General features: G+C 66.8%; 105 protein-coding genes and 7 tRNA genes (2 of these 112 cut by a window edge). 69 read left to right on the forward strand and 43 right to left on the reverse strand.

The window, feature by feature from the left end; genetic code table 11:
- The 14 genes from ACT3SZ_RS05040 to ACT3SZ_RS05105 all read left to right on the forward strand — a co-directional run.
- Nucleotides 1-384, forward strand: partial view of a hypothetical protein gene (locus ACT3SZ_RS05040; protein WP_444617185.1) — the 3' end only. The gene continues 480 nt to the left of window position 1, outside the view; the window shows 384 of its 864 coding nt (coding positions 481-864); its start codon lies beyond the left edge, outside the window; it ends in the stop codon at nt 382-384.
- Nucleotides 385-765: 381 nt separating this feature from the next.
- Entirely contained in the window at nt 766-3045 is a 2280-nt protein-coding gene (locus ACT3SZ_RS05045; RefSeq protein WP_444617635.1) for a polyribonucleotide nucleotidyltransferase, read from the forward strand.
- A gap of 79 nt (nt 3046-3124) precedes the next feature.
- On the forward strand, nt 3125-3892 hold the full coding sequence (dapB, locus tag ACT3SZ_RS05050; protein WP_444617186.1) for a 4-hydroxy-tetrahydrodipicolinate reductase: 768 nt from the start codon (nt 3125-3127) through the stop codon (nt 3890-3892).
- 20 nt (nt 3893-3912) lie between these two features.
- The gene (gene thyX, locus ACT3SZ_RS05055; RefSeq protein WP_444617187.1) at nt 3913-4671 is read left to right on the forward strand and encodes an FAD-dependent thymidylate synthase; all 759 of its coding nucleotides are present in this window, start codon (nt 3913-3915) and stop codon (nt 4669-4671) included.
- A gap of 66 nt (nt 4672-4737) precedes the next feature.
- Nucleotides 4738-5640, forward strand: a complete 903-nt coding sequence (gene dapA / locus ACT3SZ_RS05060) for a 4-hydroxy-tetrahydrodipicolinate synthase (RefSeq protein WP_444617188.1) — start codon at nt 4738-4740, stop codon at nt 5638-5640.
- A gap of 7 nt (nt 5641-5647) precedes the next feature.
- A complete protein-coding gene (locus tag ACT3SZ_RS05065; RefSeq protein ID WP_444617189.1) occupies nt 5648-7891 on the forward strand; it encodes a ribonuclease J in 2244 nt (747 codons plus the stop codon).
- Between the two features lie 68 nt (nt 7892-7959).
- On the forward strand, nt 7960-8574 hold the full coding sequence (locus ACT3SZ_RS05070; RefSeq protein WP_444617190.1) for a TIGR03085 family metal-binding protein: 615 nt from the start codon (nt 7960-7962) through the stop codon (nt 8572-8574).
- Nucleotides 8575-8664: 90 nt separating this feature from the next.
- Entirely contained in the window at nt 8665-12126 is a 3462-nt protein-coding gene (locus ACT3SZ_RS05075) for a DNA translocase FtsK 4TM domain-containing protein (RefSeq protein WP_444617191.1), read from the forward strand.
- Nucleotides 12127-12338: 212 nt separating this feature from the next.
- On the forward strand, nt 12339-13415 hold the full coding sequence (locus ACT3SZ_RS05080; RefSeq protein WP_444617192.1) for a TerC family protein: 1077 nt from the start codon (nt 12339-12341) through the stop codon (nt 13413-13415).
- 112 nt (nt 13416-13527) lie between these two features.
- On the forward strand, nt 13528-14145 hold the full coding sequence (gene pgsA, locus ACT3SZ_RS05085; protein ID WP_444617636.1) for a CDP-diacylglycerol--glycerol-3-phosphate 3-phosphatidyltransferase: 618 nt from the start codon (nt 13528-13530) through the stop codon (nt 14143-14145).
- Nucleotides 14138-14713 (forward strand): CinA family protein, encoded by a 576-nt coding sequence (locus ACT3SZ_RS05090; RefSeq protein ID WP_444617193.1) that lies wholly within the window; start codon nt 14138-14140, stop codon nt 14711-14713. Before pgsA (ACT3SZ_RS05085) ends, ACT3SZ_RS05090 begins: the two co-directional genes overlap by 8 nt.
- A 105-nt stretch (nt 14714-14818) precedes the next feature.
- Nucleotides 14819-15196 carry a helix-turn-helix domain-containing protein gene (locus ACT3SZ_RS05095; protein ID WP_444617195.1) on the forward strand — a complete coding sequence of 126 codons (378 nt, stop codon included), beginning with the start codon at nt 14819-14821 and terminating at the stop codon, nt 15194-15196.
- Between the two features lie 81 nt (nt 15197-15277).
- On the forward strand, nt 15278-16123 hold the full coding sequence (locus tag ACT3SZ_RS05100) for a PspA/IM30 family protein (RefSeq protein WP_444617197.1): 846 nt from the start codon (nt 15278-15280) through the stop codon (nt 16121-16123).
- 10 nt (nt 16124-16133) lie between these two features.
- Nucleotides 16134-16868, forward strand: coding sequence for a DUF1707 SHOCT-like domain-containing protein (locus ACT3SZ_RS05105; protein ID WP_444617198.1), 735 nt, complete (start codon nt 16134-16136; stop codon nt 16866-16868).
- Between the two features lie 13 nt (nt 16869-16881).
- On the opposite strand, the gene ACT3SZ_RS05110 is transcribed toward ACT3SZ_RS05105, so the two are convergent.
- From ACT3SZ_RS05110 to ACT3SZ_RS05120, 3 genes are read right to left on the reverse strand one after another with little or no spacing between them, the layout of a single operon-like run.
- Nucleotides 16882-17511, reverse strand: a complete 630-nt coding sequence (locus ACT3SZ_RS05110; protein ID WP_444617199.1) for an energy-coupling factor transporter transmembrane component T family protein — start codon at nt 17509-17511, stop codon at nt 16882-16884.
- The gene (locus ACT3SZ_RS05115) at nt 17508-18200 is read right to left on the reverse strand and encodes an energy-coupling factor ABC transporter ATP-binding protein (RefSeq protein WP_444617201.1); all 693 of its coding nucleotides are present in this window, start codon (nt 18198-18200) and stop codon (nt 17508-17510) included. The genes ACT3SZ_RS05110 and ACT3SZ_RS05115 overlap by 4 nt, the downstream gene beginning before the upstream one ends.
- A complete protein-coding gene (locus tag ACT3SZ_RS05120; protein ID WP_444617638.1) occupies nt 18197-18748 on the reverse strand; it encodes a biotin transporter BioY in 552 nt (183 codons plus the stop codon). The genes ACT3SZ_RS05115 and ACT3SZ_RS05120 overlap by 4 nt, the downstream gene beginning before the upstream one ends.
- Before the next feature lie 181 nt (nt 18749-18929).
- Between ACT3SZ_RS05120 and ACT3SZ_RS05125 the strand changes: the two genes are divergently transcribed.
- From ACT3SZ_RS05125 to ACT3SZ_RS05135, 3 genes are all read left to right on the forward strand, one after another.
- Nucleotides 18930-19136: a DUF3046 domain-containing protein gene (locus ACT3SZ_RS05125; RefSeq protein WP_444617203.1), complete on the forward strand. Its 207-nt coding sequence runs from the start codon at nt 18930-18932 to the stop codon at nt 19134-19136.
- A gap of 265 nt (nt 19137-19401) precedes the next feature.
- The gene (recA, locus tag ACT3SZ_RS05130) at nt 19402-20562 is read left to right on the forward strand and encodes a recombinase RecA (RefSeq protein ID WP_444617204.1); all 1161 of its coding nucleotides are present in this window, start codon (nt 19402-19404) and stop codon (nt 20560-20562) included.
- A gap of 14 nt (nt 20563-20576) precedes the next feature.
- Nucleotides 20577-21224, forward strand: coding sequence for a regulatory protein RecX (locus ACT3SZ_RS05135; RefSeq protein WP_444617206.1), 648 nt, complete (start codon nt 20577-20579; stop codon nt 21222-21224).
- An 18-nt stretch (nt 21225-21242) separates the two neighbouring features.
- Here ACT3SZ_RS05135 and ACT3SZ_RS05140 read toward each other — a convergent pair whose 3' ends face one another.
- From ACT3SZ_RS05140 to gluA, 4 genes are read right to left on the reverse strand one after another with little or no spacing between them, the layout of a single operon-like run.
- Nucleotides 21243-22181 (reverse strand): amino acid ABC transporter permease, encoded by a 939-nt coding sequence (locus ACT3SZ_RS05140; RefSeq protein ID WP_444617208.1) that lies wholly within the window; start codon nt 22179-22181, stop codon nt 21243-21245.
- Complete coding sequence (locus ACT3SZ_RS05145) at nt 22181-22870, reverse strand: amino acid ABC transporter permease (RefSeq protein WP_444617210.1); 690 nt, start codon at nt 22868-22870, stop codon at nt 22181-22183. Before ACT3SZ_RS05145 ends, ACT3SZ_RS05140 begins: the two co-directional genes overlap by 1 nt.
- 31 nt (nt 22871-22901) lie before the next feature.
- On the reverse strand, nt 22902-23792 hold the full coding sequence (locus ACT3SZ_RS05150) for a glutamate ABC transporter substrate-binding protein (RefSeq protein ID WP_444617212.1): 891 nt from the start codon (nt 23790-23792) through the stop codon (nt 22902-22904).
- Between the two features lie 14 nt (nt 23793-23806).
- Nucleotides 23807-24535 carry a glutamate ABC transporter ATP-binding protein GluA gene (gene gluA / locus ACT3SZ_RS05155; RefSeq protein WP_444617640.1) on the reverse strand — a complete coding sequence of 243 codons (729 nt, stop codon included), beginning with the start codon at nt 24533-24535 and terminating at the stop codon, nt 23807-23809.
- A gap of 209 nt (nt 24536-24744) precedes the next feature.
- Here gluA and miaB point away from each other — a divergent pair, with 209 nt between their 5' ends.
- The gene (gene miaB, locus ACT3SZ_RS05160) at nt 24745-26292 is read left to right on the forward strand and encodes a tRNA (N6-isopentenyl adenosine(37)-C2)-methylthiotransferase MiaB (protein WP_444617642.1); all 1548 of its coding nucleotides are present in this window, start codon (nt 24745-24747) and stop codon (nt 26290-26292) included.
- Nucleotides 26285-27088, forward strand: coding sequence for an Rv2732c family membrane protein (locus ACT3SZ_RS05165; RefSeq protein WP_444617214.1), 804 nt, complete (start codon nt 26285-26287; stop codon nt 27086-27088). The genes miaB and ACT3SZ_RS05165 overlap by 8 nt, the downstream gene beginning before the upstream one ends.
- Nucleotides 27089-27163: 75 nt before the next feature.
- Here ACT3SZ_RS05165 and ACT3SZ_RS05170 read toward each other — a convergent pair whose 3' ends face one another.
- Nucleotides 27164-28477 (reverse strand): DUF349 domain-containing protein, encoded by a 1314-nt coding sequence (locus tag ACT3SZ_RS05170; protein WP_444617216.1) that lies wholly within the window; start codon nt 28475-28477, stop codon nt 27164-27166.
- 68 nt (nt 28478-28545) lie between these two features.
- Here ACT3SZ_RS05170 and miaA point away from each other — a divergent pair, with 68 nt between their 5' ends.
- Nucleotides 28546-29481, forward strand: coding sequence for a tRNA (adenosine(37)-N6)-dimethylallyltransferase MiaA (miaA, locus tag ACT3SZ_RS05175; RefSeq protein WP_444617218.1), 936 nt, complete (start codon nt 28546-28548; stop codon nt 29479-29481).
- 37 nt (nt 29482-29518) lie between these two features.
- Nucleotides 29519-30460, forward strand: a complete 942-nt coding sequence (dapF, locus tag ACT3SZ_RS05180; RefSeq protein WP_444617220.1) for a diaminopimelate epimerase — start codon at nt 29519-29521, stop codon at nt 30458-30460.
- Nucleotides 30461-30504: 44 nt separating this feature from the next.
- Here the strand turns inward: dapF and ACT3SZ_RS05185 are convergent, their stop codons facing one another.
- Nucleotides 30505-30990 (reverse strand): hypothetical protein, encoded by a 486-nt coding sequence (locus ACT3SZ_RS05185; RefSeq protein ID WP_444617222.1) that lies wholly within the window; start codon nt 30988-30990, stop codon nt 30505-30507.
- A 10-nt stretch (nt 30991-31000) separates the two neighbouring features.
- Entirely contained in the window at nt 31001-31777 is a 777-nt protein-coding gene (locus ACT3SZ_RS05190) for a hypothetical protein (protein WP_444617224.1), read from the reverse strand.
- Between the two features lie 48 nt (nt 31778-31825).
- Here ACT3SZ_RS05190 and hflX point away from each other — a divergent pair, with 48 nt between their 5' ends.
- A complete protein-coding gene (hflX, locus tag ACT3SZ_RS05195) occupies nt 31826-33289 on the forward strand; it encodes a GTPase HflX (protein WP_444617226.1) in 1464 nt (487 codons plus the stop codon).
- Nucleotides 33290-33308: 19 nt separating this feature from the next.
- Nucleotides 33309-34664 carry a uracil-xanthine permease family protein gene (locus ACT3SZ_RS05200; RefSeq protein WP_444617644.1) on the forward strand — a complete coding sequence of 452 codons (1356 nt, stop codon included), beginning with the start codon at nt 33309-33311 and terminating at the stop codon, nt 34662-34664.
- Nucleotides 34665-34772: 108 nt separating this feature from the next.
- On the opposite strand, the gene ACT3SZ_RS05205 is transcribed toward ACT3SZ_RS05200, so the two are convergent.
- Together ACT3SZ_RS05205 and ACT3SZ_RS05210 are read right to left on the reverse strand one after the other, a co-directional pair.
- Entirely contained in the window at nt 34773-35042 is a 270-nt protein-coding gene (locus ACT3SZ_RS05205) for an HPr family phosphocarrier protein (RefSeq protein WP_444617228.1), read from the reverse strand.
- 134 nt (nt 35043-35176) lie between these two features.
- A complete protein-coding gene (locus tag ACT3SZ_RS05210; RefSeq protein ID WP_441579561.1) occupies nt 35177-35965 on the reverse strand; it encodes a DeoR/GlpR family DNA-binding transcription regulator in 789 nt (262 codons plus the stop codon).
- A 227-nt stretch (nt 35966-36192) separates the two neighbouring features.
- On the opposite strand from ACT3SZ_RS05210, the gene ptsP reads away from it, so the two are divergent.
- A complete protein-coding gene (ptsP, locus tag ACT3SZ_RS05215; RefSeq protein ID WP_444617230.1) occupies nt 36193-37911 on the forward strand; it encodes a phosphoenolpyruvate--protein phosphotransferase in 1719 nt (572 codons plus the stop codon).
- A gap of 95 nt (nt 37912-38006) precedes the next feature.
- Here the strand turns inward: ptsP and lexA are convergent, their stop codons facing one another.
- A complete protein-coding gene (lexA, locus tag ACT3SZ_RS05220; protein ID WP_444617646.1) occupies nt 38007-38627 on the reverse strand; it encodes a transcriptional repressor LexA in 621 nt (206 codons plus the stop codon).
- 641 nt (nt 38628-39268) lie between these two features.
- Here lexA and ACT3SZ_RS05225 point away from each other — a divergent pair.
- Entirely contained in the window at nt 39269-39550 is a 282-nt protein-coding gene (locus tag ACT3SZ_RS05225) for a hypothetical protein (RefSeq protein ID WP_444617232.1), read from the forward strand.
- 92 nt (nt 39551-39642) lie between these two features.
- The gene (gene nrdR, locus ACT3SZ_RS05230; RefSeq protein WP_301442366.1) at nt 39643-40104 is read left to right on the forward strand and encodes a transcriptional regulator NrdR; all 462 of its coding nucleotides are present in this window, start codon (nt 39643-39645) and stop codon (nt 40102-40104) included.
- 13 nt (nt 40105-40117) lie between these two features.
- Here the strand turns inward: nrdR and hrpA are convergent, their stop codons facing one another.
- From hrpA to ACT3SZ_RS05245, 3 genes are all read right to left on the reverse strand, one after another.
- The gene (gene hrpA / locus ACT3SZ_RS05235; protein WP_444617234.1) at nt 40118-44215 is read right to left on the reverse strand and encodes an ATP-dependent RNA helicase HrpA; all 4098 of its coding nucleotides are present in this window, start codon (nt 44213-44215) and stop codon (nt 40118-40120) included.
- A 95-nt stretch (nt 44216-44310) separates the two neighbouring features.
- Entirely contained in the window at nt 44311-44835 is a 525-nt protein-coding gene (locus ACT3SZ_RS05240) for a carboxymuconolactone decarboxylase family protein (RefSeq protein ID WP_444617236.1), read from the reverse strand.
- Nucleotide 44836: 1 nt separating this feature from the next.
- Nucleotides 44837-45433 (reverse strand): peroxiredoxin, encoded by a 597-nt coding sequence (locus ACT3SZ_RS05245; RefSeq protein ID WP_444617238.1) that lies wholly within the window; start codon nt 45431-45433, stop codon nt 44837-44839.
- A gap of 182 nt (nt 45434-45615) precedes the next feature.
- Between ACT3SZ_RS05245 and ACT3SZ_RS05250 the strand changes: the two genes are divergently transcribed.
- On the forward strand, nt 45616-46590 hold the full coding sequence (locus tag ACT3SZ_RS05250; RefSeq protein WP_444617240.1) for a hydrogen peroxide-inducible genes activator: 975 nt from the start codon (nt 45616-45618) through the stop codon (nt 46588-46590).
- 8 nt (nt 46591-46598) lie between these two features.
- On the opposite strand, the gene ACT3SZ_RS05255 is transcribed toward ACT3SZ_RS05250, so the two are convergent.
- Both ACT3SZ_RS05255 and ACT3SZ_RS05260 read right to left on the reverse strand, forming a co-directional pair.
- On the reverse strand, nt 46599-49154 hold the full coding sequence (locus ACT3SZ_RS05255; RefSeq protein WP_444617242.1) for a DEAD/DEAH box helicase: 2556 nt from the start codon (nt 49152-49154) through the stop codon (nt 46599-46601).
- Between the two features lie 8 nt (nt 49155-49162).
- On the reverse strand, nt 49163-50221 hold the full coding sequence (locus ACT3SZ_RS05260; RefSeq protein ID WP_444617244.1) for a PAC2 family protein: 1059 nt from the start codon (nt 50219-50221) through the stop codon (nt 49163-49165).
- 162 nt (nt 50222-50383) lie between these two features.
- On the opposite strand from ACT3SZ_RS05260, the gene ACT3SZ_RS05265 reads away from it, so the two are divergent.
- Nucleotides 50384-51709, forward strand: a complete 1326-nt coding sequence (locus ACT3SZ_RS05265) for a DUF4192 family protein (protein ID WP_444617246.1) — start codon at nt 50384-50386, stop codon at nt 51707-51709.
- On the opposite strand, the gene galE is transcribed toward ACT3SZ_RS05265, so the two are convergent.
- From galE to ACT3SZ_RS05295, 6 genes are all read right to left on the reverse strand, one after another.
- A complete protein-coding gene (galE, locus tag ACT3SZ_RS05270) occupies nt 51666-52664 on the reverse strand; it encodes a UDP-glucose 4-epimerase GalE (RefSeq protein WP_444617248.1) in 999 nt (332 codons plus the stop codon). The two genes, ACT3SZ_RS05265 and galE, sit on opposite strands and share 44 nt — an antisense overlap.
- 6 nt (nt 52665-52670) lie before the next feature.
- A complete protein-coding gene (locus ACT3SZ_RS05275) occupies nt 52671-53360 on the reverse strand; it encodes an iron dependent repressor, metal binding and dimerization domain protein (protein ID WP_444617250.1) in 690 nt (229 codons plus the stop codon).
- Nucleotides 53361-53504: 144 nt separating this feature from the next.
- Nucleotides 53505-54632 (reverse strand): sigma-70 family RNA polymerase sigma factor, encoded by a 1128-nt coding sequence (locus ACT3SZ_RS05280; protein ID WP_444617252.1) that lies wholly within the window; start codon nt 54630-54632, stop codon nt 53505-53507.
- Between the two features lie 204 nt (nt 54633-54836).
- On the reverse strand, nt 54837-55331 hold the full coding sequence (gene dtd / locus ACT3SZ_RS05285; protein WP_444617254.1) for a D-aminoacyl-tRNA deacylase: 495 nt from the start codon (nt 55329-55331) through the stop codon (nt 54837-54839).
- Nucleotides 55328-56905, reverse strand: a complete 1578-nt coding sequence (locus ACT3SZ_RS05290; RefSeq protein ID WP_444617256.1) for a DUF7782 domain-containing protein — start codon at nt 56903-56905, stop codon at nt 55328-55330. The genes dtd and ACT3SZ_RS05290 overlap by 4 nt, the downstream gene beginning before the upstream one ends.
- Complete coding sequence (locus ACT3SZ_RS05295; protein ID WP_444617258.1) at nt 56895-57353, reverse strand: DUF3099 domain-containing protein; 459 nt, start codon at nt 57351-57353, stop codon at nt 56895-56897. Before ACT3SZ_RS05295 ends, ACT3SZ_RS05290 begins: the two co-directional genes overlap by 11 nt.
- A gap of 112 nt (nt 57354-57465) precedes the next feature.
- Here ACT3SZ_RS05295 and ACT3SZ_RS05300 point away from each other — a divergent pair, with 112 nt between their 5' ends.
- The 3 genes from ACT3SZ_RS05300 to ACT3SZ_RS05310 are packed head-to-tail and all read left to right on the forward strand — an operon-like array spanning nt 57466 to nt 59849.
- On the forward strand, nt 57466-57708 hold the full coding sequence (locus tag ACT3SZ_RS05300) for a DUF3039 domain-containing protein (protein ID WP_301443508.1): 243 nt from the start codon (nt 57466-57468) through the stop codon (nt 57706-57708).
- Nucleotides 57705-59441: a DEAD/DEAH box helicase gene (locus tag ACT3SZ_RS05305; protein WP_444617260.1), complete on the forward strand. Its 1737-nt coding sequence runs from the start codon at nt 57705-57707 to the stop codon at nt 59439-59441. Before ACT3SZ_RS05300 ends, ACT3SZ_RS05305 begins: the two co-directional genes overlap by 4 nt.
- Before the next feature lie 39 nt (nt 59442-59480).
- On the forward strand, nt 59481-59849 hold the full coding sequence (locus tag ACT3SZ_RS05310; RefSeq protein WP_444617261.1) for a hypothetical protein: 369 nt from the start codon (nt 59481-59483) through the stop codon (nt 59847-59849).
- A 78-nt stretch (nt 59850-59927) separates the two neighbouring features.
- On the opposite strand, the gene ACT3SZ_RS05315 is transcribed toward ACT3SZ_RS05310, so the two are convergent.
- Both ACT3SZ_RS05315 and ppgK read right to left on the reverse strand, forming a co-directional pair.
- Complete coding sequence (locus ACT3SZ_RS05315; RefSeq protein ID WP_444617263.1) at nt 59928-61589, reverse strand: RNA polymerase sigma factor; 1662 nt, start codon at nt 61587-61589, stop codon at nt 59928-59930.
- 102 nt (nt 61590-61691) lie between these two features.
- The gene (gene ppgK / locus ACT3SZ_RS05320) at nt 61692-62483 is read right to left on the reverse strand and encodes a polyphosphate--glucose phosphotransferase (RefSeq protein ID WP_444617264.1); all 792 of its coding nucleotides are present in this window, start codon (nt 62481-62483) and stop codon (nt 61692-61694) included.
- 55 nt (nt 62484-62538) lie between these two features.
- Here ppgK and ACT3SZ_RS05325 point away from each other — a divergent pair, with 55 nt between their 5' ends.
- Nucleotides 62539-63468, forward strand: a complete 930-nt coding sequence (locus ACT3SZ_RS05325; protein ID WP_444617266.1) for an inositol monophosphatase family protein — start codon at nt 62539-62541, stop codon at nt 63466-63468.
- Between the two features lie 364 nt (nt 63469-63832).
- Nucleotides 63833-64132 (forward strand): DUF4193 domain-containing protein, encoded by a 300-nt coding sequence (locus tag ACT3SZ_RS05330; RefSeq protein ID WP_301443956.1) that lies wholly within the window; start codon nt 63833-63835, stop codon nt 64130-64132.
- Between the two features lie 32 nt (nt 64133-64164).
- Here ACT3SZ_RS05330 and ACT3SZ_RS05335 read toward each other — a convergent pair whose 3' ends face one another.
- Entirely contained in the window at nt 64165-64728 is a 564-nt protein-coding gene (locus tag ACT3SZ_RS05335) for a DUF3093 domain-containing protein (RefSeq protein WP_444617267.1), read from the reverse strand.
- Between the two features lie 66 nt (nt 64729-64794).
- Between ACT3SZ_RS05335 and dut the strand changes: the two genes are divergently transcribed.
- The 5 genes from dut (at nt 64795) to dxs (ending at nt 70163) form a co-directional block, all read left to right on the forward strand.
- Nucleotides 64795-65253 (forward strand): dUTP diphosphatase, encoded by a 459-nt coding sequence (gene dut, locus ACT3SZ_RS05340; protein ID WP_444617269.1) that lies wholly within the window; start codon nt 64795-64797, stop codon nt 65251-65253.
- 61 nt (nt 65254-65314) lie between these two features.
- Nucleotides 65315-66169, forward strand: coding sequence for a DUF3710 domain-containing protein (locus tag ACT3SZ_RS05345; RefSeq protein ID WP_444617272.1), 855 nt, complete (start codon nt 65315-65317; stop codon nt 66167-66169).
- On the forward strand, nt 66166-66822 hold the full coding sequence (locus ACT3SZ_RS05350) for a DUF3159 domain-containing protein (RefSeq protein WP_444617274.1): 657 nt from the start codon (nt 66166-66168) through the stop codon (nt 66820-66822). The genes ACT3SZ_RS05345 and ACT3SZ_RS05350 overlap by 4 nt, the downstream gene beginning before the upstream one ends.
- Nucleotides 66819-68099: a class I SAM-dependent RNA methyltransferase gene (locus ACT3SZ_RS05355; protein ID WP_444617276.1), complete on the forward strand. Its 1281-nt coding sequence runs from the start codon at nt 66819-66821 to the stop codon at nt 68097-68099. Before ACT3SZ_RS05350 ends, ACT3SZ_RS05355 begins: the two co-directional genes overlap by 4 nt.
- A 123-nt stretch (nt 68100-68222) precedes the next feature.
- Nucleotides 68223-70163, forward strand: a complete 1941-nt coding sequence (dxs, locus tag ACT3SZ_RS05360; protein ID WP_444617278.1) for a 1-deoxy-D-xylulose-5-phosphate synthase — start codon at nt 68223-68225, stop codon at nt 70161-70163.
- 272 nt (nt 70164-70435) lie between these two features.
- On the opposite strand, the gene ACT3SZ_RS05365 is transcribed toward dxs, so the two are convergent.
- Together ACT3SZ_RS05365 and ACT3SZ_RS05370 are read right to left on the reverse strand one after the other, a co-directional pair.
- Entirely contained in the window at nt 70436-71827 is a 1392-nt protein-coding gene (locus ACT3SZ_RS05365) for a ribonuclease D (protein WP_444617280.1), read from the reverse strand.
- 10 nt (nt 71828-71837) lie between these two features.
- On the reverse strand, nt 71838-72476 hold the full coding sequence (locus tag ACT3SZ_RS05370; protein ID WP_444617648.1) for a DUF3000 domain-containing protein: 639 nt from the start codon (nt 72474-72476) through the stop codon (nt 71838-71840).
- A gap of 107 nt (nt 72477-72583) precedes the next feature.
- On the opposite strand from ACT3SZ_RS05370, the gene hemE reads away from it, so the two are divergent.
- The 3 genes from hemE to hemQ all read left to right on the forward strand — a co-directional run bounded on the left by hemE (nt 72584) and on the right by hemQ (nt 76029).
- Nucleotides 72584-73765, forward strand: a complete 1182-nt coding sequence (hemE, locus tag ACT3SZ_RS05375; protein ID WP_444617282.1) for a uroporphyrinogen decarboxylase — start codon at nt 72584-72586, stop codon at nt 73763-73765.
- Entirely contained in the window at nt 73762-75213 is a 1452-nt protein-coding gene (hemG, locus tag ACT3SZ_RS05380; protein WP_444617283.1) for a protoporphyrinogen oxidase, read from the forward strand. Before hemE ends, hemG begins: the two co-directional genes overlap by 4 nt.
- Nucleotides 75214-75309: 96 nt before the next feature.
- Nucleotides 75310-76029 carry a hydrogen peroxide-dependent heme synthase gene (gene hemQ, locus ACT3SZ_RS05385; RefSeq protein WP_444617650.1) on the forward strand — a complete coding sequence of 240 codons (720 nt, stop codon included), beginning with the start codon at nt 75310-75312 and terminating at the stop codon, nt 76027-76029.
- A gap of 81 nt (nt 76030-76110) precedes the next feature.
- On the opposite strand, the gene msrB is transcribed toward hemQ, so the two are convergent.
- The 9 genes from msrB to ACT3SZ_RS05430 all read right to left on the reverse strand — a co-directional run bounded on the left by msrB (nt 76111) and on the right by ACT3SZ_RS05430 (nt 79749).
- The gene (msrB, locus tag ACT3SZ_RS05390) at nt 76111-76542 is read right to left on the reverse strand and encodes a peptide-methionine (R)-S-oxide reductase MsrB (protein WP_444617284.1); all 432 of its coding nucleotides are present in this window, start codon (nt 76540-76542) and stop codon (nt 76111-76113) included.
- 5 nt (nt 76543-76547) lie between these two features.
- Nucleotides 76548-77945 carry a glycosyltransferase family 87 protein gene (locus tag ACT3SZ_RS05395; protein ID WP_444617285.1) on the reverse strand — a complete coding sequence of 466 codons (1398 nt, stop codon included), beginning with the start codon at nt 77943-77945 and terminating at the stop codon, nt 76548-76550.
- A gap of 767 nt (nt 77946-78712) precedes the next feature.
- A tRNA-Gly gene (locus ACT3SZ_RS05400) sits at nt 78713-78788 on the reverse strand.
- 47 nt (nt 78789-78835) lie between these two features.
- Nucleotides 78836-78907: transfer RNA gene (locus tag ACT3SZ_RS05405), tRNA-Val, on the reverse strand.
- A 46-nt stretch (nt 78908-78953) separates the two neighbouring features.
- Nucleotides 78954-79029, reverse strand: a tRNA-Gly gene (locus ACT3SZ_RS05410).
- 47 nt (nt 79030-79076) lie between these two features.
- Nucleotides 79077-79148 (reverse strand) — tRNA-Val (locus tag ACT3SZ_RS05415).
- 8 nt (nt 79149-79156) lie between these two features.
- A tRNA-Cys gene (locus ACT3SZ_RS05420) sits at nt 79157-79228 on the reverse strand.
- A gap of 69 nt (nt 79229-79297) precedes the next feature.
- A tRNA-Gly gene (locus ACT3SZ_RS05425) sits at nt 79298-79370 on the reverse strand.
- Nucleotides 79371-79557: 187 nt separating this feature from the next.
- Nucleotides 79558-79749, reverse strand: coding sequence for a hypothetical protein (locus ACT3SZ_RS05430; RefSeq protein ID WP_444617286.1), 192 nt, complete (start codon nt 79747-79749; stop codon nt 79558-79560).
- 3 nt (nt 79750-79752) lie between these two features.
- On the opposite strand from ACT3SZ_RS05430, the gene ACT3SZ_RS05435 reads away from it, so the two are divergent.
- From ACT3SZ_RS05435 to ACT3SZ_RS05490, 12 genes are all read left to right on the forward strand, one after another.
- Nucleotides 79753-79827 (forward strand) — tRNA-Val (locus tag ACT3SZ_RS05435).
- 170 nt (nt 79828-79997) lie between these two features.
- Nucleotides 79998-80612 (forward strand): copper resistance CopC family protein, encoded by a 615-nt coding sequence (locus ACT3SZ_RS05440; protein ID WP_444617287.1) that lies wholly within the window; start codon nt 79998-80000, stop codon nt 80610-80612.
- 134 nt (nt 80613-80746) lie between these two features.
- Complete coding sequence (thrS, locus tag ACT3SZ_RS05445) at nt 80747-82825, forward strand: threonine--tRNA ligase (protein ID WP_444617288.1); 2079 nt, start codon at nt 80747-80749, stop codon at nt 82823-82825.
- A complete protein-coding gene (locus tag ACT3SZ_RS05450) occupies nt 82809-83363 on the forward strand; it encodes an HIT family protein (protein ID WP_444617289.1) in 555 nt (184 codons plus the stop codon). Before thrS ends, ACT3SZ_RS05450 begins: the two co-directional genes overlap by 17 nt.
- Nucleotides 83364-83425: 62 nt before the next feature.
- Nucleotides 83426-84106, forward strand: a complete 681-nt coding sequence (gene pgsA, locus ACT3SZ_RS05455) for a phosphatidylinositol phosphate synthase (RefSeq protein ID WP_444617290.1) — start codon at nt 83426-83428, stop codon at nt 84104-84106.
- Nucleotides 84099-85043 (forward strand): phosphatidylinositol mannoside acyltransferase, encoded by a 945-nt coding sequence (locus ACT3SZ_RS05460; RefSeq protein ID WP_444617292.1) that lies wholly within the window; start codon nt 84099-84101, stop codon nt 85041-85043. The genes pgsA (ACT3SZ_RS05455) and ACT3SZ_RS05460 overlap by 8 nt, the downstream gene beginning before the upstream one ends.
- Nucleotides 85040-86206: a glycosyltransferase family 4 protein gene (locus ACT3SZ_RS05465; protein WP_444617293.1), complete on the forward strand. Its 1167-nt coding sequence runs from the start codon at nt 85040-85042 to the stop codon at nt 86204-86206. The genes ACT3SZ_RS05460 and ACT3SZ_RS05465 overlap by 4 nt, the downstream gene beginning before the upstream one ends.
- Nucleotides 86203-86679: a hypothetical protein gene (locus tag ACT3SZ_RS05470; RefSeq protein ID WP_444617295.1), complete on the forward strand. Its 477-nt coding sequence runs from the start codon at nt 86203-86205 to the stop codon at nt 86677-86679. The genes ACT3SZ_RS05465 and ACT3SZ_RS05470 overlap by 4 nt, the downstream gene beginning before the upstream one ends.
- 113 nt (nt 86680-86792) lie before the next feature.
- Nucleotides 86793-87701 (forward strand): pyridoxal 5'-phosphate synthase lyase subunit PdxS, encoded by a 909-nt coding sequence (gene pdxS / locus ACT3SZ_RS05475; protein WP_444617652.1) that lies wholly within the window; start codon nt 86793-86795, stop codon nt 87699-87701.
- Entirely contained in the window at nt 87702-88613 is a 912-nt protein-coding gene (locus ACT3SZ_RS05480; RefSeq protein WP_444617296.1) for an acyl-CoA thioesterase, read from the forward strand.
- On the forward strand, nt 88614-89261 hold the full coding sequence (pdxT, locus tag ACT3SZ_RS05485) for a pyridoxal 5'-phosphate synthase glutaminase subunit PdxT (protein WP_444617298.1): 648 nt from the start codon (nt 88614-88616) through the stop codon (nt 89259-89261).
- An 84-nt stretch (nt 89262-89345) separates the two neighbouring features.
- Nucleotides 89346-90098 carry a YebC/PmpR family DNA-binding transcriptional regulator gene (locus ACT3SZ_RS05490; protein WP_444617299.1) on the forward strand — a complete coding sequence of 251 codons (753 nt, stop codon included), beginning with the start codon at nt 89346-89348 and terminating at the stop codon, nt 90096-90098.
- Nucleotides 90099-90117: 19 nt separating this feature from the next.
- Here the strand turns inward: ACT3SZ_RS05490 and ACT3SZ_RS05495 are convergent, their stop codons facing one another.
- Nucleotides 90118-90564, reverse strand: a complete 447-nt coding sequence (locus ACT3SZ_RS05495; RefSeq protein WP_444617301.1) for a DUF3817 domain-containing protein — start codon at nt 90562-90564, stop codon at nt 90118-90120.
- Between the two features lie 193 nt (nt 90565-90757).
- Here ACT3SZ_RS05495 and ruvC point away from each other — a divergent pair, with 193 nt between their 5' ends.
- From ruvC to ACT3SZ_RS05540, 9 genes are all read left to right on the forward strand, one after another.
- Nucleotides 90758-91264 (forward strand): crossover junction endodeoxyribonuclease RuvC, encoded by a 507-nt coding sequence (gene ruvC, locus ACT3SZ_RS05500; RefSeq protein ID WP_444617654.1) that lies wholly within the window; start codon nt 90758-90760, stop codon nt 91262-91264.
- Nucleotides 91265-91900 (forward strand): Holliday junction branch migration protein RuvA, encoded by a 636-nt coding sequence (gene ruvA / locus ACT3SZ_RS05505; RefSeq protein WP_444617302.1) that lies wholly within the window; start codon nt 91265-91267, stop codon nt 91898-91900. It begins immediately after the preceding gene.
- 29 nt (nt 91901-91929) lie between these two features.
- A complete protein-coding gene (gene ruvB / locus ACT3SZ_RS05510) occupies nt 91930-93039 on the forward strand; it encodes a Holliday junction branch migration DNA helicase RuvB (protein ID WP_444617304.1) in 1110 nt (369 codons plus the stop codon).
- A 28-nt stretch (nt 93040-93067) separates the two neighbouring features.
- Entirely contained in the window at nt 93068-93553 is a 486-nt protein-coding gene (gene yajC / locus ACT3SZ_RS05515; protein ID WP_444617305.1) for a preprotein translocase subunit YajC, read from the forward strand.
- 159 nt (nt 93554-93712) lie between these two features.
- Entirely contained in the window at nt 93713-95614 is a 1902-nt protein-coding gene (secD, locus tag ACT3SZ_RS05520; RefSeq protein WP_444617306.1) for a protein translocase subunit SecD, read from the forward strand.
- Between the two features lie 2 nt (nt 95615-95616).
- On the forward strand, nt 95617-96861 hold the full coding sequence (gene secF, locus ACT3SZ_RS05525; RefSeq protein WP_444617307.1) for a protein translocase subunit SecF: 1245 nt from the start codon (nt 95617-95619) through the stop codon (nt 96859-96861).
- Nucleotides 96862-96882: 21 nt separating this feature from the next.
- Nucleotides 96883-98754: a hypothetical protein gene (locus tag ACT3SZ_RS05530; protein WP_444617308.1), complete on the forward strand. Its 1872-nt coding sequence runs from the start codon at nt 96883-96885 to the stop codon at nt 98752-98754.
- Nucleotides 98751-99293 (forward strand): adenine phosphoribosyltransferase, encoded by a 543-nt coding sequence (locus ACT3SZ_RS05535; protein ID WP_444617309.1) that lies wholly within the window; start codon nt 98751-98753, stop codon nt 99291-99293. Before ACT3SZ_RS05530 ends, ACT3SZ_RS05535 begins: the two co-directional genes overlap by 4 nt.
- A 43-nt stretch (nt 99294-99336) precedes the next feature.
- Nucleotides 99337-101607 carry a RelA/SpoT family protein gene (locus ACT3SZ_RS05540; protein WP_444617310.1) on the forward strand — a complete coding sequence of 757 codons (2271 nt, stop codon included), beginning with the start codon at nt 99337-99339 and terminating at the stop codon, nt 101605-101607.
- A gap of 64 nt (nt 101608-101671) precedes the next feature.
- Here the strand turns inward: ACT3SZ_RS05540 and ACT3SZ_RS05545 are convergent, their stop codons facing one another.
- Nucleotides 101672-102472: a peptidylprolyl isomerase gene (locus ACT3SZ_RS05545; RefSeq protein WP_444617312.1), complete on the reverse strand. Its 801-nt coding sequence runs from the start codon at nt 102470-102472 to the stop codon at nt 101672-101674.
- A gap of 144 nt (nt 102473-102616) precedes the next feature.
- Between ACT3SZ_RS05545 and ACT3SZ_RS05550 the strand changes: the two genes are divergently transcribed.
- From ACT3SZ_RS05550 to ACT3SZ_RS05570, 5 genes are all read left to right on the forward strand, one after another.
- Nucleotides 102617-103279 carry an MBL fold metallo-hydrolase gene (locus tag ACT3SZ_RS05550; RefSeq protein WP_444617314.1) on the forward strand — a complete coding sequence of 221 codons (663 nt, stop codon included), beginning with the start codon at nt 102617-102619 and terminating at the stop codon, nt 103277-103279.
- A gap of 31 nt (nt 103280-103310) precedes the next feature.
- Nucleotides 103311-104618, forward strand: a complete 1308-nt coding sequence (hisS, locus tag ACT3SZ_RS05555; RefSeq protein ID WP_444617316.1) for a histidine--tRNA ligase — start codon at nt 103311-103313, stop codon at nt 104616-104618.
- Between the two features lie 127 nt (nt 104619-104745).
- Nucleotides 104746-106896, forward strand: a complete 2151-nt coding sequence (gene betT / locus ACT3SZ_RS05560) for a choline BCCT transporter BetT (RefSeq protein ID WP_444617317.1) — start codon at nt 104746-104748, stop codon at nt 106894-106896.
- On the forward strand, nt 106889-108394 hold the full coding sequence (locus ACT3SZ_RS05565; RefSeq protein ID WP_444617319.1) for an aldehyde dehydrogenase family protein: 1506 nt from the start codon (nt 106889-106891) through the stop codon (nt 108392-108394). Before betT ends, ACT3SZ_RS05565 begins: the two co-directional genes overlap by 8 nt.
- A 64-nt stretch (nt 108395-108458) precedes the next feature.
- Nucleotides 108459-110036, forward strand: coding sequence for a GMC family oxidoreductase (locus ACT3SZ_RS05570; RefSeq protein ID WP_444617321.1), 1578 nt, complete (start codon nt 108459-108461; stop codon nt 110034-110036).
- A 27-nt stretch (nt 110037-110063) separates the two neighbouring features.
- On the opposite strand, the gene ypfJ is transcribed toward ACT3SZ_RS05570, so the two are convergent.
- Both ypfJ and ACT3SZ_RS05580 read right to left on the reverse strand, forming a co-directional pair.
- The gene (ypfJ, locus tag ACT3SZ_RS05575) at nt 110064-111014 is read right to left on the reverse strand and encodes a KPN_02809 family neutral zinc metallopeptidase (protein ID WP_444617323.1); all 951 of its coding nucleotides are present in this window, start codon (nt 111012-111014) and stop codon (nt 110064-110066) included.
- A 26-nt stretch (nt 111015-111040) separates the two neighbouring features.
- Nucleotides 111041-112972 carry a calcineurin-like phosphoesterase C-terminal domain-containing protein gene (locus tag ACT3SZ_RS05580; RefSeq protein WP_444617325.1) on the reverse strand — a complete coding sequence of 644 codons (1932 nt, stop codon included), beginning with the start codon at nt 112970-112972 and terminating at the stop codon, nt 111041-111043.
- A gap of 301 nt (nt 112973-113273) precedes the next feature.
- Here ACT3SZ_RS05580 and ACT3SZ_RS05585 point away from each other — a divergent pair, with 301 nt between their 5' ends.
- Nucleotides 113274-113405: a hypothetical protein gene (locus tag ACT3SZ_RS05585; protein ID WP_444617327.1), complete on the forward strand. Its 132-nt coding sequence runs from the start codon at nt 113274-113276 to the stop codon at nt 113403-113405.
- 35 nt (nt 113406-113440) lie between these two features.
- Here ACT3SZ_RS05585 and ACT3SZ_RS05590 read toward each other — a convergent pair whose 3' ends face one another.
- Nucleotides 113441-113764, reverse strand: a complete 324-nt coding sequence (locus ACT3SZ_RS05590; RefSeq protein WP_444617329.1) for a hypothetical protein — start codon at nt 113762-113764, stop codon at nt 113441-113443.
- 170 nt (nt 113765-113934) lie between these two features.
- Between ACT3SZ_RS05590 and aspS the strand changes: the two genes are divergently transcribed.
- Nucleotides 113935-114566, forward strand: partial view of an aspartate--tRNA ligase gene (gene aspS / locus ACT3SZ_RS05595; RefSeq protein ID WP_444617331.1) — the beginning only. 1153 nt of this gene lie beyond the right edge of the window; 632 of the gene's 1785 nt are visible here — the first part of the coding sequence; its start codon is at nt 113935-113937; the stop codon falls past the right edge of the window.

A 114566-nucleotide genomic window follows, 5' to 3' on the forward strand; every position in this document is an offset into this window, starting at 1 on the left:
GCTGCCGGTCTGCTCGATGGGGTCGTCACCGGCACCGCCAGCAACCTGGAGGCGCGGGCAGTCACCGCGATCCGGGAGGCCCGTGTGCTGATTGAGATCGACAGTTTCGCCTTCCACGGAGCCGGTGGGGCGAAGGCGAGTGAACGCACCTTCGTCGTGGACCGGGGGAAGGGGAACATGGCGACGAGGTGGGGGTGGGCGCTGTTGCGCTATACCGACCGCTGTATCGGCGGTGCGCTGGCGCATGTTGTGGACGAGGTCGTGGACACCGTGGGCTACCGGATGCTGCATACCCGTGACCGTCGTCTGCGCACGGAAGACGAGAGTCGGCATACCGATCAGGAGGTGTGGCAGTGGCATCCCTGGCTCACCGCGCCGTGGTGACTGGGTTGGTGAGCGGCCCGGCGAACGCGCCGGAGCAGCGAATCATGCCTGACGTGGTGTAAGGTGATCTGCGGCAATTGTCCAGGATTTCCGAATCACGAAAGACCGCTCCCACCGTCGGCACCGATGATCGACACCGGGAACATCAAAGACGTAGAAGGTAGACACAACAACGTGACTTCCCAGAACGAGAACGATCCCCAGGCCAAGAAGGCCCCGGCGAAGAAGGCACCGGCCAAGAAGACGGCCGCGAAGAAGGCACCGGCCAAGAAGGCCCCCGCCAAGAAGACCCCCGCGAAGTCCACCGCGGATACCACCTCCACCACGAAGGCGCCGGCGAAGAAGGCCCCCGCCAAGAAGGCTCCGGCCTCGAAGACGCCGGTGAAGCAGGCCACCAAGCCCGCCCCGACGCACACCGCGGAACTCATCGACCCGGACTCCGGCGTCTGGGAGTCCACCGCCACCATCGACAACGGTGACTTCGGTACCCGCACGGTCTCCTTCGAGACCGGGCTGCTGGCCCGTCAGGCCGACGGCGCCGTCACCGCCTACCTCGACGACGACACCATGATGCTGTCGACCACCACCGCCTCGAAGAAGCCGAAGGAAAACCTCGACTTCTTCCCGCTGACGGTGGACGTCGAGGAGCGCATGTACGCCGCCGGACGCATCCCCGGCAGTTTCTTCCGCCGCGAGGGACGCCCCGGCTCCGAGGCCGTGCTGGCCTGCCGCCTGATCGACCGCCCGCTGCGTCCGACCTTCGCCAAGGGCATCCGTAACGAGGTCCAGGTCGTGGTGACCGTCATGTCGCTGGACCCCGACGACATGTACGACGTCGTGGCCATCAACGCCGCTTCCGCCTCCACGCAGCTCTCCGGCCTGCCGGTCTCCGGCCCGGTCGGTGGCGTGCGCATGGCGCTCGTCGTCGACGAGGACCACGCCGAGGGCCAGTGGGTCGCCTTCCCGAACCGTCAGCAGCAGGAGAAGGCCGTCTTCGAGCTCGTCGTCGCCGGACGCGTCGTCGAGCCGGTCCGTACGGGCCGCAGCCGCCGCAAGCCCGCCCCGGGCGAGAACGTCGCCATCATGATGGTTGAGGCCGGCGCGACCGACAACGTTGTCGAGCGCGTCGCCGAGGGCGCCCCGGCACCGACCGAGGCCATCGTCGCCCAGGGTATCGATGCCGCGCGTCCGTTCATCGCGGAACTGTGCGGTGCACAGGCCGCACTGGCCGACGCCGTCGAGACCCAGGCCCGCAACTTCGAGCTCTTCCCGCCCTTCGGTGAGGACGTCTTCGCCGCCGTGGAGTCCGAGTCCGCAGCCAAGCTGGCCGGCATCATGGCCATCGCCGACAAGGCCGAGCGCGACGAGCAGCTCTCCGACGATATGGCAGAGGTCGTCGAGGCTCTCGAGCCGCAGTTCGAGGGCCGCGCTTCCGAGATCCGCAATGCCCACAACGAGGTCACCCGTCAGCTGGTGCGCAGCCGCATCCTCACCGACGGTTTCCGCATCGACGGCCGCGACGCGACCGCCATCCGCGACCTCGGCGTGATGATCGACCTCGTTCCGCGCGCACACGGCTCCGCCCTGTTCGAGCGCGGCGAGACCCAGATCCTGGGTGTCACCACCCTGGACATGCTGAAGATGGAGCAGACCATCGACAGCCTGGGCCCGGTGGACTCCAAGCGCTACATCCACCACTACAACTTCCCGCCGTACTCCACCGGTGAGACCGGACGCGTCGGTTCGCCGAAGCGCCGCGAGATCGGCCACGGCGCGCTCGCCGAGCGTGCCCTGCTGCCGGTGATCCCGTCCCGCGAGGAGTTCCCCTACGCCATCCGCCAGGTCTCCGAGGCACTGAGCTCCAACGGCTCCACCTCGATGGGCTCTGTCTGCGCCTCGACGCTGTCGCTGTACAACGCCGGCGTGCCGCTGAAGGCCCCGGTGGCGGGTATCGCCATGGGCCTGGTCACCGGTGAGGTCGACGGCAAGGACACCCACGTGACCTTGACCGACATCCTCGGAGCCGAGGATGCCTTCGGCGACATGGACTTCAAGGTCGCCGGTACCGCCGACTACGTCACCGCCCTGCAGCTCGACACCAAGGTCGACGGCATCCCCACCGACGTCCTCGTCGCCGCGCTGTCGCAGGCACGTGGTGCCCGCCTGGAGATCCTGTCCACCATGGGCGAGGCCATCGCCGGCCCGGAGGAGATGAGCGAGTTCGCCCCGCGCATCACCACCGTGAGCATCCCGCAGAACAAGATCGGTGAGCTGATCGGGCCGAAGGGCAAGACGATCAACCAGATCACCGAGGAGACCGGCGCCAACATCTCCATCGAGGACGACGGCACCGTGTTCATCTCCGCCGCCGACGGCAAGGCCGCCGAGGCAGCGCTGGACAAGGTCAACTCCATCGCCAACCCGCAGCTGCCGAAGGTCGGCGACCGCTACCTGGGCACCGTGGTGAAGACCACCGCCTTCGGCGCGTTCGTCTCTCTTTTGCCGGGCCGCGACGGTCTGGTCCACATCTCCAACCTCGGCGGCGACCGCCGGGTGGAGAAGGTCGAGGACGAGGTCTCCGTGGGCCAGTCCCTCGAGGTCGAGATTGCCGACATCGACAACCGGGGCAAGATCTCCCTGGTCCTCGTCGACGCCGAATAGGTACCCCGGCACACCCCGGCACACCACTGCCGGCACACCACTGCCAGCCACACACCGAATAACCCAGGAGGATATGCACATGACGAAGGTCGGAGTTCTCGGAGCGCACGGACGGGTCGGCACCGCCGTCGTCGCCGCCGTGGAGAAGACCGAGGGGCTGGAACTTTCCGCAGCCCTGGACCACGGTGACGATCTCGAGGCGCTGGTCACCAGCGGCACCGAAATCGTCGTCGACTTCACGGTCCCCGACGCCGTCATGGGCAACCTGGAGTTCTGTGTGGCCCACGGCATCCACGCCGTGGTCGGCACCACCGGCTGGACCCCGGAGCGCTATGACACGCTGCGCGGCTGGCTGGCGGACAACCCGTCCACCGGTGTGCTCGTGGCACCGAACTTCGCCATCTCGGCAGTGCTGACGATGAAGCTCGCGGAGATCGCCGCACCCTACTTCGACTCCGCCGAGGTCATCGAACTGCACCACCCGAATAAGAAGGACGCTCCGTCCGGCACGGCGGTGCACACCGCCGAGGGTATCGCCCGCGCCCGGCAGGCCGCCGGCCTCGGCGCACAGCCGGACGCTACGGACCAGGAGCTCGACGGCGCCCGCGGCGCCGACGTCGACGGTGTGCCGGTGCACGCGGTGCGTATGACCGGCATGGTCGCCCACGAGCAGGTCATCCTGGGTGCTGCAGGTCAGACCCTGACCATCAAGCAGGACTCCTACGACCGTGAGTCCTTCGTACCCGGCGTGCTGCTGGGGCTGGACAAGGTTCCGTCCACTCCGGGGTTGACGATCGGGCTGGAGAAGTTCCTCGGGCTCGACACCCTCGGCGTCCCGGCCGAGTAGCGACCGGGAGTCGAGCAGCGATGTCCACCAACGCGGAATTCTCCGCACGTCTGATCTCTCAGACCACGTTCACCCCGCCGCAGGACGTCCCCTGGGAGCCGTCGCCGACCGGTGGTGACGCGTCGAACCTCGTGGAGTTCGCCGGACGCGCCTGCTACGAGACGTGGGACCGTCCGAACCCGCATACTGCGGCCAACGACGCCTACGTCCGGCACATTCTCGACGTAGGCCACACGAGCCTGCTGGAGCACGCCTCAGCGGGTGTGTACCTGCGTGGGGTGTCGCGTTCGTGCGCGCATGAGGTCATGCGCCACCGGCACTTCTCGTTCAGCCAGCTCTCGCAGCGTTATGTGCCGCAGGAGCAGTCCGCGGTGGTGGTGCCCGACGTCATCGCCGAAGACCCTGAGGTCGCTGAACTACTGCTGCACGCTACCGACGTGGCGCGCGATGCCTACGACGAACTCCTCGAGGCTCTCGAGGAGCGCTCCGCCGGTGAGACCAACTCGGTGCTGCGGGCCAAGCAGGCGCGTCAGGCGGCGCGTGCAGTGCTCCCCAACGCCACGGAAACCCGCTTCGTAATGACGGGCAATATGCGCTCCTGGCGCCATTTCATCGGTATGCGTGCCGCCGAGCACGCCGACCCGGAGATTCGCCGGGTGGCGGTGGCTTGCCTGGGCCTGCTCAGGACGGTGAGCCCGGAGATCTTCGACGATTTCACGGTGACCGAGCTGCGCGATGGCACGACCATGGCGACCAGCCCTTATGTGGCGGATATCTGAGTGTCGCGGCGCGCCGATGGGGGTCTTGGTACACAACCAGGCCCCTGGACGGTAACCTATGCTGACATGAGCACAGGTATGACAGCGACAAGAGGAGCCGAGATCTTCGGCACGGTCTCTGTGGCGATGGTGACGCCCTTCACGAAGGACGGCAGCATCGACCTGGATGCCGGTGTATCCCTAGCGGGACACCTGGTGGACCAGGGTTGCGACGCTCTTGTTCTGAGCGGCACCACGGGTGAGTCACCCACGGTCCGTCCCTCGGAGAAGATCGACCTGCTCAAGGCAGTCCGTGCCGAACTCGGCGACCGCGTGAAGCTCGTCGCCGGCAGCGGAACCTACAGCACCGCGGAATCCGTGGAGCTGTCGAAGGCGTCTGCGGACGCTGGCGCGGACGGCCTGCTCGTGGTCACCCCGTACTACTCCCGACCGAGTCAGGAAGGGCTCTACCAGCACTTCAGCACAGTTGCTGATGCGGTGGACACCCCGATCTGCCTCTACGACATTCCGTCCCGCTCGGTGGTCCCGATCGAGGCCGACACCATTCGTCGCCTCGCCGATCACCCGAACATCCAGGCGGTGAAGGACGCCAAGGGCGACCTTCCCACGGCGATGCAGCTGCTGGAGGAGACGGATCTGGCGTGGTACTCAGGGGATGACCCGTTGAATGTGCCGTGGCTCGCCGTTGGGGCGACCGGCATGATTTCCGTTATCGGACATGTCGCGGCCCCGCAGCTGCGCGCACTCCGCGACGCCGTCGACGCCGGTGACATCACCGGCGCCCGGACGATCGCCAACCGCCTGACCTCACTGACCCGCGCCCAGGCCCGGCTCGGAGGGGTGTCTTTCGCCAAGGCGGCACTCAAACTTCAAGGAATCGAGGTGGGCGCACCGCGCCTCCCGATCATCGACCCCACGCCGGAAGAGTACGACCGGCTGGCAGAGGACCTGCGTGACGCAGGAATTTAAGGACAACATGACTGAGAATCGTTCCCGGGCACGCAAGGTGACCCGGAAGGCCGCTCCGCCGAGCGCTGACACCAGCGCAGCGGACGTGAGCACCACCTTCAACGACGGTGGGCAGGCCAAGGCCGCCGCCGCCGAGCAGGCCAGCGCGGCCGAGCAGGGCAACCAGGTTGACAACAGCAACCAGGGCTCCGAGCAGGCCGACGGCAACAGCAACCAGGGTGGCAACAACCGCACCCGCTCGCGTCGTTCCCGTGGCCGCGGCAACGGTGGTAACGGCGGCAACGGCGGTAACAACCAAGGCGGCTCCAACAACTCCGGCAACAACCAGGGTGGCGGCAACAACCGCAACCGTGGCAACCGTGGTGGTAACAACGGTGGCGGCAATAACGGCGGCAACAACAACGGTGGCGGCAACAACCGCAACCGGGGCAACCGGGGCGGCAACAACGGCGGCAACCAGGGTGGAAACCAGGGCGGCGGTCGCCGTGGCACCGTGCAGACGATGCAGGGTGCAGACCTCACGCAGCGTCTGCCCAAGCCGCCGGCAGCGCCGAAGGACGGCATGCGCATCATCGCGCTCGGCGGTATCTCCGAGATCGGCCGCAACATGACCGTCTTCGAGTACCACAACCGCATCATCATCATCGACTGCGGCGTGCTCTTCCCGTCCTCCGGTGAGCCGGGCGTGGACCTGATCCTGCCGGACTTCTCCTACCTGGACGACAAGTGGGACCGCGTCGAGGCCCTGGTGGTCACCCACGGTCACGAGGACCACATCGGTGCGATCCCGTGGCTGCTCAAGCAGAAGGCCGACCTGCCGATCCTCGGCTCGCGGTTCACCTGCGCCCTGATCGCGGCGAAGTGCCAGGAGCACCGTCTGCGTCCGAAGCTGATCGAGGTCGACGACACCTCCCACGAGAACCGTGGCCCCTTCGACATCCGCTTCTTCAACGTCGGCCACTCCATCCCGGAGTGCCTCGGTGTTGCCCTGAAGACCGGCGCCGGCATGATCGTGCACACCGGTGACGTGAAGCTGGACCAGACCCCGGCCGACGGCCGTCCCACCGACCTGCCGGCGCTGTCGCGCTTCGGCGACGAGGGCATCGACCTGTTCCTGTGCGACTCCACCAACGCGACCACCCCCGGTGTGTCGCCCTCGGAGGCGGCGATCGGCCCGAACCTGCGCCGCATCGTCACCGAGGCCAAGCAGCGCGTGATCATCGCGTCCTTCGCGTCCAACGTCGCCCGCGTGCAGATGGCGGTCGACGCCGCCGTCGCCGCCGGCCGCAAGGTCGCCTTCAACGGCCGTTCGATGATCCGCAACATGGAGATCGCCGAGCGTCTCGGCCTGCTGACCGCCCCGCGCGGCACCATCGTCCAGATGGACGAGGCCGCCCGCATGGCACCGCACAAGGTCGTGCTGATCACCACCGGTACCCAGGGTGAGCCGATGGCCGCGCTGTCGCGCATGGCGCGTCGCGAGCACCGGCAGATCACCGTGCGTCCGGGCGACCTGATCGTCCTGTCCTCGTCGCTGGTCCCCGGCAACGAGGAGGCCGTCTTCGGCGTCATCAACATGCTCTCGCAGATCGGCGCTGAGGTCATCACCGGCAAGGACGCCATGGTGCACACCTCCGGCCACGGTTACTCCGGCGAGCTGCTGTTCCTGTACAACGCCGCGCGCCCGCGCAACGCGATGCCGGTGCACGGCGAGTGGCGCCACCTGCGCGCCAACCGCGAGCTGGCCATCTCCACGGGTGTCGCCCGTGACCACACCGTGCTCGCGCAGAACGGCGTGGTCGTCGACCTGGTCAACGGACAGGCCTCCGTGGTCGGCCAGATCCAGGTCGGCAACCTCTACGTTGACGGCGTCACCATGGGTGACGTGGGAGCCGAGGAGCTCGAGGACCGCACCGCGATGTCCGAGGGCGGCCTGATCTCCGTGACCGTCGTCGTGGACAACCGCACCGGTCGTCCGCTGGAGGATCCGCAGGTCCAGGCCCGCGGCTTCTCCGATGCATCGAAGGACATGATGCGTCAGGTCGCCGAGCTCGTCGACAACGTGATGCTCGACCAGTCCGGCTCCGGCGAGACCGACCCGTACCGCATGGCGCAGACCCTGCGCCGCAAGGTCGCGAAGTTCGTCAAGGACAAGTGGAAGCGCGAGCCGTTCATCGTGCCCACCGTGGTGCCGATGACGAGCGAGATCGTCGAAGAGCTCGACCCGGAGGACCACGTCCCCTCCCTGTAGTTAGGTAGTGCCGGCACACTCGGCACTCCGCACACGGTCCGCCCGGACCCGGCGTAGCATCGTGAGACATGACAGTCTCCCACGATGAACGCCTGGCCCTGGCGGACCTTTTGCTGTCCCTGGGCCCCGATGAGCCCACGCTGTGCGAGGGGTGGGCTACCCGCGACCTCGCCGTACATCTGGTGCTGCGCGAGTACCGTCCGGACGCGATGGCCGGGATGTTCCTGCCACCGCTGGCAGGGCACCTGGACTCGATGACCCGGCGGTACGAGGAGAAGTCCTTCGAGGATCTCGTAGAGCTCTACCGCATGGGCCCGCCGGTGTGGAACCCGATGCGCCTGGGCGACAAGTTCATCAATTTGGGCGAGAACTTCGTCCACCACGAGGACGCGCGCCGTGGGGGAGGGGAGTGCACCCCGCGTGACCTGCCCATGGCCACGAGGGACACGCTGTGGCGTGCGGTGTCGCAGATGGCGCGCGGGCTGATCCGCAGTTCCGGGGTCTCGGTGACCTTGGTGCGTACCGACGGGGCAGGGGAGTCGGTGACCGTGGGCAATACGTCCCCTGGAGTGACCGTGACCGGTGAGGCAGGCGAACTTCTCCTGTGGATTTACGGGAGAATCAAGGCCTGTGACGTGACCGTGGAGGGCAATGAGGAGGACGTGCGCCGGGTCAGCCTGTGAGCAGGGTATCGGCAGGAGGTTGGCACATGTCACTGATGTGACGCGTGTTGCGACTGTTAAAGGTGGGGTCGCCGGGCTAAACTGGCGCGCATGTCAACGACCAGTCGCACGCGTACCTCTCCCGGGAACTCCTCCCGGCGCTCCACTGGGCGTTCCACTCGTCCGTCCGGCGGCTCACCGAAGCGCGCTACGACGCAGACCAGGCGGATGCCGTCCTACGATACGACCGACTTCGAGCGCACCGGTGGCGCTTTCAGCGCCGTCGGCTCCTCGATGGGGTCCATGTTCAGTGGCGCGTCCCGCGGGATCGGCGGGCTCGCGCGCAAGCTGTCGGTGAAGACACCGGATGTTCCGGACGACCAGCGCGGCGACGGCGGCTACGAGGCTGCCGAACTGCCCACGACCGTGATCGACAGGGCCAGTGCGGGCAAGAAAGCCGGCAAGTCGTCCGGCAAGAAGACCGAGAAGGTCGAGAAAGCCGAGAGTAAGACCACGAAGAAGCCGGGGAAGAAGACCGCATCGAAGGGAGTGGACAGGGACGTGGAGGACGACAGGACGGCGTCCGGCGCAGGTGCCGAGGGGCTCGACGGCGAAGACGGGGACCTGAACGGCGACGCCGCGCGTGAGCGCGTGGGCGGCGGGGCCGACGGCCCGGCCCTCGGCGCGCTCGCCCTCGCCCTGATCGTTGCCGGAACGTCCTGGTTCGGCGTCGGCGGCACCGTCGGTGGCGGCATTGATTTCGTGCTGACTTATCTCATTGGTGCTGCGGCACTGCTGGTTCCCGTCCTGCTGGTCTCGACGGCCTGGATCCTCATGGTCGGCGTCGAGACCACCCAGCGCTCCCGGCTGCGTCTCGGTGCCGGTATCGGCATCATTGTTCTGTCCGTCCTGGGCATCATCCACATTCTCGCCGGTCAGCCCGGCACCGTGGAGGGAAGGGCGTCTGCCGGCGGGATCGTGGGACAGTTCGTGGGTACGCCCATGGCCGTGGGCTTCAGTGAGTATGTTGCTGTTCCGTTGCTGCTGATGGTGATCGTCTACGGCGGGCTGCAGCTCACGGGCATGACTGTGCGTCAGCTCGTCTCTGCGCTTGCCGGGTGGCTCGGATACCGCGCCCGAAGTCGGGCCGGATTCCGGGATGACGGTGACTACGGAGACTATGACGACTACGGCGACGAGGGCTACGACGAGTATGCCTCCGTCGATCGAGAGCTCGACGACGCCGTGCGCCAGGACCGCGCGCCGCGCGCCACCTCGGCGTTGAGTAGGACGCGACGAGCCTCCGAATCCCCGGCGCCGCGCCGTCCGTCGCCGATGGACAACTACCCGGTCGACAACAACACCGACGACCAGGCGACCCTGGTGTTCCGTGGGAAGAATCCGCAGCAGCTCGCGGATCCGGGCGCCCCGGTCGAGGATGATGACCTGCAGGCCCCTACCGTCGACGAGGCGGTTCCCGCTCCCCGCGGTTCGCGTCCTGCCGCGACGGCCAGCACCAGCAGCAGCAGCACCAGCAGCATTGACGACGATCTCTTCTCGGACGACGCAGCACCCACTGCGCCTGCGGCACAGAAGAAGTCTGCGCCGAAGAGCCCGGTGACCCCGGTCGTTACCCCGGCCCCTGTGCCGACCCCGACCCCTGCGCCTTCGGTGGCACCCGCAGCAGCCGCCGCCCCGGCTGAGCGCTCTGCCGCCGATGATCGCGAGGAGACGCGTCGGCGTATTCTCGCGCGCTCCAGCGCCGACCCGGACGCCGCGAGCGCGGCGGCAGCGTCCGGTGCGTCCGGCACGTCCGGGGTCGAGGAGAACCCGACCGTGGCCGACGTGACCTCGGCCGAGTACCTCCTGCCGTCCACCGAACTGCTGGTCCCCGGCGAGGCCGCCAAGACCCACAGTGAGGCCAATGATCGCATGATCGAGGCGATCACCGAGGTCTTCGCCGAGTTCAAGATCGACGCCCAGGTCACCGGTTTCTCCCGCGGGCCCACCGTGACCCGCTACGAAATCGAGCTCGGGCCCGGCGTGAAGGTCTCCAAGATCACCAACCTGCAGTCCAACTTGGCCTACGCCGCCGCCACGGACAACGTGCGGCTGCTGACCCCGATCCCCGGCAAGTCCGCCGTGGGCATCGAGGTGCCCAACAGCGACCGCGAGATGGTGCGTCTCGGCGACGTGCTCAACGCCCCCAACGTCCACAACGACCCCGACCCGATGCTCATCGGTCTGGGTAAGGACATCGAGGGCACCTTCGTGGCGCACTCGATCCAGAAGATGCCGCACCTGCTCGTCGCCGGCTCTACCGGTTCCGGTAAGTCCGCCTTCGTCAACTCCCTGCTGGTGTCCGTGCTCACCCGCGCGACGCCGGAGGACGTGCGCCTGATCCTCATCGACCCGAAGATGGTGGAGCTGACCCCCTACGAGGGCATCCCGCACCTGGTGACCCCGATCATCACGCAGCCGAAGAAGGCCGCCGCCGCCCTGACCTGGCTGGTCGAGGAGATGGAGCAGCGCTACATGGACATGAAGTCCACGCGCGTGCGCCACATCAAGGACTTCAACCGCAAGGTGAAGTCCGGTGAGATCACCACGCCCGCCGGCTCCGAGCGCGAGTACCGCCCGTACCCGTACATCGTCTGCGTCGTCGACGAGCTCGCCGACCTGATGATGACCGCGCCCAAGGAGATCGAGGACGCGATCGTGCGCATCACCCAGAAGGCCCGCGCCGCCGGCATCCACCTGGTGCTCGCCACGCAGCGTCCTTCGGTGGACGTGGTCACCGGTCTGATCAAGACCAACGTGCCCTCCCGCCTGGCCTTCGCCACGTCGTCGCTCACCGACTCCCGCGTGATCCTGGACCAGGGTGGTGCGGAGAAGCTCATCGGCATGGGCGATGGGCTGTTCATCCCGCAGGGCGCGGGCAAGCCGCTGCGTATGCAGGGTGCCTTCGTCACCGACGAGGAGGTCCAGGCTGTGGTCGACGCGGCCAAGGACCAGGCCGAGCCCGACTACACCGACGGCGTCACCGAGGATAAGGCCGCCGAGGCGAAGAAGGACATCGACCCGGACATCGGCAACGACCTCGAGGACCTGCTGCAGGCCGTGGAGCTCGTGGTCACCAGCCAGTTCGGCTCGACCTCGATGCTGCAGCGCAAGTTGCGCATCGGCTTCGCCAAGGCCGGACGCCTGATGGACCTCATGGAGACCCACGGCGTCGTGGGCCCGTCCGAGGGATCGAAGGCCCGCGATGTGCTGGTCAAGCCCGAGGAGCTGGACACTATCGTCTGGATGCTCAAGGGCGCCGACCCGGCCGAGGCGCCGAAGGACGCCCAGGGCGAGGCCGATGCCTGGGACGACGGGTACGGCGAGGCCGACTACGACCAGGGCGGCTACGCGCAGGCCGACTACGCAGCCGAGCCGGCTCCGGCAGGTGATGCGCCCAGCGGGTACCCGAGTCAGGACAGCGACCCCACCGGGGAGATCCCCGTGGTTCAGGCGCAGGACGAGCCGCGCGTGGTGCGCGCCGACCCGTCCGGCACCACCGGCGTGTTCTAGTCTCGACCGGGCTGCGCCGTCGGGGAGGGGCCGCCCTGCCGGCGGTTCTGGTATAGTCCTGAAGCGTCAGGAGGGGAGTACCCCGCCCGCGGCACTGATCGTCAACACGGCGACCGTCATCGGTCCCCGGTCGTGCCGGCCACCAGGAGTTTGTTTTCCGGTGGTGGGGGAGACCTCCGGTCCACCTAGCCGACCGGAGGTTTCGACCCGCCATGGAAGTTAACGCCCTCACCTGGATCATCACCATCGTGGTGATCGCAGGATTCTTCGTCTTCGACTTCTACGCCCACGTGCGTACCCCCCACGCTCCCACCATCAAGGAATCCGCCTGGTGGAGCCTGTTCTACGTCGCTTTGGCCTGCTGTTTCGGCGTGTTCTTGTGGTTCACCTGGGGTGAGCCCGGCGACCCCCACGTCCACGGGGTGGAGTTCTTCACCGGCTACGTCACCGAAAAGGCGTTGAGCGTGGACAACCTCTTCATCTTCGCGCTGATCATGGGCACATTCAAGGTGCCGCGGGAGTACCAGCAGAAGGTGCTGCTGATCGGCATCGCCCTGGCCCTGGTGTTCCGCGGAATCTTCATTGCTTTCGGTGCCGCCGCCATCGACGCCTGGTCCGACGTCTTCTACATCTTCGGCATCTGGTTGCTGTGGACCGCATTCAGCGTGGTCCGCGACGAAGTCTCCGATAAGCCGGAGAAGGACCCCAGCGACATGAAGCTGATCAAGACGCTGAACAAGGCCGTTCCCGTGGCCGACGAGTACCACAGTGACAAGTTGTTCGTGCGTCGTCTGGGCAAGATCGCCGTCACCCCGCTGCTGGTCTGCCTGGTGGCAATCGGCATGACGGACCTGATGTTCGCCCTGGACTCCATCCCGGCGATCTACGGCATCACCCAGGAGCCCTACATCGTGTTCACCACCAACGCCTTCGCGTTGCTGGGTCTGCGCCAGATGTACTTCCTGCTGGACGGACTGCTGGACCGCCTGGTGTACCTGCCGTACGGCCTGGGTGTGATCCTGGCCTTCATCGGCGTCAAGCTGGTGCTGCACGCGCTGCACGAGAACGGCCTGCCGTTCATCAACGGTGGCGAGCCGGTGCTGGGCGCCCCCGAGGTGGAGACGGTGACCTCGCTGATCGTGATCATCGGCGTGCTGGCGGTCACGGTGATCGCCAGCTTGCTGAAGTCGCGGCACGACGCGGGCAAGGAAGAGGCGGCTGAGGACGACGGCGGGGAAGACGGGGCCGAGGACGACGCGGCCTCCGTAGAGTCTGCTGGCAACCACTGATGTCGGGCCCCGTCGGTGTTACCACCGATGGGGCCTACTGGGTAGGATGTGAAGGGTGCAAGAGACTCAGCACGAGATGCAGAACAGTGACGATCGCGGCTCCCACGGCACCATGACCGGTGCGCGTCGGTCGCAGTTCGGTCGCGCCGTCCACCGGTTCAACCTGCCCAATGTCCTGACCACCGTGCGGATCATCCTGATCCCGGTGTTCGTGTGGCTGCTCATCGCGGCCGGGCCATTGGAGGGCACGCGGGACCTTGACTACGCCCTGCGCTGGTGGGCCCTTGTGGCCTTCTGCGTGCTGATGGCCACCGACCAGCTCGACGGGTTCCTGGCGCGGCGCTATGAGGTGATCACCGACTACGGCAAACTCGCCGATCCCATCGCCGACAAGGCGTTGATGATCTCGGCGATGGTGTCGCTGAACATCCTCGGCGACCTGTGGTGGTGGGTCACGGTGGTGATCGTTGTCCGCGAACTCGGCATCACGGTGTGGCGCATGGTCCTGGCCCGTCGGGGCAAGGTTGTCCCGGCCTCTAAGGGCGGCAAGTTGAAGACGGTCCTGCAAACCCTCGCGGTCGCTATGGTGATCGCCCCGCTGCCGGAGTGGACGAACTGGTTGACCTACCCGCTGGTGGGCCTGGCCGTGCTGGTGACTGTCGTGACGGGCGTGCAGTACCTGCTGGATTCGCGTAACCGCGCCGGTGCCCCGGAGGCCTCGGATGCCTGAGGCTAGGGGGGCGGCGCTGCCGGGGATCCTGGCGCGTCGACTGGTGACAGCTGCGACGTCCGCCGGGTTCACGGTGGCCACCGCGGAGTCCCTGACGGCAGGGGCGATCGCTTCGACGGTGGCGGACATCCCCGGCGCCTCGGCGGTGCTGCGTGGAGGTCTCGTTGTCTACGCCACAGACCTTAAGGCCAGTCTGGCCGGCGTGGACGAAACGCTGTTGGACGCTAAGGGGCCGATCGATCCCGACGTCGCTCGGGAGCTCGCCCGTGGCGCGGCGACGCGCTGTGGTGCGGACATTGGCCTCGGCGTGACGGGCGTGGCCGGCCCGGACAGCCAGGACGGCCACCCGGTCGGTGAGGTTTACGTAGCCGTGTGGTCCGCCCCTCGTGCCGGGGAGGAGGCCATCGACCACGTGGTGTCACTGTCTGAGGCCGACTTCGGCTCCTCGGAACCCACGGGGCCCACGCGGCGCGACGTGCGCACCGCCGCCACGTCCCGCGCCCTGTCGCTCGCGATCGACGCCGTGGACGCCCTCGATGCCCTTGGCGTCGTCGCTGACGACGTCTGACATACCTGGTGTTGGGGATTGTCGTGGGGGATATCAAGACGACATAGTCTGGGTAGTCTAGACTTGGCGGGAACAAAATCGCACCCCCAACCGTTGGAGACGGTGATGGCAAAGCACACTTCGGTACTCGAGAAAGAACGGCCCGACGTCGACCTGGCGGGGGTGGACGCGGTCTCCACGACGCTCGCCGAACCGCTCCTGCGTGAAGCCCTCGGCGCGACATTGCGAGGCTTCCGTGAGGACTCCCACCGCACGTTGCGTGAGCTCGCTGTGGCCGCGAACGTGAGCCCGGGCTACCTCTCTGAGCTGGAGCGTGGCCGCAAGGAAGTCTCCTCGGAACTGCTGGCGAGTGTGTGCGTGGCCTTGGGAATCAGGGTGTCCCAGGTGATCATCGAGGCGGCGGCGATGATGGCGTTCGATGCGGCCGCAGCCGAACTCACCGCCGCCACCCCGGTCGAGCCCATGCCCGCATCCTCGCGCTGATATACTTTCGTGGTTCACATCTAGCTGTTACGCACCGACCCTGCGACTTCACCGCCCCGTCCGAAGGAGACGTTCAGACCCATGGCAAACCCGTTCTCTAAGGCCTGGAAGTACCTCATGGCGCTGTTCGACTCGAAGATCGAGGAGAACGCCGACCCGAAGGTGCAGATCGAGCAGGCCATCCGTGAGGCGCAGAACCAGCACCGCCAGTTGTCCCAGCAGGCGGCTGCCGTCATTGGCAACCAGCGTCAGCTCGAGATGAAGCTGAACCGTCAGCTCGCCGAGATCGAAAAGCTCCAGGCCAACACCAAGCAGGCGCTGACCTTGTCCGACAAGGCTCGCTCCGAGGGTGATAACCAGAAGGCCGTGGAGTACGAGAACGCCGCCGAGGCTTTCGCCGCACAGTTGGTGACCTCCGAGCAGTCCGTCGAGGACATGAAGCAGTTGCACGACCAGTCGCTGCAGCAGGCGGACCAGGCCAAGAAGGCCGTGGAGCGCAACTCGATGCAGCTGCAGCAGAAGGTGTCCGAGCGCACCAAGCTGCTCAGCCAGCTCGAGCAGGCGAAGATGCAGGAGAAGGTTGCCGACTCCCTGCAGTCCATGGACCGGGCGGCCAGCGCGGACTCGCCGAACCTGGACCAGGTCCGCGAAAAGATCGAACGCCGTTACTCCAACGCCCTCGGCCAGGCCGAGCTGGCGGAGAACTCCGTGCAGGGCCGGATGGCAGAGGTCGAGCAGGCCGGCGTGCACATGGCCGGTCACTCCCGCCTGGAGCAGCTGCGTGCCGAGATGGGTGGCGGCAACTCCGGTCAGAACGCCGTGTCCGGCTCCGGCTCGCAGCAGGCGATCAACCAGGGTCAGCCCCAGGCCCAGTCGGTGAATAACGACGCCGTCGCGCAGAAGATGCGCGAACTCCGGGGGGAGTAGGCTTCGTCACATGGTGACCCCGCCCGACGACAGCTCCCGTAGGGAGGCGCGCGGGGAGGCCCGTAGCGACGGGGGACATGCGCTGCGGGCCTCGACCGCGGACAGGGAGCGCGTCCTCGCCGAATTGTCCGAGGCAACCGCCCGCGGGCAGATCGACCTGGGGGAGTTCGACGAACGTTGCGCGGCCGCGTGGAGTGTTGGCTCGCGCGCGGATCTCGCCGCGCTGCTCGATGACCTCGTCGTCGATCCGATGGCCGTCGTCCTGGGCACGTCTCGTCGCAACGCGGGTGCCTCGCCCGTCCGTCCACCGGGGTCGGCACTCGCCACGTCCGGCGATGCCAGGGTCACCGGCGCACCGGGCTCGGCGTGGTCGGTCGCGGTGATGTCCGGGGTGGACAAGAAGGGGGAGTGGGCCTGCGCTCGGGCCCACCGGGTGGTTGCCGTGATGGGAGGCGCGCTGCTTGACCTGAGGAATGCTGTTTTCGAGGCCCCGGAGACCGTCATCACCGTCACCGCGGTGATGGGCGGCGTGCAGATCCTGGTCCCGGAAGACGTCCGGGTGGTCGAGCACGGATTCGGGTTGATGGGCGGCTTCGGCAGCGCCCGGGCCAAGTCAGTCCGACTACGCGAACGTGATCTGCCGCCCGATGCCCCCGTAGTGCGGGTGCGTGGCATCGCTGTGATGGGCGGCGTCGAGGTCAAAACGGTGCCGCGGCGGGCCACCGGGGAGATCTCGGCGCCATAAGTGGTGGGAGTTGTCACTCCGCCGCGCCGCGCGCACGCAGCGCGTCGGCGATGGAACGGGCACGCAGGATCGTCCTGACGACGACGGGGACGCCGAAGGCGGTCAGCGAGACCGAGACGGATCGTGATCCGCGGGCACGCCGGGCGTCCAACACGTCGTTGACGGCTTGGACTTGTAGGGGGATCAGGCGCAACGTGAGCGTCAGTGCAAGGCTGATCTGGTCCACGGGGATGCCGAAACGAGCGAAGGGGGCGAGCATCCTCTCGAAGGTGGCCATCATCTCCGAAACGCGCGTGGTGAGGGTGAGTACGATCGCTCCGGCGATTGCGGAGAACAGGACGGTGACCATGGTCGCCGCCTGTTGGCCGTCGGTGCGCCACCACAGCATCAGTCCGAGGAATATCAGCAGCGGCAGTGCGCCGCTGATCTGACGTACCAGCAGTCGTGGGGGGATGCGGGCGATCGCCGCCACGAGCGCCACCATGGCAATGCAGATGACTCCGCCGACCCAGGAGTTGACCAGCACGGCGGAGGCAATGAGGAAGACGCTGAGTACTATCAGCTTTGCTCCAGGTGCGGCGCGATGGACGAGGGATGTTCCGGGGGAGTAGACACCGAGTGGAACGCGCGACGGGCTGATCACCGGCAGCCCACCTCCTCCATGCGCCGGACGTAGTCGGCGATGACGTCCTGCGGGGCACCGTCGCCGACGATCCTGCCGTCGTCGACGCAGATCGTCCGGTCGGCGTCCGCGGCGAGATCCAGGTCGTGGGTGACGGTGATGACCTGCTGCTCCAGGGAGTCCAGCGTCCGGCGCAGCCGATTGCGGTTGACCAGGTCGAGCAGGCAGGACGGTTCATCGGCGACGACGACCTGTGGCGACAGTGCGGTGATCGAGGCGAGCGCGAGCATCTGCTTCTCGCCGCCGGACAGCAGGTGCGGCGACTGTTCGTCCTTGCCTTCCAGTCCGACCGCCCGCAGGGCGTGGGCGACGCGTTCGGCGATCTGCGGGCGGGACAACCCGGAGCCGCGCAGAGAGAAGGCCACGTCCTCCGCCACGCTGGGCATGATGATCTGATTGTCGGGGTCGGAGAAGAGGAAACCCACGGCACCACGCACTTTGCGCCCGCGGCGTCCGACGGGGACACCGTCGACCTCCACCGTTCCGGAGGTGGCGGGGGTCAGTCCGTTGATCATCCGAATCAGAGTGGACTTGCCAGAGCCATTGGCGCCGACGATGCTGATGCGCTGCTCGGTGAGATCGAGGGTCACCGGGTGGAGGATCGTGGAGCCGTCGATGATGACGCCGGCCTCGCGGTAGGTGACGGTCATGCAGTGACCCCGGCCTTGTTCCGGCGTGAGAACCGGGCCAGGTCTGGAATCGCGCGCAGCACGGCGGCGGCGATGAGTGCGGCGACCACCATCTTGATGATGTCACCGGGGATGAACGGGGCGTTGGAGACCAGCGCACCGGTGAAGTCCATGCCCGTGCGAAGTACCAGGCCGACGCTGCCGCAGAGGTACTGAACGCAGACGCCGACGAGTCCGGCGAAAATAAAGACACCCACGCGTGCAACGTGGCGACGCGGAGCGAGCTGGGCGATGGCCCCGATGACGATGGCGGAGACGACGTAGCCAACGATATAGCCCACCGTGGGGCCGGCGACGGCGGCGAGTGCGGGCTTCCAGCCGGCCATATTGGGCACGCCGAGGAACCCGACCGAGATGAAGAGCAGCACGGCGAGGCCACCGCGCTTCCACCCGAGGATCATCGCCGTCAGGGCGACGCCCATGTTCTGCAGTACGATCGGGACGCCGAGAGAGCCGACCGGAATCGTCACCGCGCCGAGCACGATGATCAGGGCGGCGAAGGTCGCCATCAGGGCGATGTCGGTGGCCGTGGACCGACGGCCGGCCTGAGGCTTCGGGGCGGCAGTATCGGCCGTGCCTGCAGCGTCGGCCGGGCGGGTTGATGAGTTCACCATGTGAAGAACTCTAGCCCGTGGCTTGTACGCCGTTCAAGACCGGGGTGAAAAGGGTGCGTCTGTTAGCGTATGGGCCATGCGACGTACGGAGTTCGACCGGTTGGTCCACGGAGAGTTCGGCGACTCGTTCGGCAGCTGGATCGCCGGGAGTCACGTCCTCGCGGGGCTCGGGGAGACGCCCGCCGAACTGATCGAACAGGGGCACGATCTGCGGGAGGTTTGGTTGTCACTGTGCGATGACTTCGAGGTCCCCTCGGAACGTCGGCTCGGTGAAGACCTGTGACTGTACCTGCGTGTGCAGGGGTGGTGGACGGCGCAATTTCGGGGCGTGTCGACTTCTCTCGAACACAGGTTCGTGTATTGTCTGTGGTGTCCACTCGGTGCGGTAGAAATAGTCAGTGACGCCGACGGCCTCCCCAGGGAACCCCGGGAGGTGCCTGGCGAGTCTCTCCTGTACGGAGACTTCTGTACAAGTGGAGGTCTCAGGGTGAGGTCCACGGGGCGCTGCACACCGGCAGTGCCGAGAATACGAACGGAAATGAGGGCACATGGCCACCAAGAAGAAGAGCGGGAACGGCAACGCAGGTGCTGACCGCCAGAAGGCGCTCGACCTTGCGATGTCGCAGATCGAGAAGGACTTCGGCAAGGGTGCGGTGATGCGACTCGGCGACGACAATCGTCCTCCGATCCAGGTCATCTCCTCCGGCAACATCGCAATCAACGTGGCGCTGGGGCTCGGCGGTTTCCCGCGTGGACGTGTCGTCGAGATCTACGGCCCGGAGTCCTCAGGTAAGACGACGGTGGCGCTACACGCCATCGCCGAGGCGCAGAAGGCTGGCGGCATCGCCGCCTTCGTCGACGCCGAGCACGCCCTGGACCCGGATTACGCGAAGAAGCTGGGTGTGGACACGGACAACCTCCTGGTGTCGCAGCCGGATACCGGTGAGCAGGCCCTCGAGATCGCCGACATGCTCGTGCGTTCCGGTGCCATCGACATCATCGTCGTCGACTCCGTGGCCGCGCTGACCCCGAAGGCCGAGATCGACGGCGACATGGGCGACAGCCATGTTGGTCTGCAGGCTCGACTGATGAGCCAGGCGCTGCGAAAGATGACCGGTGCGCTGCACCAGACCGGGACGACGGCGATCTTCATCAACCAGCTGCGCGAGAAGATCGGCGTGATGTTCGGTTCCCCGGAGACCACCACCGGCGGTAAGGCCCTGAAGTTCTACGCCTCCGTGCGCTGTGATGTGCGCCGAATCCAGACGTTGAAGGACGGGCAGGACGCGGTGGGTAACCGCACCAAGATGAAGATCGTGAAGAACAAGGTCTCCCCGCCGTTCAAGATCGCCGAGTTCGACATCCTCTACGGTGAGGGTGTCTCGCGCGAGGGCTCGATCATCGACCTGGGCGTGGACAATGGGCTCGTGAAGAAGTCGGGCTCCTGGTACACCTACAAGGGCGACCAGCTGGGCCAGGGCAAGGAGAAGGCCCGCGATTTCCTCAAGGCCAACCCGGACCTGTCCTCCGAGATCGAGGACGGCATCATGCGAACCCTGCAGGTCGGCCCCTACGCCGCATCGAAGGGTGCCGAGGCCCCCGAGGCGGAGGCGGAGGCGGAGTCCACGATGGACGTCCCGGGTATCGAGGACCCGGACAACGTGCCGATCAGCGTGGTCCCCACGTTCGATGACGAGGAAGACGACTAGACAGGGGAGGTCCGGTGTCTGCGTCTGATCCCAGCACGCCTGACTCCAGCTCCTCTGACCGGATCGAGCAGCTGCAGGCGGCCATCGCCGCCGTGCAGCGTGGTGAGACCGGTGAGGAGATCATCGATGAGAGCCTCGAAGAGCGCCTCGCGCCCCTGAAGTCGAAAGCCACCCGGCTAATCAGCCACCGAGACCGCTCGGCCGCCGAACTCAGGACACGCCTCGCGGAGAGCAAGGGGGCCGACGGGGAGACCGCCGAGCCCGACCTGGTGGACCTTGTCGTCGAACGGTGTATCGCCAACGGCATGGTGGACGATGAACGATTCGCCAATGAGTGGGTCCGCCAGCGTCAGCACAACCAGCGCAAGTCCGTCAGCGTGCTGCGGCGCGAGTTGGTGACGAAAGGCGTGGCCTCCCACATCATTGAGGAAGCGCTGTCCCAGGTCGACGAAGCCGACCAGGAGGCCATTCTCGATGACCTGCTGACGAAGAAGGCGGGCACCGTGTCCACGGTGCCCGCCGATCGCCGGGACTATGAGCGCCATCTGCGCCGCATCGTCGGCGTCGCCGCTAGGCGGGGGTTCCCCGAGGGCAGGAGCCTCACCCGGGCCCGCCGTGCCCTCGATCTGAGGATCGAGGAGCTCGGGGGAGACGCCAGCTAGTCAGAAGCTAGCCAGTAGCTAGTCGGTCGTCGACCTTAGGTCCTTGTGACCTTCGGCATGCCAGTCGACATTCACGGAGTCCTTCGTCTCAAGACCCTGATCCTTCTGGTGGGGGACCTTGGCCGTGATGTTGCGACGGGCACGACCGGCACGCAGCTGCTGCTCCATGCGCTCCGCCAGCTTGGAGAGTCCGAAGTTGATCAGGATCATGATCGCCGCGACCACAAGCAAGGCCGGGAGCATCGCACCGTAGAACTCACCGAGCTGACGGCCGGAACGCACGACCTCGACGAAGTTCACGCCGTAACCAAGCGCGGAGTCCTTCAGCGCGATGACCATCTGCGAAACGATGGCAGGCAGCATGGCCGCCACCGCCTGGGGGAGCAGGATTTTGCGCATCATCTGACCCCAGGACAGGCCCAGCGCCGAGGCCGCCTCGGACTGGCCCTTGGGCAGCGACTCGATGCCGGAACGTAGGATCTCGGCGATCACCGACCCGTTGTACAGGGTCAGTGAAGTCACGACGGCCGCGAAACCCAGGTAGGTCGACGGGAAGACGGCGTAGTGGCCGAAAAGGGCGTAGGTGAAGATCATCAGCACGAGCACCGGGATCGAGCGGAAGAACTCGACCACCACACCGGCGAACCAGCGCACCGGGGCGATCGTCGACAGTCGGGCGATGCCGAACACCGCGCCGAAGACCAGCGACAGCACGATCGAGACAATCGCCGAGGCGAAGGTCCAGAACAGACCCGGCAAGATATAGGTCGTCCAGGTGTTCCCGTAGAAGAAGATCTCCCACTTGGCCTTGTCGAGCTGTCCGCCGTCATTCAGTTTCACCAGAACGAAGGCCAGGATCAGCAGCAGGAGAACCACGGTGACGACCGTGAGTACCCGGTTGAACCGGACCGCCTTGGGGCCCGGGGCGTCGTAGAGGACTGTTGCACGTGTAGACATCAGCGCTTCACCGCCCAACGCTTGCCGGCCCAGCCGAAGAACAGGCCGGTCGGGAGGGTGAGGATGATGAAGCCGACGGCAATGATGCCGGCGATGATAAACAGGTCACTGGCGTAGTTCTCCGTCATGGTCTTCATCAGCAGCGAGGCTTCGCCGACGCCGATGACCGACGCAATGGTCGTGTTCTTGATCAGAGCGATCAATGTGTTGCCCAGCGGGACGATGGCCCCGCGGAAGGCCTGGGGCAGCACGATGTGCCGGAAGTTCTGGGTAAAGTTCAGGCCCAGCGAGCGGGCGGCTTCGGCCTGGCCGAAGGGCACGGTGTTGATGCCGGAGCGCAGCGACTCGGCCACGAAGGTCGAGGTGTAGAGGATGAACGCCAGGACCGCGAGGCGGAAGTTCTGCTGTTCAATGAAGTTGGCGCTGGAGTTCGAGGCCAGCAGCAGATTCAGCTGGTAGTAGAGACCCAGCGACATGATCAGGGCGATCAGAGTAAGCGGGGTATTACGCACGGTGTTGATGTAGACCGTGGAGACAGTCCGCAGGATGCCGACCGGGCAGACCCTCATGGCGGTGAGGATCGTCCCCAGGATCAGCGCACCGATAGCAGACCAGAACGCGAGTTTGATCGTCATCCAGAAGACGGACAACAGTTGTGGGCCCATTTCGGCCCAGAGATCGGGATTCATGTCGGTACCTCCCTTCCTTTCAGATGTGGTTCTAGTCTTCGGTGAACGAGAGGTCGCCGATGTCGGGCTTCGGCCCGATCTCGAAGTCGTCGCCCAGGTTGTCCTTGACGATCTGCTCGAAGGCTCCGGAGTCGTACATCTCCTCCAGGGCCTCGTTGACCGCGTCACGATCGGCACCGTCACCCTTGGGCAGGCCGATGCCGTAGTGCTCGTCGGTCCAGAAGGAGCCGTCCGGGTTCTGTAGCTGGATCACGCGGAAGTCGTCGTCGTAGCGCTCCTTGTAGCGCTGGGCGAATCCGGCGAGGATCGTCGCGTCGGTCGTCAGTGCGTCCACCACGCCCTGCTTCACGCCCTCGGCGCAGGCGGCGTAGGTGTCGAACTCCTGGAGCTGCACGCCGGGCAGGGCTTCCTTGACCTTCTGTGCGGGGGTGGAGCCGGAGACCGAGCACAGTCGCATGCCGTCCTTGACGTCCTCCAGCCCGGTGATGCCGGTCTCTGCTTCGATCAGTAGGCCCTGGTGGGTGACCATGTAGGGCCCGGCGAAGTCGACGGCCGCCAGGCGTCCGGCGTTGATCGAGTAGGTGGCGGCGATCATGTTGACCTCGCCGTTGTTGATCAGGGTCTCGCGCTGGGAGGAGGGCGTCTCGCGCCATTCCATGTCGGGGACGTTCCACCCGTTCTTGTCGGCGATGTACTCGACGACGTAGCGGGAGACGTCGACGTCCATGCCAACGAACTCCTTGTCCGGCGTGCGCTCGCCGAGTCCGGGCTGGTCGAACTTGGTGCCCAGGGTCACACTGCCGTTCTCGATGTCAGCAAGCAGGGAGCGCGGCTCCGAGTTTCCGCACGAGGCCATAGTGGCGGCACCGGCGACAACGAGGACCGCGGCGGTGACACGTCGCATTGTGTTCTTGATCGTCATCTTCTGCCCCCTCACTAGTGCCCGACGATCTTCGCCAGGAAGTCCTTGGCCCGGTCGGACTCGGGATTGGTGAAGAAGGTCTCCGGATCGGTGTCCTCGACGATGGCACCGTCGGCCATGAAGAGGATGCGGTCGGCGGCGCGGCGGGCGAAGCCCATCTCGTGGGTGACGACGACCATCGTCATACCCTCGCTGGCGAGGCCGGCCATCACGTCAAGGACCTCGTTGATCATCTCGGGGTCCAGGGCGGAGGTCGGCTCGTCGAAGAGCATGACCTTCGGCTCCATCGCCAGGGCGCGGGCGATGGCGACGCGCTGCTGCTGGCCACCGGAGAGCTGGGCGGGGTACTTGTCGGCCTGCACGGCGATGCCGACGCGGTCCAGGAGACGGTCGGCGGCCTTGGACGCGTCCGACTTGGAGGTCTTGCGCACCTTCATTGGTGCCAGGGTGACGTTGTCGCGGATCGTCATGTGGCTGAACAGGTTGAAGGACTGGAAGACCATGCCGACCTCGGAGCGCAGCCGGGCCAAGTCCTTGCCCTCCTCGGGGAGAAGTTCGCCGTCGATCCGGATGTCTCCGGTGTCGATGGTTTCCAGCCGATTGATCGTCCGGCACAGGGTCGACTTGCCGGAGCCGGACGGCCCCAGCACCACCACGACCTGGCCCGAGGGGATGTCCAGGTTGATGTCCTTCAGCGCCTGGAAATCACCGAAATACTTGTTCACCCCGGTGAGGGTGATCATGCTTGATGCATTCTCGTGAACTGTCATGGGAGAAGTCTAGTGTTAGGTGCGCCATCATAGGGAACCCGCTGAGGGTTGTATCACGTTACGATTCTGTTAATACCGGCGAATGTGCAGTTCCCGGGCGCTTGGCGCGGGTGTTCTTAGGGTCTGGCGGGGGTGCTGCACTACACTCGGGGACCGTGGTTGAATCCCGTAGTACTGCAGAAATGACCCGGCCTGACAACCGGAACAACCGGACGTACGAGGTGCGTACCTTCGGTTGCCAGATGAATGTCCACGACTCGGAGCGACTCTCCGGCCTGCTCGAGGACTCCGGCTACGTCCCAGTTTCTGGCGGCTCGACGCCGGACGTGGTGGTGTTCAATACGTGCGCGGTCCGGGAGAACGCCGACAACCGTCTTTATGGCACCCTTGGCCAGCTCAAGGAGGTCAAGGACGGCCATCCGGGCATGCAGATCGCGGTGGGCGGGTGCATGGCGCAGAAGGACAAGCAGACCGTCGTCGACAAGGCCCCGTGGGTGGACGTGGTCTTTGGCACGCACAACATGGGCTCGCTGCCCACCCTGTTGTCGCGTAGCGAGCACAACCGGCGCGCCGAGGTCGAGATCGTCGATTCGCTCGAACAGTTTCCCTCCGTGCTGCCGGCCAAGCGTGAGTCGACTTACGCCGGCTGGGTGAGTGTGTCGGTGGGCTGCAACAACACCTGCACGTTCTGCATCGTGCCCTCGTTGCGCGGTGCGGAGCAGGACCGTCGCCCGGGCGACATCCTGGCGGAGGTCGAGGCGCTGGTCGCCCAAGGCGTCACCGAGGTCACGCTGCTGGGCCAGAACGTCAACGCCTATGGAGTGAACTTCTCCGACCCCTCCGTCGAACGTGACCGCAGCGCCTTTTCGAAGTTGCTGCGCGCCTGCGGCGAGATCGAGGGGCTGGAGCGTCTGCGCTTCACCAGCCCGCACCCGGCGGAGTTCACCGACGATGTCATCGACGCCATGGTCGAGACCCCGGTGGTCTGCCCGCAGCTGCACATGCCGCTGCAGTCGGGCTCCGACCGGATCCTCAAGGCGATGCGTCGGTCCTACCGGTCGAAGAAGTTCCTCGGCATCCTCGACAAGGTGCGTGAGCGCATGCCGGACGCCGCGATCACCACTGACCTCATCGTCGGTTTCCCCGGTGAGACCGAGGAGGACTTCCAGGAGACCCTGCGCGTGGTGGAAGAGTCGCGCTTCACCAGCGCCTACACCTTCCAGTACTCCCCGCGTCCCGGAACTCCGGCGGCGTCGCTGTCCGACCAGATCCCCAAGTCGGTGGTGCAGGACCGCTACGAGCGTCTCGAACGGCTCCAGGAGCGTATCAGCGGCGAGGACAATGCCGCCCAGATCGGTCGGCGCGTCGAACTGCTCGTGCAGGACGGCGGGGGACGCAAGAACGCCCGGACGCAGCGCATGTCCGGACGCTCCCGCGACGGACGGCTCGTCCACTTCGCCCCGGGCGAGGACGCCGTGCGTCCCGGGGATGTCGTGGAGGTCACCGTGACGTCCTCGGCACCGCACTTCCTCATCGCCGATTCCGGGGTGCACTCGCACCGCCGGACGAAGGCGGGAGACATGGCGGAGGCCGGTTCCGTGCCCACCACGGGCCCGGTGGGGCAGGCGGGAGCCGGCGTTGGTCTCGGGCTGCCGGGGATCGGAAGGCCGTCGGCACAAGCCGCTCCGGCGACATCGGGAGTTCAGGACGGAGGCTGTGGTTGTGAGTAGGAAGACTGACGCGGTGAAGAAGGCCCAGAAGAAGGCCCAGGAGCCGGAGAGCCGTGAGGCTCTGAACAAGCGCCGCGTGGAGGCCCTCAACAAGCATGTCGAGGAACTTGAACGCAGCTCCGGCGGCGATCTTGCTGTGGCGGAGCGCCGTGCGTCCGGCACCATTGTGCTGGGATCGTCGCTGCCGGTCCTGGTCGTCGGTGCGGTCGTGGTGCTCTTCGCGCTCTTCCTCCCGCACTCCGGCGAGGTCCACGGTTACGATGTGCTGCTGTTCTCTGACCTGGCGCAGACGTTCGTCACCACGCTGCCGGAGCGGGTGTACGTCTGGCTCGCGCTCATCGGCGGAGTGCTGCTGACCCTGGGCACGGTGATCTCCCGCTCCGCGTTGGTCACGTGGGTGAACTGGACGCTAACCGGTATCGGCTGGGTCTACGGCGTCCTGGCGATCGGGATGCGTCAGTCGCGCCCGCCGACAGAGCCGGGCGATGGGCCCGGGATCGGGCTGATCGTGGGGCTGGTCGCGATGGTGATCATCTTCATCACCCTGTCGAGCCGACTGTTGCGCCGCGGTGCGGTGCAGAAGGCCATCGCCGCGCGTCGCCGAGAGGTCGCCGGACAGGACGAGGAGTCGCGGGCGGCCCAGCTTGTGCTGCGTACCGGGCTGGAGCCGCAGCACGATGCCGAGGTCATTGATGACCGACGCGAGAAGGTCCGGGCACGGCGCCAGCGCCACGACGAGGCTAGCAAGGCCAAGGAAGCCAAGGACACCGGGGACACCGGGGACACCGAAGACTAACCCCAGCGCACAGAGCAACCCCACAGGTCGGCGACACCGACCTGTGGGGTTGCTTCGTCATTCAGCGATCGTCATCTAGCTCCGTGAGTCGGCGGCCTCGGCCGCAGATTCGGCCGCGGTCTCCGCCCAGGTACGCCATTGCTCGGCCTGTTCGCGCAGATCTTCTGCCTTCTTACTGCGTCCGGCCTTCTCGGCGGCTTCGGCGTCGGCGGTGAGTTGGTCGACCCGGGCCTGGAACTGGGCCACGCGTGCCTCAGCCTCGGGGTCGGTCTTACGCCACTGGCGTTCGGCGAAGTCACTGACGCGGGACTCCAGCACGCCGAGCTTCTCGTCGAACTCCTTGACCCGGTCGCGCGGCACGTAGCCGATCTCGTCCCACTTCTCCTGCAGCTCGCGTAGCACCTCGCGGGCCCGGTCGAGGTCGGCCTGCGGGTCGATGCGGCTGTCGTACTCGTCGAGGAGGGCCTGCTTGGTCTCGGCGTTGCCGGCGAACTGCTCGTCCTTGCGGCGGTTGTCCTCGTCGCGGGCGCCGAAGAAGACGTCCTGCGCGCCGCGGAACCGACTCCACAGTCGGTCGTCGTCGGCGCGGCGGGCACGTCCGGCGGCCTTCCACTCGGCCATCAGGTCGCGGTAGGCCCGGGCGGTCTCGTTCCAGTCCGTGGAGTTCTGCAGCGCCTCGGCGCGTTTGACCAGGTCCTCCTTGCGACGCCGGACGCTGTCGCGCTGGCGGTCGAGGTCGGCGAAGTGGCCGTCGCGGCGTTCCTTGAACGTCCCGCGGGCCGCGCGCAGCCGGTTCGCCAGGGCCTTGTCGGCAGCCCGGTCGCCGCCGGCGGCATTCCACTGCTCACCGATGGCGCGCAGTCGGTCGCCATCGGCCTTCCAATCCTCGCCCTCGGCGGCGATGCGCTCGGCCTCGACGACGAGTTCCCCACGCCGCTCGGCCAGGCGTTCCTCCACCTGGCCGGCAATGGCGACGATCTCGGTGAGACGACGATCCAGGCGCGCAACGTCCCCCAGGACACCGGCATCCGCCAGACCGTCCTGCAGGCGGGTCGCGTCGGCACGCACCCGGGCGAACTCCTCCGGGTGGCTGCCCAGGCGCGCGGCGAGGACCTCCACCTCGGTGGCGAGGTCGGCGAAGCGGCGGGCGTAGTGGGCCAGGCCCTCCTCGATGCTGCCGGCCTTCCACTCGCCGATACGGCGCTCTGCGCCGTCCACCGTCAGCCACACGACCCCGTCGTCGTCGATGCGTCCGTGCGCCGCGGCGTCCTTCGCGGACGGGGCGACGGTGGTGCCAGTAGCGGCGGCACCGGGCGTGCTTCCGGGCGTGCTTCCGGGCCGGGGGCCTGGCCTGGCACCGGGCTTCGGTCCGGGCTTGGGGACGTTCATCGAGGGTCCTTCGGTTGGTGGAGTGGGCTACCTGACATTATGGCAGACCCACCGTAGACTGCTCCGACATGAGTGCAGCACAACCGCGCCCCCGCCCGGTGGCGATCGTGGGACCGACCGGGTCGGGGAAGTCGGAGACGGCGTTAGCGCTTGCCGAGGCTCTCGACGGTGAGGTCGTCAACATCGACTCCATGCAGCTCTACCGCGGCATGGACATCGGCACGGCGAAGCTGCCACCGGATCAGCGACGGGGGATCCCGCACCACCAGTTCGACGTCCTGGATGTCACGGAGACCGCCTCGGTCGCGCGCTACCGCGATGCCGCCATCGCCGACGTCGAGGACGTGGCAGGCAGGGGACGGGTCCCGGTGATCGTCGGCGGGTCGATGATGTATCTGCAGGCTCTCCTGGACGAGTGGGAGCTCCCGCCCACCGACGCGGCGGTGCGTGCCCGGTGGGAGCGTGAACTCGACCGGGTGGGTGTCGAGGCCTTGCACGAGCAGCTTGCGGAGAAGGATCCGCAGGCCGCGGGCACGATCGAGGTGCGGGACTCTCGGCGTACCGTGCGCGCGCTGGAGGTCATCGAACTCACCGGACGCCCCTTCGCCGCGTCCCTGCCGCCGAGCGACCGGCCGACACGTTGGGGCACGGTGATCATCGGCCTGGCCGCGCAGGCGGACTGGCTGAACCCCCGCCTGGAGACGCGCGTCCACCAGATGTTCGACCTCGGGCTCGTCGACGAGGTCCGCGGCCTGGTGGCGCAGGGCCTGGTGCGTGACTCCACCGCGGGCAAGGCGATCGGCTACGCGCAGGTGCTTGACTACCTTGCCGGGGACCTCACGTTGGACGAGGCGGTGGAGCGCACGGTGAGCGGGACCCGCCGCTACGCCCGGCGGCAACGCGCCTGGTTCAAGCGGGACCCGCGTATCCGCTGGTTCGACGCCGCCGCGCCGGACGTCGCCAGCCAGGTTGTGCAGGAGGTTGTACGGGAGGTAGCGCAGTAGGTCGTGGGCGAGTGCACCGGCGACTAGACTCTGCGGCATGGTTGACAGCGCGCAGATCCAGATAATCAAGGGCCACGGCACCGGAAACGACTTCATCCTGATCCCGGACCCGGAGGCGACGGTGGACCTCAGCGAGGAGCTCGTGCAGTCGCTCGCCGACCGTCATCGCGGCATCGGGGCGGACGGGGTGATCCGCATTGCCACCACCGGTGCGCTGCTCGCCGCCGGCGTATTGTCGCAGCGTCCCGAAGGGGTGCGCGACGCAGACTGGTTCATGGACTACCGCAACGCCGACGGCTCGGTGGCGGAGATGTGCGGCAATGGTGTGCGGGTGTTCGCCCACGCCCTGAGCGCGCTGTCCCTGGTCGGCGAGGACGACCGCTCGGCCGATGGCACCCTGCCGGTCGGCACGCGGGCCGGACGCCGTGACGTGCGCATCCATTCGGTCGACGACACCGACGCCGAGGTCAGCGTGGACATGGGGGCCCCGCGGGTGACGGGGCGCTCCAGCGCCACGCTCGCCGGAGCGTCCTACGAGGGAATTGGCGTGGACATGGGCAACCCGCATCTGGCGTGCGTGGTGCCCGGGCTGACGCCGGACGCACTGGCCGCGCTGCCGGTGGACCAGGCGCCCGGCTACGACGAGGATTTCTTCCCCGACGGGGTGAACCTGGAGCTGGTCACCGCGTTGCAGGACGGCACGGTACACATGCGCGTGCACGAGCGGGGCGTGGGGGAGACGTTGTCCTGCGGCACCGGGACGGTGGCTGCTGCTGTGGCTGCTGTGGTTGCGGCGGAGCAGTCGGGTGAGGACGACACGCAGGACGGCGCATGGTCGCAGGTGGTACGCGTGGTCATCCCCGGCGGCGAGGTCGCGGTGACGGTGGGGCAGGACGCCGAGGGCAACCAGGTGCCCGCGGTGCTGCGCGGGCCGTCCCGGCTGGTGTTCACCACCTCGGTCACCGTGGAGCGCGGTTAGATATAGCGGCTAGACATATCCGAGGTATACAGCAGGCCCGGCGGTCAGTGTCGAGAGTTCACTGAATCCTGCCGGGCGCGCTCCCACAACCGCTGCAGGCTCAGCGCGCGCTGATCAGTTTCGTGCAGGAGTTCGGTGAGGGTGGCGACGGTGGTCAGCGAGGTCGTCTGCTCCGGTAAGTGGCGCAGGAAACGTTCGCAGGACGCCGCGGCGGCGTGGAACCGTGCCACGCTGGAGACCTCGGAACGGGCAGCACACAGTTCGGGGCGGTGCAGCTGCCGGTCGCGGACTCGTGCGGGGTCGTTGGAGAACCGGAACTCGTCCCAGTCGTCCAGGATCGAGGCGATATCGGTGGCGGACAGGTCGATGGAACGTTTCAGAGCGGCGATTTCGCGCTCAGAGTCCTGCCGGACCACGGCGACGGCGGCGACAATCACCAAGATTACGGCGATGAGTACGCCCAACCTGCCGAGGGTGCTGATCAGAAGCCATGACAGTGCGCCGACGACCACCACCCCGGCGAGTGCCATGGGGATATTTCTACCCACAGGATCCTCCGCAGCCTCCTGACCCGCAGCCGCAGCCGCCGGAGGAGCAGGACGCCGGGTCCACCGCGGTGGCAGTGAACTGGACGTTCCCGGCCAGGATCGTGCCCACGGGCATCTCGTTTTCCTCGCCGGCAGGCACCACCACGGTGAAGGCGAAGGGGGCGTTCACCGTGCAGACCCAGAAAGACTGGCCGGTCAACGCGGCGGTACGACGCTCCGCGGCGGCGACCTCCACGGCGACGGACGCACCGGCGTGGGGCGCGACCGCCCCGGAGTTCAGGTCGGACAGCCCCGTCGACTCCACCGAGCCGACGCGCAGGACGCCGGCGCGCGCCGCCTCGTCCTGCGTGTGGTACACCGCAAGGTCGGCCGCCAGGGCGGTGATCTGCACCGGCTGGTAGGTCAGCGTCCCCTCGTCAGACAGCAGCGGGCCCTGGGCCACAGTTGCGGTGAGCGAGGCGGTCACCGGGGCGCCCTCGGCGCGGACCTGGAGCATAGGGGAGTCGGCGACGATGTCGAGCACCCCGACAATGTCATCGACCATGCTCAGGTGCGCGGAGGTCTCCGCACCGCCGCTGAAGCTGGCGAAGGAACCATAGGGGGGCACAGCGAGGATCACCAGACGGGCCCCGCTGGGGTCGTCGTACTGCAGGACTTGGCCGTCGCGGACCTCCCCGGTGACCCGCAGTGCCCCGGTCCCGTATGCCGCCTCCAGGGCGTCCTGCCAGCGGCTGAACTCCAACCCCACGCTTCTCAGTTCCGGAATCATGGGTGCGACTCTACTCCGTGGTCCCGAATCGTGGAAAGATGGAGGGCAATGACAAGCAACCAACAGAATCCTGAGACGCCCGAGAGCCCTGAGACACCGGCGACGTCCGTCGGCGAACTCGATCTCGAGCAGCGCTCCAGCCTGCGGCGCCTGACCCGCGGCACCAACGTCCACTCCACCGAGCAGGACGACGGCTACGACGTGGAGTACCGCAAACTGCGCCTGGAGCGCGTGGTGCTCGTCGGGGTGTGGACCGAGGGCAACACCGCCCAGATCGAGGCCCGTCTCGCCGAGCTCGCCGCCCTGGCGGAGACCGCGGGCTCGGAGATCACCGACATGCTCTACCAGCGCCGCGACAAGCCGGACGCCGGCACCTACGTCGGCTCCGGCAAGGTCGAGGAGCTGCGCCAGATCGTGGTGGAGACCAACGCCGACACCGTCGTCGCCGACGGCGAGCTCAGCCCCGGGCAGATGATCGCCCTGGAGAAGGCGCTCGACGTAAAGGTCATCGACCGGACGATGCTCATCCTCGACATCTTCGCCCAGCACGCCAAGTCCAAGGAGGGCAAGGCCCAGGTCGCCCTGGCACAGCTGGAGTACCTGATCACACGCGTCCGTGGCTGGGGCGGCGCGCTGTCACGCCAGGCAGGCGGCCGCGCCGGATCCAATGGTGGTGTGGGCCTGCGTGGCCCTGGTGAGACGAAGATCGAGGCGGACCGCCGTCGCCTGCGCAGCGAGATGGCGCGCCTGCGCCGCGAGATCCAGGGCATGAAGAAGTCGCGCGACGTGCAGCGCGACCGCCGCGACGCCTCCGCGCTCGCCCAGGTCGCCATCGCCGGCTACACCAATGCCGGCAAGTCCTCGCTGCTCAATGCGCTGACCGGTGCAGGGGTGCTCGTGGAGGACGCCCTGTTCGCCACCCTGGACCCCACGACCCGCCGCGCCGAACTCGCCGACGGACGGGCGGTGATGTTCTCCGACACCGTCGGGTTCATCCGCTTCCTGCCCACCCAGCTCGTCGAGGCGTTCCGCTCCACGCTGGAGGAGGTCATGGCCGCCGACGTGGTGCTGCACGTCGTCGACGGCTCCGACCCCTTCCCGATGGAGCAGATCGCCGCGGTGAACAAGGTCATCGGCGAGATCGCCGAGGACACCGGGCAGTCCGCGCCCCCGGAGATCCTGGTGATCAACAAGGTTGATCAGGCCGACCCGCTGGTGCTCGCCGAGCTGCGCAGCCGGTTGGACGACGTACTCTTCGTCTCCGCGCACACCGGGGAGGGGATCGCCGCCCTGGAGAGCCGCCTGGAACTGTTCCTGAACTCCCGTGATGACCACGTGATCCTGCAAGTGCCCTTCGAACGCGGGGAGGTCATCTCCCGGCTGCACGAATACGGGACAGTGCTCAATCAGGAGTACACCGAGCACGGCACCCGCGTGGAAGTACGCCTGCCTGGAGTGATCGCCGCGGAACTGTCGGACCTACGTATCGCGGACGACCAGGCGACAGAATAAACTCGTCCGAATGGACGAAATGCAAGAGAAGAAGTCAGCGCCCGCCGGGGCCTCCGAAGGGGCCTCCGAGCGAGGAAAGCTGTTCGGGTGGTCGCTGCACGGGGACGGACGGAGGATCCGGCCCGGGGCGGTCGTCGCCCCCGAGGAGCGGCTGACGTGGCCGCGCACCGTGGGCATCGGCATGCAGCACGTGATCGCCATGTTCGGTGCCACGCTGCTGGTGCCTGCGCTGACCGGATTCCCGGTGAACACCACACTGCTGTTCTCCGGTATCGGCACGATCCTGTTCCTGCTGATCACCCGTAACCGCGTGCCGTCCTACCTGGGCAGCTCCTTCGCCTTCATCGCCCCGCTGACCGCCACCCAGGCCGAGGGCTTCGCCGCCCAGCTGGGTGGCGTGATGGTCGCCGGTCTCGTGCTCATCCTGGTCGGTGTGCTGGTCAAGGCCGCCGGACGTCGCGTGCTGGACGCGGTGATGCCCCCGGCGGTCACCGGTGCGATCGTCGCGCTGATCGGACTGAACCTGGCCCCGGCGGCGACGGCCAACTTCCAGGAGCAGCCCCTGGTCGCCGCGGTGACCCTGTTCGCCGTCCTGGTGATCACCGTCGCCGGACGCGGCATGATCGGCCGCCTGGCGATCCTCATCGGTGTCGTCATCGGCTGGGTCTTCGCCGTGGTCACCGGCAATATCGCCGACGACGCCGGCGAGGTCATTGCCGACGCCGCGTGGTTCGGCCTGCCGGACTTCCACACCCCTGAGTTCCACGTCAGTGCGGTCCTGCTGACCCTGCCGGTCGTGGTGGTGCTCATTGCCGAGAACGTCGGGCACGTCAAGGCCGTGGCCGGGATGACCAAGCGCAACCTGGACGACCAGGCCGGACCCGCACTGATCGGCGATGGTCTGGCAACGACCCTGGCCGGTGGTTTCGGCGGCTCGGGTACCACCACCTACGCCGAGAACATCGGCGTGATGGCGGCGACGAAGGTGTATTCCACCGCCGCGTACTGGGTGGCTGCGGTCACCGCCATGGTGCTGGCCTTCGTCCCGAAGTTCGGGGCCGTGATCAATACCATCCCCTCCGGTGTCCTCGGCGGGGCGACGATGGTGCTCTACGGCATGATCGGCCTGCTGGGTATCCGCATCTGGCAGGACAACAACGTGAACCTGACCAACCCGGTGAACCTGTCGGCGGCGGCCGTGGCGATGATCGCCGGCATCGGTAACCTCACCCTGCAGATCGGTTCGCTGGAGCTCGAGGGCATCGCCTGGGGCTCGGTGGGCATCATCGTGGGCTACCCGCTGCTGCGGTGGCTGTTCGAGAACGTCGGGGAGGGGCGCGAACCCGCCGTGCGGGACTACCTCTCCCATAACTAGGGCGTGCGCCGGACGTCTCGTCGCGTAGAAAACCGGCCCCGACACCTGCAGAGCAGGTGTCGGGGCCGGACTCGACTGCGGTGACGGGTGCCCCCGTCGTCGCTGTTCCTACTCTTCGTCGAGGTTCTTGGTGATCAGCGCGGCGATCGCCTCCACGGCCTCGGCGTTGTCGGACGTGACGGTCACCTCGTCACCGTGCTCGGCACCCAGGGCCATGATCATCAGCGAGGAAGATGCGTCCGACGGTTCCTCGTCGTCCTCCCCGGGCAGGGAGAGCAGGATCTCGTCGTCGTAGTTGGCAGCCGCCTCCGCAATGATGGTGGCGGGACGTGCGTGCAGGCCCACGGTGGAGCCGACGGTGACGGTAGTGGAGGCCATGGTTGTGAATGTCCTTATCAGGTCGTCGTTCATGGTGGTCGGGCGCTGACCGCCAGCAGTGCCTGGCGTGTGGTGCCCTCCCTGACAGCGTAGCCGAACTGTGCCCGATCGCGCCGTCACGACTATCGCGCCACTTATGCCGTGACGACGTTGACATCCTCCGAAGAGAAGGCCTCCAGATACTGGCGCGGCGCGGCGTCGTCGGTCACCAGCACGTCGATCTCAGGCACGTTGGCGAAACTGACGAGGTAGTCGCGGCCAAATTTCGTAGAGTCGCACATCGCGACCACCCGGTCGGAGTTGGCGATCATGGCGCGCTTCACGGCGGCCTCCTCGGCGTCCGCCGTTGACAGTCCGTGGTCCATGGACAGGGCGTTGGTACCGATGAACGCGAGATCGGCGTGATGCACTCCGATGGTGCGCAAGGCGATATCGCCGACGACTGCCTGAGTGATGGGACGGATATGGCCACCAATGAGCTGGACGTCCGACAGGCCCGCCGCCGACAGGCGGACGGCGAGGGGCAGGAAGTTGGTGAGCACCGTCAACCCCCGATAGGGGTTGTCGTCGGGGCGTCCTGCCTCGGCGATGGCGTGCGCCAGCATCGCGGTGGTCGTGCCGGCGTCGAGGAACACCGTGCCGGTGCGCGGCAGAAGGTCGGCGGCGGCGCGTCCGATCCTGATCTTGGCCTCCGTGGAGGTGGTACTGCGCAGCTCGATGGGGGTTTCACGAGTCTGGAAGGTATTGGTGGGCACGGCACCGCCGTGGACCCGGTGCAACGCGCCGTCATTGTCGAGCACCGTGAGGTCCCGGCGGATGGTTTCCGGGGTGACCGCGAACCGCTCTGCGAGCTCCACGACGGTGACACGCCCGTTGACCGCGGTCAGTGACGCGATCTGGCGGCGACGTTCCTCAGAGTTCATGATCTGCATTGTATGGGGTGTGGCGGGGATGAACGCCGATTCGGGGGTGGGTATGGCCCGGCGGGTGACCCCAGGGGGTGACCGAAAGAGGGTAACGTGGGCGAGGAACTTGTCCATCACGTTCGTACCTCGACACCTCGTGGTCGAACCCTCGGTAAGTGACCTTGGTAGTTGAATCGACGTCCACCAGGTCGTGCGATCAGAAAATTTGTGGGAGACCAGACACTATGGCAGACACGAATCCCCCGGCAGTCCCCGCGGACGGCGAACCCGTCGTTCTGAAGGGAAAGTCCGTTGTTCCCGGAACCGTCTTCGCACCGGTTACCTGGGTTACCGACCGCCCGGAGTTGCCGGGCCCGGACAAGACGGTCGGGGACGCCGACCGTGAGGCCGAGTACCAGGCCTTCGTCACCGCGGTGGACACCGTCTCGGAACGTCTCAGCTCCCGGGCGCAGACCGTGGAGGGCAACGCCCGCCAGGTCCTCGAGGCGACCGTCGCGATCGCCAAGGATCGCGCGTGGGCGAAGAAGGTCAAGAAGTCCGTCAACGGAGGTCAGACGAACCTGTACGCGGTGCGTCAGGCCACCGACGACTTCGTGGAGATGTTCCTGAAGGCCGGCGGGGTGATGGCTGAACGTGTCACCGACCTGATGGACGTGCGTGACCGTGTCATCGCCGAACTGCGCGGGGAGCCCGAGCCGGGCATTCCGGACGTCGACACGCCTCATGTCCTGTTCGCCGATGATCTCGCCCCCGCCGATACCGCGACCCTGGACCCCGAGCTGATCATCGCCGTGGTCACCGAAAAGGGTGGTGCGACGAGCCACACCGCGATCATCGCCCGCCAGCTCGACCTGCCTTGCATCGTCGCCGTGGGAAGCAACCTGCGCGGCGTGAGCGCTGGCACCGAGGTCCTGGTGGACGGTGCGGCGGGAACCGTGGAGACCGGCGTGGACCCGGCAGAGGTGGAGAAGCGTGTCACCGCTGCCGCCGAACTGGCCTCGAAGGTCCGTGGCTGGCACGGCCCGGCGCAGACCGCCGACGGTCACCGGGTGCAGCTGTTGGCCAATGTGCAGGACGGTGCAGCCGCCCGCCAGGCCGCGGAGTCCGTGGCCGAGGGGATCGGCCTGTTCCGTACCGAACTCGGCTTCCTCAGTGAGACCACCGAGCCGTCCGTAGAGGAGCAGGCGAGGCGTTATGCCGAGGTCCTGTCCGCGTTCCCGGAGGGCAAGGTCGTGATCCGTACGCTGGACGCCGGCTCGGACAAGCCGGTGCCCTATGTGATGGCGGAGACCGAGGAGAACCCTGCTCTCGGTGTGCGCGGTCTGCGCATCGCCCGGACAAACCAGAAGTTGCTGGAACGCCAGCTGGACGGCATCGCCCTGGCGCTGAAGCTGTCCGGTCGCGAGGACTCTGCGGCGCAGACCTGGGTGATGGCACCGATGGTGGCAACGGTCTACGAGGCGAAGTGGTTCACCGAGCTGTGCCACGAGCGAGGCCTCGTGGCTGGCGCGATGATCGAGGTCCCGGCGGCGGCCCTCATGGCCGATAAGATGATGCCCTACCTGGACTTCGTGTCCATCGGTACGAATGACCTGACCCAGTACACCATGGCAGCAGACCGCATGTCGGCCTCGCTGGCGCACCTGACCGACCCGTGGCAGCCCGCGGTGCTGCGACTCGTGCACACCACGTGTCGTTCTGGCGCGGAGACCAAGACGGCAGTGGGCGTGTGCGGTGAGGCCGCGGCGGACCCGGTGCTGGGCTGCGTGCTCGCCGGTCTCGGTGTGACCTCTCTGTCCGCGGCACCGCCTGCACTCGCTGCGGTGGGCGCCCAGTTGGGCGAGGTGGATTTCGCGGTGTGCCGTGAGATGGCCGCTGCCGCACTGGACGCCGATGGCGCGGAGGAGGCCAAGGCAGCCGCCGCGGCCGTGCTGGGGCTCTAGCGCTCTAGCGCACCCTGTATCCACGCAAACCCCCCGGACGCCTCTGACGGAGGCTGTCCGGGGGTTTCGCGTATCAACGTGGGGATTGCGGGGGCCTAGATCTTGCGAAGCACCGCGACCACGCGGCCGAGGATGTCGGCGTTGTCCCCCGGGATGGGTTCGAACAGGTCGTTGTGGGGGAGGAGCCAGACGCCCGCTTCGTCCTTCTGGAACTCCTTGACCGTCGCCTCCCCGTCGATCATCGCGGCCACGAAGTCCCCGAGTTCGGCGACCTTCTGGGAGCGTACGGCGACCCAGTCACCGTTGAAGATGCCAGCATCGCGCATGGACTCGCCAATGACCTGGAGCAGGAACAGTTCCCCGCCACCGACGAGTTCCTGGGGAAGAGGGAAGTGGGCCTCGACGTGCTCTTCGGCCAGGATGGGCGAACCGGCGGCGATCTGACCGACGACGGGCACGAAGGACGGCTCCGGCATACCGGAGGGACCGCTGGTGTTAGCCGGCTTCGGCCCCGGACGGTTGTCGACCTCGTCGTCGAAGTCCCTGATATCGACCGCGCGCGGCTTGTTGTCCTCGCGGCGCAGGTACCCCTTCCGCTCGAGCTCGCGCAGGTGGTACGACACCGACGAGGTCGAGTTCAACCCCACTGCGTCGCAGATCTCGCGGATGCTCGGCGGGTATCCGCGGAACCGGGTCGCGTCCTTGATCACGTCCATGATGCGCCGTTGACGGTCGGAAAGCTTCTCCCTCCCCTTTGCGTCGAGCGCGGCACCTGCCTCGGTGACCTTCGCCCGCTTTCGCTTGCCTGCCGTGGTTCCCACGGAGGACTTCTGCTTCTCTGACATCTGACCCACTCCTGGACTCGTTGTACCGGTCGTGTCCCCGACCTTACATGACCGAACGGACATCGTTGGTCAGGGTGTTCGAAAATCTCTGGAAAGTTGTGGACATCATCGAACACCCGTGCTACCTTCGGGTGCAGATACAGAACTTCGAACACACGGACGAAGAACGTGCCGTCGGAATCAAGCGATGTCCGCCAGCGGTGCTGTCATGGTCCTTGTCTGAAGCCGGGAATCCGGTCTGCTTCCACGGAAAGAGGGTTGTCATGAGCACGATGTCGGTTGAAAGTCGTCGGTCCGGCCTCCGCCGTCCCGTCTATCGGCGTCCGGAGTGGTCCGGGTCCGCGCTGGATGGTTTCTCGAACACCTGGGGGGAGGGTTCGGTCCGAACCCCTTCGGTCGTGCAACGGCAGCGGTACCTCCGTCAGGGCAGAATTGCTGAACGTCCGTTCGAGCCGACCTCCAGGTACGCCAGAATTCGGCGTCGCGCGTCCATGGTCGTCGGTTCCCCCGGCATGACCGTACTTTCTCTGGCCGCGCTGGTGACGTTCCTCGCCATATCTCCGGCGGTCACTGGGCAGCAGGAGGACACCGTGACACCGACCGGGACGACCACGGTCACGGTGAGCGACGGCCAGAGTCTGGCGGAGATCGCTGAGCAGCACGTGCACGGGGCCAGCGTTGGCGACGCGGTGGCGAGGATCGCTTCGCTCAACGATGTTAGCGACATGGGTGGACACTGGACGGATGAAGGCTCCCAGGGGAGCACCCGGGACGTGGTCGTCCCCGTCTACTGACCGACCCCTCGTCCGCCTGCGGTGCGGCTCGGAGTCGGAGGTAGCATGTGGGGACACCAACTGTCCTGACGACTTCCATGAGGGAGAACACCGTGCTTTGTCCCGCCTGCCGTTCCGAGGACTCCCGGGTCGTGGACTCCCGCACGGTAGAATCCGGCTCCGCCATCCGCCGTCGCCGAGAATGTCTCTCGTGCAAGACCCGGTTCACCACCTTGGAACGATCCGTGCTGCTGGTCACCAAGCGAAGTGGTGTCACCGAGGAGTTTCGCCGCGACAAGGTGATCCGGGGTGTCGGAAGGGCCTGTCAGGGCCTCGAGGTCTCCGGAGACGACCTGAAGATCCTCGCCCACGACGTAGAGCAGTCACTGCGTGCCTCCCACGGCTCCCAGGTCGCCGCCGACGACATCGGCCTGGCGATCCTCGAACCCCTTCGCAACCTCAACGAGGTCGCCTACCTCCGGTTCGCCTCGGTCTACAAGTCCTTCCGCTCGACTGAAGACTTCGAGAAGGAGATCCGTGCGCTCCAGGAGCGCCGAAGCGACGCAACCGGGTAGCCCTGTCCGGGGGCTACCTGATCTTCGCCAGTGCCTTGCGCACCCGGGCGACACTCGCCGGACGCGACGTTCCCAGGTTCTGGGCGTACAGCGACACCCGGAACTCCTCGACCAGCCAGAGCACGTCCTTGAACTGGGACGAGGCCGCCCGAATCGCCGGCAAACGGCGCTTGGCCTCCTCGACGGCCTCGACGCACTCCCTGACCTGGTCGTCGAGGTCCTCTTCCCGGTCCGGGTCAGATTCCATCATCTCCAGGCGAGCCTGCATCGCCGCAACGTACCGCGGTACATGACGCAGATGCTCCACCCCGTTCTTGGCAACCTGGTGAGGCCCAAGGAAAAATTCGAGCTGTGCCTTCATATCTTCGATGGCCGCCCCGTCCCACGCAGAGAGTTCCTGCGACATATCCGCCACAGCAAGCACGGCCGGGGTGATCGCCACGAAGATCTGCCGGACCAACCCAGGACCACGGTCCTTGGCTGCAGCTACCGCCTCGGCACAACGTTCAGGATCTCGGATCACTGGGCCGTACTGCTCGAGCAGGTTGCGGCACGCCAGCACCCGGCAGTCATCGACCAGTGCGTCTGCGCCGCCGTGCGGGTAGGTGTCCACCGCCACACGCTGGCGCAACTGCAGTCCCTTGACCATCTGCTTCGAGGAGACCTGGCAGGCCGCCACCATCATCTCCAGGACGGTGGAGAACTGTTGACCGGCCGCCGCCTGCGGGGTGGGGAAGGCCTTCAGCACGACCCCGTTCTTACCCTCCGAGACCAGGGCAGGGTAGGCCGAGGTCGTTTGGCCGTCCACCACGGTCTCCACGGACTCCGGGAGGACGCCGATGCCGTCGCTGCTCCAGCTCGCGGAGCGGGCGAGCACACCACCGGTGCCCCCGGCACTGCCTCCGCTGCGTCCTCCCCGGCCCTTCTTCTTCGACGGGCTGTGGGACGCGGAGTCTTGCGGTGTGGGGGCAGCGCCACCGGACTTGCCGTTCGACCTGCGGGAGGAGCGTGCGGTGGCCGACGCGATGGACTGGGTGATCTCGCCGGCCAGGTCGTCCTGCAGTTCGGCGAGATCCTTTGAGGTCGCGATGACCTTGCCCCGTCGGTCCACCGCGGCATAGGTCATCCGGAGGTGGCCCGGGACCCGGTCCCAGTCGAAGTCGGAGGGGCTGATTCCCGTACCGCCGAGCGAGCGCAACGCATCAGCCAACGCCTGGTCGACGGGGCCGTCGTAGGGGGTCATACGCTCCAGGGCGGCCCGGGCGAACTGCCCGGCCGGTACGACCGAGGTGCGCAAGGGCTTGGGGAGCGTGCGGATCAGCGCGATGCACAGTTCCTCGCGCATGCCCGACACTAGCCACCGGGTGTCGGTGTCGGTGACACCGGCGAGCAGCGGCAACGGGATACGCATCGTGATGCCGTCGGCAGGGTCGCCGGGGCTGAAGACGTACGTGAGATCGAACTGCATCGCGCCCTGGGTCCAGGAGTCAGGGAACTCCCGGGCCTCTGCCGCGGCACCGTCGGAGCCGATGAGCGCCTCCGGGGTCATGTCGAGCAGGTGCGGGTCGGTGTGGCGGGCCTTCTTCCACCAGGAGTCGAAGTGGGCGGCCGACACCACCGAGGACGGCAGCCGGGCGTCGTAGAAGCCGTAGAGGGTGTCGTCGTCGACGACGATGTCGCGGCGTCGTGCCTTGTCCTCGAGATGTCCGACCTCGTCGAGCAGCTCGCTGTTGTGGCGGAAGAAGCGGTGGTTGCTGCGCCAGTCGCCTTCCACCAACGCGTGGCGGATGAACATGTCACGCGCGGCCTCCGGATCGGTCTTCGACAGGTTGACCCGTCGGTCGGCGATGACCGGGAGGCCGAGCATCGACGCTTTCTCGATGGCCAGGGCCGCCCCCTGCTTGCTGGACCAGAACGGTTCGGCGTAGGAGTAGCGCATCAGGTGAGGGGCGACTTCTTCGAGCCACTCGGGGACGACCGGGGCGACCGTGCGGGCGAACACCTGGGAGGTCTCGACCAGTTCAGCGGCCATGACCCACTGCGGAGGCTTCTTCGACAGGTGGGAAGACGGGTGCACCACGAACGTGGTGTTGCGGGTGCCGGTGAATTGGCGGGAGTTGCCCTGGCGCATACCGACATTGGTCAGCAGGCCCGTCAGTAGCGACTTGTGTACCTCGGTCTCGTCGACGGACGTCGCCTCGCGCTTCCCGAGACCACTCGTGGCCGTCTCGGCGTCCTGGTCGCCGAGGTCGAAGGTCAGCTCACGGAAGTGGCGGACGTTGGGGATCTTCCACCGCAGCTCCTGGATCACCGTGAGCAGCTGACGGACCAGGTCCATCCATTCCAGGACACGGACGTAGTGGATGAACTCATCGCGACACAGCCGGCGGAACTTATTGCCGGAGAGTTCCCGGCGCTGAGCCTGGAGGTAGTTCCAGAGCTTCAGCACCGAGATGAAGTCGGAGTTTGCGGCGAACCGGGCGTGGAGCTGATCGGCACGGGCCTGGTGCTCGGCAGGACGTTCCCGGACGTCCTGGATGCTCAACGCGGCCACGATGACGGCGACCTGCTCCAACACGCCATTGGCATGGGCGGCCGACAACATGCGCGCCAGGCGCGGGTCGGTGGGTATGCGCGCCATGTCGCGCCCGATGTCGGTGAGAGTCGGTCCGCCGTTCTTAGTCTCGTCCTGGGCCTTGTCCTTTGACTCGTTGGCCAGAGCGCCGAGTTCGCGCAGCAGCTGGACGCCGTCGCGTACGGACTTGGATTCTGGCGGCTGCAGGAACGGGAACTCGCGGATGTCGCCGAGGTCCAGGGCAGTCATCGACAGGATCACGCTGGCGAGGTGGGTACGCAGGATCTCCGGGTCGGTGAACTCGGGGCGGGCCTCGAAGTTCTCCTCGGAGTACAGACGCACGGCGATACCGTCGGAGGTACGTCCGCAACGGCCCGAACGCTGTTTCGCCGACGCTTGGCTGATTTCCTCGACGGGCAGCCGCTGCACCTTCGTGCGGTGCGAGTAGCGCGAGATCCGGGCGTAGCCGGTGTCGATCACGTACTTGATCCCCGGCACCGTCAGCGAGGTCTCGGCGATATTCGTGGCCAGGACGATCCGACGCCGCGAGCCGGTACTGAAGACCCGGTGCTGTTCGGCCGACGAGAGCCGTCCGTACAGGGGGAGGACGTCGACCCCGCGCCACTGCTGGTCCGACAGCGCGTCCGCGGCGTCGCGGATCTCCCGCTCACCGGAGAAGAAGCAGAGGATGTCGCCGGGGCCCTCGGCGATGAGTTCGCGGGCGGCGTCGAGCAGCCCGTCCAGCGGGTCTGTCTCGATCTCACGCACCCCACCGCCGGACTCGGAGCGGTCCTCAATACGGGTGAGCGGTCGGTAGCGAACCTCGACAGGATAGGTGCGTCCGGATACCTCGATGACCGGTGCGGGCTTTCCGTCGGCATCGGCGAAGTGGCGGGCGAAGGAGTCGGGGTCGATCGTCGCCGAGGTGATGATGATCTTCAGGTCGGGGCGCTTCGGGAGGATCTCGCGCAGGTAGCCGAGGAGGAAGTCGATGTTGAGGCTACGCTCGTGCGCCTCGTCCACGATGATCGTGTCGTAGGCGCGCAGCAGCCGGTCGCGTTGGATCTCGGCAAGCAGGATTCCGTCGGTCATCAGTTTGACCGCGGTGGAGTCGTTGACGTGGTCGTCGAACCGGATCTTGTAGCCTACGCGGCTGCCCGGTTCGCCGGCCTTCTCACCAAGTTCGTCGGCGATGCGGTCGGCGACACTGCGTGCGGCGATCCTTCGGGGCTGGGTGTGACCGATCCGCCTGGTCTCACCGCGGCCGAGTTCCAGGCACATCTTCGGTAGCTGGGTAGTCTTTCCGGAACCGGTTTCACCGGCGACGATGACGACCTGGTTGTCGCGGATCGCCTCCATGATCTCCTCGCGGCGCGCGGAGACCGGCAGGGACTCGGGGAAGGCAAGGTTCTGGGTGAGGTTCGCCCGGGGAGCCTGACGCGGCGGGCGTCCCGCACCGCGTCCTCGTCCCTTGCCGCGCCCGCGCTTCCTGCCGGACCGTCGGGTACCACTTACGTTCTTGTCCTCGGAAACCACCCGGTGATTCTACCACTGACACCACAACGGCCCCGACCCCTGTCAGTAGGGGGCGGGGCCGGAATTCCACCGAGGAATTGCTGGGCAGGATGCCTCTAGCGGGCGTCCTCGATTTCGATCGTCTGGGCGATGCCCTGGACGACGGCGGCGACCTTGACGGCCTCGAAGACCTGCTCCTTGGTCAGTCCCTCGTCGCGCACGGTCTTCTCGTGGGCGATGGTGCAGTGCTCGCAACCATTGATGGTGGACACAGCGAGGGAGAACAGCTCGAAGTCGACCTTCTCGATGCCGGGCTTGCTGATGACGTTCATACGCAGGCCCATGCGGACCTGAGCGTAATCGTCACCGAGCCAGCCGCGGGCGCGGTAGGCGACGTTGTTCATTGCCATGATCGAGGCGGCGGCCAGGGCGGCGTCGTATGCCTCGTCGGAGAGGTGCGACTTGGCCTCGTCGGAGATCTCGGAGAGAACCTGGTCGTTGCGCGACGCGGCAGCTGCGGCCACGAAGGTGCCCCAGAGCTGCTGCTCGGTGAGCTCGGTCGAGCGAGCGAGGGTGCCGAGGTTGAGCTTCAGATCCTTGGCGTAGTCGGGGAGACCCGACTTCAGGTTGTCGATCGACATATTAGTTCAGCGCCTCCTGGACGACGTCCATCTTGTTGATGTTCTTGGTCGGGTCGTTGGCCTGCCAGTTGCAAGCGCACACCTCTTCGGACTGCAGGGCGTCGAGGACACGCAGGACCTCGTCGACGTTGCGGCCCACGGCGTCCGGCGTGACCGAGACGAACTGGATGACGTTGTCCGGGTCGACGATGTAGGTCGCGCGGTCGGCGACACCGTCGGCGTTCTCCACGCCCAGGGCGCGGATCAGGTCGTGGCGGACGTCAGCGAACATCGGGAAGGGGACACCCTTGAGCTCGGGGTGGGTTGCGCGCCAGTTGAAGTGGGCGAACTCGTTGTCCGTGGAGCCACCGAGGATCTGGGTGTCGCGGTCCTGGAACTCCTCGTCGAGCTTGCCGAAAGCGGCGATCTCGGTGGGGCAGACGAAGGTGAAGTCCTTCGGGTAGAAGAAGACGACCTTCCACTTGCCCTGGAACTTGCCGAGGTTCACGTCCTCGAAGTAGTCCTCCGGCTGCTGGGCGTTGGCCTCGTGCAGGTCCCCGCCCTTGAGGGCAGTGAGGTTGAACTCGGGGAACTGGTCGCCGACGGTGAGAATGGACACGGTGAATGCCTCCTGTTGCGTGAAAATGTGATGCTCGTGCTTCGTCTTGAGCAACAACGATTATGCCATGAAATCAGAACTGATGCAAAGGTATAAGTGATTTATTTCGAGTGCTTGATAGCGGTTCCCTATCGACACTCGTAGATAGGGTTTTGCCAGGATCGTGATGTAGAGTCATAGGCATGGTCAATAAGGATTACCGGCCGACGATCGCTCAACTCAGGACCTTCGCCACTGTTGCCGAGCACGGGCACTTCGGTGTCGCCGCCCAACAATTGGGGATCTCCCAGCCGTCACTGTCGCAGGGCCTCGCAGCCCTCGAGAGCGGCCTGGGTGTCCAACTCATCGAGCGCTCAACGAGGCGGGTCATCGTCACGGAGATCGGACGCGAGCTATTGCCGTTCGCCCAGGCCACGCTGGACAGTATGGACAGTTTCATCGGCCACGCCCGCGGAGCCCAGGGAGGGCTGTCCGGGTCGATGTCGCTGGGCATCATCCCGACGATCGCCCCGTTCGTTCTGCCAGCGTTCCTCCGGTCGTTGCCGACGACGGCGCCAGAGCTCGAACCGAAAATCGTTGAGGATAAGACGGCGAACCTGATCGACTCGTTGAAAAGCGGGGGACTGGATGCCGTCGTCGTGGCGTCGCCGGTCTCCGGTGCGGGAGTCGAGCAGATCGAGCTGTACCGCGAGGAGTTCGTGGTCGTCCTGCCCGAGGGACATCCGCTCGCCGGACGCCGGGATCTCTCGCTCGACGACCTCCAGGTCCTTGACTTCCTGCTGCTGGACGACGGCCACTGCCTGCGCGACCAGGTCCTGGACCTGTGTCGCTCGGTGTCGTTGACGGTGGACCCGGCGCACTCGGTGACGAGGGCAGCAAGCCTGTCGACGGTGGTGCAGTGCGTAATCGGTGGACTGGGCTCGACCCTGGTGCCCTTGAGCGCGGTGTCTGCCGAGTGCGACCGTCCCGGACTTTCCTTGGCCACCTTCGAGGGAGGTGCTGCCACCGCCGGACGCACGGTGACGTTAAGTCACCGCACCAGCTCGAACCGGGCCGAGGCCTTCCACGCCGTCGGGGCGGAGGTGGCATCGGCTTATGAGTCTGCCCTGGCGCGCAACCGTGAGGTGCTGGAGTCGAACATGGGGCCCAGATCCTAGCCGCGGAGCTAGCCGCGGACCACGCGCAACTCGCTGAGCAGCACATCACCGGCCTCATCGGAGGTATCGAGGTCCACCACGCCCTCGAAGGCCCACCCGTGGTCGCCCTCCGGGTCGTCCAGGATCTGCCGTACCGTCCAGTGCCGTCCCTCTTCCTTGATCAGGATGAGTTCGGGTGAACGGGCAGCAGCGTCGACTCCGATGTCGGAGTACTCGTCGAAGTACGCGTCCAGCTCCGCCGGCCAGTCGGGGGCGGCGGTGAGGTAGTCGTCCATTTCCGCCAGCTGGCTCTCCTTCTCGAAGGCGAAGAGCTCCACGTGCCGGAAGAAGTGGTTGCGCACCATGCGCCGCAGCGCGCGGGGGTTGGAGCTGAGCAGCGAGGGGTCGTCGACGCCGAAGGCGTGCTCGGCGACCTGTTCCTCGGTCGCCGGGGCGTCCGGATCGGCCATCGCCGACCACTCGTCGACCAGGGAGGAATCCACCTGGCGGATGAGCTCACCCAACCACACCACGATGTCCTCGAGCTCCTCGCTGCGGTGCTCCGGGGGCACAGTGTGTGACAGCGTGCGCCAGGCGTCCGTGAGATACCGGAGCACGACGCCTTCGGAGCGTGCCAGGTTGTAGGTCGCCACGAGATCGGAGAAGGTCATCGCCTTCTCGATCATCTCGCGGACCACCGACTTCGGGGAGAGGTCGAACTCGGACGCCCACGGGTTGGACTCGCAGAAGATGTCGTAGGCCTGCTCGAGTTCTTCCTCCAGCGGCTTCGGCCAGGTGATGTCCTCGACGAGAGCCATGCGCTCGGTGTAGTCGACACCCTCGGCCTTCAGCGCCGCGATCTCCTGGCCGCGTGCTTCTCGCTGCTGGGCGGACAGGATCTGGTTCGGGTTGTCCAGGATCGCCTCGACCGTGCTGATCACGTCGAGGGTGTAGGTGTCCGACTCCGGGTCCAGCAGGTCGAATGCCGCCAGGGCGAAGGGGGACAGCGGCTGGTTCAGCGCGAAGTCGCGCTGCAGCTCGCGGGTGAGCCTGGCGTCCTTGCCGGACGGGGTGTCGGCGTCGTACTCCTCGACGATGTCGGTACGCAGCAGGCCGCGGTACAGGTCGATGGTGGTCAGGATGTCGCGGTTCTGCTTCGCACGCGTGTCATGGTTGTCGCGCAGCAGGCCCTTCAGCGCGTCGTATGTCCACTGGTCGCGGGCGATCACGTTGATCAGCATGGAGTGCGACATCTGGAACTGACTGACGAGCTCCTCAGGCTCGGCGGTGGTCAGACGCTCGAACGTCGACTTCGACCACGTGGCCCGACCCTCGGGGGCGGACTTCTTCCGGAGCTTCTTCAGTTTCTTCGGGTCTGAGCCGGCCCGCTCGCGGAGGCGGAAGTTCTCGATCTCGTGCTCCGGGGCCTCGACGACCACCGTGCCCTCGGTGTCGTAGCCGGCACGCCCGGCACGTCCGGCGATCTGGTGGAACTCCCGCGATTTCAGGATGCGGTGCTTGATGCCGTCGTACTTCGCCAGCCCGGTCATCAGGACCGTGCGGATCGGCACGTTGATGCCCACACCCAGGGTGTCGGTCCCGGAGATCACGGTGAGAAGCCCCTGCTGGGCGAGTTTCTCGACGAGCCGTCGGTACTTCGGCAGCATGCCGGCGTGGTGGATGCCGATGCCCTTGCGCAGCAGACCGGACAAGGTCTTGCCGAAAGCGGACGTGAAACGGAAGCCGCCGATCGCCTCGGCGATCGCGGCCTTGCGCTCCTTGTCCACGAAGTTCATGCTGGTCAGCGCCTGGGCCCGTTCCACGGCCTCACGCTGTGAGAAGTGCACGATGTAGACGGGTGCCCGTCCCTTGTCGATGAGCTCCTCGAGGGTCTCGTGGACCGGCGTGTAGACGAAGTCGAAGTCCAGCGGCACCGGACGCACGGTTCCGGTCACCGGGGTGGTGGGCCGTCCCGTACGGCGCGTGAGGTCCTTCTCCAGCCAGGCCGTATCGCCCAGGGTGGCGCTCATCAGCAGGAACTGTGCCTTGGGCAGGCTCAGCAGGGGGACCTGCCAGGCCCAGCCGCGGTCCGGTTCGGAGTAGTAGTGGAACTCGTCCATCACCACCTGGTCGATCTCAGCGGCCGCGCCGTCACGTAGGGCAATGTTGGCCACGACCTCGGCGGTGGCGCAGATGACCGGTGCCTTGCCGTTGACGGTGGCGTCGCCGGTCATCATGCCGACGTTGGCGGGGCCGAAGATCTCGCACAGGGAGAAGAACTTCTCACTGACCAGGGCCTTGATCGGGGCAGTGTAGAAAGTGCGCTGCCCATGAGCCAAGGCGATGAAGTGCGCCGCGGTGGCGACCAGGGACTTGCCCGAGCCGGTCGGTGTCGCCAGGATGACGTTGTCGCCGGAGGCCAGCGCCATCGCCGCCTCTTCCTGGGCGGGGTAGGGGCTCAACCCCCGGTCGCGTGCCCAGGCAAGGAAGGACTCGAGAACGGCGTCATCGACGAGACTCTCCGGAACCTCGGCGAGATCGGGGAGGAGTCCGGAGAGCGTGGGGTCGGATACGGGGGTCGTCACCTGGGTAGTTACCTGTCGGAGTCGGAGTCGGAGTTGGAGTCGGGGTCATCGGAGTCGTCGGGGTCTTCGCCGTCGCCGGTGTCGTCGCCGTCGAAATCCTCGGTGGTACCAGCGAGGAAGCGTTCGACCTCGGCGCTGATCTCTTCGCCGGAGGGCACTTCCTGACCGGGGGCCAGCAGAGCATTCTGGGCGGAGTCCCCGTCGCCGCTGGCGTTCTCGAGACCACGGCGTCGGTCATCGCGCTGCCTCAGCCGCGACTGTTCCTCGTCGTACTGGCGCTCTAGGGCCCCGACCACAGAGGCGATCTCCGTGGAGTCGTCAACCTGGTCGGCGAGCTGCTGGCGGACCTTGTCCATGTCGGCTTCCAGGGCACGTAGCGGGAGGTTGAGGTCGCTGACGGACTCCAGCGCGTGCAGCAGCCCGTACGCTGCCTCCGGATAGTCGGAGGCAGCGATGTAGTGAGGCACGTGTGCGGTGAGCCCCACAGTGGTCAGCCCCTTGCGCGACAGGAGCAGCTCCACGTCGAGCATCGCAGCTCCAGGCACCATCATCCGGGAGTCCCAGGTGTGCAGCCCCTCGGTCAGCGCAGGATCGGAGGAGTGCGCCGAGACGATCAGCGGTCGGGTGTGCGGCACGGTCATCGGCGCGGCGTACATCGACACCACCCGGTCCACGCCGGAGCGCGCGGCGAGTTCGGCCACCGCCCGGCTGAAGGCCTCCCAGCGAAGATCCGGTTCAGGGCCGGAGAGCAGCATGAATGGCCGGCCGTCGGAGTCCTCCATGCGGTGCAGGGTCAGCGCGAGACTCTCGCGGCCCACGACACGCCCGTTGTCGAGGGTGACCCCGGGGCGACGGGAGCGATAGTCGATGAGCTCGTCGACGTTGAAGGTGGCTACGGTGGCATGGTCGAGTGCCTGTAGCAGATGCTGGCTGGCCTGTTGCACGCCCCGACCGGCATCGGCGTAGCCCTGGAGCGCGACGACCATCGAGAGTCCGTCCTCACCGTCGACGGAGTGGGCCGAGGGGCCCGGGTACTCGAGTTCGTACATACGGTTGCTGTCGGACATGTGCGCGTACTCCCTTCACTGACGTGCGACGCAGTGGACCTACTCTACCAGTCGCGCCTGTCGCCCCGGGGGATCTCCACAGGGTCGGGTTTATCCACATGCTCCTGGTCGGACCAGTCGCAGGGAGGGGTCGTGGCACATTCCCCGGTGGAGGATGTGCACATGACTTCCACACACCACAACACCCCACGAACCCGCGACATTCCCGCACGTTCGGGCACGAAGAACGCTCCCGTCGTGATCGACGGGGGACCGGGCGGCCTCATCGGCGCCGTCCCAGCCCTGTTGGGCTTCACGCCCACAGAGAGCATCGTGATCGTTGGACTCAGCAGTCACGGCGACCAGCTGGAGTCGCTCGGACCGGTGGTGCGCACCGACCTTGTCGAAGGGGCGGCACAGGCCGGAGCGCAGGCGTTGGCACGGTCGCTCTACGACATGCCTGGGGCCTCGGCAATGGTCATCGTGACCACACCGTATTCGTGGCCACTCACTAGCGCTGTCGTGGACGTGTTGTCAGGCGCGGTGCTCACTCTGGCCGACGCTGCGGTGGAGATCAACGCCATGTTCGTCACCGATGGCATCACTGCCGGTGCCAGGTGGCGACAGGTTGAGCCGACCGACTCCACCGTCGGCTGGCACGTGGTCCGCGAGGGCACGGTGGACGACCCGGCAGCCGGGCCCGTCGTGGCGTCGGGGTGCTCCACGGTGCGCGACCCTCGGGGCACCTCAGAGTCGATGGACCGCGAACTTGATCCCGACGAGGACGAGGACCTTGCCGCACTCCTTCCGAACAGCTGGACGAGTGGTGTCCCCGCGACATCGGATGGTGGGCCGTGGACGTCTGCGGACGTGTGCGAGATGATTGCGCAGATCGCCGGGAGAGTGGACCGGTGGATGCCGGTGGGCCGCCAGCGGGTCACCTTGAGCCGCCAGGAGGTTCGTCGGATGTTGCGGGAGCAGCCCGGAACGGCGGAGAGCTTGTTTGAGTTCTGCACCCGCGGGTCGTTGTTCCCCACGTTGGTTGCTCTCGGTGCAGCCGGCCAGTCCGGAGTGGTGCTCGGGATCCTGTTGGAGGCGGCCACGCTGGGGAGGGGCTCGCTGCGTGGCCGGGCGTTGCTGCTGATCGCGTTCCTCGGTTGGTGCGGCAACCACGGTGCACTGGGGCACCGGGCGGCGAAGCGATGTACCCAGGAGATGTGGTCCGAGGGTGGGGTGTCACCGGCCCCAGAACTGACGATCGGCGCGGATTCGCTGCGCAATGACCTTCTTACCCTGTCGCTTGCTGGGATCCTGTGGGACGGGGTGGGTGACGGCACGGCCGCCAGGCTCGTGAACGGCGTGGTCGGTCAGGGCATGGACCGAATCGACGCGGCAATCGCCAGGGTCCGGGGACAGGACATCGCCCGCGCCGGACGGATTGCCGCTGTGGTCGACCGGCAGGCGGTCAGCGCCGTGCGAAGTGCGCTCGGTCGCCGAGCTGGGAAGTGAAGTCCCAGGCGTCCTGGACGATGGTCGTCAAGTCGCTACGCGTCGGGGTCCATCCCAAAGAGTCCACCGCGCGGGCGGAGGAGGCGATCAGGGTCGCCGGATCCCCGGCACGACGCGGCGCGGTCACCGCGGGGATGGGGTGGCCGGTGACCTCACGGCAGGCATCGATGACCTGTTGCACGCTGTAGCCGTCGCCGGAACCCAGGTTGAAGATCCGGTGCTCGCCGGAGGTGTTCGACCGGGCGGCCAGCAGGTGAGCATCGGCAAGGTCACGGATGTGGATGTAGTCGCGGACACAGGTGCCGTCCGGGGTGGGCCAGTCATCCCCGAAGATCATGATCTGCTCGCGGGCATCCAGCGCGACCTGCAAGACCAGCGGAATCAGGTGGGTTTCCACGGCACGGTTCTCGCCGGTGGAGCCGTATGCTCCGGCCACGTTGAAGTAACGCAGGCTCGTGGCACCGAGTCCGTAGGCGTTGGCGTAAGAGGTGATGATCTGGTCGATCGACAGCTTCGATGCGCCGTACGGGTTGGTCGGCGCGGTAGGCATATCCTCGGTGATCGGCACTGACGCGGGCTCGCCGTAGCAGGCGGCCGTCGAGGAGAAGACCAGGTTGTCGACACCGTTGTCGCGCATCAGGTCCAGCAGGTTCAACGAGGTGACCACGTTGCCATGCCAGTAGATATCGGGAGCCTGAACAGACTCTCCCACCAGCGACTTCGCCGCGAAGTGGAAGACTGCCGCGCAGTCATCCGCCAGCACCTCGGGTGCGCGGTCGAGGACATCACCTTCGAGGAAGGTCGCCCCGGCGGGCACAGCCTCCCGGTTGCCGGTCGACAGGTCGTCGATCACGGTCACCCGGAAGCCCTGCTCGACCAGCACGGTGGCACAGACGCTTCCGACGTAGCCGGCACCGCCGGTGACGAGCACGTGCCCGCCGTCAATGAGCCCCATCAGCGACTAGTTCCCTTCGACCACGATACGGATGGCGTGCCCAAGCTCCTCGGGCACTACCACGCTGGCACCGTCCTGGTTCTCCAGGGTGAGACCGTCCGGAGTGTCCTGGATAGTGACCGTGGTGCCCGGGCGGATGTCGTACTGGCCCAGTTTTCCGATGACCTTGTGCTCAACCTGGACGATCTCGTTGAAGCTGACGATCGTCGCCTTGCGCGGCGAACTGAGGTCAATGTCCGAGGCGCGGTGAGAGTTGGCGGGGTCGGAGATCGACGCCTCACCCAATTTCTCCAGGCCGGGGACGGGGTTACCGAACGGGGAGGTGTTGTGATCGTCGAGCACGGCGAGGAGCCGCTTCTCGACCTCGTCACCCATCACATGCTCCCACCGGCAGGCTTCGTCATGGACGGATTCCCAGGGCAGGCCGATGACATCGACCAGCAGACGCTCGGCGAGACGGTGCTTGCGCATCACTGCCGTTGCGTGATCGCGGCCTTCCTCCGTGAGCTTCAGGGAGCGGTCATCTGCGATCCACAGCAGGTTGTCGCGCTCCATGCGGGCCACGGTCTGGCTCACGGTCGGACCGGACTGCTCAAGACGCTCGGCGATGCGTGCGCGGAGCGGTGGGATGCCCTCCTCCTCCAGTTCGTAGATCGTCCGGAGGTACATCTCAGTGGTATCGACGAGGTCCTTCACTCGACCATGGCCTTTCTCTGACTAACACGACCGTGCAGTTTGACCGTCGCGTTCAGGGGTTTGTTCACACAGTGGTGCCCTACAACCTACACGGTTCACCGCACAGGTGGGAGGACGGTCTGGCGGGTGTCCGCCAGGTCATGTCTAGACCGCGTATTCGCGCAGCCGGGCGGCCCGGTCACCCTCGCGTAGCTTGGTCATGACCTCGCGTTCGATCTGACGCACACGCTCGCGCGACAGCCCGAAGCTGCGGCCGATCTGGTCGAGGGTGCGGGGCATGCCGTCGTCCAGACCGTAACGGAGCTTGATGACGTCCTGCTCGCGCTCCTCGAGGGTGTCGAGCACGGCACGCACATCGGAGTGGCGCAAGGAAGCGACCACGGCAGCCTCAGCGTCGGTCGCCTCGGAATCCTCGATGAAGTCACCCAGCGGTGCCTCTTCGTCCGAACCGACGGGCATGTCCAGGCTCACCGGGTCACGGGACTGCTTCAGCAGCATCTCGATCTTCGACTCATCGATGCCGGACTCGTCGGCCAGCTCCTCGTTGGTGGCCTCACGGCCCAGGTGCTGGTACATCTCGCGCTTGATCCGCGAGAGCTTGTTGACCTGTTCAACGAGGTGCACGGGCAGCCGGATGGTCCGTGACTGGTCCGCCATGCCGCGGGTGATCGCCTGGCGGATCCACCAGGTGGCGTAGGTGGAGAACTTGAAGCCCTTGGCGTAGTCGAACTTCTCCATCGCCCTGATCAGGCCGAGGTTTCCCTCCTGAATCAGGTCCAGCAGGGGCATGCCACGACCGGTGTAGCGCTTGGCCAGGGACACCACCAGACGCAGGTTGGCCTCCAGCAGGTGGGTGCGCGCCGCGCGCCCCTCGCGGGCCAGGACCTTCATGTCGCGCTTGGCGGCACGGGTCAGCTTGTCGCCGTTCTCCAGCAAGTGCTCCGCGTAGAGGCCGACCTCGATGCGCTTGGACAGCTCCACCTCGTCGTCCGCGGTGAGCAGTGCGGTCTTGCCGATACCGTTGAGGTAGACGCGGACCAGGTCAGCTGAGGGGTTCTCATTGTTGCCCCGTCGACGGCCCTTGTCCTCGGTGACCTCTTCGGTCACCTCCTCTGCCTCATCGGAGGTCTCCCCGGGCGTAGAATCTGTCTTTGACGTGGTGTTATCCCCGATTTCGTCGATCTCCGCCGGGGCGTCCCCGGTGTCACGGGTGGTCTCCAGGATGTCGTTCTTCTCCGGTGTGCCGGAGTTCTTCGTCGTGCGGGTGCCCATCTGGTTGACCTCCTGGGTTAGGTGTCGGAAGCTCTGCACAGTCCAACGGGTGATTGTGCCGAAATGTTCCGGGGCTACGTGCCTTAGGTCACGGTAAGATTACGATCGTCGTGTGATCGCAGGAAGCTGCAGGTGAGTGCACGGATAAAAGTACTTCCGGCATCCCCCATTCGGGGGTGGTCGGGTGTGGGAGGTCACCTGAGCTCAGGACGCTTCGACGATCACCGTGTACGGTCCGTCGTTCGTCGACGCCACGTCCATCATCGCGCCGAACCGCCCGGTCTCCACGCGCAGTCCACGCCCGCGCAGATCGTCGACGATCAGGTTGATCGCCTCTTCCGCCTCAGGGCCGGGTGCCGCCGCCGACCAGGACGGACGGCGTCCCTTAACGGTCGCACCCATCAGCGTGAACTGGCTGACGACCAGGATCTCGGCGCCATTGTCTTGCGCGCCGGCGTCGCGCCGACCTGTACCGGCCGCGCCGGCGTCTCCGGCATCCCTGGCCGGGACGAGCAGTCGCAGCTCGGCGATCTTGCGCGCCACCGTGCGCCAGGCGTCCGGGCTGTCATCGCGTCCTGCGCCGATCAGCGCGAGCAACGCGCCACGTCCGGTGCCATCACGGTTGGCGTCGACGGCGCCGACGACCTCCCCGTCGACGGTGACGCTGGCGTCCTTCACCGTACTGATGACTGCCTTCATGACCGCACCTCGACGATGTCGGCGGGCAGGACGATGCCGTGACGGACGAGATCCACGACCAGCGGGGCCAACGCCGCGGTGAAATCGTCCTCATCCAGGTCATTGACCGCGCAGTACAGTTCGGCGGTATCGCGCAGGGTCAGCCCGTCCGGGGTGAGCCCGGCGAGTACGGCCGACAGCGGGGCGTCGATGTCATGGCTGAACCCGGGACCGTCTGTGCGGGTGACCCGGACGACCTCGGGGGCGAAACCCGGTTCGGTAAACCCGTCCTCGGCCTGTGTGCCGCTGCGGGAGAGTTCCACGGTCTCGCGGGCCAGGCCCGGACGCACCTGGTAGCGGGCGTCCAGGAGGTCGTCGCCGTCCTGTTCGGCCAGCCACGCCGCGCGCAGGAAGTATTCGGCGACCTCGTCGCCGAAGAATCCGAGGTCGGGGGCGTCCAGCGCCTCGAAGGTGACCTCGGAGGGCCCGTCGATGCGCTGCAGGTGCACGTAGCCCATGCCGATGCGGGCGATGTCGTGTTCCTTGAGGTAGGTCAACCAGTCGGCCACCCGCTTGCGCCCCTGCGGGGAGCGCAGGTCGAGCGAAGCGTCGGCGGTCCAGGTGCGCACGTAGACGGACGGGGAGACCTCGTCGCGCTGGACGATCCAGGCGCGGATGCCCTCGGCGGGGATCCAGCCGGCGACGCGGCTGGCGGCGGACTCCGACAGGGAGGTGGCCCATGCGCCGAGCAGGTGCGCGGTGCCGCCAGGGGAGAGGTGGTCAGCGGCCCCCTGCACCACGGTGCGGGTGGCGTCGTCGAGCCCGAGGCCGGAGTCGCGGTAGATCTGGCCGTCCTGTGCCGGCCCGACGACGAACGGGGGGTTCGATACGATCCGGTCGAATTCCTCGCCCTCGACCGGCTCGAACCAGCTGCCGCAACGCCAGTCGACGTCCCGGCCGGTGCTTGAGCGCAGCGACGCCCGGGCGAAACCGAGCGCGCGGTCATGCACGTCGGTGGCCACGATCTGCCGCGCGTTGAGCATCAGCGCCAGCACACCGGAACCAGTGCCCAGGTCGAGCAGCCTGTCCGCCGTTCCGGACGGGACCTGATTGAGCAGGGTCAACGGAGCCTGCCCGACGCCGGGGACGTGGTCGTCGCCAGGAGTGAGATCCTCCAGGGAGGCGTCCGGGTCGGAGACCACGAGCACTTCGGCGCCGTGAGGACTGTGGACGTCGTGGGCGACGGGCCGCACGTCGACGTGCGCGCGCACGGCGTCCTGAGCGTCCTGCGACGCTAGCGCCCCGGCGTCGAGCAGGGCGTCGACGAGAGCAGCGCCCAGGACGTCCTGCAGCGCAGTGCGCGACACCGGCTCGCGCAGGAAGAAGGCGCGCGTGAGCAGGACGCCGCGGGCGCCGCAGACCTCACGCTGGTCGCGCTCGTTGAGGTGCCAGACCGCGCCGCCGGGGTTGCTGGCGAGCGCCTCGGCGTAGCCCTCGCGTCCCAATGCGGACAACAACAGCGGTGTGCCGTAGTCCAGGGTGGTCAGGGCCAAGACGAGATCCCCGAGGGCCGGGGAGTGGGCGTCAGCGGTCATGATCCTCTGTCGGTTCCTTATCTACTGTGTCTGTTGTGTCTTCAGGTTCGGCGTCGATCACCGTGTACCCCGGTGCCGGCGGGCCCTCGATTTCCTCGTGAGCCTGGCCGTCCAGCTGCGGTCCGGCGGCCGCGGCACGATACTGACGAACCAGCGCCGGCTTGTACACCTTCGGCTCGCCCTTCTCCCGGTCATCGCTCTTCTCATTGGCCAGCAGCACCGCCACCCACGGCAGCGGGAGCGAGATCACCGCGAACACCGCGGCAAGAACGGGGCTGTGCAACCATCCGTAGGCACCGACCGCCGCGCCCAACAAGGGGATGCGCGACAGTTGCAGGCCGGCGTAGAGCCGACGCCGATGCCGCCAGTCGTCCAACGGGGAGCGTCGGGCATCGGTGATCACCGAGACGTCGTCGCCGCGACGGCGACTGGACGGGTGCTTGGACATGGGCACAACCGTAGTCCTGTCGGCGGGAACCACAACCAGCGGTACGGCCACCCGACCTGCCATGCGACCGGCGCGGCTGGAAAACACGGCAAGGGCGGGGCATTATGGGGGCGTGACTACTCCTGGAACGACAACGATTGAGCGGCCCGACGTCCGGACCGATGACCAGACCTCGGACGACACCCCGAAGTTCTTCCACTACGTGAAGAAGGACAAGATCGTCGACTCCGCAATCAACGGCCGCATGGTCGTGGCCCTCTGCGGCGAGACCTTTCCCGTGACCAAGCAGGCAAAGCCCGGTTCGCCGGTGTGCCCCGACTGCGAGAGCATCTACCAGGGACTCCGCAAGAAGTGAGTGGGGCCACCGCATACGGCACGCTCCGTGCCTGGCAGCAGGCCGCACTCCGACGCTACATCGACACCGCCCCGCAGGACTTCCTTGCCGTCGCGACCCCCGGTGCGGGCAAGACCACGTTCGCGCTGACCGTTGCGCGCATGCTGCTCGACGCCCGCACCGTGCACCGCGTGGTGATTGTGGTACCCACCGAGCACCTCAAGACGCAGTGGTCCCAGGCCGCGGCACGTCAGGGCATCTCCATCGACGCGGAGTTCACCAACTCCTCGGCGGTCAACAACGCCCACGACGGGGTGGCGGTGACCTACGCCCAGGTCGGCATGAAGCCGACCAAGCACTATCAGGTCGCCACCGCGCGCAAGACCCTGGTCATCCTCGACGAGATCCACCACGCTGGTGACGCGAAGAGCTGGGGCGACGGCGTGCGCTTCGCCTATGAACAGGCCGAACGCCGCCTGGCGCTGACCGGTACACCCTTCCGTTCCGATGACTCGGTGATTCCGTTCGTGGAGTACAAGGACGTCGACGGCTCGTTGGTCTCCCAGTCCGACTACACCTACGGCTACTCCGACGCCCTGGCCGATGGCGTGGTGCGTCCCGTGGTCTTCCTGGCCTACTCCGGGCAGGCCCGGTGGCGCGACAGCGCCGGCGAGGAGTACGAGGCTCGCCTGGGCACCCCGTTGAACGCGGAGCAGACCGCGCGCGCCTGGAAGACGGCCCTGGACCCGAAGGGCGAGTGGATCCCCGCGGTGCTGAGCTCCGCGCATACCCGCCTGATGCAGTTGCGCGAGTCCATTCCGGACGCCGGTGGCCTGGTCATCGCCACCGACACCACCACCGCGCGTGCCTATGCCGCGATGCTGGAGAAGCTCACCGGGACGAAGGTCACCGTGGTGCTCTCCGACGAGCAGGGCTCCAGTGACCGGATCAAGGAGTTCTCCGACTCCACCAGTCTCTGGATGGTCGCGGTGCGCATGGTCTCTGAGGGCGTGGACGTGCCACGCCTGGCGGTCGGCGTGTACGCCACCTCGGCGTCCACGCCGCTGTTCTTCGCCCAGGCGATCGGACGTTTCGTGCGTTCGCGGCGCCCTGGCGAGTCCGCCAGCGTGTTCCTGCCGAGCGTGCCGGTACTCCTCGACCTGGCGTCCAATATGGAACGCCAGCGCAATCACGTGCTCGGCAAACCCGACCGGCCGAACGAGGGCTGGGACGATGAGTTGCTCGCCCAGGCGAACAAGGAGGAATCCGAGCCGGACGAACTCGGCGGCTACGAGACTCTTGGTGCCGAGGCGGAACTGGAGAGCCTCATCTTCGACGGCTCCACCTACGGCACCGCCACGATGACCGGCTCTGCCGAGGAACAGGAGTACCTCGGACTGCCCGGTCTGCTGGATGCCGAGCAGATGAGGACGCTGCTGCGCGCCCGGCAGTCCTCCCAGCTCGACAACCGGGATAAGGCGGCCAAAAAGGCCGCTGAGATGCCTACCGCCGCAGCGTCCGGCACTGCGGGGGCCGCAGGTGACGGCGAGGCGGAGTCCAAGAAGGTCGCCAGCGAGGAACTTCCTGGCCTGCGCAAGAAACTCAATGCCCTGGTCGGCGCAAAGTCGCAGCGTACCGGGCGTCCGCACGGCGCGATTCACAATGAGGTGCGACGCAACTGTGGCGGCCCGCCGACGGCGCTGTGCACCGCCGAGCAGTTGCGCGACCGGATCGCCTACCTCCGGGACTGGTGAGCGTGAGGACGCGCGGGGGCGTCCGATAGGCTGGTCCGCATGGCGAAGAATACGGCAGCACAACGACCGACCGGACGAGATGGTGCGGGGGAGCAGCCCCGAGTACAGGGGCGTCTCGGCCTGGTGGCGGTCGTCTTGGCGGTGCTTGCGCTGCCAGCTGCACTGTTCCCGTGGCTCGGGCTGATCATCAGTGTGGTGGTTTTGGCCGTCGCTTTGGTCGCACTGATCGTGGCGGTACGTTCCCCGCGCCTGAGCCGCGGTTACCCGATGGCTGCGGTGGCGGTGGCGATTGTAGCCGTCGCACTGTCTGGCGTGGTGACGAGTAGCACGGCGCAGACCTTGCAGGACTGCTCTTCGAACGATGCCGACGAGGTGCGTGCCTGCATGGAGAACAGGGGAGAGGACTAGAGGCCCCGACGGGACAGACACCGAGAACCCCTCCGGCCGTGTGAACGGCGGGAGGGGTTCCGTGGTGTTGCGGCCGGACTAGTCGAGGTAGTCGCGCAGCACCTGGGAGCGCGACGGGTGGCGCAGCTTCGACATCGTCTTCGACTCGATCTGACGGATGCGCTCACGGGTGACCCCGTAGACCTGCCCGATCTCGTCGAGGGTGCGCGGCATGCCGTCGGTGAGTCCGAAGCGCAGCTTGACCACGCCGGCCTCGCGCTCGGAGAGCGTGTGCAGCACGTCCTGCAGCTGGTCCTGGAGCAGGGTGAAGCTGACCGCGTCGACGGCGATGACGGCCTCGGAGTCCTCGATGAAGTCACCGAGCTGGCTGTCACCCTCGTCACCGATGGTCTGGTCCAGGGAGATCGGCTCACGGGCGTACTGCTGGATCTCCAGCACCTTGTCCACGGTGATGTCCATCTCGCGGGCGAGCTCGTCCGGGGTGGGCTCGCGGCCGAGGTCCTGCAGCAGTTCGCGCTGGATGCGGCCGAGCTTGTTGATGACCTCCACCATGTGCACCGGGATGCGGATGGTGCGGGCCTGGTCGGCCATCGCACGGGTGATGGCCTGACGGATCCACCAGGTGGCGTACGTGGAGAACTTGTAGCCCTTGGTGTAGTCGAACTTCTCCACCGCGCGGATCAGGCCGAGGTTGCCCTCCTGGATGAGGTCCAGGAACGCCATGCCACGTCCGGTGTAGCGCTTGGCCAGGGAGACCACGAGTCGCAGGTTGGCCTCGAGCAGGTGGTTCTTGGCCTTGCGGCCGTCGCGCTCAATCTCGCGGAAATCGCGGCGCTGCATCGGCGACACCTTCTCGCCGCTGGCCTTGAGCTCGTCCATCTTGTGGTGGGCGTACAGGCCGGCCTCGATGCGCTTGGCCAGGGAGACCTCCTGCTCGGCGTTAAGCAGCGCGACCTTACCGATCTGCTTGAGGTAGGCGCGCACGGAGTCGGCGGAGGCGGTGAGCTCGGCGTCCTTACGGGCCTGGCGCAGTGCGGCGGACTCGTCCTCGTCCCAGACGAAGCTACCGGCTTCGGGCTTGTCGTCTTCCTCGTCGCCGTCGCTGACCGCACCGGCGGGGGTGACGACCGCGGGGGAGGCGGAGTCCTCGTCGTCGTCCGCGGCCTCCTCGACCTCGTCAACGTCGTCGACATCATCAACATCGTCAACGTCATCTTCGTCGATCTCGATGTCGCCGGGGAGACCGTCGATGTCCTCGTCGTCGGATTCCTCGGTGAAGCCGTCGGTCGCGGTCTTGTCGAGGTTCGTGTCCTCAACCGCCGGGTCGGCGTCCTTGGTGCCGGACGCAGGGGCAGCCGTCTTGGTCGCGGCCTTGCGAGTGGACTTGCGGGTGGTCTTCTTCGCGGCCGTCTTCTTCGCCGCAGTCTTCTTAGCGGTCTTGGTGGCCGCCTTCTTTGCTGCAGCCTTCTTCGGCGCGTCCTCCCCGGACGCTGCCGGCGCGGGAGACGCAGCCGGCTCGCTGGACGCCGCGGAGGACGCTGCGGTCGGTGAGGGGGACGCGGCCGGTGCCTGCTGGGCCGCCGGAGTCACCGGGGTCGCAGCTTTGCGGGTGGCCGTACGGACGGCCTTCTTCGCGGTGGTCTTCTTGGCCACCCTTCGACCGGCCGACGATGCCGGGGTTCCGGGAGCGTCGGTGCCCTCGGTGTCGCTACCGGAGGTGGAACTGGTGTGGGCCGCCACGAAAGACCTTTCTTGCGGGGTCAGGGGACTTGCAGTGTGTGGTCCTTTGTCAGGAGCACAATCGACCCCCCATTATAACCCAGTCACGCTGAATTTCAGCGTTTAGGGCCGCATTCCGTGGGTTGCGGCCATCGCAGCCCCGACGATACCCGCCCGGTTGAGCAGGGTGGCGGGCACGACGTCCACGTCCACGGTGAGTTCGGGAACCCATTTGTGGTGCTTCTTGGATATCCCTCCGCCGACGATGATCCGCGAGGGGTTGAGGATACGCACGTACTCGTGGAGTACCCGGTCGACTCGGCGGGACCACTCCTTGAAACTGAGTTTCTCCTGGTCGCGCACCGCCGACGACGCCCACTTTTCGGCGTCCATCGCCGGAAAGTTCAGGTGGCCGAGCTCGGAATTGGGGAACAGGGTGCCGTTGTAGATCAGCGCGGAACCGATGCCGGTGCCGAAGGTCAGGAACAGGACGGTGCCGTTCTCGCCGTCCGCTGAGTCGCCGTACGCGGTCTCAGCGATGCCCGCCGCGTCGGCGTCATTGAGGACGCTGACCGGGCGCGCCGCGCCGTCGACGGTCAGCCGGTCACCGAAGAGGGACTGGCAGTCGGTGCCGATCCATGCGGGGTCGATATTCGCCGCGGTCCGGGCGATCTGGTTTCGCACCACGGCGGGCACGGTGATGCCGACGGGGCCGGTCCAATCGGCCTTGTCGAGGAGCTTGGCGACGGTATCGGCCACGGCCTGCGGAGTTGCCGGCTGGGGGGTGTCGAGTCGGATGCGATCGCCGATGAACTCTCCGGTGCGCAGGTCGACGAGTGCGCCTTTGATGCCGCTGCCCCCGATGTCGACCCCGAACGCGGTCGTCTCCTGCCCGTTCTTGGGTGTGTCAGTCATGACTCCGAATGCTACCGCAGCCGTCGGTGGCGGACAGGCTGGCAGGATGGAACCCATGAGTGAACAAATCAGACTGGACCGGACGACCACGGACGTCCTGCCGCCGACGGCAGGACGCGCACTTGCCGGACGCACGCCGGACGATCTGCGCACCGTGGCGGTGACGGTCGCGTCCGAGGCGGCGCGGCACGTGGCCGAGACGCGGGCCCGCAGCGCCGGAGGCGACGGACGCATCCGGGTCGAGGCGACCAAGTCGTCCGACGTCGATCCGGTCACTGCCATCGACCGGTCGAGTGAGCGGCTGATCCGCCAACGCCTCGGCGAACTCGCGACGCACGACGCCGTATTGGGGGAGGAGGACGGTGGCGTCCTGGCGCAGGATCGCGTCACGTGGGTCGTCGATCCTGTCGACGGCACAGTCAACCTCGTCTACGGGATCCCCGCCAGCGCAGTCAGTGTGGCGGCGTGCGTCGACGGGATCCCGGTCGCAGGAGCCGTCGCGGACATCGCCCGCCGGCGGGTGTACTCGGCGTGCACCGGCGGTGAACTGGTCATCGACAAAGAGGGGGCGGAAGGTGCGGCTGGCTCGGAGCTGTCGGAACTCTCTGACCTAACGGCGCTCTCGTCGGCGCTGGTCGGCACGGGGTTCTCCTACCTTGCCTCGCGGCGTCGTGCCCAGGCCGAATTGCTCGCTGATCTTCTGCCGGAGATTCGTGACATTCGGCGCATCGGATCGGCCGCCCTGGATCTGTGCGCCGTGGCAGATGGCGCGTTGGACGCTTACTACGAGCACGGCCTGGGCCCCTGGGACCATTCCGCCGGGAGCCTCATCGCCGCGAGGGCGGGGGCGGTGGTGCACATGCCCCCGCTGAGTCGGGGGTATGACGAGGGGGTAGGCGTACTCGCCGCAGTCCCCGGAATCGTCGATGACCTGGCCGAACGCGTGCTGGCGAGCACCTTCCCGGCACCCGTGGACGCGTCCTAACGGGGGCACGGCGGGCTCTCCGGCCCCTGTTTCCGGGGGCGCCTCAGGCCTCATTGCATGGTGCTGTGGCGGGCGTCGCGAGGGGCAACGTGACAATGCTTGCCCGCTGCTTTAGTATGCGCGTCAAACGTCGGGAATATCCGCCGCCGATGCTTCGTTGCCGGCAGGGTAAACCCCGGTCGTTGGGTTGAGGGTGAGTCGGTGACTTGACGGCCACCGCGTCCTCGCCGACAAGTGACCACACCTGCACGACTGCACACCAGCAACAGCCAATAACCAGCCAAGAACCAGCCAGAAACAGCACAGCCTTATCCACCGCCGGAACCGGAACGGTCGGGTAATGGACGAACCTAGGAGCATCATCATGGCGACTGACTACGATTCCCCCCGCACCCGCTCGGAGGACGAGATCGAGACCGACTCCCTCGAAGGGCTGAAGGCCGCAGAGAAGGCGGAACCCGCCGTTGACGACAACGATGATGGCGACATCGTCGAGCCGATCGATGTGCCCATGGCGGACCTGTCAGGTGAGGAACTCAGCGGATCGGTGGTGCCCCGTCAGGACGACGAGTTCACTTGCTCGGTGTGCTTCCTGGTGCAGCACCGCACCCGGATCGCCGAGGACGATGGCAAGGGCAACCTCGTCTGCATCGACTGCGAGTGATCCAACCAGAGCGACCGGCGGGGGCCGGTCGCTCAGGCGCGGGGGGTGCCGAGCGCGTCGAGTAGCTGCTCGGGCTCGTTGGTGGAGACCAGCCAGTAGGGGGTGGGGTCGTCCGGATCGTCGAGGACCAGCATCGCCATGGAGGGGATCCAGGGGCGGTGGTAGAGGAAGGCGGCGGGGTCGAGCTGACGGCCCATCGCCGCACTGCGCGCGCTGGGTGGCACCGGGAGACTGCGGCTGACCACCGACATCGGCAGGGATGCCTCCCCGGCGTGCAGCCAGGTCTCGCCGCTCTCATCGCGCTCCACAACGAGTTCATTGCTCGACAGGTGCAATAGCGCCCACACGACCGCCGCGAGAACAACCGCGCCGACCACGACGCCCCAGTACCACTCGCGGCCCATCTGTCCCTGGAACCCGACCAGGGTCGTGACCCCAAGTCCGATCAACCACCAGGACATCGGGACGCGTTGACGTTCGCGGTAGAGGACGTCCGCACGGACCGTGCCTGCTTCGCCGGCCTGACCGGCCTGACCGGCACGGTTCTCTCCGGGTTCCTGTGGCACGTCATCTCCTGTCGCCTCGGGCTCGCTCACGATCCCTTAGTCTATCCTGCGGGCCGTTAGGTCAGTAACCGGACCGCGCCGGTAGACTTCACGGGCATGACCGACAGTCACGACGCACCGTTGCGCATCGCGCGACTCGACCCCGACCTTCCCCTCCCGAAGCGCGCTCACGCCACTGACGCGGGCCTGGACATGTACAGCGCCGAGGAGCTCACGTTGGCCCCCGGTGAGCGGGCGCTGGTGGGTACCGGCGTGGCCATCGCCCTTCCTGTGGGCACCGTGGGCCTGGTGCACCCGCGAAGTGGACTGGCCTGGAAGCAGGGCATTTCCATCGTCAACGCCCCCGGGACCATCGACGCGGACTACCGTGGCGAGGTGAAGGTCTGCCTGATCAACTTGGATCGGGATACCCCGGTCGTCATCCACCGTGGTGACCGCATCGCGCAATTGCTCGTCCAGGCGGTGTCGCTGTGCGACGTTGAGGAGGTCGCCGATGTCGATGCGCTTGGCGACACCGTCCGCGGCGCCGGAGGGTACGGCTCCACCGGCGCCTGACCGTCGCCCCACATCCTGAAATGCACGCCCGATACGTCGAGATCTGAGGAGAACCCGAGCCATGTGGCCGTTCAACAAGAAGAGTGACGAAGAATCCACCGGAACCGCTGCGTCAGACGCGTCGACCACGCAGGACGCCCCGGACGCTGCGAGCGCAGCGAGCGCAGCGAGCTCTGTGACGGATGCTCCGGACGCGCAGGACGCACCGGACGCGCAGGACGCCGCGCCGGCGGGCGGCGACCAGGCCGTCGCCGAGCCCAGTGCGTCCTACGATCCGATCAACGGCGACTTTGGCCCGTTCGACGGCGATAGCGTGGATTACACCACCTTCGACTACTCCGATTTCGCCAAGAGTGGGCTCGACCTTGGTTCCGTGCGCGTGCCGGTGCCGCACGACGGTGAGGTGCAGGTGGAGATGGGGGCCAAGGGCCCGCAGATGATCCACATCCTCACCCCCTACGGCCGTCTCACCCCCGTCGCACTCGCCGCCCCGCGTACTGGCCGGCAGTGGGAGGAGAACATCTCTGAGGTCACCGAGGGGATGAACGGCGATGGCCTGCAGGTCAAGTGGGGTAAGAACCTGTGGGGTACCGAAATCATCGGCACCATGAAGGCCGGTACGATGCGCGTGATCGGCGTCGACGGTCCGCGGTGGATGCTGCGAATGACGTTGGCCGGCCCGGCGGACAAGGCCGACCAGCTCGCGGAGTTGGCCTATGAGGTCATCTCCCGCACGTTCGTCTACCGCGGCACCGATCCGCACCCGGTCGGCCAGGCGCTGCCGGTGACGATCCCTGCGGCGATGGCCGCGGAACTGCGCAAGGTCGTCGAACAGCGTCAGAAGGACGCCGCCGACGGCAACAGTGGCAACAGTGGCAATAGTGGGAACGCAGGCACCAGCGGAGCCACGCAGTGACGCATGAGGACGGCCGCGCTCCGGCCGACGAAGACTCGGTAGAGACCGAGGACGCCGCGCCGACCGTCCTCGAGCAGCTCGGCGGCCTGTCGGGGCTCATCGCCTCGGTGCTACCGGTGCTGGTGCTCGTACCGGTGAACTCCCGGTGGGGGCTGACCGCCGCGTTGATCGCCGCCGTCGCTGTGTCGGTGGTGGTGTTCCTCTGGCGATTGGCGCGCAAGGAGACGCTGATGCCGGCAGTCTCCGGTCTGATGGGCGTGGGCATCTGTGCCCTGATCGCCTGGCTACTTGGCGACGCTAAGGGCTATTTCGCCTATGGCATTTGGTATTCGCTGGTGGCCGGGATCGTGTTCGTGGTGTCGATCGTGGTGCGCTGGCCGCTGGTCGCAGTGATCTGGAACGGTGTCAACGGTTCCGGGCACCGCTGGCGCAGCAACCGCACGGCGATGCGGGTCTACAGCATCGCCACGTTGGCGTGGTCGGTGGTGTTCTTCGGACGTTTTGTCATCCAGCAGTGGCTCTACGTGCAGGACGACGCCGTCGGCGCCCTCGGCGTGGCACGCATCATCATGGGCCTGCCGTTGACCGCCGTGGTCGTGCTGGTCACGGTGTGGGCCGTGAAGAAGGCCGATGCCTCGGAGCGTGCCGAATGAGCGGGCAGGTAGTAACCCTCGACATGGAGGGCCCGGCTCACGGCGGGGCATCGGTGGCGCGGCTCGACGGTCGCGCAGTGTTCGTGCGAGGCGCTCTGCCGGGGGAGAAGGGTGTCACGGTGGCCCTGGATCCGGCGAAGGAGAAGGCCCGCTTCCTCACCGGTGAGGTCACAGATGCCGCCATCGCCGAGCCCTCGGAGCACCGAGTGTCTCCGGCATGCGCCGCCGCGGCCGCCGGTGCCGGTTGTTGCGACCTGGACTACGTCGACGCGCAGGGCTCGGTGGAGTTCAAGACGCGCGTCGTGGTCGAGCAGTTCCAACGCATCGGCAAGATTGCGGTGGACGACAATACGGTTCGCCCGGTATCCCTTGCCCCGTTCGCCGGCTACCGCACCCGCGTGCGCCTGGGCGTCGACGCATCCGGCCAGGTCGGGTTGCGTCGCCGAGGCAGCAACGGGGTCGTCGCCCTAGCGGCGGACGGTTCCGGCGTCTGCGCCCAGTGGGCTCCCGGTCTGGCCGACGGTCTGGCTGAGGAACTCGCCGCCCAGGAGCTGACCCCGGGGGCCGAGGTGTGTGTTGCCCTCGGCGACGACGGTGCACGCGGGATCGTGGAGATCCCGCCGCGGCCGCCGCGTTCGCAGGCCCGGCGTCGGCGTCACAGCGCGAAGCGTCCTGCGAAGGCGCGCCGTCGCGTCCTGGTCGGTGACGGGGAGGTGACGCGCACCGTCGGTGACGTCACCTGGTCGGTGCCGGTGGAGTCCTTCTGGCAGGCACACGTCGCTGCGTCCGACCACTACGCCGCGTGGGTCGCGAGCAATACCCCGCAGGACGCCACGGTCGGCTGGGACCTCTACGGCGGTGCCGGCGTCCTGGCCGCGGCGATGCTGTCGGCAGCGCCCGAAATGGCCGTGGACTGCGTGGATATCGCCTCACCGGCGACCAGCGCAGGACGCACCGGCCTCGCCGGGCGGGACGTCTCCTTCGTCACCTCCGACGTGGGCTCCGCCATCGGGACGCTGCGCGCCCCGTCGGTTGTGGTCCTCGACCCGCCGCGCACCGGTGCCGGCCGCGAGGTTGTCGAGGCAATCGCCGCGCGGGAACCCGCCGTGGTGCTGCATATTGGCTGCGACCCGGCGACCGCCGCGCGCGACGCGGCGTCCTTCATCTCCCACGGCTATGAGCCGGAGGCGGTGGAAGTGGTGGACGCGTTCGGGCTCACCCACCATGTGGAGGTCCTCGTCCGGTACGTCAGAACCCCCGGTCAACAGAATAATTGAGGTCCGATGATGTGAACCAGGGCACGGGCCGTAAGATGGTCGCAGTGCCTGTGACTCAGGCAGCAAGTGTGAAGCGTAGGTAGTCGTTCGTCCGACGACTGGGACGGAGAAGTGAGAACGGGTATGTCGATTCTTGAAAAGATATCGTCACCGGCGGACCTCCGGACGCTGACACCTGGGCAGCTGGAGACCCTCGCCGGGGAGATCCGGGAGTTCCTCATCGCCAAGGTCTCCGCCACCGGCGGGCACCTGGGGCCCAATCTGGGCGTCGTGGAACTCACGATCGCCCTGCACCGGGTCTTCGACTCGCCGTCGGACCCGATCATCTTCGACACCGGACATCAGTCCTACGTGCACAAGATCCTCACCGGACGGCGCAATCTCTTCGACACCCTCCGGCAGCGTGACGGGCTGTCCGGCTATCCCGACCGGGCCGAGAGCCCGCACGACTGGACGGAGTCCTCGCACGCCTCGGCGTCGCTGTCCTATGCGGACGGGCTGGCGAAGGCCTTCGAGCTGACCGGCCAGTCAGACCGCCGGGTTGCCGCGGTCATCGGCGACGGTGCACTCACCGGCGGTATGGCCTGGGAGGCCTTGAACAACATTGCCGAGGGCAAGGACAGGCCCTTGACTGTCATCGTGAACGACAATGGTCGTTCCTACTCGCCGACGATCGGCGGGCTCGCGCACAGCCTCGCCGGTATGCGCATGCAGCCGGCCTACGACAAGGTGATGGAGCAGGGAAAGAACTCCCTGGGCCGCCTCGGCGCCGTCGGTGACCACGCCTTCAAGCTGCTGCACAGCTTCAAGGAGGGCGTGAAGCACGCGGTCATCCCGCAGGAACTGTTCAGCAACCTCGGGCTGAAATACGTCGGCCCGGTCGACGGCCACGATGTGCGCTCGGTCGAGGCCGCCCTGACCTACGCCCGCGACTACGGCGGACCGATCATCGTGCACATCGTCACGAAGAAGGGCAATGGCTACGGCCCCGCGGAGAACGACGAGGCCGATCAGATGCACTCCACCGGAGTCATCGACCCGCTCACCGGACGTGCCGTGCAGGTCAGCGCCCGCGGCTGGACGGACGTCTTCGCCGACAAGCTCATCGAGATCGGCAAGCGTCGCGAGGACGTTGTTGCCATCACCGCCGCGATGGCCGGCCCCACCGGTCTGGCACGCTTCGGTGAGGTCTTCCCCGAGCGCACCTTTGACGTGGGCATCGCCGAGCAGCACGCGGTGACGTCCGCCGCCGGGTTGGCCCTCGGCGGACTGCACCCGGTCGTCGCGGTCTACTCCACCTTCCTCAACCGTGCCTTCGACCAGATGCTCATGGACGTCGGGTTGCTGCACATGCCCGTGACCTTCGTGCTCGACCGGGCCGGGATCACCGGGTCGGACGGTGCGAGCCACAACGGGATGTGGGATCTTTCGATCACCGGCATCGTCCCGGGTATCCACGTTGCCGCTCCTCGCGATGGTGCACGACTGGTTGAGGCACTCGACCGCTGCGTCGGGATCTCCGACGGTCCGTCCGTGGTCAGGTTCTCCAAGGGCGCTGTTCCGAAGGATGTCGACGCGGTGGAGTCCACGGCCGACTACGACGTGCTCGCCGGGTCTGCCGGTGATTCCGCGACCGAGGGTGCGGGTACGGGCGAGGAGTTGCGCGTCCTGATCGTCAACTACGGTCCCTTGACCGCGCAGGCGTTCGCCGCGGCAGAGGCTCTTCAGTCCGATGGACATGCGGCGACGGTCATCGACCCGCTGTGGGTCACCCCGGTGGCGGACTCCGTTGTCGAACTGGCCCGCGCCAGCGACCTCGTGATCACCCTCGAGGACAACGGAGTGCACGGCGGAGCCGGCCAGATGCTCGCCCGCGCGGCGTCGGAGGCTTCGGTCTCGACCCCGGTGCGTTACCTCGGCGTCGACCAGCGCTACCTCGCCCACGGTTCGCGTGGTGAGGTGCTCGCCGAGGTCGGCCTGGACGTCGACTCGGTGGTGGAGCAGGTCCGCGACTGGGCATCCCAGGAGTCCCATCGCCGCGCCGAGGCCAGCGACCTGAGTTAGCGTCTTGCGCTAGCTCATCGACTCCGCGCTCTTCCCTCGCTTCTCTAGCTGAGCGATCACCCCTCCAGGTAGGCTTTCGGCTCGAAATGCTTCCTGGAGGGGTGAAGTGTCTACACGCTGATGCCGAGGGGGCCGGCGTTGTGGCGCTGCGGTCTGCCCTGGTCCAGCGATCACCCCTCCAGGTAGGCATTCGGCCCGAAATGCTTCCTGGAGGGGCGACTATTTCCCCTGGTGCGGGATGTAGGTGGAAGGTTGGGCGCGGGGGAGCAGGATCAGGCGAGCTGCCCGGCGAGCACGGGCAGGAAGGCGGCGACTAGGAGGTCACGCTGCCAGGCACGGCATTCGCGGGACTCGAGGGCGCGGCCCAGCACGTCCTCCAGTGCACCCACCGGGTCGGCGACCGCAACGTCCACCGTTGTTCCGACCGGGTCGGTATCCAGAACGACATCCAGAACGGTATCCAGGCCAATAACCTGTTCGTCACCGGGCTCGTCGAGGCGTTTCGACGTCGCATCGGCCAGCGCCCCGTCGGCGACCGCGCGCGAGGTCTCCCACGCCACGGACCGCAGTGAACGCATGGTCAGCAGATCCTCCGTCTTGATACCGGTGGTCTTCGAGACGTCTGACAGGGCCTCGCGGAATCCGCCCAGCAGGTGGAAGGCGACCGGGTGGTCGCGCTCCCATGTGCGGTGGTCGGGGAACCCGCCGGAGGTACTCAGCCGTCCGGGCAGCGAGGAAGCATCGGTCGAGGCAGCCTCGCGCAGCGCCTCAGACAGTGCCCTGGTCAGTGTGGACTTCACCTCGCGGCCGACTGAACCGCGCGAGGAGCGCACCAGGCGCGACCCGCCGGCGATTTCGCGGTCGAGTTGGCGTCCACCGCGGCCGGGATGCTGTGCCAGTTCCAGGATCGAGGTTCCGCGGAGCACGTGCTCCGGGGGTATGTCGTGTTCGCGGGCCACGACTGTGCGGGCACCGACGAGGCGTCGGGCAGTCTCGAGTTCGCGGGGGTCGCGGACGTGGCCGATGCCGCGCAACTTGCGCCAGTCGGGTTCGGGCACCGGGTGCGTCCACGCGGAACGTACGTGGGCGCATTCCTGGCGGTACCAGTCGGTGCGGTCCAGGTCGTCGAGCCGGGAGAGGGCAACGTCGCGCAACTCGATGAGCATCTCCACGTCCAGCGCGGCGTAGGTGAGCATGGGCCCGGAGATCGGCCGGGCGGACCAGTCTTCCCGGCCCTTGTCCTTGGCCACGGTGACCCCGAGGAACTCCTCGAGCATGCCGGCCAGGCCGATCTGCCCGTAGCCGAGGAGGCGTCCGGCGATTTGGGTGTCGTGCAGTTCCGGGGTGTGCCAGCCCAGGGAGGTCAGGGCGGGCAGGTCGCTGTGCGCGGCGTGCAGGATCCAGGGGGAGGAGTCCATCAGTGGGGCCAGCACGGAACCAGCCTGCGGAACGGTCGCCGGGTCGACGAGGTGGGTGCCGGAGCCTTCGCGTCGCAGCTGCACCAGGAAGGCGCGGTCGTCGAAGCGGAAGCCGGAGGCCCGTTCGGTGTCCACGGCGATGGGCCCGTGCCCTGCGGCCAGCGATTCGGTCGCTTCCCGCACGGTCTCGAGCGTGTCGGACAGGGCGGGGACGCCGTCGCGGGGCGAGGTGAGGTGTTCTGCCACGGGGGCCACCTTACCTACCCGTCAGGGCGGTCACCCCTTCGGGCGGCAGGCCTGCGACATTGGCGAGCACCTTGGAGAAGGCGGTGACGTGGTCGGACAGGTCCGTGCCGGACGCCGTCCACGAGGCACGCATCTCGACCTGGAAGGCGTGGGCCGGTCCGCCGATGTCACCGAATCTGCTGGATGCGGTGGCAGTGACGGTGCCGCCGAGGTCGCTGAAGGTGCTGCCGTGCAGCCCTTCGGTCAGCCAATCCCAGGCGACCTCGGGCAACAGGGGGTCCTCGGCGACGGAGGCGTCCAGGTCGGCCTGAATATAGGCGACCAGCTTCATCATGCCGGGGCCTTCGGAGCCCTTGGGGTCGTGGAGCAGGATCAACCTGCCGAAGGCGTCGCCGTCGGAGTCGGTGGGGACGGCGGCTTCCCCACCGTCGTCCCCTCCGATTCCGGGGGGCGACCCCAGTTGTAATCGGTCGACCTCCAGCCCGATGGCGTGGCTGTAGGGGGCGAGTTTCCGCGGCGGGCGGATGTCGGTCACCGTGATCCCGGTGCGCACCGTGGCGGCGTGCATGGAGGTGACCGCGTCCCGGAACGGCGCGGGGACGGTCGCCGCGGTGTCGGCGCCCAAGGCCTGACCCGCTGTACCTGTCATCTCTGAATCAACGCTCACACCGGCCAACATAACGGGCGGGCGGGGGTGTGTGGCGCAGGCGCGCCGTCGTTGCCGTAGTTCGCGCGGGAACTGGCATAATCGTGGACATGGTTGACCTGAACTCGTCCCCGGTCGGCGTCGCCGATCTCCGTCCGACTGAAGAGGCGGTCGCCACGGCGCGTGCCGCCCGCCGTGCCTCGCAGGACGCGCCGCTGCTGGCGGCGGTGCGCGGGGAAACGCCGTCGCGGCGTCCTGCGTGGATGATGCGTCAGGCAGGACGCTCCCTGCCGGAGTACCGCGAGCTGCGCCGCGAGGTCGGCATGCTCGACTCGTGTTTCCGCCCGGACCTGCTCGCCGAGATCACGATGCAGCCGGTGCGTCGGCACGACGCGGACGCGGCGATCCTGTTCTCCGACATCGTGGTGCCGCTGAAGGCTGCCGGGGTGGCCGTGGACATCGTCGCTGGTCGCGGCCCGGTGCTGGAGTCGCCGGTGCGTTCCGCCGAGGCCATTCAGGACCTGCCGGTGGTCGAAGCCGCACAGCTCGAAGCGGTCGTCGAGGGCATCGGCGGGATCCTCGAGGAGCTGCGCGATGACCAGGTGCTCATCGGTTTCGCCGGCGCCCCGTTCACCCTGGCGTCCTATCTTATTGAGGGTGGTCCGTCGAAGAACCACGGCGTGACCAAGGCGATGATGTACTCGCAGCCGAAGCTGTGGCACGCGCTGATGGAGAAGCTCACCCCCACGGTGGTGCGTTTCCTGAAGGTGCAGATCGAGGCCGGGGCGGACGCGGTGCAGCTATTCGACTCCTGGGCGGGCTTCCTCAGCCTGCGCGACTACCGCGAGTTCGTCGCACCCTACACCGAGCGCATCATCGCCGCGGTGCGTCCCTACGGTGTGCCGGTGACCCACTTCGGCGTGAACACCGGCGAACTCCTCGGCGAGATGGCGGCCGTGGGTCCGGACATGATCGGCGTGGACTGGAAGACGCCGATGGACGTAGCTGCGCGCCGCGTGGCCGCCGACCTCGCCGCCGCTCACGACGCGGGTGATCCGCGAGTGCCGGCGGACCGGACGGTGCGTGCGGTGCAGGGCAACCTGGACCCGGCGATCCTGCTGGCCGGCCCGGACGTCATCGCCGAGCAGGTCGCCCGCGTGGTCGCCGAGGGTGACCGTGCGGTCGCCGAGGGCAATGCCCTGGGACACGTCTTCAATCTTGGTCACGGCGTACTGCCGGAGACCGACCCGGATGCGATCACCCGGGCTTTCGCGGAGGTGCATGAACTGTGAGCGACGGTATCGGAGAGGCTGCAAGTGCCGGGGCAGGTCCGAGCGTGGCGGTCATCGGCGGGGGAGTGACGGGCATGTTCGCCGCCTGGGAGCTGCGCCGCCGGCTCGGCCCGGGCGCGCGGATCCTGGTGCTGGAGGCCTATGGGCGTCTCGGCGGGAAGCTGAAGACCGTTGACTTCGCTTCCGGGCCGGTGGACATGGGCGCCGAGGCGTTCCTGACCCGGCACACCGGCATGGCCCAGCTGGTCGCTGACCTCGGGCTAGAGTCCGAACTGCGCACACCCTCGGGCGCGCGCAGTGCCTTCCTCGTTGACGGTGACTTGGTCAACATCCCGTCCGCCACGGTGATGGGCATTCCCGCCCGCGGCGCGGACGTGGCCGAGGTACTCACCGCGCAGGGCCAAGCCGCGGTGGACGCGGAGCTGGACGGCCCGGCGTTGCCGTGGATCGTCGGCGACGACGTCAACGTGGGCGAACTGGTGCGGCGGCGTTTCTGCGACGAGGCCGTCGATCGGCTGGTCTCCCCGATGTTGGGCGGGGTCTACTCCTGCTCCGCCGACGACCTGGGCCTGCGCGCGACCGTGCCGCAGATCGCCGAGGCGATGGACGATCTGGCAGGACGCGGCGACGACGTGTACCTGTCCACGGCGGTGGCGCAGGTCCTGGAGGACCGCGCGGCCGCGGCCGCGTCCTCGAAGGACGGCTCCGCGGGGCCGGCGTTCAACACCATGGCTTCCGGCTACCGCACGCTGATCAACCGCCTGGCCGAGGCGTCCGACGCGGACATCCGGGTGAATACGCAGGTCGAGGAGATCGGGCGCTACAACGGGCGGATCTACCTCGAACCCGTCGGCACCGTGGACGCCGTCGTCGTGGCGACGCCCGCGCCCACGGCGTCCGTCCTGCTCAAGGACATCGCGCCGGACGCCGCGGACATCCTCGGCGGAGTGAAGCTCGCCAGCTCCGCGGTGGTGGGCATGAGCTACGACGGTGCTGCTGGCGATCCGGGCATCCCGCAGCGCTCCGGCATCCTCATCGGTGCGGACGGCCCGACCAACGCCAAGGCCTTCACCTTCTCCTCACGCAAGTGGCCGCACCTGGGCGAGCGCGACGGCGGCCGTGGTGGTTTCGTGCGTGCCAGCTTCGGCACCTACCAGGACTCCAGCCTGCTCGACGCGGACGACGAGACCCTGGTCGAGTACGCCATCGCCGACCTGGAGAAGGTCGCCGGAGTCACCGCCAGGCCCGCCGAGACTTTCGTCCAGCGCTGGTGGGGCGGGCTGCCGGTCTACGGCGTCGGCCACACCGAACTCATGGGCATTGCCGAGTCGGCCGTCTCCGAGATCCCGCGGGTCGCGGTGGCCGGTGCGAGCCTGCACGGCGTGGGCGTGCCCGCCTGCGCCGAGACCGGTCGGGCCGCGGCACGCAAGATCGCCGCGGAGTTGTGACGCCCGGCTCCCCTGTCAAGGGGTGGCCCGGGTCCCGCGGGCGGCTAGAATCAGGGACGACGAACGACAACTTTCACAGGACAGGTGGTTGACAGCATGGCCAAGCTCGACTTCAGGGAGCTCAACGAGAAGCTGCAGTACACGATGTGGTCCGTGTTCACGGTCCGCAACGGTGAGCTGCCCGAGGGGGAGGAGGCCCGCGCCGCGGTCGCCGAGGACTTCGCGTCCTTCCTGGCGTCCTACGACGACGCGGAGCTCACCGTCCGCGGCGTGTACGACCTCACCGGCCAGCGCGCCGAGGCCGACATCATGATCTGGTGGCACGCCGAGAAGTTCGAGGACCTGCAGCGCGCCTACCGTCGCTTCCTGAAGGAGACGACCCTGGGCCGTGCCTGCGACGGCTACTGGTCGAACTCCGCGCTGCACCGTCCGGCGGAGTTCAACAAGTCCCACCTGCCGTCCTTCATCATGGGCGAGGACCCGGCCGAGTGGATCGCCGTGTACCCGTTCGTGCGCTCCTTCGAGTGGTACCTGCTTCCCGACCAGGAGCGTCGCACGATCCTCGCCGAGCACGGCATGGCCGCCCGCGGGTTCGACGAGGTCCGCGCGAACACCGTGCCCGCCTTCGCCCTCGGCGACTACGAGTGGATCCTCGCCTTCGAGAGTCCCACGCTGGACCGCATCGTGGACCTGATGTACAAGATGCGCTACACCGAAGCCCGTCGCCACGTCCGCGAGGAGGTGCCGTTCTTCACCGGCCGCCGCGTGAACGCTGACGCGGAGGACCTCGCCGGCTTCATCGCCGAGCTGCCCTGACGCCTCACCGCAGACAGCAACCCCGTAGGACGCTCGGAGCGTCCTACGGGGTCGTTGTCTTTCGCGCGGCGCGCCGCGCCGTCAGGCCTCGTGCAACTGCAGCGCGATGCCGTTGATGCAGTAGCGCAGGTCGGTGGGGGTGTCGTACCCTTCGCCGGCGAAGACGTGGCCGAGGTGGCCGCCGCAGGTGGCGCACACGACCTCGGTGCGTCGGGTACCGAGGGAATCGTCCACGCGGGTCTCCACCGCGTCGGAGTCGGCCGGATCGAAGAACGAGGGCCAGCCGCAGTGCGAGTGGAACTTCTCGGTGGAACGGAAGAGTTCAGTGCCACACCCACGGCAGGTGTAAACGCCCTGGGTCTCTGAGTCGGTGTACTCGCTGGTGTACGGCCGCTCCGTGGCGGAATTGCGCAGCACCTGGAACTCGTCCGGGGAGAGACGCTGCTTCCACTGCTCGTCGCTCAGCGCGGAGAAGTCCTCGAGGGGACGGACGTCGGGATTGTTCTCAGTCATGGTGGCTACCTCTGTTCCTGCTCTACGTGCTCGTTCTGTTCTGGTGCCTTTTCTGGTGCACCGCGGTTCTGGCGACGCCAGTCAGTGACGAGCCAAACAACCACGGACGTCGCGGCGGCCAGGATGATCAGCCCCCAGCCGACGGTACCGCGGGTGTACTCGACGATACGCCCGGGCCACTCCCACCGGTCGGAGTTCCAGGAGTCACCCGACATGCACCAGTAGATACCGACCCAGATGACCGGATTGTGCATCACCGAGAAGCGGCAGAACACCGTGAAGATCATCGGGATCAGCATCATCGAGTAGTACATCTGGCCCAGCGAGCTGACCAGGAACACCCCGGTCATCAGGATGCCCGCGGTCGTCGCCGACCACATCAGAGGGTCGGAGTTACGCCAGCGCAGCAGACCCAGCACTGCAATGGCGACGCCGAGGGCGAAGACGGCGCGCATCAGCAGGACGAACCAGTCCGCCATGCCGAAGTACACGCCCACCCCGGAGACCGAGGAATTGGCGTAGTCCCGGACCTCGCTCAGGTAGGGCATCAGCTTGTCGAGGTAGTCCCCGGGCTGGGCCATGAGAGGCCACGCGGCAAGGTTGAACGCCACCGGCACGGCGAGTCCGGCGACCACGGCCCACCACTGCTTGCGCACGAACGGCAGGAAGAGCAGGACGGCGAACTGCGGCTTCACGGTGATCGCCAGGCCCACGGCGATGCCCGCCAGGACGGTGGCCCACGTGCTGCGCGTTCCCGAGCCGGGCCCGCAACGCCAGGAGACGTCTCCGGTGCCAACGAGGATCCACCACAGGAAAATGACCTCGACGAACAGCAGCACACCGTTGATGTTGGAGAACAGCAGGGTGTTGGTGATCGACTCGGTGGAAAACACCAGGAAGGCCGCCACGGGCAGGACGGGGCCGGTCAGTGAGCGCCGGGCCAACTTCGTGAGGATCGCCAGGGCCACAAGGACCGCGACACCGTTGGCGAAGATGAACAGGATCCGCCCGGAGTCCCACGTCGGCAGATACGCCAGCGGGCTGAGCAGCAGCGTTCCTCCGGGGGAGTAGAGGTAGTGCGGGTCGACGAAGGCGTAGTTCTCGTCGTACACCGGGACACCGTCGATGAACCGGTGCAGCGCGTTCCACACGGTGGTGAAGTCGTCGGTGGGGTGGCTATTGTGCGGGCTGAGGAACACCCGGTGGATCATGGTGAAGATGGCCAGCGGCCACGCGGCCATGGTGAGCACACCGGCCGGGGTACGAAGGGAGTCCCGGAGGTTGTCCATGCGAGAAGGCGTCCCGTCGGACGTGGCAGCGGTGCCGGTGTCGCCTGGATTACCGGAGTCACCGGGGCATGCGCTGCCGGAGGAGGAGCCGGCCGGGGTCATCTTTGCAGTCACGGTCCTTGACTCTACTGGCTCCACGCCGCCACGCCGGGGACCGCCACGGTCGCGCCCGGGACTGTCACCCCTAGGAGTATTGGTGGGCCGCATCCCGTCGGGTACCAAGTTGGACCTGGGAGCGTTGAGTTCGCCAACTCAACGCTCCCAGGTCCAACTTGGTACCCCTCGCTGGCGGCTCGGGCGCCTCGGGGCGGGCGAGTTGTCGCCGGCGGCGGGGGAGAGAGGGGCCAAGATCGAGCGTGGGATGTTTGAATCGCCGGGTTCAAACATCCCACGCTCGATCTTGGCCCTATTGCGGGTTAAACGACAAAATGTGTGTCCGGGGTCGGCGCTTCGCTGCAGGTCAAGGTAAAGAAATCGGGCTTGAATAGCTCTCCGGGAGCTATTGAGCCGCGGTGCTTGACACCTGCACGGCGCTGAAGTCACGCCATAGCCACCGCCATACAGGCCCCAGGAGGCTGCGTCTGCCATCTCGGGGTCGAACCTCAGTGGACGCCTCTCAGCGTGGGATTCGCCTGCGTGAGCAGCGTTCCGCAACCATAGACCCCCATGGAGTTGTCACCGGGCTGCGTCACTACCTCCTCGTCTCGCCGCGAGACCTGGCCCCCCCCTGCAGGTCAACCTGGGTCAAGCGAGGAGCAGGGACACGCCCGGAGCAGACACACATTTTGTCGTTTAACCCCCTATGCGTCGGGAGGTCGCCGTAGGGCCGCCGGAACGACGACGAGAGGGCCCGTCGACTCATGTCGACGGGCCCTCTCAAGTGGAGCGGATGACGAGACTCGAACTCGCGACCCTAACCTTGGCAAGGTTATGCGCTACCAACTGCGCTACATCCGCATTTTCTAGCAATCTTACTGTTGACCAGACCCCTGGGGGACTGTTCGTGCGCGATACTGGGATCGAACCAGTGACCTCTTCCGTGTCAGGGAAGCGCTCTCCCGCTGAGCTAAACGCGCGGGCTTCTCCCTGACCCCCATCTCCGGGGAGACGGTGGGGAAGAAGTGGAGCGGATGACGAGACTCGAACTCGCGACCCTAACCTTGGCAAGGTTATGCGCTACCAACTGCGCTACATCCGCATTTTCTAGCAATCTTACTGTTGACCAGACCCCTGGGGGACTGTTCGTGCGCGATACTGGGATCGAACCAGTGACCTCTTCCGTGTCAGGGAAGCGCTCTCCCGCTGAGCTAAACGCGCGTGATGCGAGGTGGAAACGGGAATCGAACCCGTCTACACGGTTTTGCAGACCGTTGCCTAAGCCACTCAGCCATTCCACCGTGGCGTCACCGCCTCGTATCGGATCTCGACCCTACCGACTCGGGAGCCGGAAGAGAAATGAGAACCTGAGCGGATGACGAGACTCGAACTCGCGACCCTAACCTTGGCAAGGTTATGCGCTACCAACTGCGCTACATCCGCAAGCACCGTGTAGTACCGGTGCGACACAGAACTCTATAGGTTCCGGCTTTCACGCACAAACATGCAGGTGACGGTGCATATCCACGGGAAGTTGGCTGTGAATCGAACTCCAACGGTGTGATTCGCGCCCAGGGGAGTGGTGTCAGGGCCGCGTCTCTGCCTCGTCCCTTTCGCCTCCCTCGAACTCCTACGCGCGACGCGGGTGCCCGCGCGCGCGACGGGCGGGCACCCGCATGCGTCGGACGACGCTGGCAGCGTCCTGCGCGGTTCTGCGCCGTCCTGCGCCGTCCTGCGCGGCGCCGCTGTTCGTGGCGCGGTGGCGTGACCTGGCGATTTGCGCGATACCCGAGGGGTGGTGATAGATTACGTCTCGTTCCACAGAGGTCCCATAGCTCAGTGGGAGAGCGTTCCGTTCACACCGGAAAGGTCGCTGGTTCAATCCCAGCTGGGACCACCATCTGAAGCCCCCGGCAGTCATTGCGACTGCCGGGGGTTTCGTCGTCGCGGGATGGGGCGGGGGTGAGGTTGATCATTCAGTGACACTTGGAGCCCGTCGGCCCAGATAGAGTGGGGGACCGAACGCACGCGGGGGCACTTCCCGCGACCGTGCCGAGCGAAAGGACCTCAATGTCCCGTCAGTCGTCTGTCCGTCCTGCCCGTGGAGTCCGGCCGCGCGTCGTCCGCGCCGTCGCCGCGCCGGTGCTGGCTGCCGCGATGATTTCCGCGCCCGTGTTCCTGGGTGCTGGCGTCACAGGAGGACTGCCGGTGGCTTCGGCACACGACGCGATGGTCGGGGCCACGCCTGAGCCGGACTCCGCGCTCACCGATCCTCCGACGAGCATCGAGCTGGAGTTCTCCGGGATCCCGCAGGACAACTTCAACACCGTGGCGCTGTCCAGGGACGGAGAGGTGGTCTACACCGGAGAGCCCACGATCGACGAGCGCATGATCACCCTCGACATTCCCGATGACGTCGAGCTGGAGGACGGTGTTTACACCGTCGGCTACCAGATCACTTCCTCGGACGGCCATGGCACGCGCGGCGACTACACCTTCACTCTCGGCGACGTCTCCGCCGCCGATGCCGAGACCTCCTCGGAGGACGATGGCCTTCCGACGTGGGCCATCACGTTGGGCGGCATCGCCGGGGTGATCGTGGTGCTCGGCGCGCTCGTTGTGGTGATCGCCCGCTTCCGCAGCATCTCCTCCGAGGATTCGGATGAGTCGGGGGATAAGGCCTGAGACTCCCCACTGGAGTCCGGGGCTCGACCTCGTGCCCGCACGGGCGCCCGCGGCAGGTAAGGTAGTGCTCGACTTCCGGCTGTCACCAGGTATGTGACCGCCGCCATCTTTTCCGTGTAAGGAGCACAGCACCCGTGAGTGAATCAACACTGGACGCCGAACGAGGAGCCGCCACCGTGGCACCCGTGGCTTTCACCGTCCCCGCCGGCGAGTCCGCAGGGGCGGCCATGCGACCCCTGGACCTGCCGAACAAGGGCACCGACGCCATCGTCTGCGTGAAGGACGCCGAGGGCGCCCTGCGCGACCTCGCCTTCGTGCCGGAGACCGACACGGAGGTCACCGCCGTCGCCGCTAACAGCGACGACGGGCGCGCGGTCATCCGCCACTCCTGTGCCCACGTGCTCGCTCAGGCCGTCCAGCGCGAGTTCCCCGGCACCAAGCTGGGAATCGGCCCGGCCATCGAGAACGGCTTCTACTACGACTTCCAGGTCGACGAGCCCTTCACCCCGGAGGATCTCAAGACGCTAGAGAAGCGCATGAAGAAGATCATCAAGTCCGGTCAGCGTTTCGAACGCCGTGTCTACGAGTCCACCGAGGCAGCTGCCGAGGAACTCGCCGCGGAGCCGTTCAAGCTCGAGCTGATCCAGGACAAGGGCAACGTGGATCCGGACTCCGACGAGGCCACCGAGGTCGGCGCCGGTGAACTCACCGCCTACGACAACGTCAACCCGCGTACCAGCGAGGTCGAGTGGTCGGACCTGTGCCGCGGACCGCACATTCCCACCACCCGCTACATCCCGGCATTCGCGCTGACCCGTTCCTCGGCTGCCTACTGGCGCGGCGACCAGTCCCGCGAGGGCCTGCAGCGCGTCTACGGCACCGCGTGGGAGTCCAAGGAGGCCCTCGAGGAGCACCAGCACATGCTGGCGGAGGCGGAGAAGCGCGACCACCGTCGTCTCGGCCAGGAACTTGACCTGTTCAGCTTCCCCGACGACTTGGGCTCCGGACTGCCGGTCTTCCACCCGGACGGCGGCATCGTGCGCCTGGAGATGGAGGAGCACTCGCGGCGTCGCCACATCGAGGCCGGCTACTCCTTCGTCAACACCCCGCACATCACCAAGGGCGACCTCTACGAGCGCTCCGGGCACCTCGGGTTCTACAAGGACGCCATGTTCCCGCCGATGCAGGCCGACGGTGAGTGGGACGAGGACGGCAACTGCACCAAGCAGCCGCAGGACTACTACCTCAAGCCGATGAACTGCCCGATGCACAATCTGATTTTCGACTCCCGCGGCCGGTCTTACCGCGAACTTCCGCTGCGTCTGTTCGAGTTCGGCACGGTGTACCGCTACGAGAAGTCCGGCGTGATCCACGGCCTGACCCGCGCCCGCGGCTTCACGCAGGACGATGCACACATCTACTGCACCGAGGACCAGCTCGAAGGTGAGTTGATCAGTGTCATCGAGTTCGTGATCTCGCTGCTGCGCGACTACGGTCTGGACGATTTCTACCTCGAGCTCTCGACCCGCGACCCGAAGAAGTCGGTGGGTTCCGACGAGATCTGGGAGCGGTCCACCGAGACCTTGCGTCGCGTAGCCACGCAGTCAGGCCTCGAACTGGTCCCGGATCCGGAGGGTGCGGCGTTCTACGGCCCCAAGATCTCCGTGCAGGCGCGCGACGCCATCGGCCGAACCTGGCAGATGTCCACCGTGCAGCTCGACTTCAACATGCCGGAGCGCTTCAACCTGGAGTACACCGCGTCCGACGGCACGAAGAAGCAGCCGATCATGGTGCACCGCGCGCTCTTCGGCTCGATCGAGCGGTTCTTCGGCGTGCTGCTGGAGCACTATGCCGGTGCCTTCCCGGCATGGCTGGCCCCGCACCAGGTGACCGGCATCCCGGTGGCCGACGAGTTCGTCGACTACCTGGAGGACATCACCGCCGAGCTGCGCACGCAGGGCATCCGTGCCGCGGTCGATACCTCCGATGACCGGATGCAGAAGAAGATCCGCAACCACACCACCGGCAAGGTGCCGTTCATGCTCCTGGCCGGCGGACGCGACGTCGAGGCGGGCGCCGTGAGCTTCCGTTTCCTGGACGGCACACAGGTCAACGGTGTGCCGAAGGACGATGCGGTGCGCATCATCACCGAGTGGGTGCGCAGCCGGCGCAACGAGCAGCCGAGCGGGGACAACCTTGGCGAGCTCAGCTGACGACCTGTCGCCTGATGGCCTGCAGCGGTTGTGGGCGCCGTACCGCTCGGCCTACATCGGCGAGAAGAACGGTTCGGGTGACTCGGGAGGCTCGGGTACCTCGGGTGATCCGGATGACCCGTTCATGGCGATCCCCGATAAGTCCGATGAGGATGGGCTGATCGTCGCCCGCGGTGCGGAGGTCTTCTGCATCCTGAACCTGTACCCGTACAATCCGGGGCACATGATGGTGTTGCCGTACCGCAAGGTCGCTTCCTACGAGGACCTCACGGACTCCGAGACCGTGGAGTTCGCGATGTTTACGAAGAAGGCGATTCGGGTGTTGCGGGCGGTCTCCGGGCCGGACGCACTGAACGTGGGCATGAACCTGGGCCGCTCGTCTGGCGGGTCGGTGCCTGGTCACCTGCACCAACACATCGTCCCCCGCTGGCAGGGCGACACGAGTTTCATGACCGTGTTGTCCGGCTCGAAGGTACTGATCCAGGTGCTGGGGGAGACCAGGGAGCTGTTGGCTTCGGCGTGGCAACAGCTCGACTGACCTGGAACTGAGAGAATATCGGCGGAGATGAAGTCAGCAAGCACGGCAAGGAGACCTGAGACATGTTGAGCGTTCGTGGACGCCGGCCGGCGGCGGTGGTCATTGAACCGATCGCCCGACGGCTGGTGAACTGGGGCGTGACCCCCAACACCGTGACGATCACCTCGACCACGGTCGCTGTCGTGCTGTCGGTGGCGTTGATCCCCACCGGGCACCATTTCCTCGCCGGTATCCTGCTGGGTATCACGGTGGCCACCGACATGATCGACGGCACGATGGCCCGGATGCTCGGTGGTGGCACCAGGTTCGGCGCCACACTGGACGCGACCTGCGACCGTATTACTGACGGCGTCCTGTTCGGTGCGATCGCCTGGTGGATGGCTTTCCAGCACGACCACGAGCCCTACAAGGGCCTGTTCGCCGCGGCATTGGTGATCATGATTGCCAGCCAGGTGACGTCCTACGTCAAGGCGCGTGCGGAGGCCTCGCAGATCAAGGTGGACGGGGGGCTCATCGAGCGCCCGGAGCGCCTCATCATCGGTCTGGTGTCCTTGGGCCTGTCCGGTCTCGGGGTGCCCTACATCCTGGGCGGCGGATTGATCCTGCTGGCCCTGGGGTCGGTGTACACCGTCTTCGAGCGTCTCGTGATCGTGTCGCGCTCCGCCGCGGCGTCCGAGCGTATCGCCCCGCCGACGGGGGCCAAGAGCTATGAAGAAACAGAGGAGAGCAGGTCACATGAGTGAGGACGCATCCTTCACCGACCGGCTCAGCGCTGTCGGTTACCAGGCAGGGTGGGCGCTCACGCGCCGGCTCCCGCAGGGGGTGGCGGACCGGTTGTTCAACGTCATCGCCGACCGCGTGTCCGGCAACGGTCGGGGGCCGGAGCAGTTGCGGGCGAACCTCGGCCGGGTTGTCGGCGACGAGAACGTGACCCGCGAGCTGGTGCGCGACTCCATGCGTTCCTATATGCGCTACTGGCGCGAGGCTTTTCAGCTGCCCAGCATGGCGGGCCCGGAGCTGGCGGCACGCGTGGCCGAGGGCTTCGACCCGGCGGACGTGGAACGTCTCGACGCGGCGCTCGCCCGGGGCAAGGGCGCGGTGCTGAGTCTGCCGCATTCCGGAAACTGGGATATGGCGGGAGTGTGGCTCGTTGACCACTTCGGCCAGTTCGCCACCGTCGCCGAGCGGCTGAAGCCGGAGAGCCTGTTCGAAGCCTTCGTGGAGTTCCGCGAGTCCCTTGGCTTCGAGGTACTGGCGCTCTCCGGTGGTGAAGCCCCGCCGTTCGCGCGGTTGCGCGAAGTCGTGCGCGCCGGCGGCGTGGTGTGCCTGCTCGGCGAGCGTGACTTGTCGGGCAAGGGAGTGGAGGTGGACTTCTTCGGCGAGCGCACGTCCATGCCGGCGGGCGCGGCGCGTCTGGCGCAGGAGACCGGTGCTGCGCTGATGGTCTTCCACACGTCCTTTACCCCCGACGGCTGGGAGTCCAGCTTCAGCGAGGAGTTGGACACCAGCGGCACGCTGGAGGAGATCGTCCAGCAGCAGGCCGACAGCTATGCCCGCAATATCGCCTCCGCCCCGGCGGACTGGCACATGCTGCAGCCCCTGTGGTTCTCGGACCTGTCGGAATCTCGGCGCAAGCGACTCGGCATCACCGATGAATCCGGCGGAGACGGCGCGCGATGAAGATCGGCATGGTGTGCCCCTACTCCTTCGATGAGCCGGGCGGAGTCCAGATCCACGCGGTGGACTTGTGCACCGAACTGATCCGCCGCGGCCACGAGGTCAGCCTGATCGGCCCGGGAGGGGAAGACGCCGAAGTTCCCGACTTCGTGGAACTTGGCGGCGCCGCCATCCCGATTCCGTACAACGGGTCGGTCGCCCGGCTGGCGTTCGGGCCGTCCACCTGGCGTCATCTCGGTGACTGGATCGACCGGCACGACTTCGACGTGGTGCACATCCACGAGCCGAACTCCCCGAGCTACTCGATGATCACCCTGGCCAAGGCCGACGGCCCGATCGTGGCGACCTACCACGCCTCAGCCAGCGAGTCCTTGGTCCTCAAGGTTTTCCTCCCGGTGCTGCGTCCCTTCCTGGAGCGTATCCAGGGCGGTATTGCGGTGTCCGAGGAGGCACGTCGCTGGCAGGTGGAGATGCTCTCCGGGGACCCGGTGCTCATCCCCAACGGCGTGGACACCGCGACCTACCGGGCGGCCACCCCGATGCCCGCGCTCGACCCGCAACGTCCGCGCGTGATGTTCCTCGGCCGGTTCACCGAACCCCGTAAGGGCTTCCCCTTGCTGCTCAAAGCACTTCCGACGATCCTGCGAGAGGCGCCGGACGTCGAGGTCGTCGTGGTGGGTGGCGGTGACACCGAGGAGTTGCGTCAGTCGCTGCGCAAGGCGCGAGTGAGTTTCGTGGAAGGCTGCGGCGAAGAAACAAGGGAAGACCGCGCCACCGTGCGCATCCTGGGCCGGCTCAGCGAGGCGGACAAGGCAGCGGCGCTCGCAGCGTCCGACGTGTATGTGGCGCCGAATACCGGCGGCGAGAGTTTCGGCATCGTGCTGGTCGAGGCCATGGCCGCGGGCGCGGCGGTGGTCGCCAGCGACATTCCCGCCTTCACCGCGGTGACCGACCACGGTCGTGCCGGACGGTTGTTCTCCAACGGCTCGGCGCGCGACCTCGCGCGCGCGGTGAAGGATCTGCTCGCCGACGACGATCGGCGCGTCCGGCTCGTCGAACGCGGTTACGAGCGCAGCCGTGACTTCGATTGGGACCGGGTGACCACGCAGGTCGAGCGGGTCTACGAGACGGTCGTCACCGACGGCAGGAAGGTGCGCAGGTCATGATTCCGGTGTGGTTGCTCGTCCTGGTCGTGGCGGTCGCGGTCCTGGCGTTGGTGGGACTGTGGTTGTCGTTGACCGCCTCGCGGCTCAACCGATTGCATATCCGTACCGACGCCGCGCGCCTGGCGCTCGAAGGAGCGCTGCAGTCGCGTTCCGCGGTGGTCTCCGCGATCCACCCGGAGCTCATGCGTACCGCCGGACGCACCACGTCTGTGGCGTTGCGCGCCGAGGACATGGATGCGCGTTCCGACGCAGAGAACGTCCTGCTGCGGCAGTTGCGCGCCGAGGACATCGGCAACCCGGCATTCGTCGAGGCATCCGTGAAGGTTGACCTGGCCGCGCGGTTCTACAATGATGCCGTCGGTGACACCCGCGACCTGCGCGGACGCTCGGCAATTCGGGTATTCCGGCTCGCGGGATCTGCTCCCCTTCCGGCCTACTACGAGGCGATGTCGGTGAGTTCCGAGACTCCTTAGGGATCGTTCTCGGCCTGATTTACACCCATTGGACCGCACGGTCTGTCTGGCCCGGTAGAATGCCCGTTGATCACCATTAGGCTACCGAGATCACTCGAGAATCAGAGGTCATGATGACGCAGAACCGTGCCGACAACGTTGCAGCCAGGGGTACCGGGCGCGTGAAGCGCGGTCTCGCCGACATGCTCAAGGGGGGTGTGATCATGGACGTGGTCACCCCGGAGCAGGCGAAGATCGCTGAGGACGCTGGCGCCACCGCCGTGATGGCGCTGGAGCGCGTCCCCGCCGACATCCGTGCCGAGGGCGGCGTGTCGCGCATGTCGGACCCCGACATGATCGAGGGCATCGTCGAGGCCGTCACCATCCCGGTGATGGCGAAGGCACGGATCGGCCACTTCGTCGAGGCACAGGTGTTGGAGAGCCTCGGCGTGGACTTCATCGACGAGTCCGAGGTGCTGACCCCGGCCGACTACGCCAACCACATCGACAAGTTCGGTTTCACCGTGCCCTTCGTCTGTGGCGCGACGAACCTCGGCGAGGCGCTGCGCCGCATCAACGAGGGTGCAGCGATGATCCGCTCCAAGGGCGAGGCCGGCACCGGCGATGTGTCGAACGCAGTCACCCACATGCGTACCATCCGCGGCGAGATCAACCGCCTGACCTCGATGGCCCCCGATGAGCTCTACGTGGCGGCCAAGGAACTGCAGGCTCCTTACGAGCTGGTGCGCGAGGTCGCCGAGAACGGCAAGCTTCCCGTGGTCATGTTCACCGCCGGCGGCATCGCCACCCCGGCGGACGCGGCGATGATGATGCAGCTCGGTGCCGAAGGCGTCTTCGTGGGTTCGGGCATCTTCAAGTCCGGCGACCCGGAGAAGCGGGCCCGCGCGATCGTGCAGGCCACGCTCAACTATGAGGACGCCGCCACGGTGGCCTCGGTCTCGCGCGGTCTCGGTGAGGCGATGGTCGGCATCAACGTCGACGAGATCCCGGAGCCGCACCGTCTTGCAGAGCGGGGCTGGTGAATGTCTGACGCCCAGTCAGCCCAGCCTGCCGAGTCTGCCGACGGTCGTCGGCCGCGGATCACGGATGTCCTGGATCTCGAGCAGATCGAGCCGGGGATTTTCCGCGGCCAGGTCATCCCGTCGGCGCTCTCGCGCACCTTCGGCGGCCAGGTGGCTGCGCAGTCCCTCGTCGCCGCCACGCGCACGGTGGGTGCGGAGTACCGGGTGCACTCGCTGCACGGGTACTTCGTGGGGCCGGGCAACTCGGACCGTCCGACCGTGTATCTCGTCGACGAAGTGCGCAATGGTCGCTCCTTCCGGGTGCGCTCCGTGCGTGCCGTGCAGGACGGCCGGACGTTGTTTGTGATGCAGGCGAGTTTCCACGTGCGCGGTGACCAGGGTCCGGAGCATTCGGACATTGTCCGGAAGGTGCCGCCGCCGGAGGAGATCAGTCCGCAGGCGGACTCGAATCGTCCACTGGTCCGCGCCTTCGCCAAGGACTGGGAGGACTGGGACATCCGCATCGTCCCGCCCGAGCTGTGGGAGAAGAGTCCCGGTGCTGCCTCCCAGCAGGTGGTGTGGTTCAAGTCGAAGGTGCCCTTGCCGGACGACGAGACCTTCCACATCTGCACTCTGGCGTACATGTCGGACATGACCCTGCTGGGTTCTGCACTGGTTCCGCACCGCGATGAGCCGGTCCAGGAAGCCTCGTTGGACCACGCGATGTGGTTCATGCGCCCGTTCCGTGCCGACGAGTGGCTGCTCTACGACCAGTCCTCGCCGTCCGCCCACGGTGGGCGAGCACTGACCACCGGCCGGATCTTCAACCAACAGGGTGACCTGGTGGCGACGGTCACCCAGGAGGGTCTGACTCGATCCCTGGCCGAGGGAAAGCAGTCCATACCGATCAAGACCGACCTTCAGGGGAAGTAAGTGAGCGAAACTCCACTCATCGGTGTTCTCGCCCTGCAAGGCGGGGTCGTCGAGCATGTCCGCATGCTGGAGGGGCTCGGCGCCCGCACGCGTCTGGTGCGCCGTCCGGCTCAGCTGGAAGGCCTCGACGGCCTGGTATTCCCCGGTGGGGAGTCCACCACGATGTCCAAGCTCATGGAGCTCGGCGGGATGCTGGAGCCTTTGCGCGCCGTGATCGCCGACGGGCTGCCCTGCTTCGGCACCTGCGCTGGCCTGATCCTGCTGGGCAGCGAGATCCTGGACACGCGCGCGGACGCGCACTGCCTCAACGCGCTCGACGTGACGGTGCGGCGTAATGCTTTTGGACGCCAGGTCGACTCCTTCGAGACGGACCTCGACGTCGTCGGGGTTACGGGGGTTGCCGGCGAGCCGGTGCACGCGGTGTTCATCCGAGCGCCGTGGGTCGAGCGGGTCGGCGACGACGTCGAGGTGCTGTCCCGTGTCGACGACGGCGGCCCGGCGCACGGTGCCGTCGTCGCGGTCCGCCAGGGCCCCGTCCTGGGGTTGTCCTTCCACCCGGAACTCACCGGCGACGACCGGCTGCACCGGTATTTCCTCACGATGGTGGGGGAGTCGCTGGCGGCACGGAAGGCACCGCATCACGTGTGAACACGGTGCGGTGAACCGGTGTTTCGGTGTGGTGCACTATCATGGGTTCGTCAAGCACCCGACCAATGGGAGATCAGGTAGACGATGAGCGGCCACTCTAAATGGGCGACAACGAAGCACAAGAAAGCTGCGAATGACGCCAAGCGCGGCAAGGAGTTCGCGAAGCTGATCAAGAACATCGAGGTTGCGGCCCGCACCGGTGGTGGGGACCCGTCGGCGAACCCGACCCTCGATGACATGATCAAGAAGGCCAAGAAGGCTTCGGTCCCCAACGACAACATCGAGCGCGCCCGCAAGCGCGGTTCCGGTGAGGAAGCCGGCGGTGCCGACTGGGAGACCATCGTCTACGAGGGTTACGGTCCCAACGGTGTCGCGGTGCTCATCGAGTGCCTTACCGATAACCGCAACCGCGCCACCACGGACGTGCGTACCGCGATGAACAAGAACGGCGGGAACATGGCGGACGCCGGTTCGGTGTCCTACCTGTTCGAGCGCAAGGGTGTCGTGATCCTGGACAAGGCCGACAATACCGAGGACGACCTGCTCATGGCCGTGCTCGACGCGGGCGCAGACGAGGTCAACGACCTCGGCGAGAAGTTCGAGATCGTCTCCAACCTGTCCGACCTCACCAACGTGCGCAGCGCGCTGGACGAGAACGGCATCGAATACGACTCCGCCGACCCGGACTACCGCGCCGACGTCGAGGTCCCGTTGGACGCCGAGGGCGCGAAGAAGATCTTCCGGCTCATCGATGTGCTCGAGGAGTCCGACGACGTCCAGGACGTATACACGAACATGGACGTCTCCGACGAGGTCCTGGCGGAACTCGACGCCTGACGTCCTGCCTGCCGTCGCGCTACCCGCCGAAGGGCGGGCCGACGACCAGCAGGCCGCCGAAGACGAGCAACACGACCACGGCGAGGGTTCCGGCGGACAGGTAGGGACGTCCCACCAGTACCGCGAGGATCCGGTCGCCGAAGGGTGCGCCGGGGCCTGCTTCGGTGCGCCACGGACCTTCCAGCCTGCCCCGCTTGGCCATGGTCATTTCGAAGGGGATGGTGGCGAAGGGGATAACGGCGGAGAACAGGCCCAGGATGCCCTGGCCGGCGCTCCAGCGGTTGTTCATCCACACCAGGATGGTCACCACGACGAAGGCCAGGAAGGCCAGTCCGTGGATCGGGCCGGCGGCGGAGACGCCTGCCTCGGTCACGCCGGTGTACTTGAGGATCATCCCGAGGATTAGCAGCCCCCAGGTCACGGCCTCGATGATTGCGGTGGTCCGGTATATTTTCAGAGGAGTCATCGGCTGCTGATGCTACCCGACCCTGCAGCGCTGGTCATAAGCCGCACTTGGAGGGGCAGTCGGCCAAGACCCACATCTTTCGCACAGGTGTGCTATGTTCAGGTCGCGAAGGTGTGCACGGGCGATCATGGTGAGGAGCAGGCAGGTGACAGGGCAACTACGCTCCACTCCGTCAACGCAGGGGTTGCTCGTGATGGGCATCGACCCTGGTCTGACGCGGTGCGGCCTGTCGGTTGTGCGCACCGGGCAGGGGCGCTCCGTGGTTCCTGTTGCGGTGGGTGTGGTGCGCACCCCGGCGGAGGTTGAGCTTCCTCAGCGACTGCGCCGGCTTTCTGATGCGGTCGAGAGCTGGATGGACGACTATCGTCCGGACGTCGTAGCCATTGAACGAGTTTTCGAACGCGGGAACGTGTCCACCGTGATGAACACCGCTCACGCAGTCGGCGTGCTCATGCTCAGTGCGGCCCGCCGCAACCTGCCCGTACACCAGTACACTCCCAGCGAGGTCAAGAAGGCAGTCTCCGGCAATGGCCGGGCCGACAAACGCCAGATGACCAATATGATCACCCGCATTCTCGGGTTGTCCGAACCGCCGAAGCCTGCGGATGCCGCGGACGCCCTCGCGCTGGCGGTGTGCCATTGCTGGCGTTCGCCGTTCCAGGCCCTGGTCTCAGATGTCTCAGACTCGAAAGGTTCATAAGTGATTGCTTCATTGAGGGGCACTGTCATCGACAAGGGGCTCGACTCCGTGGTGATCGAGTGCGCCGGCGTCGGCTACCAGTGTCAGGCGACAGCACCGACGTTGGCAACCTTGCCGCGTGGGGAAGAGGTCTTCGTGTTGACCACCATGGTGGTGCGTGAGGACTCGCAGACACTTTTCGCGTTTCCGGACGTCGCCTCGCGCGAGGTCTTCGGCCTACTGCAGTCGGTGTCAGGGGTCGGCGCACGTCTGGCCATGGGCGTGATGTCGGTGCTGGACCCGGCTGAGTTGTCCCGCGCGGTTACAGACGGAGACGTCAAGGCACTGCAACGTGCCCCGGGGGTCGGCAAGCGCCTGGCCGAACGTATGGCCGTGGACCTGAAGGGCAAGCTCGACGGGTACGCCGTCGCCCCCTCCGCCTCGCCGGCCGATGCTGGCGTGGGGCAGGACGAGCCGCTCGTCGACGGGGTGTCCGCCCAAGTTGTCGAAGCGCTGACCGGGCTCGGCTTCACCGAACGCGACGCGGAGAAGGCCGTGCGTGAGATCAGCGCAACGGGTGCCGACGGTGCCGGCAAGCCCGCTGACACCGCCACCGTCCTGCGCCAGGCGCTCGCTCACCTCGGTGGCCGGCGGTAGCGTGGGTATCTGTACAAGAAGGAGAACAGATGGGTGACATCGAACGCACCGAGTTCGACACCGGGTCAGGCGGATTGCCGGGCGGCGGAGGAGTCGGCGGCGGCAGCTTCGGCGACGGCAACGCCTTCGGCGGCGGCGTTAATGAGGACCTCTCGCCGGCACCCCAGCCTGATGAGGGAGACGCAGAGCTGTCCCTGCGCCCGCGCTCGCTGGGCGAGTTCATCGGCCAGCCGAAGGTCCGTAGTCAGCTCGAGCTGGTGCTCGGCGGGGCCAAGGCTCGCAACGTTGCCCCCGACCATGTGCTGCTCGCCGGGCCTCCCGGGCTCGGTAAGACGACCATGGCGATGATTATCGCCCAGGAACTCGGTTCCTCGGTCCGCATGACCTCCGGGCCTGCCCTGGAGCGGGCCGGCGACCTTGCAGCGATGCTGTCGAACCTCATTGAGGGCGATGTCCTGTTTATCGACGAGATCCACCGCATGGCACGCCCGGCGGAGGAGATGCTGTACATGGCGATGGAGGACTTCCGCATCGACGTGATCGTGGGCAAGGGCCCCGGGGCGACCTCGATCCCGATCGAGTTGCCGCAGTTCACCCTCGTGGGTGCGACCACCCGTGCCGGCATGCTGACCGGCCCGCTGCGCGACCGCTTCGGTTTCACCGCGCAGATGGAGTTCTACGACACCGCCGACCTGACTCGGGTGGTCACCCGCGCTGCCGGCATCCTCGGCGTGACCGTCACTGCGGATGCGGCGGTGGAGATCGCCTCGCGGTCGCGCGGTACCCCGCGTATCGCCAACCGCCTCTTGCGACGGGTGCGCGACTACGCCGAGGTCGAGGGCGACGGGAAGATCACCGTGGACGTTGCACGAGCGGCACTTCATATCTTCGATGTCGATGAGCTCGGTCTCGACCGACTCGACCGCGCCGTTCTGGACGCCCTGGTGCGCGGCCACAACGGCGGACCGGTCGGGGTGAACACCCTGGCCGTTGCGGTAGGGGAGGAACCCTCCACCGTCGAGGAGGTCTGTGAACCGTACCTTGTTCGTGCGGGAATGATCTCGCGCACGCCGCGGGGAAGAACGGCGACACCAGGGGCCTGGCGCCACCTGGGGCTTGAGCAACCGGCCGATAGGTGACAACACACCGGTGTGGCAGACTGGCGGCATGGAAATTATCCTTCTTGTCCTGATTGTCGTCGTTTTCCTTGGTCTGCCGGTCCTGTCGATGCGTAAGCAGTCGAAGCAGATCAATGAGATCAAGTCCTTCCAGTCACAGCTGGAGCCCGGCATGATCGTGCAGATGACCTCCGGTATCCACGTTCGGATCGTCGAAGTCGGCACCACCACCGTTGACGTCGAGCTTGCCCCGGGCATCACCACCACCTGGGACCGCAGCGCTGTGCTCAAGGCCGTGGAAACCGAGGAGACCGTTGAGCCGGTCGGCGCTGATGACAGCGTCGAGAGCGCTGAGGATGTCGAAGGTATCGAGGGGATCGAGGACTTCGACACCGTCGAGCCCTTCGAGGACCGCAAGGACGAGGCTCAGGACGAGGCTCAGAACGAGGCTCAGAACGAGGCTCAGAACGAGGCTACGGACAACCCGTTCAACGACAGCGAGCGTAAGGACGACGGCGACACGCCTCGGTCGTAACCGCTACCGCCACCACAATCCTTCCCCACACACCCCTCCGGTGAGACCGTGATGACCCACGTTGCCAGCCGGAGGGTCTAGACTCAGTCGACGACATGGCGGTGGTTCTTTTGTCATGCCCATGTTGCCGACATCCCCGAAACTTCAGGAGTAACCCGAGTGAGTTCCAAGGGCTCAACGGCCGCCAGAGCAAGAAGGTGGCCTAAGCAGGCACTTCTGCTCTTCGTCGCCATCCTGGTCGTGATCTACGGCCTCGTATTCTTCACCGGTGACAAGAGCCCCACGCCGAAGCTGGGCATTGACCTGCAGGGCGGTACCCGGGTCACCCTGGTGCCCCAGGGCGAGGACCCCACCAGCGACCAGCTGAGTCAGGCACGCCGGATCCTGGAGGAACGCGTCAACGGCATGGGCGTCAGTGGCGCCCAGGTCATCTCCGACGGCAACTCCCTGGTCATCACGGTGCCCGGCGAGGACTCCTCCGAGGCCCGCACCCTGGGCCAGACCTCCCAGATGCTCTTCCGTCCGGTGATGCAGGGCGGTATGCCCGAGGACGGTCTTAACGACGTCCTCACCGAGATGGCGGACCGTTGGGTGGAGACCGGCATCCTCACCGCCGAGGAGGCGGACCAGAAGCTCGAGGACGCCATGGCGACCGTCGAGCAGATGGGCATGGAGACCCCGGAGGACACCCCGACTGTCACCGCGCAGGAACCGGCCGAGCCGGCCAACTCCATTGAGGAGGCCGACCGGCGCCAGGAGACCACCGAGGTGATGCGTGAGGACCGCCAGTCCGAAGACACCAACACCCAGATCGCCGCGTCCTTCCTGATGACCTGCTCGGACGGTGTCGACCCGCTCGCCGGTGCCGATGATGCGTCCAAGCCGTTGGTCAGCTGCAGCGAGGGTCAGCCGATTCTGCTGGAACCGGCTCCGCTGCTCATCGGGCAGGAGGACGAGGAGAACGGAACCCGCCTGACCGGTGACATGATCGACACCGACTCCCAGATCTTCGGCGGCCTGGACTCCGAGACCGGCCAGATCAAGATCACCTTCCGGTTCAAGACCGGCGACGCCACTCCCGGTGGCGAGACCTGGCAGCGCATCGGGCAGGAGTACGCCCAGCAGCAGGTCGCCATCACCCTCGACAGCCAGGTGCTCTCCGCACCGACGATGCAGTCGCCGACGCCTCCTGGTCGTGACTCCGAGATCACCGGTGACTTCACCGAGAGCGAGGCGTCCGACCTCGCCAACAACCTGCGCTACGGCGCACTGCCGCTCAGCTTCACCGGCGAGAACGGTGAGCAGGGTGGTACGGCCGAGACGATCTCGCCGACGATGGGTACCGCCGCACTGCAAGCCGGTCTCATCGCCGGTCTGGTCGGCCTGGTCCTCGTTGCCATCTGGTCGCTGATCTACTACCGCGGCTTCGGCGTGGTCGCCGTGTTCTCGTTGGTCGCCTCGGGTCTGCTGATTTACGGTGCGCTGGTCCTGCTGGGCCGGTGGATCGACTACAGCCTGGACCTGGCCGGCATCGCCGGTCTGATCATCGGTATTGGTACGACCGCGGACTCCTTCGTGGTCTACTTCGAACGCATCAAGGACATGATCCAACAGGGGCACAGTTTCCGTTCCGCGGTGCCACGCGCCTGGAAGAGGGCGCGGACCACGATCATCACGGGCAACGTGGTGTCCATCGTCGCCTCCCTGGTCCTGTACTTCGTGGCCGTCGGCGACGTCAAGGGCTTCGCCTTCACCCTGGGTCTGTCCACCGTCTTCGACGTGGTCATCGCCTTCCTGGTCACTGCACCGCTGGTGATCCTGATGTCGCGCTCGGAGAAGTTCGCCTCGCCGAAGCTCAACGGCCTGCACTCGGCCTTCCGCTCGGCTGAGCGTCGGCGTGTCGGGGCCCTGGCAGAAGCATCCGCGACAACCGAGGCAACCGAGGCCTCCGACCCCGCGACGGTTCCCGACAACGAACCGGAAAGCGAGCCCGACGGAGAACCCGACGGTGAGCCACAGGACGGCCCTGCGTCCTCCACTGAGAACGGAAAGGACCAGTGAGCATGAACGCGACGACTGAAACCACGTCTTCCACCGCGCCTTCACCCAAGCCCGCCGGCTTCTTCGAGAAGACCTACAACGGCGAAGCCAACTTCGCCTTCGTCGACAAGCGGCGCCGGTGGTACTGGATCTACGCGCTGCTGACCCTGCTGTGCTTCCTGGTCATCGCGATCAAGGGATTCACCCTCGGCATCGACCTGGAGGGCGGCACGAAGCTGACGATGCCCCCGTCCAACGGTGCCACCGAGACCTCGGTCACCGAGGTCGTCGAGGACGCCACTGGTGTGACCCCGCAGTCCGTGCAGACCGTGGGTAGCGGCAACAGTCAGAGCATCGAGGTCGCTTCCGAGCGCCTGTCCGATGAGCAGATCCGTGAGGCACGGGTCGCGCTCTACGAGGAGTTCGAGCCCACCGACCAGACCGGCCAGCCCAGCCCCGACGCGATCAGCGACTCCACCGTGTCGGAGTCCTGGGGCCAGTCGGTCACCCAACGCATGGTCATCGGCATGGTGGTGTTCCTGGCGATCGTCTTCGTCTACATCACGATCCGCATGGAGCGCGACATGGCGATCTCCGCGATCGTCACCTTGCTGCTGGACGGCATCTTCGTCGCCGGCATCTACTCGCTGGTCGGTTTCGAGGTCTCTCCGGCCACGATTATCGGTCTGCTCACGATCCTGGCGTACTCGCTGTACGACACGGTGATCGTGTTCGACAAGGTCCACGAGAACACGCAGGACGTGTTCAGCTCGACGCGGTCCACCTATGGTGAACAGGTCAACTTGGCGGTCAACCAGACGGTGATGAGGTCCTTGAATACCTCACTGTTCTCCGTGGTCCCGATCGCCTCGCTGCTGGTCGTGGCGGTATGGCTGATGGGTGTCGGCACGCTCAAGGACCTGGCACTGGTCCAGTTCGTGGGTGTGATCGCCGGTACCTTCAGTTCGATCTACTTCTCCGCCCCGCTGCTGGTGACGCTGAAGAGCCGCCAGAAGAAGATGGTCGAGCACGACCGCAAGGTCGCCCGCGCTCGCGAACTCGCCGCCGTGCGCGGCGCTGCTCCCGCCGGTGCGTCCGACGCCGAGGCGTCCGGCGAGGACGTTGGGTCTGACGCAGGGCAGGACGCTCCGGCCGCCGAGGCAGCCGACGAGCAGCCGCGGCGCACCGTCGCGTTGCCACCGCATTCGCGCGGCGGGGACAGCGATCCCGGTCAGGACAGGGGCCGCACCTGGCGGCCCGGGATGTAACCTTTCAAGAAAGACAGGACGATGATGCATCGAATCCGCCGTCCGGCGGCTCTCCTCACCGCGGCCGCGGTAAGTTTCGGGATGGTGGCGTGCTCCTCCGACGCCGGTGTCGAGGACGCGTCCGACCCGCTGTTTGGGTACGCGCTGCCACGCCCGATCGTGACCCTCAATGCGGCGAGCACCCAAGGGGCGGCGACCGATGCGGCGAAGGTGTCCGCGCGTCTCTACCCGGGTGCATACCTCACCGGGCCGGACGGTCGGCTGCTGCCGAACACCGACCTGGTCACGGCCACCCCCTCGGCGGATAACGGCGATATCGTCAACTACCGGATCAGCAACGAGGCAACTTACTCCGACGGTGCCCCGGTGGTCTGCGACGACTTCCTCCTGACCTGGGTCGCCTCGAAGTACCCGGACCTGTTCTCCTCGGACCTTGGGCTGACCGACCGCGTCAAGGACTTCACCTGCGACGCCGGACAGCGCGACTTCAGCATTGAATTCGACCGGGGGATGGGTAGCCGCTACCGCGAACTGTTCAGCGTGGGCGAGGTACTGCCCTCGCACACGGTGGCGCAGCGGGCCGGGGTGGACGATGTGGTCGGTGCCATCGACACCGGCGACCAGGAGTCCCTGGCCGACCTGGGCAGGGAGTGGAGTGCAACGTTCCGTGTTGCCGAGACCGACCCGGCGCAGGTTCCCACCTACGGGCCGTACCGGGTGGCCTCCCGCGAGGAGGACGGTTCCCTGGTGCTCACCGTGAACCCGGAGTGGACCGGGGTGCGCCCCGGTCTGGACGAGGTCGTGATGTGGTCCGGACCCGGAGCTGGCATTGACGGCCCGGACTTCGAGCAGCTGTCGGCGGACTACCGCCTCTACGTCGCCGACGTGCCGCCGGAGACCGATCCGGTCGCCGCGGGGCTCGAGGTCGCTCCCGAGACGGAGCCGGCTACGGAGACGACAAGTGGGACCAGTGAGTCCAGCGAGTCGAGTGAGACCGGTGCACCGTCCAGCGAGGAGACCGACAGCGAGGACAGCGAGGACGGCGACGCCGGCGATGAGGGTATCCGGGCAGAGTCCGACGAGAGCGCCCCGGACCTCTCCGACGCCGATGATGTTTCCGGACGATTCGCCGTGACCCGCGGCTCGGGAACCCGTGTCGACGGTCTGACGCTGTCTGACAGCGGCATCTTCGATTCTTCGGAAAACCGGCGTGCTTTTGCCCGCTGCGTGGACCGCAGTGCGGTGGCCGACGCGGTGAAGTCGGAGTCCGGCATCACCGTCGACGAAGCCCCGTTCCGCCTGATCGCCCCCGGCGCCCAGGCGGGGGAGAACCTCGGCGATGTCGCGGCACGCAACAACAACACCGACACCGCGCCGACCACCGACCGCCTGGGTGGGACGACCGTGCGCGTCGGCTACTTCTCCGACGTGGCACGCTACCGGGCGATGGTCGACACCCTCGTCGAGTCCTGCTCCGCTGCGGACGTGACCGTGGTGCCGGTGCCGCTGGGTGTCGACGACCTCGACGGCCTCGGCACCGACTACGACGCCCTGCTGGAGACCCGGTCGACCTTCGGCCAGAACCCGCAGGTCTCGTTCCCGGCGTCGTCGGGCGCCTCGGGCACGGCCACGGTCAGCCAGCTGCGTGACGCCGAGAACGTCCTGGCGGACTCGACGGCGACCGTGCCGCTGACCGCCGAGCCGCGCTCGGTGGCGGTGGACCGCGGGCTGTCCAACGTGGTCGACAACCCCGGCGAGACCGGCATGAGCTGGAACATGGACCGCTGGGTCTCCCCGGACTTCCCGGCGTCTACGGCAGCCACCACAGCGCCAGCCGAGACCAGTACCAGCAACAACGACAACAACAGTGACAACAGTGAGGACGAGCAGTGACTGACTACCCGGACGCCAGGACCGCCCTGGCGGCCAAAACCCGACACGTCCCGGACTTCCCGGGGCCCGGGATCGTTTTCCAGGATCTGACACCCGTCCTCGCCGACGGCGCGGCTTTCCGCACCATCGTCACGGAGATGGCCGAGGTCTGCCGCGAGTTCGATATCGACGTCGTTGCCGGCCTCGACGCCCGCGGCTTCCTGCTCGGTTCCGCGGTCGCCCTGGAGCTCGGGGTCGGGGTGCTCGCCCTGCGCAAGGGTGGCAAGCTCCCTCCACCGGTGTACCACCAGGACTATGCGTTGGAGTACGGCACCGCGGCCCTGGAGATTCCCTCGGAGGGCCTGGACGTGCACGGACGCCGCGTCCTGCTCGTGGATGACGTGCTCGCCACCGGCGGCACGCTGGTTGCTGCACGGGCCCTGCTGGACAAAGCCGGGGCGATTACCGTCGGCGTCGCCGTGGCTCTGGAGGTCCCGGAACTACACGGTGCGAAACGTTTGGGGGACCTTCCGTTGTACGTGGTTTCCCGCGAACAGTAGGCTTGTCGTTCACACGCTGCACACAGTAGGGAAACGGTGAGGCATGACGAACGAGAAGAACTCGCTGTGGATGGCCGCGCGTATCGCGCGCAGCCTCACCGGCAAGAGCAGGATCAACCCCGTGCTGGGGCCGCTGATCGCCGTGCACCGGCGCTATCACCCCAAGGCCGACGTCGAGATCCTCAGCCGCGCCTACACCACCGCAGAACGCCTGCACTCCGGGGTGCTGCGTAAGTCGGGGGAGCCCTACATCACCCACCCGTTGGCCGTGGCGACCATCGCCGCGGAGATCGGCATGGACACCACCACACTGGTCGCCGCGCTGCTGCACGACACGGTGGAGGATACCGACTACTCCCTCGACGACCTCACCGCCGACTTCGGCGCGGAGGTCACCCAGTTGGTGGACGGGGTGACCAAGCTGGACAAGGTCGCCCTGGGGTCCGCGGCCGAGGCCGAGACCATTCGCAAAATGATCGTGGCCATGGCACACGACCCGCGCGTGCTGGTGATCAAGGTCGCTGACCGGCTGCACAATATGCGCACCATGCGATTCCTGCCGCCGGAGAAGCAGGCCAAGAAGGCCCGGCAGACCCTGGAGGTCATCGCACCGCTGGCGCACCGCCTGGGCATGGCCACCATCAAGTGGGAGCTGGAGGACCTGTCCTTCGCGATCCTGTACCCGAAGAAGTACGAGGAGATCGTCCGGCTCGTCGCCGACCGTGCGCCCAAGCGCGACCAGTACCTGGCGAAGGTCATCAACGACATCCAGTCCACGCTGCGCGAGTCGCACATCATTGCCGAGGTGGTGGGCCGGCCGAAGCACTACTGGTCGATCTACCAGAAGATGATCGTGCGCGGCCGCGACTTCGACGAGATCTTCGACCTGGTGGGCATCCGCATCCTCGTGGACGAGATCCGGGACTGCTACGCCGCCGTCGGCGCGGTGCACTCGCAGTATCAGCCGATGCCCGGCCGGTTCAAGGACTACATCTCCCAGCCGCGTTTCGACGTGTACCGCTCGCTGCACACCACGGTGATCGGGCCGGACGCCAAGGTACTGGAGGTGCAGATCCGCACCCACGAGATGCACTACCAGGCGGAGTACGGCATCGCCGCGCACTGGCGCTACAAGGAGACCAAGGGCTCGCACAAGGGCGACGCCGCCGAGGTCGACCAGATGGCGTGGATGCGTCAGCTGCTGGACTGGCAGAAGGAGGCCGCTGACCCCAACGAGTTCCTGGACTCGCTGCGCTATGACCTCTCAACAAGCCAGATCTTCGTGTTCACCCCCCGTGGCGACGCGGTGACCCTGCCCACGGACGCCACCCCGGTGGACTTTGCCTACGCGGTGCACACCGAGGTCGGCCACCGGTGCATCGGCGCGAAGGTCAACGGTAAGTTGGTCGCGCTGGAGTCGCCGTTGAAGACCGGCGACAAGGTGGAGATCTTCACCTCGAAGGACTCCACCGCGGGGCCGTCAAAGGACTGGGAGAAGTTCGTGGTCTCCCCGCGGGCGCGTAACCGCATCCGCACCTGGTTCAACAAGGAGCGCCGCGAGGAGACCCTGGAGAAGGGCAAGGAGGCCTTGGCCGCCGAGGCGCAGCGTACGGGTATCCCGTTGCAGCGTCTGGTGACGGCTACCGCATTGCGCACGGTCGCCACGCAGCTCTCCCGCGATTCCGTGGACGACCTCTACGACGCCATCGGCAAGGGCGGGGTCACCGCCGGGCATGTGGTGCACATGCTGCAGGACATCTACCAGGGTGACACCGACGAGGACGACCAGCCGGTCGCTCCTGCGCCCGCGGTGCGTCGCACGACCCCGCAGCAGCAGGTCCAGTCCGGCCGCGGTGACGGCTCCGGAGTGCTGGTGCAGGGCAATTCGGATTTCTCGGCGAAGCTCGCCAAGTGCTGTACCCCGGTGCCCGGCGACGAGATCTTCGGCTTCATCACCAAGGGCGGCGGGGTGTCGGTGCACCGCACGGACTGCACCAACGCCGAGAAGCTGCATTCCGAGCCGGAGCGTCTCATCGACGTGGCGTGGGCCTCGGATGTGCGCGACGCGGTCTTCGTGGTCACCCTGCAGATTGAGGGTCTGGACCGTACGGGCCTGCTCAGCGAGGTCACGCGTGTGGTCAGCGAGCAGAAGGTGCCGATCATCGCCACGAGCACGCATGTGGCGGAGGATCGGGTGGCGATGTGTCGGTTCACCTTCGAGGTGTCGGACACCAAGCAGCTGGGTTATCTGATGAACCAGTTGCGCAACGTGGAGGGCGTCTACGACGTCTACCGCGTCACCACCGGGGGGTAGGACGCAGCGGGCGGGGAAAACACAGTAGGACGCACCGCCGGTGCGTCCTACCGGACGCTGGTTGTCAGGCGACCGTGGCGCTCTCGATGCGGACCTCGTCGACAGGCGCGCCGTCGCCGCCGGCGTCCTCGTTCGCACCCTCATTCTCCTCGATGATGGAGTCCAGGGTGCTCAGCCCGTCTTCGGAGATGGTGCCGAAGATGGTGTAGTCGTTGGGCAGCTGGGTCTCGTCGTCGACGAGGAAGAACTGTGAACCATTGGTGTTCTCACCGCTGTTGGCCATTGCGAGCACGCCGCGCGTGTACAGGCCATCGTCCTCGACTGCCTCGCCGTCCTCGCCCACGACGGGGTACTCGTCGGGGAAGGAGTAGCCGGGGCCGCCGGAGCCCTCGCCCGAGGGGTCACCGCACTGCAGGATCTTCATGGAGTCGCTGACGACCACGCGGTGGCAGACGGTGTCGTCGTAAAAGCTCTCGGAGGCCAGGTGCTCGAAGCTGTTGGCGGCACAGGGGGCCTGGCCGTAGTCCACGGTCACGCCGATGTCGCCCTTGTTGGTGGCCAGGGTGACGTCGGAGGTGCCGTCCTCTCGCAGGTCATCGGCGCTGGGGACGGAGACCTCCTTGGACGCGTCGCCGGACTCGGTGTAGGCGCACTCCTGGGTACCCGCATCGTCGGCGACGTTCTCCGTGTCGTCGTCACCGCCGCGGGTGGCGGCGATGTAGATGCCGCCGACCAGGACGACGAGGACGACCAGGGTGGCCAGCGTGACGCCGAGAGGCCGCAGCTTCTCGCGCCGCGCCCTCGACTTCAGTTCCTTGTCGAGATTCTTGAGTGCCGCGTCGCGGCGGGAGGAGTTGTCGGACAAAGCTCCGTGGCCTTTCCCTCGGGGATGGTCGTGATCGGATGTGATCGGTCGTGATCGATTGCCCATTGTTCCACCCCGCACCTGCTTACTCCAGCAGCACGCCACCTTGTCGCCTGTGAATCTGTGGACGGTAGGGTGGCGGCCATGGCAAAGCTCACCGTGGAAGTCCTGCCCACCGGCCCGTTCGAGACGAACTGCCTGCTCCTGCATGACGGGGCCGAGGCCACCGTCGTGGACCCGGGGATGGGGGCCGCGGCACTGATCGAACAGGCCGTGGCCGAGAAGGGGCTGCGTATCACGCAGATCGTGCTGACCCACGGGCACATCGACCACGTGCGCGACCTGCCGGCGGTGCAGGCCAGCTACGCCGTGGCGTCCTATATGCACCCGGCGGATAACGTCTTCCTGCAGCGTGAGGTGCTCGACGCGATGGGACCGTCCGGCGAGGCGCACGACGTGGCCACGATGGAGACCCCGGACGTCCCCACGCCCGTCGCCGACGGCGACGTGCTGGACATCTGCGGGGTGGAGTTCACCGCCCACCACCTGCCCGGGCATTCGCCGGGCTCGGTGATGTTCCGCGGCGACGTCGAGGGCCAGGGCCTGATCCTCGGCGGTGACGTGCTCTTCCGCGGCGGGGTGGGGCGCACTGACCTGCCGTTCTCCGAGCCGGCGGTGATGGTCGAGAGCCTGCGCCGCCTGGTGGAGATCTTCGACGAGGAGGACACCGTGGTGCCCGGTCACGGCCCGGCGACGACGGTGGGCACGGAGAAGGAGCAGAACGGCTTCCTGCAGGGGGTCGTGTGAGCCAGTGGCCGGGTCGCTATAGTTGACCCCCGTGAGTGACTCCAGCAGCACCGGTTCCACCGGACAGGTCCAATCGTTCGCCGGCCCCAAGGGGGTGCCGGACTACGTGCCCCCGGCATCCGCGGCGTTCCATGCTGTGCGCAGCACGTTCGAGGAGGTCATCCACAAGTCCGGCTATGGCCACATCGAACTGCCGGTCTTCGAGGAGACCGCCCTGTTCGCCCGCGGGGTGGGGGAGTCCACGGACGTGGTCTCCAAGGAGATGTACACCTTCGAGGACCGTGGCGGCCGCTCGGTGACCCTGCGTCCGGAGGGCACCGCCGGGGTGATGCGGTCGGTGATCGAGCACAACCTCGACCGCGGCCAGCTTCCGGTGAAGTTGACCTACTCCGGCCCGTTCTTCCGCTATGAGCGTCCGCAGGCCGGACGCTACCGCCAGCTCCAGCAGGTCGGTGTCGAGGCGATCGGCGTCGACGACCCCACGTTGGACGCCGAGGTCGTGGCCATGGCCGACCGCTGCTACCGCGCACTCGGGCTCTCGGACTTCCGCCTGGAACTCTCCACGCTGGGCGACGAGACCTGCCGCCCGCAGTACCGTGCGAAGCTGCAGGAGTTCCTTTTCGCCCTGCCCTTGGACGAGGAGACCCGTCGCCGCGCGGAGATCAACCCGTTGCGCGTGCTCGACGACAAGCGCCCGGAGGTCCGCGAGATGATGGCGGACGCCCCGCTGATGCCGGACAACCTGTCCGACGCCGCCCGGGAGCACTTCGAGACCGTGACCGGCACCCTCGACGACATGGGTGTGTCCTACACCCTGAATCCGCGCCTGGTGCGAGGGTTGGACTACTACACCAAGACCTGCTTCGAGTTCGTCCACGACGGACTCGGCGCGCAGTCCGGCATCGGCGGGGGAGGACGCTACGACGGCCTGATGGCCCAGCTGGGCGGCCAGGACCTCTCCGGCATCGGATTCGGTCTCGGCGTGGACCGTACCGTGCTCGCCCTGGAGGCCGAGGGTGTCTCGCCGACGACAGGACGCCGCGTGGATGTTTACGGCGTGCCGATGGGTGCCGACGCGAAGCGTCGGATGGCGGTGGTCGTCGACCGACTGCGCCGCGCCGGCGTCAGCGCCGATATGTCCTACGGCGATCGTGGTCTCAAGGGCGCGATGAAGGGCGCCGACCGCGCGGGCGCACTCTTCGCCCTCGTGCTGGGCGAGAATGAACTCCGGGATGGCACCGTGGTGTTGCGCGACCTGTCGACGCGCGAGCAGACGGAAGTTGCGGTAGAAGATGTGGAGCAGGTTGTGACCAGGGCATTAACAGAATTTACTGCCTGATCACGCTCTGACCTCGACCGCTCCACAACTGGGGGTGGCAGGTACTCCGATGGGCTAGCCTTATCTCTGAATCCTGAAAGTTTTATTCAGGCCAGAGACCTCACCCTGAGCCCAGAGGAGTATTTTCATGGAAGAATCTGAGTCCCCGGGAGGCGGGGAGTCAACGACGACAGCACGGAGTTCACCGGTCAACTGGCCGGTGTTCATTGTGTCTGCGGGTCTGATGGTCGCCTTCGTGATCTGGGCCTGGTTGGCCCCGGACTCCGCGGACAGCGTGATCAACACGGTCAAGGAATGGGTTTCCACCAACCTGGGCTGGTACTACGTGCTGACCGCCGGGGTAGTGGTGGTCTTCGTCCTGGTGATCGCGTTCCGCAGGGTCGGCAACACCAAGATCGGCCCGGACCACTCGCAGCCACGGTTCGGCATGTTCACCTGGGGCGCGATGCTCTTCGCCGCCGGCATCGGCGTGGACCTGATGTTCTTCGGTGTCTCAGGCCCCGCGACGAACTACCTCACCCCGCCGGAGACCGCCGAGCTTTCCGACGAGGCCGCCCGCATGGCCCCGCTGTGGACGATGTTCCACTACGGGATCCCCGGCTGGGCAATGTATGCCCTGATGGGCATGGCTTTCGGCCTGTTCGCCTACCGCTACCACATGCCGCTGAGCATCCGCTCGGCCCTGGCCCCGGTCTTCGGACGCCGCATTCACGGCCCCATCGGCCATGGCGTGGACATCGCCGCGGCCATCGGCACCGCCTTCGGCATCGCCGTGTCCCTGGGCATCGGCGTGGTGTTCCTGAACTACGGTCTCTCCGAGATCTTCGGGATCCCCACCAACACCGGCGTCCAGGTCGCCCTGATTGGCCTGTCCGTGCTGATCACCGTCATCTCCACCGTCTCCGGCGTGGACAAGGGCATCCGCAGGCTCTCTGAGCTCAACGTGTGGCTGGCCCTGGCGCTGATGGTGTGGATCGTGGTCATGGGCAGAACAGCCGAGCTGCTCAACGCCCTGGTGCAGAATCTCGGCGACTTCGTGTCCCGGTTCCCCTCGATGATCATGAACACCTTCGCCTACACCGACGGTGCGGCCGCCTACCCGGCGGACCAGTGGCAGTCGGACTGGACGCTGTTCTTCTGGGCCTGGTGGATCGCCTGGGCACCCTTCGTGGGCCTGTTCCTGGCCCGGATCTCGCGCGGACGCACCCTGCGCCAGTTCATCCTCGGCGTCCTGGTGATCCCCTTCGCCTTCATCGCGATCTGGATCTCGATCTTCGGCAACGCCGCCCTCGGCTTCTTCCGCGACGGCGACGAGGAGTTCCTGCAGACCGCGGTGGACACCCCAGAGTCCGGCTTCTTCCTGCTGCTGCAGCAGTATCCCGGATCGACCTTCGCCGTGGCCCTCGCCGTGCTGACCGGCTTGCTGTTCTACGTCACCTCGGCAGACTCCGGTTCGCTGGTGATGGCCAACATCACCTCCAAGCCCTCGGTGGAGGACGCGGACGGCCCGCCGTGGCTGCGCATCGTGTGGGCGGTGCTCACCGGTGCGCTGACGCTGGTGATGCTGCTCATCGGCGGTGTCTACACACTGCAGGCGGCAACGGTGCTTATCGGGCTGCCGTTCTCGGTGATCATGTACCTGCTAATGTTCAGCATCTGGCGGGTCCTGGGCGCCGAGGCCCACTGGCTGCAGTCGCGTTCCATGTCCCTCCCCGGCGCGTTGTCCAACCGTTCGGGCACACCGCAGCCGCGGCTGGCGTGGCGCAACCGGCTCAAGCGCCGGATGAGCTTCCCCTCGGCGAAGGAGACCCAGGCCTACGTGGACAGCACCGCGGCACCGGCGATCACCGAAGTCGCCGAGGAACTGCGCGAGCTTGGCCTGGACGTGACCCTCACCCGGGACCGTCACCCGGAGTATCCGATCGACTTCGTCGACCTGCTGGTCCGGTTCCCCGGACAGGACGACTTCAAGTATCAGGCGTATCCGGTGCCAGGCCAGGTGCCGAACTTCGCGGTGAACCTTAACGTGGACCACGACGTGTACTTCACGCTCGAGGTCTTCTCGGCGACCGGTTCCCGCGGCCACAATATCCTCGGCTACTCCAAGGAACAGGTCATCTCGGATGTCCTGGACTCCTACGAGGTGCACGTGGAGTACATGTCCCTGACCGGTGACGGTGGTACCCCCACCGCCGATGCCCACGGCACGGCCCCCTCGCTGTGGACCAGCGACGACAACGACTCTGAAAAGACAGGAAGAGAGAACAGCAATGACTGACACCACCCCGGACGCTCCCCAGGACGCTCCCCGGTCGCTGTACATCGACGGCGCCTGGACCGCCGCCTCCGACGGCGGCACCCGCACCGTCACCTGCCCGGCGGACGGCAGCGTCGTCGCCGTCGTCTCCGAGGCCACCTCCGCCGACACGGAGAAGGCCATCGCCGCGGCCCGTCGGGCCTTCGACGCCGGCGAGTGGTCCTCCACCTCGGCGGCCTACCGTGGCGACCTGCTGCTCAAGGTTGCCGACGCCATGGCCGAGCGTAAGGACGAGTTCGCCCGCGCCGAGGCTCTCGACACCGGAAAGCGCCTGGTCGAGGCCGAGGGCGACATGGACGACATCATGAACTGCTTCCGGTTCTTCGGCAAGATCGCCGACCAGCACCCGGGGCGCATCATCGACGCCGGCGACGACTCGGTGATCTCCCGGGTCGTCTACGAGCCCGTCGGCGTGTGCGGGATGATCACCCCCTGGAACTTCCCGCTGCTGCAGGCCAGCTGGAAGATCGCCCCGGCGATCGCCGCGGGCAATACCTTCGTGCTCAAGCCTGCGGAACTGACCCCGCACACCGCCATCCTGATCATCGACGTGCTCGACAAGCTCGGGCTGCCCGCCGGTGTGGCCAACCTGGTGCTCGGTGCGGGTGCCGAGGCCGGTGCGCCGTTGTCCTCGCACCCGGACGTGGACATGGTCTCGTTCACCGGTGGCCTGGTCACCGGTCAGCGCATCGCCGCTGCCGCGGCCCCGTCCATCAAGAAGTTGGCCTTGGAGCTCGGCGGCAAGAACCCGAACGTGGTCTTCGCCGACGCCGACTTCGACGCTGCCGTGGACAACGCACTCAACGCCGGTTTCCTGGACTCCGGTCTGGTCTGCTCGGCCGGCACCCGCCTGATCGTCGAGGAGAGCATCAAGGAGCGTTTCGTCGACGAGCTCGTGCGCCGTGCCGAGGGCATCGTGATGGGCGGTCCCTTCGACGAGGCCGCCGAAACCGGCCCGCTGATCTCGGTGGAGCACCGGGACAAGGTCACCGACTACGTCCGGCGTGGCGTGGAGGCCGGCGCGACCCTGCGCTGCGGCGGCCACTGGGGTGGCCCCGAACTGGAGAAGGGCTGCTTCTATGCCCCGACGGTCCTCGACAACTGCACCGCGGAGAACCCCGCGGTCGTCGAGGAGGGCTTCGGCCCGGTCATCACCGTGGAGACCTTCACCACGGAAGCCGAGGCCATCGCCACGGCCAACCACACCGAGTACGGCCTGGCCGGCGCGGTGTGGACCAGCAATCGGGGAGTGGCGAACCGCGTCTCCCGGGCGCTGCGCCACGGCACGGTGTGGATCAACGACTACCACCCCTACGTCCCCCAGGCGGAGTGGGGCGGATTCAAGGCCTCCGGCACCGGACGCGAGCTCGGCCTGGCCGGACTCGAGGAGTACCGCGAGGCCAAGCACGTCTACGAGAACACCGAGCCGGCCGCGACCGGCTGGTTCCCCCAGAAGTAGTACCCCGCCAGCAGTACCTGACTGTTCACCTGAATTCATGGAACACATGAGGAGTGGAGAAGACATGCGAGACAACTACGACTACATCGTCATCGGTGCAGGTTCCTCGGGCGCAGTGGTGGCGTCCCGGCTCAGCGAGGACCCGGAGGTCACCGTCGCCCTGATCGAGGCCGGACCCACCGACGTCGACAAGCCCGAGATCCTCAACCTCGCCGAGTGGCCCGGACTGCTGGAGTCCGGCTACGACTGGGACTACCCGATCGAGCCGCAGGAGCACGGCAACTCCTTCATGCGCCACGCGCGTGCGAAGGTGCTCGGTGGCTGTTCCTCGCACAACTCGTGCATCGCCTTCCACACCCCGGCCCAGGACCTGGACCACTGGGTGAGCCTGGGCGCGTCCGGCTGGGACTCCGAGAGCGTCCTGCCGCTGATCAAGCGCCTGGAGACCAATGACCGCGAGGGCGACAACCACGGCCACGACGGCCCCGTTCGTCTACGCTCGGTGCCGCACCACGACCCGGTGGGCAAGGCCATCATCGAAGCCTGCGAGCAGCAGGGCCTGCCGAACACTCCCTTCAACGAGGGCACCACCGTCAACCACGGTGCGGACTGGTTCCAGATCAACGCCACCGACGAGAACGTACGTTCCTCGTCCTCGGTGTCCTACCTGCACCCGGTCATGGAGCGCGAGAACCTGGACATCCTGACTGATCGTCAGGTCTCCCGGATCCTGTTCAGCGAGACCACTGACGGTGGGCAGCCCACGGCCACCGGTATCGAGTACCTCGACAACCCCTTCGGACGGCTCAAGACCCTGGACGCCAACCGTGAGGTCATCCTCTCCGCCGGCGCGATCGACAGCCCGAAGCTGCTCATGCTCTCCGGTATTGGCCCGGCCGAGCACCTCGCCGAGGTCGGCGTGGAGACCCTGGTCGACGCCCCCGGTGTCGGCGAGCACCTGCAGGATCACCCGGAGGCCGTGATCTCCTGGGAGTCCAAGGTTCCGATGACCCGCGACGCCACCCAGTGGTGGGAGATCGGCATCTTCGACAAGGTCGACGAGGGCGGTGCCGACGGCCTGGACCTGCCGGACCTGATGATGCACTACGGTTCGATGCCCTTCGACATGCACACCCGTCGTCAGGGCTACCCGACTGCGGACGAGGCATTCTGCCTGACCCCGAACATCACCCACGCCAAGGCTCGTGGCACGGTGCGGCTGCGGACCTGCGACTTCCGCGACAAGCCGATGGTCGACCCGCGGTACTTCACCGACGAGGAGGGCTACGACATGCACATCGCCGTGGAGGGCATCAAGCTCGCCCGCGAGATCGTCGCCCAGCCGGCCATGGCCGAGTACGCCGGCCAGGAACTCTTCCCCGGTACCGAAGTGCAGTCGGACGAGGACATCGCCGACTACGTGGCCAAGACGCACAACACCGTCTACCACCCGGCCGGCTCGGTGCGTATGGGGGCGGTGGACGACGTCATGTCGCCGCTGGACCCCGAGCTGCGCGTCAAGGGTGTCTCCGGGCTGCGCGTCGTCGACGCCTCGGTGATGCCGCAGCTCACCGCGGTCAACCCCAACATCAGCTGCATGCTGATCGGGGAGCGCGCCTCGGATCTGATCCGCGGCAACTAATCAGCATCCGATCGGTGAGGGGAGTCCTCAGCGCCTGAAGTCCTGGGCGCAGGACTCCATTGTCCCGTTGTCGTAGCCGGTGGTGAACCACTGCTGGCGCTGCTCGGATGAACCGTGAGTCCAGGCATCCGGGTTGACCTGGCCGCCACCGGCGGACTGGATGGCGTCATCGCCGATCGCCTGAGCGGAGGTAATGGCCTGGTTGACCTGCTCGGAGGTGACCGGGTCGAGCACGGCGTCCTCGCCCTTGTCGGCGTGGGCGGCCCAGACACCGGCGTAGCAGTCGGCTTGCAGTTCCATCTTCACCGCATTGGAGTCCTCGCCGGGATCGTCGTAGTCAGACAGGCCCAGGTTGCCCTCCAGGTTCTGGATGTGGTGGCCGAACTCGTGGGCGACCACGTACATCTGCGCGAAGGGGCCGTCCGAGCCACCCATCTGGCGCAGCTGGGTGAAGAAGTCGTCGCCGATGTAGACGGTCTGGTCGCCAGGGCAGTAGAACGGGCCGGTCTGGGCCGTCGAGGCCGTACCGCACCCGGTGTTGACCTGCCCGTCACCGATGACCAGGCCGGGTTCGGTGTAGCGAATGCCCGCCTGCTCGGGGAGCAGATCGGACCACACAGCGTCCAAGGAGATGGCGGTGCCCTCGATGCGGCAGTCGTCGTAGGTATTGGCGTCCTGCACGGTGGTGCAGTGCTCCAGGTTCCCGCCGTCGGTGCGCGTGGCACCAGAGGTTGCATCGGACCCGCCGCTGAACATGCCGGCGCCACCGTTGGCGAAGAAGATCACTACGGCGACGACGATGATCCCGGGAAGCCCGAAGCGCCGTCCGATACGGCTCATCAGGATCATGCCGAGGATCCCGCCGCCCCGGTTGCCCCCGTTGTTGCCCCCGCCGAGGCCGAAGCCTCCGCCACCACCGCTGCTGCCGCCGGAGCGGGCACGTCCGCCCATTCCGGACAGGTTGTTGTTGAACGACATGATGGAAGTGTAGCGGGGGCCTGGTGCTAGTTGGTCACCGTGAACTCGACGGTCTCCTGGAACTCCTCACCATGACGGTCGGTGCCGGTGACCTCGGCGGTGTGCTGGCCGACCTCCAGATCGGTGGGCAGGGCGATCCGCCACAGGTGCGGGCTGGCCTGGGCCACGTTCCCGGTGGAGCTGAGGTTGTGGGTCGCCGAGACGGTCTCGGTGTACTCCCACCCCTTGTTGAGGGGTTCACCCTCGGCCGGCTGAGTCAGCTCTGCGTCCTGCGCGTCGCCGCCGTCGATGCCGACGGTGACGGAGGCATCAGTGGAGCCGTTGAAGAAGCTCGTTGCCAGGTAGCTCTCGCCGCCCTCGACGTCGGCCTTGGTGACCTCGCGCGGGTCGATCGGCTCGACCTTGGCGTCCTCGCCCTTGGCCTCCGCGGCAGCGGCCCAGGCGCGCCATGCCGGGGAATTGATACCGGTGAGGAACTGGTGGGAGGGGTCCTCGTTGCGCACGGTGTAGTACTCACTGCGCTCGCCGCCGGAGAACTGCATGGTCAGCACGCCCGGCTCTGCGGCGTCCTGGGTGTAGGCGTAGGGGACGCCGTTGTCGTTGAGTTCCCCGGAGTACCAGTCGCCGGAGACCGCACCGGCGACGATCTGGTCATTGGGCAGTTCCTCGATCGGGCTCTCTTCGTAGGTGGCCCACTCTTCACGACGCTCCCCGGCGAGCAGGGTCTCGCGGGTGTGGGTGTGCCCGCCGACGGTGACGGCGTCGGGACGCTCGGCCAGCACATCGTAGAGTTCCGCAGCGTTGTCGGTGACGACCTCGGCGTAATTGACGATCGGCGCGTGGGCGGCGATGACGACCTGGCGGTCGTCGGGCACGGTGGCCAGGTCATTGCGCAGCCACTGCAGCTGCTCTTCCGAGATGCGCTCGTCGTAGCCGCCGTTGCCGGAGCCATCATCGCCGTTGTAGTCGATATTGTCGAGGGCGACGATGTGCACGTCGCCGACGTCGTAGGAGTAGTAGGGGGAGCCGAAGTCACGCCGGTAGGTGTCGGTGGCGTTGATGTCGCTGTCGGCGTCGTAGTCGATGTCGTGGTTGCCGGGCAGGGCGCGGACCGGGCCGTTGGCGTCCGCGTAAAGGGCCTTGAGATCCGGGTTGAGGCTGAGGTCGTCGCCGACATTGTCGCCGAGCAGCAGGATGCCGCAGCCTGCGTAGTCGTCGCGCGCGGCCAAGTCGGCCGGGGCACCCTTGGCGGCGTAACCGACCTCGGTCTTGTCATAGGTCTGCGTGTCGGCGGCGATGGCGCAGTTCTGGGCGCTCGAGGCGGTGGCCTCGGACTTCGCCAGGGGGAAGTTCACTGCGTCCGGCACCGGGCCCGTGGGCTCGAGGCCGCCGAACTTCAGGTCGGGGGAGCCCTCGGGGTAGTGGTCGTAGCTGAACTGGGCGAAGTTGGAGGAGTCGACTGGGACCTGCCAGCCGGAAGGCTGGGTGACGGTGACGGACATATTGTCGCGGACCGGGAGGCTGTAGTTGCCGTCCTCGTCGGTGGTGACCACGTCGATGCCATTGGAGACGCTCACCCCGGCGACGCCGTCCTCGTCGCCGCCGAGGGAGGAGTTCCGGTCGGCGTCGTCGAAGACGCGACCGGTGATGGTCTCGGCGTCAGCGTCGTCAGCGGCGGTATCGGCGGCACTGTCATCGCCGCGCAGCACCTCGACGGAGCCTTCGTAGAGGCCGTCATTGGTGGTGGGGGCTTCGTCGGGGGCGGAAGCCTCCGACGAATCCGACGAGCTGGAGAGGGCCGGGGCGTCGGAGAGTGACGAGCTACTAGCGTCCGGCAGTGCGTCCTGTCCGTTCTGTCCGACGGCGGGTGCCGCGGTGACGAGTGTGGTGGACAGGGCGGTCAGCAGGACGGTGGAGAGTGCGATCCCGGTGCGCGACCGGGAGGGCTGTCGAGACATGTGAGGGTGCTCCCTGAGAAGTTGGATCGTGAGGGGTGTACGTCACGGGTATGCCGTGCATCTGGGAGCGTAGAGCGTGGTGTTGTTACTGCGGTGGCCTCGACATGACACCACGATGAACAGCAGTAGGCGGGGGAGTAGCGGCACTGCCGAACTGGTGCGCAGGGGAGCGGGGAGACTCCTGTGGCTGCAGATCGGGGAAATGAAGGCTATACTCCCTTTCATAATTGTCACCATGCCGGCATAGAATATTCTTTAGCCAGGCAAGACAACCCCCGATGCACAGGAGCACCCGAAGAACATGGATTACATCGCACTCGCGCAGCAGGCTCTCGACGCAGGCGACTGGGCCGCGTACAACCACTGGGACGTTGCCCAGCAGGTGTACGACGCCACCCTTGGTCGCTTCGACTGGAGCGGCGTCGGCGCCTAAGCGATCCCCTCATGACCGTGCCCGATCGGGCACGGTCAGATAACGTTTGCCGCCTTGAGGTCGCTGCCCAGGCGGGCGAGCAGTAGTCCGATCACCGCGAGCATGCTGATGCCCAGGCACGCGATACCGCTGATCCAGGACGCTTCGGTGCCGGTGGCGAGCCCATACACCAGTGCCAATATGGCGACGACCGTGGCGCACAGCAGTACGACCTGGTTCGTCAACCAGAACAGACGATAGGGGTCACGGGAATCCAGGGGGGTAACTACCGTGTCCTCGACGGTCAGCTGGTCGGGGATGCCGTCCGAGTCAGGGTGGCGGTGGTTGCTGTCCTGTGTGTTGCGGTCCTGCTCTGTCATGTCGTGTGTCCCTTCGTTGTTGATCGGATCTCGACCATTGCCCTCCAGCATGCCACCGTTGTTCCGCCGACGACGGCGGGGTAGTACACTGGGCCGCTGATATCGCGCTACCTCCGGCACAACCCTGGCGGTGAGTAGCGTCCCCGAACAATCCGAAAGGACTACGCGACGTGCTGCGGACCCATCTTTGTGGTGACCTTCGCTCAGATCACATCGGCGAGGAGGTCACCCTCACCGGATGGGTCTCCCGCCGACGGGACCACGGTGGAGTGATCTTCATCGACCTGCGCGACCGTTCCGGACTCGCCCAGGTGGTGTTCCGTGAGAGTGAGGTCGCCGAGCGCGCCCACGCACTGCGCAGCGAGTACTGCCTGCGTGTCACCGGTGTGGTCGAGGGGCGCCCCGAAGGCTCGGAGAACCCGAACCTGGCCTCCGGCGCCATCGAGCTCAACGTCTCCGGCCTGGAGATCCTCAACGAGTCCGCGGCCCTGCCGTTCCAGATCGACGACTCCGCCAGCGGCGGAGAGGTCGGCGAGGAGACCCGCCTCAAGTACCGTTACCTGGACCTGCGCCGCGACAACCAGGCCCGCGCCCTGCGTCTGCGCTCGAAGGTGAACGCTGCGGCTCGCAATGTGCTGATCGACCAGGACTTCACCGAGATCGAGACGCCCACCCTCACCCGCTCCACCCCTGAGGGTGCACGCGACTTCCTGGTGCCGGCGCGTCTGCGCCCGGGCAACTTCTACGCCCTGCCGCAGTCCCCGCAGCTGTTCAAGCAGCTGCTCATGGTCTCCGGCATGGA

This window comes from Corynebacterium sp. AOP40-9SA-29 (genome assembly GCF_052377405.1).
GTDB lineage: Bacteria > Actinomycetota > Actinomycetes > Mycobacteriales > Mycobacteriaceae > Corynebacterium.

Coding starts and splice junctions, on each gene's coding strand:
- dapB (WP_444617186.1), top strand. CDS start 3,125: ATGACGAAGGTCGGAGTTCTCGGAGCGCACGGACGGGTCGGCACCGCC.
- thyX (WP_444617187.1), top strand. CDS start 3,913: ATGTCCACCAACGCGGAATTCTCCGCACGTCTGATCTCTCAGACCACG.
- dapA (WP_444617188.1), top strand. CDS start 4,738: ATGAGCACAGGTATGACAGCGACAAGAGGAGCCGAGATCTTCGGCACG.
- ACT3SZ_RS05065 (WP_444617189.1), top strand. CDS start 5,648: ATGACTGAGAATCGTTCCCGGGCACGCAAGGTGACCCGGAAGGCCGCT.
- ACT3SZ_RS05070 (WP_444617190.1), top strand. CDS start 7,960: ATGACAGTCTCCCACGATGAACGCCTGGCCCTGGCGGACCTTTTGCTG.
- ACT3SZ_RS05075 (WP_444617191.1), top strand. CDS start 8,665: ATGTCAACGACCAGTCGCACGCGTACCTCTCCCGGGAACTCCTCCCGG.
- ACT3SZ_RS05080 (WP_444617192.1), top strand. CDS start 12,339: ATGGAAGTTAACGCCCTCACCTGGATCATCACCATCGTGGTGATCGCA.
- pgsA (WP_444617636.1), top strand. CDS start 13,528: ATGACCGGTGCGCGTCGGTCGCAGTTCGGTCGCGCCGTCCACCGGTTC.
- ACT3SZ_RS05090 (WP_444617193.1), top strand. CDS start 14,138: ATGCCTGAGGCTAGGGGGGCGGCGCTGCCGGGGATCCTGGCGCGTCGA.
- ACT3SZ_RS05095 (WP_444617195.1), top strand. CDS start 14,819: ATGGCAAAGCACACTTCGGTACTCGAGAAAGAACGGCCCGACGTCGAC.
- ACT3SZ_RS05100 (WP_444617197.1), top strand. CDS start 15,278: ATGGCAAACCCGTTCTCTAAGGCCTGGAAGTACCTCATGGCGCTGTTC.
- ACT3SZ_RS05105 (WP_444617198.1), top strand. CDS start 16,134: ATGGTGACCCCGCCCGACGACAGCTCCCGTAGGGAGGCGCGCGGGGAG.
- ACT3SZ_RS05115 (WP_444617201.1), bottom strand. CDS start 18,200: ATGACCGTCACCTACCGCGAGGCCGGCGTCATCATCGACGGCTCCACG.
- ACT3SZ_RS05120 (WP_444617638.1), bottom strand. CDS start 18,748: ATGGCGACCTTCGCCGCCCTGATCATCGTGCTCGGCGCGGTGACGATT.
- ACT3SZ_RS05125 (WP_444617203.1), top strand. CDS start 18,930: ATGCGACGTACGGAGTTCGACCGGTTGGTCCACGGAGAGTTCGGCGAC.
- recA (WP_444617204.1), top strand. CDS start 19,402: ATGGCCACCAAGAAGAAGAGCGGGAACGGCAACGCAGGTGCTGACCGC.
- ACT3SZ_RS05140 (WP_444617208.1), bottom strand. CDS start 22,181: ATGTCTACACGTGCAACAGTCCTCTACGACGCCCCGGGCCCCAAGGCG.
- ACT3SZ_RS05145 (WP_444617210.1), bottom strand. CDS start 22,870: ATGAATCCCGATCTCTGGGCCGAAATGGGCCCACAACTGTTGTCCGTC.
- ACT3SZ_RS05150 (WP_444617212.1), bottom strand. CDS start 23,792: ATGACGATCAAGAACACAATGCGACGTGTCACCGCCGCGGTCCTCGTT.
- gluA (WP_444617640.1), bottom strand. CDS start 24,535: ATGATCACCCTCACCGGGGTGAACAAGTATTTCGGTGATTTCCAGGCG.
- miaB (WP_444617642.1), top strand. CDS start 24,745: ATGACCCGGCCTGACAACCGGAACAACCGGACGTACGAGGTGCGTACC.
- ACT3SZ_RS05170 (WP_444617216.1), bottom strand. CDS start 28,477: ATGAACGTCCCCAAGCCCGGACCGAAGCCCGGTGCCAGGCCAGGCCCC.
- miaA (WP_444617218.1), top strand. CDS start 28,546: ATGAGTGCAGCACAACCGCGCCCCCGCCCGGTGGCGATCGTGGGACCG.
- dapF (WP_444617220.1), top strand. CDS start 29,519: ATGGTTGACAGCGCGCAGATCCAGATAATCAAGGGCCACGGCACCGGA.
- ACT3SZ_RS05185 (WP_444617222.1), bottom strand. CDS start 30,990: ATGGCACTCGCCGGGGTGGTGGTCGTCGGCGCACTGTCATGGCTTCTG.
- ACT3SZ_RS05190 (WP_444617224.1), bottom strand. CDS start 31,777: ATGATTCCGGAACTGAGAAGCGTGGGGTTGGAGTTCAGCCGCTGGCAG.
- hflX (WP_444617226.1), top strand. CDS start 31,826: ATGACAAGCAACCAACAGAATCCTGAGACGCCCGAGAGCCCTGAGACA.
- ACT3SZ_RS05200 (WP_444617644.1), top strand. CDS start 33,309: ATGCAAGAGAAGAAGTCAGCGCCCGCCGGGGCCTCCGAAGGGGCCTCC.
- ACT3SZ_RS05205 (WP_444617228.1), bottom strand. CDS start 35,042: ATGGCCTCCACTACCGTCACCGTCGGCTCCACCGTGGGCCTGCACGCA.
- ACT3SZ_RS05210 (WP_441579561.1), bottom strand. CDS start 35,965: ATGAACTCTGAGGAACGTCGCCGCCAGATCGCGTCACTGACCGCGGTC.
- ptsP (WP_444617230.1), top strand. CDS start 36,193: ATGGCAGACACGAATCCCCCGGCAGTCCCCGCGGACGGCGAACCCGTC.
- lexA (WP_444617646.1), bottom strand. CDS start 38,627: ATGGACGTGATCAAGGACGCGACCCGGTTCCGCGGATACCCGCCGAGC.
- ACT3SZ_RS05225 (WP_444617232.1), top strand. CDS start 39,269: ATGACCGTACTTTCTCTGGCCGCGCTGGTGACGTTCCTCGCCATATCT.
- ACT3SZ_RS05240 (WP_444617236.1), bottom strand. CDS start 44,835: ATGTCGATCGACAACCTGAAGTCGGGTCTCCCCGACTACGCCAAGGAT.
- ACT3SZ_RS05250 (WP_444617240.1), top strand. CDS start 45,616: ATGGTCAATAAGGATTACCGGCCGACGATCGCTCAACTCAGGACCTTC.
- ACT3SZ_RS05260 (WP_444617244.1), bottom strand. CDS start 50,221: ATGTCCGACAGCAACCGTATGTACGAACTCGAGTACCCGGGCCCCTCG.
- ACT3SZ_RS05265 (WP_444617246.1), top strand. CDS start 50,384: ATGACTTCCACACACCACAACACCCCACGAACCCGCGACATTCCCGCA.
- galE (WP_444617248.1), bottom strand. CDS start 52,664: ATGGGGCTCATTGACGGCGGGCACGTGCTCGTCACCGGCGGTGCCGGC.
- ACT3SZ_RS05280 (WP_444617252.1), bottom strand. CDS start 54,632: ATGGGCACCCGCACGACGAAGAACTCCGGCACACCGGAGAAGAACGAC.
- dtd (WP_444617254.1), bottom strand. CDS start 55,331: ATGAAGGCAGTCATCAGTACGGTGAAGGACGCCAGCGTCACCGTCGAC.
- ACT3SZ_RS05290 (WP_444617256.1), bottom strand. CDS start 56,905: ATGACCGCTGACGCCCACTCCCCGGCCCTCGGGGATCTCGTCTTGGCC.
- ACT3SZ_RS05295 (WP_444617258.1), bottom strand. CDS start 57,353: ATGTCCAAGCACCCGTCCAGTCGCCGTCGCGGCGACGACGTCTCGGTG.
- ACT3SZ_RS05310 (WP_444617261.1), top strand. CDS start 59,481: ATGGCGAAGAATACGGCAGCACAACGACCGACCGGACGAGATGGTGCG.
- ppgK (WP_444617264.1), bottom strand. CDS start 62,483: ATGACTGACACACCCAAGAACGGGCAGGAGACGACCGCGTTCGGGGTC.
- ACT3SZ_RS05325 (WP_444617266.1), top strand. CDS start 62,539: ATGAGTGAACAAATCAGACTGGACCGGACGACCACGGACGTCCTGCCG.
- ACT3SZ_RS05330 (WP_301443956.1), top strand. CDS start 63,833: ATGGCGACTGACTACGATTCCCCCCGCACCCGCTCGGAGGACGAGATC.
- dut (WP_444617269.1), top strand. CDS start 64,795: ATGACCGACAGTCACGACGCACCGTTGCGCATCGCGCGACTCGACCCC.
- ACT3SZ_RS05345 (WP_444617272.1), top strand. CDS start 65,315: ATGTGGCCGTTCAACAAGAAGAGTGACGAAGAATCCACCGGAACCGCT.
- ACT3SZ_RS05355 (WP_444617276.1), top strand. CDS start 66,819: ATGAGCGGGCAGGTAGTAACCCTCGACATGGAGGGCCCGGCTCACGGC.
- dxs (WP_444617278.1), top strand. CDS start 68,223: ATGTCGATTCTTGAAAAGATATCGTCACCGGCGGACCTCCGGACGCTG.
- ACT3SZ_RS05370 (WP_444617648.1), bottom strand. CDS start 72,476: ATGACAGGTACAGCGGGTCAGGCCTTGGGCGCCGACACCGCGGCGACC.
- hemE (WP_444617282.1), top strand. CDS start 72,584: ATGGTTGACCTGAACTCGTCCCCGGTCGGCGTCGCCGATCTCCGTCCG.
- hemQ (WP_444617650.1), top strand. CDS start 75,310: ATGGCCAAGCTCGACTTCAGGGAGCTCAACGAGAAGCTGCAGTACACG.
- msrB (WP_444617284.1), bottom strand. CDS start 76,542: ATGACTGAGAACAATCCCGACGTCCGTCCCCTCGAGGACTTCTCCGCG.
- ACT3SZ_RS05440 (WP_444617287.1), top strand. CDS start 79,998: ATGTCCCGTCAGTCGTCTGTCCGTCCTGCCCGTGGAGTCCGGCCGCGC.
- pgsA (WP_444617290.1), top strand. CDS start 83,426: ATGTTGAGCGTTCGTGGACGCCGGCCGGCGGCGGTGGTCATTGAACCG.
- ACT3SZ_RS05460 (WP_444617292.1), top strand. CDS start 84,099: ATGAGTGAGGACGCATCCTTCACCGACCGGCTCAGCGCTGTCGGTTAC.
- ACT3SZ_RS05465 (WP_444617293.1), top strand. CDS start 85,040: ATGAAGATCGGCATGGTGTGCCCCTACTCCTTCGATGAGCCGGGCGGA.
- ACT3SZ_RS05470 (WP_444617295.1), top strand. CDS start 86,203: ATGATTCCGGTGTGGTTGCTCGTCCTGGTCGTGGCGGTCGCGGTCCTG.
- pdxS (WP_444617652.1), top strand. CDS start 86,793: ATGACGCAGAACCGTGCCGACAACGTTGCAGCCAGGGGTACCGGGCGC.
- ACT3SZ_RS05480 (WP_444617296.1), top strand. CDS start 87,702: ATGTCTGACGCCCAGTCAGCCCAGCCTGCCGAGTCTGCCGACGGTCGT.
- ACT3SZ_RS05490 (WP_444617299.1), top strand. CDS start 89,346: ATGAGCGGCCACTCTAAATGGGCGACAACGAAGCACAAGAAAGCTGCG.
- ACT3SZ_RS05495 (WP_444617301.1), bottom strand. CDS start 90,564: ATGACTCCTCTGAAAATATACCGGACCACCGCAATCATCGAGGCCGTG.
- ruvC (WP_444617654.1), top strand. CDS start 90,758: ATGGGCATCGACCCTGGTCTGACGCGGTGCGGCCTGTCGGTTGTGCGC.
- ruvB (WP_444617304.1), top strand. CDS start 91,930: ATGGGTGACATCGAACGCACCGAGTTCGACACCGGGTCAGGCGGATTG.
- yajC (WP_444617305.1), top strand. CDS start 93,068: ATGGAAATTATCCTTCTTGTCCTGATTGTCGTCGTTTTCCTTGGTCTG.
- secF (WP_444617307.1), top strand. CDS start 95,617: ATGAACGCGACGACTGAAACCACGTCTTCCACCGCGCCTTCACCCAAG.
- ACT3SZ_RS05530 (WP_444617308.1), top strand. CDS start 96,883: ATGATGCATCGAATCCGCCGTCCGGCGGCTCTCCTCACCGCGGCCGCG.
- ACT3SZ_RS05540 (WP_444617310.1), top strand. CDS start 99,337: ATGACGAACGAGAAGAACTCGCTGTGGATGGCCGCGCGTATCGCGCGC.
- ACT3SZ_RS05550 (WP_444617314.1), top strand. CDS start 102,617: ATGGCAAAGCTCACCGTGGAAGTCCTGCCCACCGGCCCGTTCGAGACG.
- betT (WP_444617317.1), top strand. CDS start 104,746: ATGGAAGAATCTGAGTCCCCGGGAGGCGGGGAGTCAACGACGACAGCA.
- ACT3SZ_RS05565 (WP_444617319.1), top strand. CDS start 106,889: ATGACTGACACCACCCCGGACGCTCCCCAGGACGCTCCCCGGTCGCTG.
- ACT3SZ_RS05570 (WP_444617321.1), top strand. CDS start 108,459: ATGCGAGACAACTACGACTACATCGTCATCGGTGCAGGTTCCTCGGGC.
- ypfJ (WP_444617323.1), bottom strand. CDS start 111,014: ATGTCGTTCAACAACAACCTGTCCGGAATGGGCGGACGTGCCCGCTCC.
- ACT3SZ_RS05580 (WP_444617325.1), bottom strand. CDS start 112,972: ATGTCTCGACAGCCCTCCCGGTCGCGCACCGGGATCGCACTCTCCACC.
- ACT3SZ_RS05585 (WP_444617327.1), top strand. CDS start 113,274: ATGGATTACATCGCACTCGCGCAGCAGGCTCTCGACGCAGGCGACTGG.
- ACT3SZ_RS05590 (WP_444617329.1), bottom strand. CDS start 113,764: ATGACAGAGCAGGACCGCAACACACAGGACAGCAACCACCGCCACCCT.